A 115,343-nucleotide genomic window follows, 5' to 3' on the forward strand; every position below is an offset into this window, starting at 1 on the left:
GTGGAGGGTGCCGTCACCTTGGGCGGCCCTGAACTGGAAGCCCTGGCCGAGGCGGTCACCCAGACCGGTGTCTACACCGTGATGGGCGTAATCGAAAAAATGGGTCGCACCCTGTACTGCACCGCCTTGACGCTGGCTCCCGGCAAAGGCGTGGTGGGCATTCACCGCAAGCTGATGCCTACCGGACAGGAACGTCTGGTATGGGGGTTTGGCGATGGCTCCACCATGGGGACAGTCGACACGCCACTGGGCCGTCTTGGCAGTGTGATCTGCTGGGAAAACTATATGCCGGCCCTGCGTCAGACCATGTACGCGCAGGGTACTGAAATCTACTGCGCGCCTACTGCTGACGATCGCCCCACCTGGGCCTCGTCCATGATCCACATTGCCGTCGAAGGCCGCGTGTTTGTGCTGTCCGCCTGCCAGGCCATCCGCCTGAACGCCTATCCCGACGCCTTTCAGAAGGAATTTGCTCTGCCCGGCGAATTTGCACCGGACAGCTACGTCATGCATGGCGGCAGCATGATCGTCAGCCCTACCGGCCAAGTGCTGGCCGGCCCGGTATTCGACGAAGAAACCGAGCTGTACGCCGAGCTGGACATGGATTTGCTCAAGCAGGCCAATCTGGACTTTGATGTCTACGGCCACTACTCGCGCCCCGATATCTTCTCCCTGCATGTGGACACCCGTGCCAAACAGGTAGTAAGGCTGCAAACCGAAAACTCAGACGAGTAAAGCCGCGACGCCCTGCGTCGTAAGAGAAAGCGGCCCCATCGCGCCTGTCAGGTGATGGGGTCGGGCCTGCGGGACACAACACAAATCGTCTGCGCTGTACGCTGGGCCAGGGGTTCTTTAACGGCGCTTTGCCGACCGCAAGCTCCGGTGAGGTCACTGAGCCCCCGCTTCTGCTCCTCGGGCGCGTTGACTATCTAACGGTGTTCAGACCGAGTCCTTCAAACACAAGGCCGAATTTAAAAAATCCCATGCAAATAGTAGGTGAATACCCGCATCACCGACTACACTTGCGGCTTCGGCGTGAAAACCTCAATAGAATCAAGATTGTCCTTGATCAATTTGGTACGCGCTTTGGACAGTAAGGCATACGCTCAACGCTTATACTGTTCAACTATAAAACAGGGGCAACGCTCACAAGGCCACCCCCTGCAGATTTCAAACACGAAAACACATCCTATTGGAGAGCCGCATGGTTAACATGAATCGGCGTCAGTTCTTCAAAGTGACGGGGGCCTCGCTGGCCAGCTCCAGCATGGTCTTGCTGGGCGCTGCGCCCACCCCCGCCATGGCGGAAGTCAGGCAGTACAAACTGACCCGCATGACAGAGACGCGAAATACCTGTCCTTATTGTTCTGTTGCCTGTGGGGTACTGCTGTACTCTCGCGGTGACGGCGCCATGAATGCCGAGCCCAGCGTGGTTCACATCGAAGGCGATGCCGATCACCCCGTCAATCGCGGCACACTCTGTCCCAAAGGCGCTGGCCTGGTGGATTTCATCAAGAGCCCCAACCGACTCAAATATCCGGAATACCGTGCCCCCGGCTCGGACAAGTGGGAACGCATCTCCTGGGAAGACGCTTTCTCGCGTATTGCCAAGCTGATGAAGGAAGACCGCGACGCCAACTTCCAGACCACTGCCGACGATGGCACCGTGGTGAACCGCTGGCTGACCACGGGCATGCTGGCTGCCTCGGCAAGCAGTAACGAAGTGGGTTACGTCACCCATAAAGTCATCCGCAGCATGGGTGTTCTGGCGTTCGATAACCAAGCACGTGTCTGACACGGCCCGACGGTGGCAGGTCTTGCCCCGACGTTTGGCCGTGGAGCGATGACGAACCATTGGGTCGACATCAAGAACGCGGATATTGTGCTGATTATGGGCGGCAACGCAGCCGAGGCGCACCCCTGTGGTTTCAAATGGGTAACCGAGGCCAAAGCACACAACAATGCAAAACTGATCGTCGTGGATCCACGCTTTACGCGTTCGGCATCCGTGGCGGATTTTTACGCGCCTATACGTACTGGCAGCGACATCACCTTCCTGGGTGGCGTCATCAAGTACCTGTTGGATAACGACAAGATCCAGCATGAGTACGTGCGCAACTACACCGATATGCCCTTTATCGTGCGCGAGGACTTTGACTTCGAGCAGGGGCTGTATTCGGGCTACAACGAAGAAAAACGCAGCTACGACAAGTCCTCCTGGGACTACGAGCTGGGCGAGGACGGCTACGTCAAGACCGATCCCACCTTGCAGCACCCCCGCTCGGTCTACCAGTTGCTGCGCAAACACTACGAGCGCTACACGCCCGAGATGGTGGAACGCGTCTGCGGCACGCCCAAGGACAAATTCCTGAAAGTCTGTGAGATGCTGGCCTCGACCGCAGAGCCCGGTCGTGCAGGCACCATTCTGTATGCACTGGGCTGGACGCAACACAGTATTGGTTCGCAGATCATCCGTACCGGCGCCATGGTGCAGTTGCTGCTGGGCAATATTGGTATTGCCGGCGGTGGCATGAACGCGCTGCGCGGGCACTCCAACATTCAGGGCCTGACGGACCTGGGTTTGATGTCCAACCTGCTGCCTGGCTATCTGACCTTGCCCAACCAGGCCGAGAAGGATTTTGACGGCTATATTGGCGCGCGCGCCCAACAGCCACTACGTCCCAATCAGCTCAGCTACTGGCGCAACTACAAGAAGTTCCATGTCAGCCTGATGAAAGCCTGGTTCGGTGATGCCGCCCAGGCCGACAACAACTGGGCCTACGATTACCTGCCCAAGCTAGACAAGCTCTACGACATGCTGCAGGTGTTCGAGCTGATGGACGAAGGCAAGATGACAGGCTATATCTGTCAGGGCTTCAACCCCCTGGCGGCAGCGCCCTACAAGGCCAAGCTGCTGCGTGCGTTCTCCAAGCTCAAGTACATGGTCATCATGGACCCGCTGGTCACGGAAACGTCGGAGTTCTGGCGTAACTACGGCGAGCACAATGATGTCGATACCGCCTCCATCCAGACCGAAGTCTTCCGACTGCCCACCACCTGTTTTGCCGAGGAAGAAGGCGCACTGGTGAACTCGGGTCGTTGGCTGCAATGGCACTGGAAGGCCGCCAACCCACCGGGCGAGGCCAAGAGCGATATTGAAATCATGAGTACGCTGTTCACGCGTATCCGCTCGCTGTACGAGAAAGAAGGCGGCGCCTTCCCTGATCCGATCCTGAACCTGTCCTGGCCCTACTCCAATCCGGACGATCCGACCGCCGCTGAACTGGCCAAGGAGTATTCCGGACGTGCCCTGGTCGATCTGGTCGATCCCAAGGACCCGACCAAGATCACGCGCAAGGCCGGCGAGCAGCTCGATGGTTTTGGCGAACTGCGCGACGACGGCAGCACGCTGAGCGGTTGCTGGATCTATGCCGGCGCCTGGACGCAGCAAGGCAACCTGATGGCTCGCCGCGACAATAGCGACCCGACCGGCATCGGCCAGACGCTGAACTGGGCCTGGGCCTGGCCAGCGAACCGCCGGGTGCTCTACAACCGGGCTTCCTGTGACCTGAACGGCAAACCGTTTGACCCGCGCCGCAAGCTGATTCACTGGGACGGCAAGCGCTGGGTGGGGGCGGATATCCCTGACTACAAGGCCGATGAGAACCCGGCTGACGGCATGGGGCCGTTCATCATGAACCCCGAAGGGGTAGCCCGCTTCTTTGCCCGTAAAGGCATGGCGGAAGGCCCATTCCCCGAGCATTACGAGCCCTTTGAAAGCCCCTTGAGCTACAACCCGCTCAGCCCTGATGAGCCTCGTGCCATCACCAACCCGGCAGCCCGTATCTTCAAGGACGACCTGGCCGCCATGGGTACGGTAGACAAGTTCCCCTATGTGGGTACCACCTACCGCCTGACCGAGCACTTCCACTACTGGACCAAGCACGTCAAGCTCAACGCCATCGTGCAGCCCGAACAGTTTGTGGAAATTGGCGAGGAACTGGCCAAGGAAGTGGGCATTGTGCAGGGCGACCGCGTCAAGGTGTCCTCCAACCGTGGCTACATCAAGGCCGTGGCGGTGGTGACCAAACGCATCAAGGCCCTGAACGTGGATGGCAAGATCGTCCATCAGGTGGGAATCCCGCTGCACTGGGGCTTTGTGGGTCTGGCCCGACCCGGTTTCCTGATTAATGCGCTGACCCCGCCAGTAGGCGATGGCAACTCGCAAACGCCGGAGACCAAGGCCTTCCTGGTTCAACTTGAAAAGGTTAAGGAGTAAGCCATGGCCTTGCAATCACTTGATATCAAACGGCTCTCCGCAACCACCACCCCATCGCCCAGCGTGCGCGAGCCCGTGGGCGGAGAGGTGGCCAAGCTGATCGACACCAGTAAGTGCATTGGCTGTAAGGCCTGTCAGGTCGCCTGCATGGAATGGAACGATACGCGTGACGAAATCGGCCACAACGTCGGGGTGTATGACAACCCGGCCGACCTGACCGACAAGTCCTGGACCATCATGCGTTTTGCGGAGTATGAGAACCCCGCTGGCGATCTGGAATGGCTGATTCGCAAAGATGGCTGCATGCACTGCGAGGACCCGGGCTGTCTGAAGGCCTGCCCCTCGCCGGGCGCCATCGTGCAGTACACCAACGGCATCGTCGATTTCCACGAGGAAAACTGCATTGGCTGCGGCTATTGCGTAACCGGCTGTCCCTTCGATGTGCCTCGCATTTCGGAAAAGGACAAGAAGGCCTACAAGTGCACCTTGTGTTCGGACCGTGTCGCTGTTGGTCAGGAGCCGGCCTGTGCCAAGACCTGTCCGACTGGCGCAATTGTCTTCGGAACCAAAGAAGACATGCAGCAGCACGCGGCCGAGCGTATCGAAGACCTGAAATCGCGTGGCTTTGACAATGCCGGCCTGTACGATCCGGCCGGCGTGGGCGGCACCCACGTCATGTACGTGCTGCACCACGCCGACAAGCCCGAGCTGTACAGCGATCTGCCCAAAGATCCGCAAATCAGCCCGATGGTCTCGTTGTGGAAGGGCGTGGCCAAGCCCCTGGGGGTCGCGGCCATGGCACTGACCGCCCTGATTGGTTTCTTCCACTACATCCGAACCGGTCCTAACGAGACTGACGAGGAAGACGAGCGCCGCGCCGACGAGGAAGCACGCAAGATCCAGGAGGCCCACCATGACTGATCACAACCGCAAGGACCTGATTCAGCGCTACACCACCAGTCAGCGCATCAATCACTGGATCATTGCCATCAGCTTTGTGCTGCTGGCCTTGTCCGGTCTGGCGCTGTTTCATCCGTCCATGTTCTGGCTGAGCCATCTGCTAGGCGGCGGGCCCTGGACACGCATTCTTCACCCATTCATTGGCGTGGTGATGTTTGTGTGCTTTTTCCTGTTTGCGGCTCGCATGGTGCGGCACAATATGTTCTCCAAGGGTGACGCAGCCTGGCTGCGTCACTTCAAGGACGTACTGGACGCCAAGGACGAGCGTATCCCCGAGGTTGGGCGCTACAACGCCGGGCAAAAAATCCTGTTTTTTGCATTGGTAATCTTCATGATTGGCCTGCTGGCAACCGGTGTGGTGATGTGGCGCGAATACTTTTCCGCCTTCTTCCCCATCTGGGCCATCCGTCTGGCCTCCGTGCTGCACGCGGCCTGCGCCTTGCTGATGATTTGCGCGATTATCGTGCACATCTACGCCGGGATCTGGGTCAAGGGTTCGGTCAAGGCCATGACCCGCGGCACGGTGACCCGCGCCTGGGCCTGGAAACACCACCGCGCCTGGTTCCGTGAGGAAATGGAAAAAGGTCAACGCCGTTCCGCCAAATAAGCGGTAATCTGCTTTATCAGTAACCCGGCTGCCATGCGCCATTTCGGGCATGGCAGCCTTGTTTTCAGGAGTCTGTCTTGCAACGCATCCTTCCGCGCGGCGAAATTGAAAGTCTGGACCACACCTCCATCCCCCGACTGCGTCTGCCTGTGCGAGCCAGCGTTTTTGCGGACCGGGCGGCGCGTCTGCGTCAACTGGCTGCCGACAACCCCGTCGGCGCCTATCTGCAGTTGCTGGCGCACCTGGTGGACGGCCAACACACGCAACTAAGCGCCCTTTCCCCCACTGAGCTGCCCGCTGATGTGCTGGAAACGGCCCAACGGCACGGCATGCCGCCTTTGTTGGCCTCGGGCTGGAAGCGCGATCCGCAGTGGCTCAGCATCTTGAGCAACCTGCTCAATCACATGATCCAGAACCCGGACGTGCCCGCTCCCGCGCAAGAGGTCTGCCAGGGCCTGCTGAAAGCAGCCCAGTCCGATCCGCAAAAGCTGGAAGACCTGGCTGACGCGATTCTGGCCGAACAACTGCCGGAACAAGAGGGCGCCGCGGCCCCTTTTGTCATGGCCGCCTTGCAGGTGTACTGGACGCACCTGGCCTGCTCGCTGACCGAAGGCCAACTGTCGGTCACCAGCCCCTTTGGCGTGTGCCCGTCCTGCGGCAGCCTGCCCGTATCCAGTGTGGTGCGTGTCGGTGGTCGTGAAGACGGTTGCCGTTATATGTGTTGCCCTCGCTGCAGCGTGGAATGGCATCTGGTGCGAGTCACCTGCTCGCACTGCGAAAGCACCAAAGGCGTGGCTTACCACGCGATCGAGGATGGCCCGGAAGGAATCAAGGCCGAGTCCTGTGACAACTGCCACACCTACCGCAAAATCTTCTATCAGGAAAAACAGCTGGGCATTGACCCGGTTGCCGATGATCTGGCCACTCTGGCTCTGGATGTCTTGATGGGCGAAGCAGGTTATTCCCGTGCCAGCGGCAATCCCCTTCTTTGGCAGCAGTCTTAAGCTAAGATTCCCCTACGCCTTGCTGTCGTGCACGCAAGGCGTAGCCGAGAGACCTTGCCCACAGACTTTGCCTGCCTTTGAATGATGAGCCCCACTCCCGAACTCTCCCCCGCCCACATCCCCTCCCTGGACCGCCTGCTGCGCTCGTCAGAGTTCCAGCCTTTGCTGCGCCAGTTTGGCCACTCCCGCCTCAGTCAACACACTCGCGGTCATTTGCAGGCACTGCGGGAAGCGGTGTTAAAGGGTGCGCTAAGCCCCCAGGATCTGGAGCCCGCGCAGCTCGCCAAAGCCCTGCAAGCACAGTTGCAAGCAAAGTCCCGCTTAAAGCTGCGCCCGGTCTTTAATCTGACCGGCACCGTGCTACACACCAATCTGGGGCGTGCCATGTTGCCGGAGGACGCCATTCAGGCCGTTGTCCAGGCCATGCGCTCACCCGCCAATCTGGAATTTGATCTGGCAACCGGGGGGCGAGGCGACCGTGATGACCTGATCAGCCCCTTGCTGTGCGAACTGACTGGCGCCGAGGCCGCTACTGTCGTAAACAATAATGCAGCTGCCGTGCTGCTGATGCTCAGCACCCTGAGTCCCCAATGCGAAACCGTGGTGTCACGCGGCGAGCTGGTTGAAATTGGCGGAGCCTTTCGCATTCCCGACATCATGAAACGCGCCGGGGCGCTTTTACATGAAGTCGGCACCACCAACCGTACCCATGCGGCCGATTACGACAACGCCGTCAACGAGCGCACCGCCATGTTAATGAAGGTGCATTGCAGCAACTACGCCGTCAAAGGTTTCACCAAAAGCGTTTCGGTAAGGGAAGTGGCACAGATCGCCAAGAAGCACGGCCTGCCCACCAGCGTCGATCTGGGCAGTGGCACCTTGGTTGATTTAAGCCAATGGGGCCTGCCACCCGAGCCTACCGTGCGCGAAACCATCGAAGCGGGCGCCGATATCGTGACTTTCAGCGGTGACAAGCTGTTGGGTGGCCCACAGGCAGGCCTGATCGTAGGCCGCGCCGATCTGATCGCCAAGATCAAGAAGAACCCGTTCAAACGCGCCTTGCGTGTAGGCAAAATCACGCTGGCAGCACTGGAGCCCGTGCTGGCCTTATACCGTTCGCCAGAGCGCTTGCCCGAGCACCTGACTACCCTGCGTCTGCTGACCCGACCTGCGGCTGAAATGCGCGCCCAGGCACTGCGTTTGGCACCAGTCCTGCAGCAATGGGTGGGCACACAATTTGCTGTCGAACCCACTGCCATGTTGAGCCAGATTGGCAGCGGGGCGTTGCCCGAAGATGTGCTGCCCAGCTTCGGGCTGCGCTTTGCCTACAAAGGGCCGGGCCGTCCGGGCCGCCATCTGACCCAACTGGAAGAACGCCTGCGCAGTTTGCCCCAGCCCGTCATCGGACGCATTGCGCAAGATGCCTTCTGGCTCGACCTGCGCTGTCTGGAAGAACACGCTGAACCGTTGCTCAGCGCACAACTGAATCCCGAGCAAGCATGATTGTTGGTACTGCAGGCCATATCGATCACGGCAAAACCACTTTGATCCGCGCCTTGACGGGCGTGGATACCGATCGTCTGGAGGAGGAAAAAAAGCGCGGCATCTCCATCCAGTTGGGCTATGCCTACACGCCTCTGCCCGACGGCCAGATCCTGGGCTTTATTGATGTGCCCGGCCACGAGCGCCTGGTACACACCATGGTTGCAGGTGCCACGGGCATTGATTTTGGCTTGCTGATCGTGGCGGCAGATGATGGTGTCATGCCACAGACCCGCGAACATCTGGCCGTGCTGCAATTGCTGGGCTTGAATGCCGGAGCCCTCGTACTGAGCAAGGCCGATCGGGCCGATACCGCTCGCCTTGAATCGGTCAAGGCGGAACTACGAGCGCTTGCTCACGGCACCTTTCTGGAACAGGCACCTGTCTTTGTGGTGGATGCCTTGAGTGAGGAGCATTCCGGCCTGCAAGCGCTGCGCCAGCATCTGCATACGCAGGCCATGCAATCGACCCGGCAGGAAGGGCAAGGTTATTTCCGTCTGGCCATTGATCGTGTGTTCACCTTGCAGGGCCACGGGACAGTAGTGACCGGCACCGTGCATGACGGTACGCTGGATCTGGATGGCCCCCCGGTGGACCTGCACCTGATGCCACGCGGCACGCCGGTACGGGTACGCAGTATTCATGCTCAGAACCGGGCCTCACGCCAGGCCCGCGCCGGACAGCGTTGCGCCCTGAACCTGGGTGGGATCGATGTGCAGGATATCGAGCGTGGCGACTGGCTGGCCGACGCCCGCTGTTTTATCCCCTCTACACGTATCGACGTGGAACTGAGCCTGCTGGACAAGGACATGCCCGCCTTGCGTACCTGGTCGCCCTGGCATGTGCACCTGGGCGCCGCGCACCTGACAGCCCATGCCGTGCCTTTGGAGGGCGACGCTTTGCAAGCCGGTCAGACCGCTAAGGTTCAACTGGTCTTTGACCGACCTATCTGCTCCATGACCGGTGAACGCTTTATCTTGCGCAACGCACAGGCCAGCGAAACAGTCGGTGGTGGGATTGTGCTGGACCCGAATGCACCAGACCGCAAACGACGCTCTACGACACGACTGTCCTGGCTGGACGCCCTGGCACAATGGGCGCGCGGCGGACCACTGGAAGGCCTGCTGGCCCACGCACCTTACGGCTTGGACGAAGCAACGCTCCTACGTCTGTCGGGTGGAACGCAGCACCGCTTGATCGCTCCTGCAAACGCCCGCTGGCACACCGGGCCCCGCCCACAAAGTCAGCCTATTTTGCTCGGTGATGCACGCCTAGAAGCACTCTGCCAACACGTAGAAAGCGTGATGCTGCAGTTTCATGAGCGCTATCCGGACGAACCGGGCCTGTCCGTCAGCCGCTTGCGCCGCATGGCGGCACCCACCATGCCCGACGCGGTCTGGCAACTCTTAAGCGAGCATCTGCTGGCAGAACAGCGCCTGGCTCGACAGGGTGCCTGGCTGCATACCCCAGGGCACCGCGTCACGCTCAGTCCCGATGATCAAATCCTGGCCGCAGCCCTGCTGCCGTTAATCGACGCTGGCCGCTTCGATCCACCCTGGACACGCGATCTGGCCAAAGAAACCGAGGCGCCCGAGGAGCGGACGCGCAACGTGCTGCGCCGACTGGTCCGCCAAGGCGAACTGTTTCAGGTCGTGCATGATCTGTTCTACCACCGTCGTCAGATTGCGGCTCTGGCCCACATCGTCGAGGAACTGCACACGGGTCAAGGAGTCAGCGCCGCCCAGTTTCGGGACGCAACCGGATTGGGCCGCAAACGGGCCATTCAGATTCTGGAGTTTTTTGATCGTATCGGCTATACACGACGGGTGCGTGATCGCCATGTTTTACGAGGCGAGGCCTGGGCAGCAGCGGATTGAACCAAAAGCGCGAAGTGGGTGCCGAAGCAGACGGCTCCCCGATCGTTGAAGCCTGACCGGCCCTAACGTATGATAGGGCCTCTTGAAGGAAAGCATCCGTGCCCGGTGGCACGGCCGGGCTTCAAACCCGGTTGGGGGCGTCAGACGTTCCCAGGTAGGTTCGACTCCTGCTGCTTTCCGCCACCTGCCTTTGAGCGAGAGATCGCCTGCGATCTCAAACGCCCCCAAGACTATTCACCCCTGGGTTTTACTCAAGTGCATCGGCATGATGCTTTAAAGCCTTGCGCACGTAATACTCGAAGCCAATCTCGGACCGGCGAGGGCGCAAGATCCAGTCATGTGCCTCTCGCCCCAGCTCCGGAAGAATCGGCTTGATCTGCCCGGCAGACATAGCCAGCAACTGCATCCGCGCGGCACGCTCGAACTGCAAGGCCAGCACACAGGCTTCTTCGATGGAGCCGGCCGCAATCAACATGCCGTGATGCGCCAGCAAAATCGCACGCTTGTTACCCAAGGCCTGGGAGATGATCTGCCCTTCTTCATTGCCGACAGGCACGCCAGGCCAGTCTTTCAGGAAAGCACAGTCCTCGTACAACGTGCAGTTATCCATATGAGAGACTTCTAAAGGCACGCCCAACATGGATAAGGACGCCACATGCAAAGGATGGGTATGGATAATGCAATTGACGTCGGGTCGTGCGCGATACACCCAGGAGTGAAAGCGGTTCGCCGGATTAGGCATGCCCTGCCCTTCCAGAACCCTCAGGTCCTCATCCACCAGCAAAATATTGGACACACTGATCTCATCGAAGCCCAAGCCTAGCTGCTGGGTGAAATAGGTACCTTCCTGCTTGCCCCGCCCTGTAATTTGTCCAGCCAAGCCGGAGTCATGCCCGCCGTCAAACAGAATTCGACAGGTCAGGGCCAACTTTTCTTTAACACTGCGTTCCGGAACCTGAAACTGAGCCTGCATCTGTTCCTGCGCGCGAGCGATCAACGTTGATTTGGACAAATCCATCGTCGTAGTCATGAGTATTCCTTGTGAACAGCCTGGAGCATCCAAAGACACAGAGCCTCGTGCTTGAACCAGGCCCCTGCGCAATTGAAAAGAAGTCGCTTCAGTGATGGCGATCCTGGCCCAGGCCAAGAACTGCTGTGAAGGCTGATACAGCATGGGCCGTATCCACGAGATGAAGAGCGTGTTGTTTGGAATTGTTCTGACTACTTCTTCAAGCAAGCATGTTTCCTTTAAAGCCAAATCCTGTCAATCAGGAAACCCTATTTCCATACGAACCATAGGCTTTCAAGACTGATTTCGGGCTGCCAACGCTGACCGCTTGACCGTGGTGCTCTCCGCCTTCCGCCGTTGACGTTACAGTTATGTTGCAACCCAGCAACGCGTTTAGCAATTATTCTCATTTTCAATACCAATGCTGCATTTTGCTTTTGATTTGGAAATGAGAATGGGTATCATTAATGTCGCTGTACGGGGAATACGGCCAGTAAGAGCAAGGCAACCGCAGCACACGCTAAAAACAGACACAAATTGGAAGTCGTCAATGAAATCTCTCTTTACCGTAAAGCGCTTGCCGCTCGTTCTGGCAAGCGTTTTTGCTGCCAGTGTTGCAGTTGCTCAAGACAGCACACCCGTTCAACTTAGCCCTGTTGTCGTAACCGCTTCGGGCTTTGAGCAGGATATTAAAGAAGCTCCGGCTTCGATTACCGTCATTACCCGCGAGGACCTGGAAAACAAGTTTTACCGCGATGCCTACGACGCCCTGTCAGATGTACCCGGCGTGATTGTGACGGGCGGTGGCGACCGTCGTGACATTACGATTCGCGGCATGAGCTCCAAGTACACGCTGATCCTCATCGACGGCAAACGCCAAAGCTCTACCGAAACACGGACCAACTCGGACTCTTCCGGTGTGGAAGGCGGCTGGACCCCTCCCCTGACCGAAATTGAACGTATCGAAGTGGTGCGTGGCCCTATGTCCTCACTGTATGGCTCCGACGCCATGGGCGGTGTAGTCAACATCATTACCCGCAAGGTGCCCAAGCAATGGGGGGGAGCCGTCCGCCTGGACAGCACCTTGCAATCGCATAGCCGCTCCGGCGATATCTTCCAAGGCAACTTCATGCTGGGCGGGCCGATCAAAGACGGCCTGCTGGGTTTGCAAGTCTATGGTCAGCAGACCAATCGTCAAGAAGACGATATCTACAACGGCTATCGCAAGCGTGAGTCCTTTGAAGTCGGGGCCAAGCTGAGCCTGACTCCTTCGGACAACCACAGCTTTGTGCTGGAAGGCAGCAGCAAGCGTCAAAAATACAACTCCACGCTGGGTAAAACCGTCGAACCCGTGGCTCCGGGTACCGCTTGCGGTCGCTTTGGCTGCCCCGCCAGCTCCGAAACGGATTACCGCGGTGAAAAAGTATCCTTGACCCACAACGGCAACTGGGGCTTTGCCACGTCCGACACCTACGTGCAGCAGGAAGACTTCAACAACAAGTCACGGGATATGCGCATCAAAAACACCGATGCACGTACCGCCTGGGTCGCTCCATTGGGGGATCATTTGCTGACTATCGGTGCTTCTTACCAGCATCAGAAGCTGAACGATGAAACCGGTAACCAGCTCACCACGGGCATCAGCCGCATCAAACGCACCCAGTGGGCGCTGTTCATGGAAGATGAGTGGAGCCTAACCAACCGCTTTGCCCTGACTGGCGGCCTGCGCTACGACCACGACGAAAACTTTGGCAAGCACGTCAGCCCTCGTATTTATGGTGTGTGGTCGGCCACCGACAACTGGACGATCAAAGGCGGGGTGTCCACAGGCTTTCGTGCCCCCGACTTGCGGCAAACCATCCCCGGTTGGGGCCAGGTCAGCCGCGGTGGCAATATGTACGGCAATCCTGATCTGAAGCCAGAAAAATCGCTGTCCCAGGAATTTGGGGTGATGTATGACACGCTGGAAGGCTTTTCTGCCGGCGTGACCCTGTTCAACAACGACTTCAAGGACAAGATCACCCGCGTGTCGTGCCCGAGCACCAAATGCACTGACGGTCCCAACCAGTTTGGTTCCAACCCAACCACCTACGAAAACGTGGACAAGGCAGTCACTCGCGGCATTGAAACCAATTTCACGTGGGATCTGGCCAAGGACTGGACCTTGAAGGCCAACTATACCTACACCGACTCCAAGCAAAAGAGCGGTCCTAACGAAGGTCAGCCTCTGAATCAGATGCCCAAGCACATGGCCAATGTCAGCCTGGACTGGCGCCCGACCGAGAAGATCAGCACATGGGCACGCGTGAACTACCGTGGCAAAGAAAGCGAGCCAGTCAGCTCGGCTTCCTCTTCCAGCACACGCGCTCCGTCCTATACCTTCGTGGACTTGGGCGGCACCTACAAGCTGAACAAGAACGTAGACCTGTACGCAGGCATCTACAACGTACTGGATAAACAAGTCCGTTATGAAGACTACAGCTACGTGGAAGATGGCCGCCGTTACTGGCTGGGCGTAGGCCTGCGTTTCTAAAAACCTTGCCCCCCGCCAATGGCCGGCACCTCGGGTGCCGGCCATTTTTATTTCTCCACGGCATTCGCACCTCTCACCCGACAGATAAGCGTTTCCTTGCGCCCCAACAGCGCTAGACTAAAGCCTTGTTCGCCAGTTTTCTGGCGCCTGAGTCACCACAGTCGGGAGCTGACCTTGTCGTCCGTCGAGCCTGATCTTGCGATCTATGCTGGCCCTCACGCCTATCGTCACATTCAAAACCATGGCTTGCATGCCAAAGACATCAGCACGCTGATTGGCAGCGCCGGAGGGCCCAAGGCCCTGGCACTGACCGGGCTGGATCAGTATCTGTTTGGAGACTGGCTCAACACTCATGACGAGCCGCTCTGGCTGTTTGGCAGCTCGATTGCCTCCTGGCGCTTTGCCTGCTCCGCCCAGAACGATCCCTACAAAGCCTTTGCGGACTTTGCCCAGCTTTACATACACAGCCCGTTTATGCCCCAATCCACCGTGGCGGACATTACGCGCTCGACGCAGGGCATGCTCCGAACCTTGCTGGGGAACGCGGACGCCCAGGCGGCCATCCTGAACCACCCACGTTATCGCTTTGCCATCACCGTTGCACGCAGCAAAGGCTGGGCCAGCTCTCGGAACCCCAGGCAGCTCGGCGCAGCCTTGCTGGGCTGCATGGTCGGAAACTATGTCCATCCTGCCATCCCTCACTGGTTTTTTGAGCGGGTCATTGTGCATGACACCCGCAGCCCCTTGCCGATTGAGGACAAGCATCGAAAACAGGCTCGCTATGCCGCGCTGGACGAACACAATCTGTTCGAGACCCTGGCAGCCAGCACCGCGATACCACTTGTGATTGACGGGGTGGATGCCGCTCACAACTGGCCTGCCGGGCTCTACCGGGATGGCGGTCTGGTCGATTACAACTTTTGCGCACTGGATCTGGAGGGCCCCGGCCTGAGCCTGTTTCCCCATTTCACCCAGAACATCAGTGCCAGCTGGTTCGACAAATACCTGCCACGCTGGCAAAAGGCACGTCGGCCACATAGCCTGGACAAGCTGGTTTTGCTCTGTCCCACACCCCGCTTTTATCAGCGGCTGAACGAGTGCAAAATTCCCAGCCGGTCCGACTACAAGCGTTTATCGGATGCAGACCGGCGTCAGGCTTGGCAAAACTCGGTGGAACAAAGCCAGCGCCTGGGCGAGCAGTTTGCTCAATGGGTGGCCACCGACCAGCTCGCGCAGCGTGTCCGTCCGCTCCTCTTCCCCTAGCTAAAAGCCTGCAGGACCCACAGGCAATTTAGTATCATTTCACCTTCAACCTATTTCCTGGTGCGTGCTCATGGATACCCCCGTTCGTCTGACCCAATACAGCCATGGAGCCGGTTGCGGCTGCAAAATCTCTCCCAAGGTACTGGACATTATCCTGGCCGGCAGTGGCGCCCAGAATCTGGACCCGAATCTGTGGGTGGGCAATACCTCCCGCGATGATGCCGCCGTGTACGGCCTGAACGAGGAAACAGGCGTCGTCTCGACCACTGATTTTTTCATGCCCATCGTGGATGACCCGTACGACTTCGGGCGCATCGCCGCTACCAACGCCATCAGCGATATCTATGCCATGGGTGGCAAGCCGATCATGGCGATTGCGATTCTGGGCTGGCCCATCAACGTGCTGTCTCCGGAAATCGCGCGCGAAGTGGTGCGTGGCGGACGCGCCGCCTGCGATGCTGCCGGCATTGCCCTGGCGGGGGGCCACTCCATTGACGCGCCCGAACCTATTTTTGGTCTGGCCGTTACAGGCGTCGTGGATAAAGCACAGTTAAAGCGCAACGACACCGCTACCGAGGGCTGTCAGCTTTATCTGACCAAGCCTTTGGGCATCGGTGTTCTGACCACAGCCGAAAAAAAGGCCAAGCTGCGCCCCGAAGACCAGAATCTGGCTCGCGACTGGATGTGTACGCTGAACAAGCCCGGTAGCCGCTTTGCCCAACTGGCCGGCGTGAAAGCCATGACGGACGTAACGGGCTTTGGTCTGCTGGGTCACCTGATTGAAATGGCCGATGGCAGCGGCCTGACTGCCCGTTTGAATCTGGACCGCGTCCCTTTGTTGCCCGGCATTGAATACTATCTGGAACAAGGCTGCGTCCCCGGCGGAACCCAACGTAACTTTGACAGCTACGGCCACCGCATTGCCCCCATCAGCCAGGACCAGATCAACATTCTGTGCGATCCGCAAACCAGCGGTGGGTTGCTGATCGCTGTGGAGCCTTCTGCCACGGCCGAATTCATGACCATGGCGGCCGAACTGGGTTTGAAACTGGACGCCATCGGGGAATTCATCCCCGCCAACACCTACGCTGTTGAAATTGCTTGATGCGCCCTGACAGCCACGACTACCGCGAGCTGTTCCTGAATGATGTACCTTTGATGGACGCTCGCGCTCCGGTCGAATTTAGCAAAGGGGCCTTTCCCGGCGCACTGAACCTGCCCCTGATGAACGATGAGGAACGTCATCAAGTCGGGATTTGCTACAAGCAGCATGGTCAGCAAGCGGCCATCGCCCTGGGTAACAAACTGGTCAGCGGTTCCATTAAAGCAGCCCGTCTGCAAGCCTGGGTGCAGTTTGCACAGACGCACCCTGAAGGCTACCTCTATTGCTTTCGGGGCGGCCTGCGTAGCCAGATCACACAAACCTGGCTACGCGAAGAGGCAGGCATCCTCTACCCCCGTGTGGTAGGGGGCTATAAAGCCATGCGCGGCTTTTTACTGAACAATCTGGAACAAACCGTCAGCAAGGCCCAGTTCCAGGTGCTGGGCGGCATGACAGGCACCGGCAAGACCGATGTGCTGCTACAGCTTGAACACAGCCTGGACCTCGAAGGCTATGCGCATCATCGGGGCTCCAGCTTTGGCAAACATGCCACCGGCCAGCCCAGTCAGATCGACTTTGAACATCGTCTGTCCATCGCCATGCTGAAAAAGACAAACCAAGGACATCAGCGCTTTGTACTGGAAGATGAAAGTCAAACCATAGGACGTTGCAGCCTGCCGCTCAGCCTGTATCGCGGGATGCAGCACTGGCCGATCATCTGGCTGGAAGACAGTCTGGAAAACCGGATCACGCGCATTGTGCGCGACTATGTTCAGAACCTGCATGCCGAGTTCACCCAAGAACACGACCCGCAAACGGGCTTTGCCCTGTTTGCGGCGCAGTTGCGCCAAAGCCTGTCGCGCATCACCAAACGACTGGGGCATCAACGCTACCAGCAGCTCTCCGCCATCATGGACGCTGCCTTGCAAGAGCAGGAACGCAGTGGCGCACTGGATGGGCACCGCGATTGGATTGGCGGCTTGCTGACGCAATATTACGACCCTATGTACAGTTATCAACGCCAACAGAAAGCCGAGCGCGTCATTTTTCAGGGCGACGCCGAGGCAGTGCTGAATTATTTGCGTCACCCGGCCTGATCCAGGTGCCCGCCCCGTCCACAGCAAGGCCGTCCATCCTTTCACGCAAGCGCAGGCAGCCTGAGCGGGGCCTGCGCCCACGCTTGTCAGAATCTGTCCTTGCGCTGACACAACGAGTAAACAAAGGGTAACCCCTACCATCTTGCAAGAATCTTGTTGCAGGTGGTACGAAATGAAGTCCCTCAAATGCTTGGTCCGGCATGTCCAGTTGCGCACGCTGTGGCTCCTTCTCTTTGTTCTGGCCGCCTGTTTAAGCAGTCCCGCAGCCCACTCCACTTCGCGCATTGCCCATTTTCTGCCGGACATTGCCCTCAATGAGATTTTCCCCGCCGCCACACATGCCAGCGAGCCGGAAGGCAAGCTGCCTGTATCCAAAGTCTTTAAGGATCAGGAACAACTAGGGTATGTGTATGTGACGACCGATATCGTCAACACCCGCGGCTACTCCAGCTTTCCCATCGATACCCTGGTTGCTCTGGACATGGAAGGCAGCATCGTCGCTGCCAGACTGCTGGAACACCACGAACCCATTGTCTTGATCGGCATCCCCGAGTCCCGGGTAGAGGCGTTCATTCAAGGCTATATCGGCCAGAACTACATCAAGAACCGGCCTAAACCGGGCGCACCGCCTCCTGTTGACATCATCAGTGGCGCTACCGTGACCCTGATGGTGGTGGGCGACAGCATCATGCGCTCCTCCCAACTGCTCGGCCGGCAAGAAGGCATAGGCCAGCCTGCCGCTCCCGCCGTGGCGCAGGCCACCGTCAAACGCAGCATAGACACCCGCAACCGCACCCTGTCCAGCTGGGACGAGCTGCTCCAAAGCGGCGCTGTCCAAGGCCTGCATGTCAGTGTGGCCGATATCAACCAGGCCTTTAAGGACAGCGGCCGCAGCGAGGCCGCTGCCCACCCCCAGGAGGGCGACCCGCAAGACACCTTTATCGATTTATACGTTGCCCTGGTAAGCGTGCCCAGCATCGGTCAAAGCCTGCTGGGAGGGGCCGATTACAACTATCTGCAGCAAGAATTGAAACCCGGCCAGCAGGCCATGCTGGTGTTAGGCAATGGCCTGTATTCCTTCAAAGGATCGGGTTATGTACGTGGCGGTATCTTTGACCGCATCGAAATCGTGCAGGATCTGGACAGCTTTCACTTCACCGACCTGGATCACCAACGTCTGCCCGGCGTGAAAGCCGCAGGCGCTCCGGATTTCAAAGAAGCCGCCCTGTTCAAGATCCCTGCCACCGCCACCTTTGATCCGGTTCTGCCCTGGCGCTTGCAATTGCTGGTGCAGCGCGTCCTGAGTGTCAAAGACAAAGCCTTTGTCACGCTGAACCTGAATTACCAGCTTCCTGACTCCTATTTGACGGCGCCCCCTCCAGCAGCCGCTGCAGCGGCCCCCGAAGCCGCAGAGCACGATGACCTGGAAACCGCCAGCGAGCCTTTGTACAAGCAAATCTGGGCTGGCAAGAAGGTACAAATTGCCGTGCTGCTGGTGTCTTTGCTGACCTTGGGCGGAGTCTTCTTCTTCCAGGACACGCTGACAAAACACGAGGTGTTCTACCGACGCTTTCGTATTGGCTTTCTGCTGTTCTCCCTGGTCTGGATTGGCTGGTACGCCTCGGCCCAATTGTCCGTGGTGAATGTACTGACGTTCTCCCACGCCCTGCGCACCGATTTCCGCTGGGAATACTTCCTGATGGATCCACTGGTCTTCATTCTGTGGATTGCTACCGCCATTTCCCTGATTTTCTGGAACCGGGGCGCCTTCTGTGGCTGGCTCTGTCCTTTCGGAGCACTGCAAGAGCTGGCCAACAAGCTGGCCCGCTTCCTGCGCATTCCCCAGATCAAGGTGGCCTACAGCGCCCATAAACGGCTGGTAGCCATCAAGTACGTGACCTTCATTCTGCTGTTTGGCTTTGCCCTGTACGACATGGCCGTGGCCGAAAAGATGGCCGAAGTCGAACCCTTCAAGACCGCCATCATCCTGAAATTCATCCGCGACTGGCCCTTCACGATCTTTGCCGTACTGCTGCTGATTGCCAGCCTGTTCATCGAGCGTTTTTACTGCCGCTATCTCTGTGCCCTGGGCGCTGCCCTGGCCATCCCCGCCCGCCTGCGCATTTTTGACTGGCTGCGTCGCTACCCCATGTGTGGCAACCCCTGTCAGCGCTGTGCGACCGACTGTCCCGTACAAGCCATCGAGCCCGAAGGCCCCATCAACCCCAACGAATGTATCCAGTGTCTGAATTGCCAGATGCTGTATCACCACGAGAAAAAATGCCCGCACCTGATTCAAAAGATCGCCAAGCGCAAGCGAGATAAACCGGCCCCCGTTGCCGTTGCCAGCTCGCTGCAAGACGATGCTGCTGCCCGCCCTACCGTGCGTCCACGCAGCGTAGACAGTACCGATTCCACCCCCGCCACGCCGTGAGACGCCTGGGCGCGCCCCAGCGCCAAGTCGGTCACGTCATCACACACAAGGAAAATCACACCATGTCCGAGAACAAGCAGGATAAACAGGGTCTGAGCCGCCGCGCCTTTTTGGGCACCGCCGCCTTATCCGGCGCTGCTGTGGTCAGCGCCACCCACATTGGCAATGCCTTGGCCGATACCAAAAAGGCGCCGAACGGGCAAAGCGCCCATATTGAGCCGGGCGAGCTGGACCAGTACTACGCCTTTAATTCCGGTGGTCAGTCCGGCGAGATCCGCATCATGGGTCTGCCCTCCATGCGCGAACTGATGCGCATCCCGATCTTCAATATTTGTAGTGCCACCGGCTGGGGGATTACCAACGAAAGCCGCCAGATCATGCGCGCCAATCTGACGCCTGAAACCCTGGCGTTTGCAGACTCCCTGGGCGGCATTTTGCCCAATGGCGATGCTCACCACCCCCATATGTCCTTTACCGACGGGACCTATGACGGGCGCTTCATCTACATCAACGACAAGGCCAATAACCGCGTGGCTCGCGTGCGCTGCGATGTCATGAAGTGCGACAAGATCATTGAGATTCCCAATGCCGACGGTATCCACGGCCTGCGCCCGCAACGCTACCCACGCACCGGCTATGTGTTCTGCAACGGCGAGCACATCGTCCCCCTGCCCAATAACGGCACAATCTTTGGCAACCCCAAGGAAAACTATTTCTCGGTGTTTACCGCCATTGATGGCGACACCATGGAAATCGCCTGGCAGGTGATCGTGGACGGCAACCTGGACAATTGCGACGCCGACTACCAGGGCAAGTACGCGTTCTCCACCTGCTACAACTCCGAAAAGGGAATAGATGTAGGCGAGATGAGCGCCAACGAGCAGGACTGGGCCGTGGTGTTCAACCTGAAAGCCATTGAAGACGGCGTCAAGAAAGGCGACTTCAAAGAAATGCAGGGCGTCAAAGTGCTGGATGGCCGCAAAGGCTCGCGCTACACCCGCTACATCCCCGTACCCAACTCCCCCCACGGTTGCAATGCCTCCCCCGATGGCATCCACGTGGTCTTTAACGGCAAGCTCTCGCCCACCGTCACCATGATCGACGTGCGCCGCCTGGATGACTTGTTTGCCGACAAGATCAAACCACGCGACTGCGTAGTGGCAGAACCTCAACTGGGCCTAGGCCCACTGCACACGGCCTATGACGGCCGCGGTAATGCCTACACCACGCTGTTTATCGACAGCCAGATCGTGAAGTGGAACATTGCCAAGGCCATCGAGGCGTATCAGGGCAAGGACGTAGACCCCATCATCCAGAAACTGGACGTGCACTACCAGCCCGGCCACAACCACACCACCATGGGCGAGACCAAAGAGGCCGATGGCAAATGGCTAGTGTCGCTGAACAAGTTCTCCAAAGACCGCTTCCTGAACGTAGGCCCGCTCAAACCCGAGAACGATCAGTTGATCGACATTTCAGGCGATGTGATGAAGCTGGTCCACGATGGCCCAAGTTTTGCCGAACCGCACGACATGCTGCTGGTTGCCGCCGAAAAAGTACGACCCAAGCGCGTCTGGACTCGCGACGATCCATGGTGGGACAGCGCACGGAAGATGGCCGAGAAAGATGGCGTCACCCTGGAAGGTGCCTCCAAGGTCATCCGGGATGGCAACAAGGTTCGGGTCTACATGACTGCCGTGGCACCCGTGTTCTCCGTGCCCAGCTTTGAGGTCAATCAGGGCGATGAAGTCACCGTCGTAGTCACCAATATGGAAATGATCGAAGACTTGACCCACGGCTTCACCCTGTCTGGCTATGGCGTGGCCATGGAAATTGGACCGCAGCAAACCAGCTCGGTCACCTTCACGGCCTCTCGCCCCGGTGTGCATTGGTACTACTGCCAGTGGTTCTGCCACGCCTTGCACATGGAAATGTCCGGTCAGATGAATGTGAAACCCAAAGCCTGACGGTGACATGAAGCCTTTCCGCCTGCTCCCCGCCCGTGCACGATGCCTCAGCCCAACCCTGGTGCTGAGGCTGGCCTTCAAGCCGCTTACGATCCTGGCCCTTGCGGCCAGTGGTCTGGCTGCTCAAGCGGCCACCATTGAGGTGCCTGCCGATACCGCGCTGCAAGCCGTTATCGATGCCGCCCAAGCCGGCGACATCCTGATGCTGGCTCCCGGCACGTATCAGGGCAATATCATCGTGAACAAACCTTTGACGCTTCAAGGCCCCAGCAACCGGCAAGCCGTGTTGATGGGCGAACGTGAAGGTCGCACGGTGTGGGTCCAGGCGGAAGATGTGCAGATACGTCAGATCACCGTGCGCAATTCCGGCTTGAGCCTGCCGGATATGGATGCGGGCATCTTCCTGGACAAGCCCGCCCATAACGCCCTGATCGAAAACAACGACATCCTCGACAATCTGGTGGGGGTATATGTCTGGGGGCCCCACAACGCGCTGGTGCAGCACAACACTATCGTGGGCAATAAAGAGCTGCGTCTGAATGAGCGTGGCAATGGCGTGACCGTCTGGAACTCCCCCGGCTCACGCATCTTGTACAACGATATTTCCTGGGGTCGCGACGGGATTTTTTCCAATACCAGCCGCGACAATGTGTTCAGCCACAACCGCTTTACCCAGCTACGCTATGCGGTGCACTACATGTACACCAATAACAGCGAGGTCAGCAGCAATGTCTCCATAGGCAATGACATTGCTTATGCCCTGATGTTTTCGCAGTTCCTGACGGTACGTGAAAACATCAGCATCAACAGCACACATCAAGGCTTGATGCTCAACGCCGCCCAGCAATCGACCATTACCGACAATATCGTGGACGGGGCCGAGAAAGGCGTTTTTCTCTACAACGCCAACTTCAACAAGATCTCCGGCAACCTGATTCAGAACACCCAGATCGGGGTGCACTACACCGCCGGTTCCGAAGGCAATGAGATCACGGAAAACGCCTTCATCCAGAACCAGAATCAGGTGAAGTATGTGGGCACCCGCTACCTGGAGTGGTCCAGCAAGGACCGGGGCAATTACTGGAGCGATCACAGCGCCTTTGACCTGAACGGTGACGGCATCGGTGACACCGCTTATCGCCCCAATGGCCTGATTGAACAACTGGTGTGGCGAGCCCCTTCGGCCCGCGTGCTCTTGAACAGCCCCGCCGTTTCCATTGTGCGCTGGGCGCAAACCCAATTTCCTGCCATTTTGCCCGGCGGCATCATCGATAGCGCACCGCTGATGCGTGCGCCCGACAATCCCGTCTGGGAGCGCTACAAGGCCCATCATGACTCCATCCAATAACCGCCCGGCCCCTGTCTCGCTGTCCAATGTCAGCAAACTGTATGGCCAGCAGCGCGCTACCAACGCGGTGAACTTCGAGCTTTACCCCGGCCAATGCACGGTGCTGGCTGGCCACAATGGCGCAGGCAAAAGTACTGTCATCAAACTGATTCTGGGCCTGATCCGTGCCGATGAAGGCAAGGTCACCTTGCTGGACCACGATGCGGGTTCATCCCAGGCTGCCCGGCTGCGAGCCCATATCGGCTACCTGCCTGAAACCGTCGCCTTGCACCCTGCCTTGACCGGCACCGAAACACTGGCGTTTTACGCCCGCCTCAAAGGGCTGCCGACCAGTGACAACCAGGCTTTACTGGCACGTGTCGGCATTGCCCAAGCGGCTCACAAACGCGTAGGCACGTACTCCAAAGGCATGCGCCAACGGCTGGCACTGGCCCAAACCCTGCTGGGCAAACCCCGTGTGCTTTTGCTGGATGAACCCACAACCGGACTGGACCCGGCCTCCCGTCTGCTGTTCTACGAGATCGTGCAAGAACTGCGCGATGCCGGGGCCACCATCCTGCTCAGCACCCACGCTCTGGCAGAGATGGAACGTCTGGCAGACCGCATCATCGTGATGCAACAAGGACGCAAGATTGCCGATGGCACCTTGTCCGACCTGCGCCAGCATGCCGGCTTGCCGGTACGCATTCGCCTGACCGTGGAACGCATACCGGACCCTGTGCCACCGCACTGGAAACCCATAGGCACAAACCGCCTGGAGCGTCATTGCACTGAAGCGGAAAAAATCCAGATCCTGCGTGAGGCGCACACCCTGCCTGGCTTGAAGGATCTGGAGCTGGAGTCCCCCGGTTTGGACGAGCTTTATGCGCACTTTTTAAAGCGCGAGGATTACTGAGCCATGAACCCTGTCCTGATCATCATCCAAAAGGAAGTGCGCGACGGGCTGCGCAACCGCTGGGTACTGGCAGTCACCCTCTTGCTGGCCACCCTGGCCTTGTCGCTCGGCTTTCTGGGCAGCGCCCCCACCGGCAGCGTCAAGGTCGACCCGTTGACTGTGACGGTGGTCAGCCTGTCCAGTCTGTCTATTTTCCTGATCCCGCTCATCGCCATGCTGCTGTCCTACGATGCCATTGTGGGCGAGATCGAGCGCGGCACCATGTCCTTGCTGCTGAGCTACCCCGTCCATCGCTGGCAGGTTCTGGTCGGTAAATTCCTGGGCCATGCCCTGATCCTGAGCCTGTCCACGGTGGTGGGCTACGGCCTGGCAGGCATCACCTTGCAAGTGGCGCATGGAGGCCTGGACTTCAGCGTCTGGACGCCCTTTCTGGCCATGATGGGGGCCAGCGTTCTGCTCGGCGCCAGTTTCCTGTCCATGGGCTATTTCATCAGCACCCTGGTCAGAGAACGTGCAACGGCAGCAGGTCTGGCCATCGGTATCTGGCTGTTCTTCGTGGTGATTTATGACATGGCTCTGCTAGGCATTCTGGTTGCCGATCAAGGCGCCATGATCACCGCGTCCTGGCTGAACATCATTCTGCTGTTCAACCCCACCGACGTGTACCGCCTGCTAAATCTGACCGGCTATGAGAATGTCGCCATGTTTGCCGGCATGGCCGGTTTAAGTGAACAGGCTCGTCTGCCCGCCAGCGTGCTGATGGGCGTTCTGCTGCTATGGATCGCTGTGCCTTTTGGTCTGGCAAGCCTGGTATTCAAAAGAAAAGCATTATGAAAAAACTGCGCACTTTTCTGTTGCTGTGCCTGGGACTGATACTGGCCGCTTGTGGCCAGCCTGAGCCTATACAGGCCCCACCGCCGCCCGTCGTCCAGATCCCCCACACCGCCGTAGGCCACTATTGCGGCATGTACCTGTTCGAGCACCAAGGCCCCAAAGGGCAAATTCTTCTGCGCGAACGCGAAGCGCCGCTCTGGTTCACCACCATACGCGAGGTCTTTGCCTACACCATGCTGCCTGAAGAATCCAAAGCCATCGCCGCTACTTATGTCCAAGACATGGCCCAGCGCGATCAGGACGGTCAGTTCCCCGAACAAGCCTGGATACCGGCACAAGATGCCTGGTATCTTATCTACAGCCGCTATACCGGCGGCATGGGCACCATCGATGCCCTGCCCTTTAGCCAGGAGCAGGCCGCCAAGGACTTCCAGCAACAACATGGCGGCCAATTGGTTCGCTTTGCCGACATGCCGGAGAACTACATCTTCGGTGCGGTCGCGCTGCCTTGAAACGCTTATCTTCCTGATCCCAGGTATTTGCCATGACTTCTACTCCAGTTTCCCGTCGTCGTTTTATCGGTATCGTGGCCGCGACCAGCGCACTGACTTGCGTGCCCTGGGCCGTCAAAGCGATGCAAGCGGTCCCTACCCCGCTCAGCTCCTGGCAAGGTGTGGCTTTGGGTGCGGACGCACAACTGCATATCCACCACCCCGACCCGGTTTTTGCACAGACCTTGATCGATCAAGCCTTGTCCGAAGTGCGACGACTGGAGCGAATATTCAGCCTGTATCAGGAAGACAGCGCCTTGCGACGCCTGAACCGCGACGGCTATCTGAAGCAAGCCCCCGGTGATCTGACGCGTCTGCTACAGGAATCACAACGACTTAGCGCGCTGACCGACGGGGCTTTTGACCCGACGGTGCAAGTACTCTGGGAACTGTATAGCCAAGCGGCCCAAGGCAAGGGCAATCAGGCGGCTGTCCCAGACGCAGCCCAGATCAGTCAGACACTGCAACAAGTCGGCCACCAGGCCATACTTATTCAGGAGGACTCCATCTGGCTGCAGCGGCCAGGCATGGCCTTAACCCTGAACGGTATTGCCCAAGGCTATATTACCGACCGCATCACCGAGCAGCTCAAACAGGCAGGGCTGGAACACGCCCTGATCGACATGGGAGAGATACGCAGCGTCGGCCTGGCTCCGGGCAATCGTCCCTGGCGGGTTGGTCTGACAGGGGACCCGGCAGAGCCAACCCGCCTCTTGAATCTGGACGTACGCAATCAGGCCGTCAGCACTTCGTCGGGCGCGGGAACCGCACTGAGCCGTGATGGCTCTGTCACTCATCTGTTCAACCCGGCCAATGGACAGGCTCGACCCTTGTATCGCAGTGTCTCGGTCGTGGCGGGCAACGCCACCATTGCCGATGCCTTGTCCACGGCGTTCTCATGGATGTCGCCCCCAGCGATTGCGCGGGTTCTGGCCAGCGACCCCGGTTTGCAGGCATGGGTCCTACCCTATGATGGCAAACATCTGATGCCGATCCATTCGTAAACACCCCGTCAAACCCGCTTACCAGGGGGCGCTCAAGCCCGACAAAGCCTCGTACAATGGCGGTTTCGTCTACCGCAGGCCTAATCCCCATGTCCGTGAACTGTCCAAGCCTTCCCTCTGCTGCCCCTTTGCCCGGTCTGCCAGAATGGACCGGGTTTTGTGAGGCGGCGCGTCAATCCGATCGCTACGCACTGGACCTGCACTGCCTGAAGGCAGCGGGCCTGCAAGTGGACTTGAGTGGGCAACGGCACTCGCCAGAACTACAGGCGGCCGGAGCCGCACTACTGGCCGCCCGCCATTTCGATCAGGCTCGCACACAATTGCTGAGCGGTGGCATCGTCAACAATACCGAGCAGCGCGCCGCCTGGCATAGCGCCCTACGCGCCCCTGCCCCCATCGCAGACGTGGCCAAGGAACGTGAACGCATGAACGAATTCGTGCGTGTCGCTGACTCCGAGCGCCGCTGGCGCAACATCATCCATATCGGCATTGGCGGCAGCGACTGGGGCGTGCGGCTGTCCTTGGCTGCCTTTGGCTATCGTCACAGCTGGCGCAATGTGCGCTTTCTGGCCAATATCGATGGCCATGCGCTAGAACATGCCCTATCGGGCATGGACCCGCATGACACCCTGATTGTCATTGCTTCCAAATCCTTCACCACCACAGAGACCTTGAAAAACGGGCAACGCGCCCTGGAATGGCTGCAGGCTGCCGGCGTCGCCAACCCCTATGAACAGATTGTGGCCGTTACCGCCCGTCCGGACACCGCCGCACGCTGGGGCGTGCCGCAAAAACAAATCTTTCAGTTCTGGGATTGGGTCGGTGGGCGCTTTTCACTCTGGTCTGCCGTCAGTCTGACCACTGCCCTGGCCGTCAGCAGTGATGTGGTGGCCGGGATGCTGTCAGGCGCGGCTGCCATGGATCAACATTTCCAGGAAGCCCCCATTGCCTCCAACGTGCCCGTGCAAATGGCTCTGGCGGGGGTGGTCAATCGCAGTGTACTGGGCTATGGCTCACTGAATATTTCGCCCTACGATTTTCGCCTTGGCAATCTGGTCCCCTACATCCAGCAATTGGATATGGAGTCCCTGGGCAAATCCGTCACCACCGGCGGAGAGCCCGTAGGCGTCGCCACGGGCGCAGCCGTCTGGGGTCTGGCAGGAACCGACGCGCAGCACACCTTTTACCAGTGGCTGCACCAGGGCAGCGACGGCGCTCCCGTTGACTTTATTGTGTGCCAGCAGGCGGATCACCATCAGGCCGAGCACCATCATCTGTTGTTGGCCAATTGTCTGGCCCAGCGCGAGGCGCTGATGCGCGGCAAAACCTACGAACAGGCCCTGGCCGAATGCGAGCAGCAGGGCCTGGGCGAACAGGCCGCCGAGCTTGCCCACCACCGTGTCCACTCGGGCGGACGCCCCAACACGCTGATCGTGCTGCCACGTCTGAACCCGTTCTCACTGGGCGCCTTGCTGGCCTTGTACGAACACAAGATTTTCGTGCAGGCCCTGATCTGGGGTATCAATCCCTTCGATCAGTGGGGCGTGGAATACGGCAAAGTATTGGCCAATGGGATTTTGCAGGAGCTGTCTGGAGAAAAAGAGATCTCTGCCATCCATGATGCGTCTACCCGGCATTGGATAGAGACTTTCAAGAGTTAACCTTGCTCACTGTCCTATCTGCGCCCTAGGTCCTGTTGAGACTATGTATAAAAAGCTGGATGCTAGGGTCATCGAGCTAACACAAGCCTGAAGTGAGCAACTCGCGAATTTGCATATGGCGGGTCGGCCATATTTACTAAGCCCCGAATCCTCATTGCAAACTCATCCAATTAATGATTACGGCATTCCAGACGGCACTGGTGCCATACACACTGCGGCGTTAATTTTTCACTATACGGGATATCGTAAGTTATGGAACCGGCTCTGGATCGCCTTTGATGACCATGCAACTATTGCAGGTATTAACTCAACCGGGGGGATGTGTTATCCCGTCAATTGTAACGATCATTAGACAGCAACTAACTGGCTTCAAGGTAGGCAATCTGCATCCCCAACAAGCTAGCTTCAACAACTTATCAGCATTTTCCCCATGTCTGAACACGCACTTTTTTAGCACTCTATCTGCACTCAATGGAAATCACAGAATCGAGTGCAGTCAAGCGACATATTTATCTAGCGATGAGCCAATGCTGACGCCTCTTTGTCAGTCCAACACACAATCGAAGCATATGCTAAATAAACCGGCTACGTTCGGCTTTGTAGACTGAAGCAGATCAAAAAAACCGTTCATTATTCTTACTCATGACAGTTTGGATTTTCGCGTCAGCTGAGAAAACGTACAACCCTATGCAAAGGGACATAGTTGCGGTCCCAGAAGCAAAAAATATGATCTTGAAGAAGATAGACCACGTATCCGGAATGATAGTCGTAAACGGTTTAACGGGCTGCTCCCGGTTTACTAGTTGTTAACACAACCGCTTTGAAGGATTTTTAAAATCTACTGATTTTACAGCAATGACGGGAACGCCATATACTCCAGAACACTGTACGAGTGAAAACGAGGACTTGAATTCCGCTAAAAAAACTTAGCAACAGGAACAAGGCTTGTCAATTTCAGAGTGTATAATTTTCTCAAATTACTCGGCGCCGAAGCCTGTCAGGCGGCTTATAGACTCGGCCTCGGTGTGACTGTAGAACAACGGCTCAGACCAGATAAAACCAACCAGTCGTATCCAATGTACTCATTTTTGATACAAACTCGACCGCCTCGTGACGGGTGCAATACCTTTACCATGGCCGCGCAACAAGGATTGCGGGCTTACGCCTGAAAATATGTGACCAAAGCAGTGTTTTCCCTTAGCCTGTACAAAAACGCCCGAATCAGGGCGTTTTTTTTCGGGGTTATCCCTCATCTATAGGCTGGTTCGCCTAGGCGCTATACGAATTGTCTTATGGCGCGCCTGTCGCACGCCGTTACATTGAGATGGCTACATCTAATAATTAATCCACTCTGGAGACATCTCATGGGTACGAACGCGACCACCGCACCCGTCGACGAACGATTACCGAATGGCAGGCTGGCTGCATTGGGCCTGCAGCACGTTTTGGTAATGTACGCCGGTGCCGTCGCGGTTCCACTAATTGTGGGCCGGGCTTTAAATCTGTCGTCTGAAGAAGTATCTATCCTGATCGCCGCAGACCTGTTTGTCTGCGGCATCGTATCCATCATTCAATCGATGGGTTTTACGCAGTACTTTGGCATCAAGCTGCCTGTCATGATGGGCGTTACCTTCGCTGCCGTGGGTCCCATGGTGTCCATGGCCCAGTCCAACCCCGGTCATGAGGGCGCTCAAATGCTGTTTGGCACCGTCATCGGGGCCGGGATCATCACCATGATCATTGCCCCTGCCGTGAGCCGGATGCTGCGTTTTTTCCCGCCGGTGGTCACTGGCACGATTATTGCCATGATCGGCATTACGCTGATGCGTGTGGGCATCAACTGGATTTTCGGCAATCCTGTCGGCCCGACTGCGCCCAGCGTCATCAACCCCGACCATCTGGCCTGGATACAGCACGCCCAATCCGCTGCCGCCATGCCCGGCTCCGCCCTGCCACCGCCCCCGGAAGGACTGGCCTTGAAAGCCACCGTTCCCAACCCCCGTTACGCCAACCTGACAGGTCTGGGCATTGCGGCCATCGTACTGACATCGATTCTGTTGATTGCCAAATTCGCAAAAGGCTTTCTGGCTAACGTGGCTGTCTTGCTGGGTATTGTCATTGGCGCGGTTGTGGCCTCGGCCATGGGCATCATGACTTACGAAAAAGTGGCCAACGCGGCCTGGGTTGATCTGGTTCTGCCGTTTCACTTTGGCATGCCCAAGTTCAACATTTTGCACATTGCGACCATGACCCTGGTCATGATTGTGGTGCTGATTGAATCGACCGGCATGTTCCTGGCGCTGAGCGACATGACGGGCAAGAAGGTGGATCAGAAGGATCTGGCGCGTGGTCTGCGTACCGATGGTCTGGGCACCTTGCTGGGCGGTATCTTCAATACCTTCCCCTACTCCAGCTTCTCGCAGAACGTGGGTCTGGTCGCCGTAACGGGTGTGCGCAGTCGCTTTGTGTGCGTGGCAGGCGGCGTGATTCTGATTATTCTGGGCCTGCTGCCCAAGATGGCCGCCCTGGTGGAATCCTTGCCTACCGTGGTTCTGGGCGGTGCCGGCATTGTGATGTTCGGTATGGTCACCGCCACCGGCATCCGTATTCTGTCCGGCGTGGACTACAAGACCAACCGCAACAACTCCATGATTGTCGCCATCTCGATTGGCGTGGGCATGATCCCGCTGGTGGCGCCCAATTACATGCAGTGGATGCCCCACGCCATCCATCCGCTGATCGAATCGGGTATTTTGCTGACCTCGATGGCCGCCGTTTTACTAAACCTGTTCTTTAATGGCGCCAAAGAAGACACCCACGCAGCGGTAGAAGCCGCCAAACACGCCGAAGCGTAGTTAACGCCCGGCATGATTGAAAACCGGCCTGTTTGTTGTCATGATGAAAAACAGGCCGGTTTGATCGACACAGGTGCCCTGGGGTCTGGGGGCCACCGCTCAAGGCCAAACGGGCCATACGGCGAACAGCGCTTGTCTCAGGAAGCAAAACGCCGCGCACCCGCCACACACAAGGCGGCCCCCATCGTGACCCAGATCATGCTGGCATTGACGGCCTCGCCCAGCAGGACCGCAGCCAATGCCAAGCCCATAAAAGGTTGCAGCAACTGCAACTGTCCGACTGCCGCGATGCCCCCCTGCGCCAGTCCTCGATACCAGAACACAAAGCCCAAAAACATACTGAAGACCGACACGTAGCCAAACCCCAGCCAGGCCGAGAGGGTGACCGTGTCAAAGCTGGCGGGCCAGAACCAGATCATCATGAGGAACATCAAGGGCAAGGACAGCACCAACGCCCAGCAAATTACTTGCCAGCCTCCCTGGCGGCGCGACAGACGCCCACCTTCGGCGTAGCCCATGCCACAGACCACCACCGCTGCCAGCATATACAGATCGCCTTGCCAGACCGCTTCCAGCCCTTGCTGCGCGGCATAGCTCATCACCAGCAGGCAGCCCAAAACAGAGCATAACCAGAACACGGGTTTATGCCGTTCACCGGCCAAGACCACCCCAAAGAGCGCAGTGCACAAAGGCAACAAGGCGACATACACAATAGAATGCGCCGAAGTGATGTACTGCAGGGCCAGCGCGGTCAACAAGGGGAATCCCAGCACGACACCAAAACCGACCACGGCCAGGGACAACAGATCCGATCGCTGTGGCCGTGTCACGCGCCCCAGCAGCAACCAGACGCTGGCCAGCAACGCAGCCACGACGGCTCGCGCACCCGTCAGGAAAAATGGGTCCATACCCAGCACAGCGACCCGTGTAGCCGGTAAAGAACCAGCAAAAATCGCCACCCCCATAAAACCATTCAGCCAGCTGACCGCCTTGCTATCCATCGCTTTTTCTCCCCCAAAGAAGCTTGTCAGTACAACACAGCTATGCCAGGATACCCAGGCACAGTCCAGTACAGTTTTAAAAAACTGTATTGGCCTTTATCCCCATACACCGTGCCTAACCCTGCCTCATGCCTGCCTTGACCCGTATCGACCACCTCATGCAATCCGTGCGTGAACGCATCGCCGCACGGACCTATCCGCCGGGCACACGCCTACCTTCTGTGCGGGCACACGCCCGTTCATCCGGCGTCTCGGTCTCTACGATTGTGGAGGCGTACGGCCGGCTGGCGGCAGAAGGGCTGATCGAAGCCCGGCCCGGCTCCGGCTTTTATGTGACGGCCCCTTTGGCCCCCCTGAGCCTGACGGCCCTGGAACCTGCACTGGACAGGGATATAGACCCTTTGTGGATCTCTCGTCAGTCTCTGGAGGCCGACGACGATGCACTCATGCCCGGCTGTGGCTGGCTGCCCTCGGACTGGATGTATGAACAAGGCGTGCGGCGGGGGCTGCGCAAAGCAGCACGCAGTGCCAGCCAGGACCTGACGGACTATGGCTCACCCCTCGGTCTGGAGTCTCTGCGACAACGACTGGCCCGCCGTCTTGTGCAATCTGATATTGAAGTTGGGCCGCATCAAATCATGCTGACCGATTCGGGCACTCAGGCTATTGACCTGATTTGCCGATTTCTTCTGGAAGCAGGCGATACCGTGCTGGTGGACGACCCTTGCTACTTCAATTTTCACGCTTTGCTACGGGCGCACAGGGCCAACGTCGTCAGTGTGCCCTACACCCACCAGGGGCCGGATCTGACCGCTTTTGAAGCGGCACTTCAACAGCACAAGCCCCGCCTCTACATCAGTAATTCGGGGATCCACAACCCGACCGGAGCACGGCTTTCGGCCGCTACAGCGCACAGTGTTCTGGCCATGGCGCAGCGTGCCGACCTCTACATTATCGAGGACGACATTTTCGGCGATCTGGAAACGCGCCCGGCAACCCGTCTGGCGGCACTGGATGGCTTGTCCCGCGTCGTGCAAATAGGCAGTTTTTCCAAAACCCTGTCGGCGTCGCTGCGTTGCGGCTACATCGCCGCACAGGCGCCCTGGATAGAAAGTCTGGTGGATTTGCGCACGGCAACCAGTTTCAGCAGCAACCGCCTGGCTTCGCATATTCTGAACAGTGCGCTGGGCGACAGCGGCTATCGTAAACATCTTGAGCACATTCGATACCGGCTGTCCAAGGCCATGGACGTGACCCTGACACGCCTGGAGCAGCTCGGCCTCAGTCCATGGCTACGCCCGCGCGAAGGCATGTTTCTCTGGGCCCGTCTGCCCGAAGGCCACGACGCCCTGAGTCTGGCTCGCGCCTGCCTGCCTCATGGCGTGATCCTGGCTCCTGGCCCCGTGTTCAGTCAAGCAGCGGATGCCGCTCAGTTCTTGCGATTTAATGTTGCCCAATGCAGCGACACGCGTATTTTTACGGTGCTCAAGAACGCGCTTGATCAAGCGCGACCCGATTAAGCCCTTGAACAGTGTTCGCTCTCTTGCCACGGAAACGGGCAATGATGCTCTGCCGGGGGTGGGGGATTACAATCTGTTCTGTTGGGCGGCCCATGCGGACCGCCGCCACCGATCCCATTCCCATGTCCCCCAAAGACTTACGCGATTTATTCCTGCTGGCCGCCATCTGGGGCGGCTCATTTTTATTTACCCTGCAGGCGGTTCCCGACTTTGGCCCTTTCCCGCTGACCGCCGTGCGCGTCGGTGTCAGCGCCCTGGCCCTGATGAGCTATATCACCGTCACGGGCCGCCTGCCAGTGTTCCTGGCGAACTGGAAGCCCATTTTTGCGCTCGGGGTCCTCAATGCCGCCGCGCCTTTTTCCCTGTATGCCTTTGCGGCATTGCGGCTGGAATCGGGCCTGCTGGCGGTCCTCAATGCCATGGCACCCCTGTTTGGCGCACTGGTTGCCCGGGTCTGGCTCAAAGAACGCCTGACGCCCAGCCGCATTCTGGGCCTGTGCGTCGGCTTTTTAGGCATTCTGATTCTGGTGTACGACAAGCTCAGCTTTAACAAAGGGGCCGAAGGCTGGGCTGTCCTGGCGTCTTTGCTGGCCACTGTGTTTTACGGCATTGCCGCCAACTTCACCGCGCGCTATCTGCGCGGAGTCCAACCCCAGGCGGTCGCGGCTGGCAGCATGGTCAGCGCCACCCTGGTTTTGCTGCCCGCCGCCATGTACTGGTGGCCGGCTCAAACGCCAGGCTTGCCCGCCTGGGGCGCGGCGCTGTCCCTATCCCTGTTATGTACCGCCGTTGCCTACCTGATTTTCTATCGTCTGCTCGCCAACGTCGGTCCCTCCAAAACCATCACAGTCACATTTCTGGTGCCGCCTTTCGGAGTGCTCTGGGGCGCCTTGCTGTTGGACGAAGCGCTGACCGCGCAAATGTTGATCGGCATGAGCACGGTCTTGTTGGGTACATTGCTGGCCACCGGTCTGATTGGCAGACGCAAGGCGGTCTAAGTCAGCCCCCACCGCCTTACCCCACTCGTCAGCTAGTTGAACGCGTGTTTGACGCTGGCTGTCTGTCCTGATCGCACCCGTACCGTGCTGCTAAACGGCGGCAGGCCGGCATTTTTAATCAGGATGCGGTGTGTGCCGGCCGGCAAGGACAAGGACTTCAACGGCGGACTGACTCCCTGCTTGCGTCCATTGACGTAGATCTCGCCCCACGGCCGCACATCCAGCACGACGGTACCTTTGGCCGTGGGCGCCGCTTGCGTCGGTGCAACGGCTTCAGGCTTGGCAGTATCCGCAGGGGTCGGCTCAACCCGCGGTAGACGGCTCGGCTCATCGGACGCTTGCTCTGGCTGGGCTGGCTGCGATGGCAGGGCATCCAACCCAGCCGACATGTCTGATACCTGTACCGCCTCGGCAGCCGGCTCCACAGCCTGAACCCGTGCCTGCCCGGCTAACACGCTGGCTTGAGCCGACATGGGCGCCAACGATGGAATGGCATCGGTCGTAACGGGTTGCACCGCCTGAAGCGCGACTGGTCCGCCTTCCGGCCCCTGCCCGGACACGGCAGCGGATAACCCTGACGGGGAAGACGGCTCACCCTCGCTCGAGGTGTTCGGGAGCGCCGCGACTGGCTCTGAAACGGCCTGTACGGACCCCTCTGCCGTCGGCAAACCCCGTAGATCCGCCTGGCCCTCCTGCCCTTTGGGAGCCGCCCCTCTGGAAGGGGTTTCGGCCATCAAGGCCTGGCCGCTCTCTGTGGTGGCAACAAGCGATCCTGACTCCTCACTGCCTGTGCTCCAGTACCCTACTGCCAGCCCTACCACCAGCAGCAAGGCCAAGCCGCCCAGCCAACGCCAGCCAAAGGCGCGGCGTTCGGTTCGTATGGGCAACACGGGCCGCGCCAGCGCTGTCTGCTCAGAGACAGAGTCAGACACCTGTCCTAACCTTTCCAGTCGTCGATACGACAGCATGGATTGCGGGCGCTGAACCCAGTCCAATGCCAAGCCCTGCAACATGGCCTGGGTGGGGCCATCCGCCTCCTCATCCATCCCCACCGGGTCCCTTAGCTGTCGCCAGGGTGCGGCCGTCAAGGGCGTGCCCGTCGTCAAGTGCCAGCGCAACGCGGCATAGCCGTAGACATCTGTCCACGGCCCGGCAGGCCGGGTCGGGTCGTCCACATACTGTTCAGGGGCCGCACAAGGCTCATCAAACGCCATGCCGTGAGCACGGGCCTGAGTCAGGTTACGCTTGTGCAGGACCTGCGCCAGCGCTTGTAACTGAACCAGGCCCTCGTCGGTCAATATCACCGTATCCAAACCTAACGCGCCATACCATTCCTGCCGCTCATGCAATTGGGCCAGTTGCAAGGCCAAATGCTCCAGAATAAGCAGCCGCTGGTCCAGCGACAAAGAATCCAGAACCTGCCCCAAAGGACGGCCCTGTCCATCATGGGCAGAAGTCGTTCGTTTCATGAAAGTTCTCACCAGGATTGAGAGAGACGGCCATCAAGATCGGCCGCTGTAACTGAGGTAAACAAGCGTCGAAACAGGGCAAGGCTCAACTCACCACGATGGGTCACGCTACGCCAGTTGGGGTTGTTCATCCCCAAACACCACCAGTAGCTGCGTTGAGAGCCGGGTTCCAGACAAGGCTGTAACACCGCCCATGGGTCTTGCGGCACAGCTCCCCCACGCGTGCCATACAACACATCCAGAATGTCCTGACCTGCCTCGCGTTGTTCCAGCCGGGCGGCAGCACTGTCAGCCAACAAGCCAGCAACCGGCAGCGCACGGCACAAGGTCTGGTCTACCTGCGTCGCGGCCCAGCAAAACCGCACCCCTTGCTGCAAGACCAGCCCCAGTTGCTCAACCAGACTGGCAAGAACCGGCAGACGAACGCGCTGACATTGCTCCAGATCCAAGGCCACCAGGGCACAGACCAGATACTCCCGTCCAACCCGATCCTGACTGGGCATGACCGCGCCCGCCTGCACCCCGCCCTGAGGCAAGGACCTGACAAACCCCCAGACCGGAACGGCTGAGCCCGCTAGATTGACACCAGCCGGCTTAGTGAACGGACGAATCTGACTGACCCCACTACTGAACCAGCGCTCCCACGGCAGCAGAATCGAGTCGGGCATGCGTCTGCGCACGAAATCGCCCATTGCTGGAATCTTGCCGTACCACATCACGGCAAGGTTCGCGTCCAACTCATCGTTGAGCATCTCACTGGCTCCCCGGACAAGTAAACCCTCGCATTTCCGCCAGACGCCATGGATTTTTGGAACTGTTGGCCACCACATCCACGACAAACTGACGTCCGCCCAGGGCAAAGGACAGGCGCTGGGCACCTGCTGGTGCTCCTGGCACGACTTGCGCCTTGTCCAGCAAGCGCAACAGCGCCCACGCGCCAGTGGCCCTTATACCCGACCCCTCGGACTGCGGTTGGGCCTCCAGGCTGACCTGACGGCCTCCTCGCGGCCCAGGCCACTGCACTCCCATCGCTACCTGGGGGCCATGCGCGTACCGCAACACCTGCCCATCCACATCCAGAAGCACTTGCGACAGTGCCGCATCCAGTTGCACCGGGGTGAATGCCAGATCAATACGTGGCTGAGTGCTTCCGGCTGGAAAAAACACGTCACGAATCACGGCGGCACGCTGAAACGCATCCAGATAACGGAAGCTGGCCGCCGCCTGCCCGTCTATTCCCGGCTTGAAACGCCAGCGTCCGCCCGACATATCCACCTGATGCATCAAATGCTCTTGAAAGAAAGCATCCATCAAGCCACCCGGTGCGAACAGACGAGCAAAGTCGTTAGGAGCAACATCCTGGCTGGATTGCCCCGCAAAGGGATAACGCCCTGCGATCGCGCTACGGCAAAACTGGCCCAAGGTGGCATCGAGCAACTGCCCCAGACTCGCTTGCGTGCGTGAGGCAATCTCGGCAGAGGCGCCTACCGAGAACTGGTCCAGCGCATCACGCAAAGGTCCGGGCAAACGCCCTGCCTCGGCCTGCAACTTGGTCAGCACATTGGACGGCGGCGGAGTTCCTGCACTGCGCAAAGCAGCATCCGAGGAGGTCAGAAAGGCATAGAAATCATCGAGCAGCTCCAACGTGCCATCAATGGGTGCAGGCGCGCCCCCCGTGCTGGAGGCCAGGCGGTGATAAGGCTCAAAGTGCTGATCCACAATCGCCTCCACCTGTTTGGCATGAGGCTCATTACGACGGCTCCCCTCCAGACCGACCGGACCGAACATCTGTTCCAAGGCCTGGCGCGTATCGTCCAATCTCACCTTGGCCTGCGCACCCAGCGATGCTCCTTGCTGAGCATCCTCGCGCAACAAACGGGTTTGCAATGCCACTTGCTGCACCAGCTGTTTCAAGGGCGAGTCGGCCATGGACAAGGTACGGGCCAACTGAATGTTTTCCAGCAAACTGCCGCCTTGCAGCAGACGCAAATCCGCCAGATAGTCATCCCACACACGCACATAATCGAGCAGATACAGGCGGCGCAATTCCTGGCTGGCGGCCCGGCGCGCCGCCTCGGATTGGGCGGCGCCCGTGTCCAAGCCCAGAATCCAGCGATCATCCTCGCGCATCTGTCGCAACTCGCTGTCAATGCGCGGTTCGACCACCGTCCAGTACCCTTCGTAGGTGTACAAGCCGTCCACCCCTTCGGTTAAGGGCTTGCCGCTGGCACGCTGGAACACGGAAGCGGCATAAGGCCCCGCCATCCCCGCGACCGACATCGGCAACAAGCCGGGCGTGGCCGCCAACATGCGACGCATGCGGCTGTACGTGCGCTGCTCCAGGCTGATGCGCGCCAGCCGCTCCCGACTTTGCGCGATCAAAGCCTCATTACGAGGAAAGGGATTCAGTAGCAGACCGGCCTGGGTTACCGCGCGAACGTGGCCCTCCAGCCTGTCGTACTGCGACTGGGTAAAACCGGCTGGCAAGTCCTGCTTCAAACTGCCCAGCAACCAGGTCTGCAAATGGACAGCGTCATAGCGTCGCGTGTCGTAGAGCATCAGGTAAGCGCGCAAGGCCTCGTAACCATACTCCAGGTCCTGGGCCTGTTCGCTGCGCAGCACAGTTTCAATACGACGTGCCAGCAAGGGAGCCAGCAGCTTTTCCAAGGCCCGCTGATACACCGTATCCGCAGCGGCTTTCATCTTCTGGCCCTGATATAAACCCATGCGCCGCTCCAGCCCCGGTGCATCCAGAGAAAACTGATCGCTTTGCGGCAACAGCGACAACATATCGAGCAAAGGCAGCAACCCTACTGCCGGCGTGGTGTCCAGCACCTGTGTCTGATCCGCTTGTTGCTGGGCCTGGGGGATACGAGTCTCTACCTGTTCCACGTAAGCGCGATTCAGGAGAACGCTGCGGCCCCAGGCCAGCCCCAACAGCAGCACACCGGCCGCCACCAGACCGTAAACCAGAAAATGTCGCAGGCGCACGCGGCGCTCCCAGCGCTCGTCCCGGCCCGCCACGCCAGCCTCCTGAAAAATCAGTTCTTTGAGCAACTGGGTCAGAAAGTAGCTGCGGCCCTGGTTCGCCACAGGCTGAGCGTGATCCGCCTGTACATCCACCTCCAGATATTCACGCAGGGGATCACGCACCTGGTCCAGGCGCACCCCGCCTTGACGCCCACTGGTGAAGTACACGCCGCGCAGCAAAAGCGGTGCCTCGAATCGGGACTGGCTAAATACCTGTTCCAGAAACTCTTCCAGCACCGGCCCCAGGCGGGCAAACTGTTGCGGAAGCAGATACGCCTCGGCGCGTACACGTTCATCAGGTTGCTCGGCCATTACTGCGACAAGGCCACGCTCCAGGCGCTGATGCAAGGCCTCATACTCGCGCCCATAGGTGTGAGACAAGGAAAACCCCGCCTCCCGCGCACGCTCATACGGCAGGGTAAAGCCCCAGACCTGTTCCAGCTCCTGGCGGCTGCAATGATCGAAATACTCCTGAAAACCCTGGAGCAAATCCATCTTGGTGACCAGCACATAAATAGGGAACTGAATCCCGAGCCGCTCGCGCAGCTCAGCCAGACGCTGGCGCAATACCTGTGCGTGGTCGTGACGTTGCTCCGGGGTACTGGACAACAGGTCCGGCACACTGATTGTCAGCAAGGTGCCATTGATCGGTTGGCGGCGACGGTAGCGCTTGAGCAGACCCAGAAACCCCCGCCACTCCTGCTCATCACCCACCGGATCACTCTCATGGGTGGTGTAGCGGCCTGCCGTATCCAGCAACACCGCTTCGTCGGTAAACCACCAGTCACAGTTACGCGTCCCGCCCACCCCGCGCAAGGAGGTTTTCCCATAGCGTTCCGACAAGGGAAACTGCAGTCCCGAATTGACCAGTGCCGTTGTTTTACCGGCACCTGGCGCCCCGATAAAGACGTACCAGGGCAACTGGTACACGTACTGACGTGACAAAAGGGAGCGCAGGCGCCCGCCCACATGCGAGCCGAAACGAATCCGCTTGAGCAATTCGATCGCTTCGTCAAACTGGCTTTGTAATGGATGGGAAGTGACGCTCGCAGCCGCGGCCGCCGCCTTTGGCGCGGGACGGCTCAGTTGTCCCAGCAACTGCGCGTTCAAGCGGCCTTCGCGCCAACTGCGCCAAAGCAGACGCACCAGCCAGAACAGCAACACTGCCGCCATTGCTATCCAGCGTGACAGCTCGGTTTCCAGCGGCCGGGTCTGACCCACCGCCAGCAAGGGCCCCAGTACCCAGATCAGCACCAGCAGGATCACGACGCCCACAAAGGTCCAGACGCCGCGGCTAAAGACCAGATTCAACAGACGTGTCATTGCCCGGGCTCCTTGCTCAAGGGCACGATGGTGATTTCCACCCGGCGATTCTGGGCACGACCCTGAGCGCTGCGATTGTCGGCCACGGGCGCGGCATCGGCCCGGCCTTGAGCACGCACGCGTTCAGGCTGGCTCAACCGCTCCTGCAGCACGGCTTTTACCGAGTCGGCGCGCGCCTGCGAAAGATGAAAATTAGATGGAAAGCGCACACTGCGTATGGGCACGTTATCGGTATAACCTTCTACCAACACCAGCCCCGGCGCGGCCTCCACGCCATCGGCAATGCGTGCAATGACAGGCAGCAGCGGTGCGCGGACCTGGTCCGCTCCGGAGTCAAACAAACCGTCTCCGCGCAAGACAATGACACTGCGGTCGGCCTGGTCCCTGACGGTCAGCAGCCCCTCGGCAATCTCAGGAGCCAGCAGCTCTGCCAAGGCCAAAGGCGCAGGTGGCGTCACACCGGCTGGTTCGGTCAGCCCTTGTGTCTGCAAGGCTGGCAAGCGCAGGGCCACGATGTCCTCAAAGACCTGATCCGATTGCCGGTTGAGCAACAGGTTTGCGCCCAGATACATCAGCATGCACAGCAGCAGCGCCACGCAAACCGCAACCCAGATCGGCACCGGTAAGGGTTTGCCCACTTTTTGCGCCGGTTTGTCCCGCCAATGTGGAGACAGGGCTGCCGCCACTGTGGGACCGTACTGACGCAAGCTCAGGTAAAGACGCTGACGCACCGTCTCCAGTTGGCTCGCTCCCTGCTCATGGACGCGGTAGCGGCCTTGAAACCCCAAGGCCAGGCAAAAATACATCAGCTCCAGCAAGTGCAAATGCGCAGCCGGGCTTTGCATCAGCTTGTCCAGAAGCTGGAAGAACTTCTCTCCCCCCCAGGTCTCGTTGTGAAAAGTGACTAGCAAAGTATGCGAGGACCAGACGCCCGCCTGCCCCCAAGGCGTCAAGGCGGCTGCCTCGTCCAAGGTCGTACACAAGCAATAACGGGCCGCCAAAATGGTCTCATTGGCTACGGGTACCGCCTGTGCGCGCAACTCGAACTGACGGATTTCAGCCACCAGCTTGGCACGCAAGCCCGCCGGGTCTGCATGGTGGGTGCTACGACGAATATCCGACACCATGACCAACAAGGGGTTGGCGGCCTCCAACAGGGGATTGGCGCCTTGAGCGATAAAGCGCGGTGCGTCCGCGCACGATGGGCGCGGTTCGGGCACCGAGCCCGCGCCCCAGGAAACTGTCTCGTTCATAGCCATGCTCCGGTTCAGCGGCGTATCGCCCAAAACTCAAGTTGCAGACCAGGAAAATCTCCGGCCAGATGCAGGGCCAAGGCGCCGTTGTGCTCAAGCTGACGCCATAACTCGCCACCTTTTTCCAGCTCGAAGTAGGTGAACCCGGCGTGATAGGGCAAAGCACGCGGCGCAACAGACAAGGGCTGCAAACCGATACCGGGCAATTGCAGATGGACCAGATCGCGAATGCGCTCCACCGGCCCCAGTTTCACTTGCGCTGCAAAATGCTGGCGTACTGTCTGAGCAGGCAAGTCAGCCTGTACGGCCAGAATGAAACCTGCCTGCTGCAAGAGCGAACGATCGGCAATGTGAGCCAGGCGCACGCCCTGGCCTTTATCCTCCAGCGCAATCGACACGGCCTGCTGCTCCAGCACTACGGCCAAGGCCCGGCGTAACTCCAGTACCAGGGGCAAGAAGGACTGGGCCAGATCGTCATGCAGATAGGGAGGCCAGACCAGCGGCTGTCGCCCATCCTGGGTGTAGGTGGCCAAAGCGCCATACAGCTCCATCCAGATCTGAAACAGCTCGCTGGGGTGTACATGAGCGCGCTGTTCCATGGCCCATAGGGCCGCCCGATAACGGTTGACCAGCTCCAGCATCATGAAGTCAGCCACATCGCCCTGCCCCCGCCCTCCCGGCCCCAGACGCTGGGCCAACGCCTGGGCGCGGGCCTGCAACAAGGCCTGTACATCAGCGCTCAACACGCTCAGCCGCGCGTGCGCCTGAATGGACAGGACAGGAGCAATAAAATCAGGGTCCAGCACCAAGGACCGATCAGACCGGCGTTCCAGAATGCGCGCCACCGGCATGGCAACGCTGTCTTCATAGACCTCGGACTCCGGCAAGAGCACAGGCTGCAAACGCCCCAATTGAGACAGACAAGGCTCGGGGGACAGGCCGCTGCTGTCATACAAGTCCTGCTCGCTGACCACATAGCGCGAACGACGTGCGCTGCTCACGTCAAACTGAACTTCTGCTCGACCTGCCTGAGGCCGAGGCAACACCAACATCAGTCGCTCGGGACGCACAAGCTCAGGGGCGGTCCAGGCCGCGATCTGCATGGCGCCCGGCCTGCTGTCAAATGGCGTCCCGTCGGGCAGCAGGCCACGCGCTTCACGCAGCGCTACACTGCCCATGCTCAGGGCCTGCTCGTCCAGAATCAAGGCTTCAAAGCCCCAAAAAAAGGGCTGTGTGGCACGCCGTCCAGCCTGGGCGTAATGCTCCAGATACCGCTCCATCTGCTGAAAATGCTGGGGCCGTAAAAAAAGCCCTTCGGTCCAAATCACTTTATCCATTGAATTAATCCGTTCCACACCTATCAATCAAGCACTTGAATGGCGTTTTTGCGTAATTGCAGACTGACCTGGACGGCATCGGGAGCCGATTGCCAGAACTTGTAAATATTGGTGGTGCGCGACTCGGGCAGCGGCAGCAACACTCGCCACACACTGGCATCCAACTCGCGATAGCCCACGACCACGCCGACGGCGGTGGCCTGCAGATCGCCCGGCCTTTTGAAGGTATGGGTCTGGCCGGGACGCAGCACGATCTGCGCGACATTGAGCAGGTCGGCTTGCAAGGCTTGTTGCGGGTCGGACTGCAAGGCAAAGAAATCCCGCGACTCAAAAGCACTTCCCGAGCGCAGCTCGAACACCAGCACCTGGACCGGAGAAGGCCGACCCGTGGTATCGGGGTTGAGCTGATCGTCCGCAGTCAGAACGATTTCATAAGGCACGGCCATGCGACTGGAGGTGGACGCGCACGCGGTCAACACGCCCAACATCAGCAGCGAACACAAACGAAGCAATCGGCAACCGGTCACGACGTCTCCTTGAATGACAATGCGCCCCATCTAAAAGCATGAATGCGACAACTTTGTTAAGGACACGGGGTGTTTCGGTGCTTACCCTTGCGCAACAACTCTTACAAAAGCATCCGCGTCATGTCATCTGGCTGTCTTTTTCCTTTCCTAGTCTTGGTGGCAAGTTCAACTTTTCTTTTTTCTGCCATGTATTTACCTGCCCGCCTGATTTCACCGGCTCTGGCCTTGTTGCTGGCGGCCTGCGCCCAGACCCCGAACAAACCGGTGGCTGTATTCAGCCCGGCTGCCGAAGCTGAGCTGGAGCAGATCCGCTCTGCCTTTCACGAAGGCGACTACACCGCCGTGATCCGGCAAGTAGGACGCTCCAGCACCTTGCCTGCTGCCGCGTCCCATCAATACAGCGAAGCCTTGAAACTGCAGGCCTTCAGCTTTTGTGTGCGCGACTACACCTTTTTGTGTGAAGAGCGTTTCAAGCAGGCACGGGTGGTGGACCCTGGTTTTAGCTTGGCCCAGGCCGAGCGCGGTCACCCCATCTGGGGGCCGGTTTATGAAAAAGTGGCGGGAGCCCAGCCATGAGCACGTCGTTAGACTGGCGTTTACAAGCCGAATCCGGTGGCCCTCCCCGCCCAGTGCCTGAACCCGGTCTGGTGTGTGGCTCCTGGACGCAGGCTGATCTGGTCTTACCCGACAACAATCAGACACCGCCCGTCCTGTCTTACCTGCGACGTCAGCAAAATGTGCTGACGATTCAACGAGCCAGCGCAGACGGTCAGGTCGCCGTCAATGGCATCGAGCTGGCACTGGAGCAGGTCCAGACCTTGCACAATGGGGATCGCCTGACCTTAGGAGACATGCACTACCGGGTGGAGTCGGGTGCCCATCCTGGCACGCAGCCTGAAACGCCTTTGGCTGCGGCGCCCATGGCCGATCCTTTCGCAGACCTGCATGTTCCCGGCATGGTCCCGGTGGGCGGCCCCATGCCGGCCCCTTCGGACAAGCATCCCTTTGAGGCCGCCGCCCAACCGGGCCGCTCGACCAGCACCGACAGCCCGATTCCGGCAGTCAGCTGGCAGCCCGAATTGGGCCACGCGCCGGAATGGGTCAGCACCTTGTCGGACAAGGAAAATGCGTTCGATCTTTTGCAGGGAATGCGTCAGGCCTAAGCCTTAGCGCCGCGGATCGTGCCAATCGGGGCGGCTGTCCAGAAACAGGCACAGATCCGCTCGGTCCTGCGTGCCGGGTTTTCCCAGCCAGGTTTCCTGGCCCAGCCCCACTCCCGCCCCCAGGCCCAGATCAGGCTGTTCACTGGCATGCAGCACCAGTTGCAGTTGAACCGACCACTCCAGCCCCAGATACAGAGCCAGGCAATAGCGCAATTGCCGCCACGCCGGACGGCCCGGCAAAAAGCGCCCATAATCCTGCCGACTCAAGGGGCCAATCCGTATGCGTATGGTTTGCTGCACGTCCAGAATACGCGCCCCCAGCACGGCATTTTTCCCCAGCCCCGAACAGCTGCGGCCCAGACAGACCTGGGTTTGATCATCCAGCGCGACCCAAACCGGCACGTTCTGCTGAATGCTGACGGGCACTTGAAAATAGCTGGCCAGAAGCGCTTGCAGGGCAGGCGCACTGCGAGTTTGGGACGCCAGCGCAGGCGCCTGAAAATACACGGCATGATCGCTCATGGGAGCCGATTCGCCCTGACTCCCTACTCCAGCCAGACTGGCCAGCCAACGCGTGAAACCATCCTGATCATGTTCCAGGTCACAGACCGCCTGCGCTTGTGCCCATGCTCTGAAAAACAGCAAAAACAGACGGTGATGAAACTGGTCCAGAAAGGCCACACCGGCATGGTCACCAAAGTTGCGGCTCCGCTGGAAAAAGTACTCTGTCATGTGCAGTGGCAAAGGGCCATTGGGCCCCCACAAGCCAAAGCCTTGCACATCCAGATGCAGTTGTTCATCTTCCCAGCGCGCGGTTTGCACGCTGGAAGCCGCAAACGCCAGACTCGGCGGCTGGCCTACCCGCACCTCTTCCTGACGCGGCGTAGGCGCGGTTCCCAAGCGAGGCTGGCCCTGGGCTGCCTGCAAGGCATCAACGGCCCGCAAGACCCGAAACAGATCATGCCCAAAAGGCCATTGCTGAATGATCCGACCCAGCTCCTCCAAGGAAGCCTGTGGCTTGAGCTGCTCTTGCTCGGCCCGGTTCACAGCACCGCCCGCGTACCTGCTTGCGGCCCCCAGGCGCCCAGTTCCACTCCTGCTTCGGAACGAAATTGGGTAGAAACAAAACTGTTCAGACTGACATGGCGGGCCAGGTAACGACTGAGCACAGCGGCCAGAACAAACGGACGGCCACCGGGAAAACCACTCTGATCCAGCGTGACCTCAAAATGCACGCCACGCGCCATCACCAACGGCCCTGGCCCAGGCATGGCCCGCTGCACGGGCCGCGCCTGAACCGCCATAAGGGACGCCAGCTGGCGCAGAGCACCCGCATCAGCGCTGTCCACATGCGGAGCCAGCAAGACACGCCAGCGATCCGCCGCCTGTATCGGGTCTGACTGCGCCACACCCAACTGGGCCAAGCTCATCTGCGCGATCAGCTCCCAGGCCTGGCGGCCTCCCGTCGAGGCCGCTCGCGGTCGGGTCAGTCCACCCAACAGGCGGATACCGGCCACAGGGGCCGACACCTGCAAACTGAAATCCGACTCAGGCGAACGAGGCAGCAGCAAAGGTAAATCACGGTTACTGCACCAGGCGGTCACACTGATCTGATTCATGCCAAAAAACTCGGACTGCTCATGCTGATTGACCAGCGAGACATAGACTTCACTGCCTACGTAACTGCTGCGTCCCCCCCAACGCTTCTGGGCATCGGACACGAGGCGCGGTTCACGGCGCAACGTGTAATAGCGGCCATATGCCCCTCCATCCTGAGCCGTACTGGCATACAAGGGGCGAAACACAACATCGTCTGTTCCTCGTCGGCCATGGCCTTGCACCCGCTCCATCAGGCAAACTTCAAAGTCCATGGGACGGGTTCTGTCCATGACCACGTGATGATCGCTTGCCTGGGGACGCAAGGCCATACGTTCACTGCGTCGACGAAACAAATTCACGACGGGCGTGCAATACAAACGCACATGGCCAGGCCCGACTCGAGCGGTCAGATCAGGCCAGGCCTGTTTCAACACAATGTGCACACTCCAGCGACGGCTTTTCAGCGCCTGCGCCCGCGCTCTGGCAATTGCGGCTTGCAAACCCCGTAGCCGCACGAAAGCAAATCGCCCCGGCAAGGCAAAGTACTCCCGCAACAAGCGATGGCCGGAGAACTCCTGGGACACCATGGGCAAGATGGCTTGATCATCTTCCAGGCCATCGTGTGTCAGGCAATCGGACATCGCTAGAAACTGCGGCGCCTCGTCCTCCATCTGCACGAATACCCCCAAGGCCTGACGCAACAAGGCATCGAGCAACACGCTGCTGTCAGACTCCGGGCCAGCCAGATGCAGGCTCAGCTCTTCTACCGCCAATTCTTCCAGTGTCAGGCCGCCTTGTACCGAAAAGTCCAACCGCAAGGCCGAACGAGCCTGTGCCGCCTGTCGACTACCCAGCGCCGCCAGCGGCAGATCAGCAGCGACATCTCCCAGTTGCACATGCGTCAAGGCCATGGGCCACAAAGAGACGGTATGACAGGTGGAAAACTCACAGGCGGTTTGCTCTCCAGCCGGAATACGGGAGCGCAAGGTGGTGTGACGCGGCACCGTAAAACCTTTGGCCAGCGCCCCTTCGCTCATGCTGGGACAAAACTGCACCAAGCCCATGCTGGGAGTGGGCATCAGCCAGGAAGGCTGGATCACATCCAGCAATTGCTGGCTCAGGCGGGGAAACTCCGCGTCCATCTTCAGCTGGATGCGGGCCGTCAGAAAGCTGAACCCCTCCAGAAGGCGCTCGACATAGGGATCAGCGACCGCCGTATCGTGGACACCCAGACGGGCAGCCACCTTCGGGTAGGCTTGCGCAAACTCGGCGCCCAGCTCGCGCAGATACGCCAGTTCACGATTGTAGTAATGCAAAAGCTCCGGATTCATCCCGATGCGTCACTCTCTTCAAGATCCAGTTGCCCGCTTTCCAGATCAATGCTGGTGCGCAGTAGAAATTCCTGCGGATACGGTTCACACCAGACATGGCCCTGAATACGCAGACTTAGCACGTTATGCAGATCCTGCTGGGAGCGGTGATCCAGACAATGCACCTGCAAGGTATCGGGCAAAATGCGGGGCTCGAAATGCAAAATCGCGGTGCGCAGCGCCTGTTCCACATCCAGCCACTCCACCTCGCTCATGGTCTTGCCGGCCAGCGGGCTCAAACCATAATTCAGGCAGGAGCGACGCACATGGACCAAGGCCTGCATCAAGGGAGTCGCCCCCTGATTGGGGGTATTGAGCAAATGACCCAGATCGCGCAACACCGCCTGGCGCATCTGGTACTGGCTCATGGGCTGGGGTGGCTCCCAAATCTGATCGGGCCGCTCGTCGGTCAACCGGTCCAGCAGACACGGTTGCAAGCGATCTGCCTGACCGCGCATCAGCGCGGCCCCGCGGCGTCCCGGTAGGCGAAAGCGGTCCATGGCGGCCCTACCTCTAGAAGCCGGCCCGATCAGGCCTCTTTATTCTGCTTGATATCCCAGGCCACCAGGGTTTCAGCCCCTTTGCTGCCGCGCTCGGACTGCTCCCAATATTGCTGCTTGACGCGCGCGGCCTGAAAGGAATAGTTGACCATCACAGTTTCCACATCACGCTCGGCATTGAGCTGAACCGAAGTCACCAGGACTTCTTCCAGCGTAATTTTGCTGTATTCCACCTGCTCGCCACCGGCCTTGCACACCGACAGCTCCACCTTGCCCAGATGTTTGCCACTGGCGCAATGCTTCATCACCGCTGGGGCGGCCTTGTCAATGCGGGCGAGCACATGCAGATCATTGAAGTTGGCTTTGCCCTGACCGCCGCCCCCGCCCGAGCTCATGCTGCCGGGCTGGGAGGCGCCCCATGAGAACGACAGAATATCGGTCCAGTCTTTGTGGTTGGCATCTTTGGACTCGCCATTGGCGCCTTCAATCTTCATGAACATATCAACAGACACGCTTTTCTCCTTGGAGGTCGAATAAGGCCATCAAAGGCCAGGATGGAAATCAGTTCTGCTCGCCTTTCAATGACGGCAAGCGCGATACCAGTCGCAACGAAACCGTCAGGCCTTCCAGTTGGTAATGCGGGCGCAAGAAGAACTTGGCGGCGTAGTAACCGGGGTTATCGGGGACCTCCTGCACCGACACTTCAGCTGCCGCCAATGGCTTGCGCGCCTTGGTTTCCTGCGAGGAGTTGGTGGGATCGCCATCTACATAATTCATGATCCATCCGTTCAGCCAACGCTCCATATCATCACGTTCGCGAAAGGAGCCGATCTTGTCACGCACGATGCATTTGAGGTAATGCGCGAACCGGCAGCAGGCAAACAGATAAGGCAGACGCGCTGCCAGACGGGCGTTGGCCGTGGCATCGGCATCGTAGTATTCCTGAGGTTTTTGCAAAGACTGCGCACCGATGAAGGCGGCAAAATCCGAGTTCTTGCGATGGACCAGCGGCATAAAGCCGTTCTTGGCCAGCTCGGCCTCGCGACGGTCGCTGATCGCAATTTCGGTGGGACACTTGATGTCCACGCCCCCATCGTCCGTCGGGAATGTGTGGCAGGGCAGATTCTCGACAGCGCCTCCCGACTCTACACCCCGGATCGCCGTACACCAGCCAAAATGCTTGAAGGAGCGATTGATGTTTACCGCCATGGCATAGGCCGAGTTGGCCCAGGTATACCGATCATGATTCGCGCCGTCCGTGTCTTCCTCGAAATCGAACTCATCGACGGGGTTGGTGCGTGCGCCATAGGGGAGCCGCGCCAGAAAACGCGGCATGGCCAGGCCGAGATAACGGGCATCCTCCGACTCACGCAAGCTTTGCCAGGCCGCGTATTCGGTATTGGAAAAAATCTTGGTCAGATCCCGCGGATTGGCCAGCTCCTGCCAGGACTCCATCTGCATGACCGACGGCGCAGCCCCGGCGATAAAGGGGCTATGCGCCGCAGCCCCAATGCGCGCCAGCTCGCCAAGCATTTCCACATCGGGCGGGCTGTGATCAAAGTGATAATCCCCCACCAGACAACCAAAAGGCTCACCACCAAACTGTCCGTATTCCTGCTCATAGACTTTTTTGAACAAGGGGCTTTGATCCCAGGCCACACCTTTGTAGCGCTTCAGATTGCGAGCCAGCTCTTTTTTGGTCGCAGGAAGCACGCGGATACGCAGCAGCTCATCCGTTTCCGTATTGCTGACCAGATAATGAAGGCCACGCCATGCCCCTTCCAGGCGCTGAAACTCGGGGTGATGCAGGATGTGATTGATCTGCTCGGTCATCTTCTGGTCGATCTGGGCAATCACGGCTTGAATGGTTTGATAGGCGTCCTCACTCAAGGTCACGGACTGGTCCAGGGCCTGCTCGGCCAAGGTGGACACAGCAAACTCAACCGCTTGCTGGGCCTGCTCGGTCTTGGGACGAAATTCCTGCTGCAACAGACGGGACAGCTCATCGAGCTGGGCCGTGTCACGGGTAGCGGTCAAGGTCTGGGGGGAAGTCATGAGGTAGGGCTCCTTATGCGTGGGGATCGCTGTCCTGATCGCCTTGAGACTCGTTCATTGTCAGGGCCTGGGGTGGGCGGCCAGCCAGGGCGCGCAAGAGCTCCGGCTGCTCAAGCAAACGCGACAGCAGCGCTTCCGCCCCGCTTTTGCCATCCATATAAGTCAGCAAATTGGCCAGTTGGGTACGGGCTTCGAGCAGGCGTGCCAAAGGCTCGATCTGACGGGCCAGTTCGGCAGGAGAAAAACTGTCCATGGAATCAAAAGAGACTTCCACGCCCAGCACTCCGTCCCCCGTCAAACTATTGGGGACCTGCATGTTCAGCTTGGGCGCGATGGACTTCATGCGGTCATCGAAGTTATCCACGTCAATTTCCATAAACTTGCGCTCGCCCAGATCCGGCAGGCTCTCCGTGTTGTGTCCAGCCAGATCGGCCAGAACGCCCATCACAAAAGGCAGTTGCACACGGTGCTCGGCACCGTACAGTTCGACGTCATATTCAATTTGCACACGCGGAGCCCGATTGCGCCCAAGGAATTTCTGTCCACTACCCGAATTGGATTTCACAGACATCAGGTCTTCTCCAGTTGATTGATGGAATTAAGAGGCCGCCGAGGCCGCATCGGATCGAGGCATGAAAACCTGGATCTGTTCCCAGGCACCGGGAGCCAGATCACGAATCAGCTCGTGAAAGCCCATAGGCACCAGTTGCTGGGCGCGCCGCAACAGCAAAGGGGCGGGATGACTAGGTTCGTACTGCTCGAAATACGCCACCAGCTTGTCCAGCAGCAGCACCACTTCTTCGCGCGATGAAACATGCAGGCTCTGCCAGTTGAGCAAATCCATGGGGGGGACTGACGGACGGCCAGACGACAATGTCACCGTACTCGTCGCACTTTCCTGTATGGGTTCAGGAGCCAGCGGCGCAGACGGGGAGGTCGCTGCATCCAGGACCGCGCTGGCCGCTTCCACGGTATCCCAGGCCCCATCGAGCCGCAGCGCCCATTCCGTCTCCAGATGCTGCCGCACCAAGGCCTCCAGCTCCTGGCGGAACTGGCGTAGACGACGCAAGGCCTGGGTCTGACTCTGGCCGGCGGCAAAAGCACGACGCAATTCTTCTACCAGTCGGTCTCGCCCAGGCAGGCCAGAGTCTTTCTGCCCCCCATCCAGTACGTATCCGACTTCGCGCAAATTCAATTGACGGTGCCCCAGGCTGACCACAGGGGCTTCACGCATCAACCGCCCCAGCCCATCAATCGCCGACAAACCCGCCAGGGCATTGACACGGGGCAACGGGTCCAGCTCGCCATCCTCATACAGGCGTGGGTGGACGTACTCCCAGCCCTTTCGCAACGCACCTAACAGCCATTGGCATACGTCCACCAAGGCAGGCAGTCCACCGGTCTGCAAACGCGCCTGGGCCAGAACCACCAGCAAGCGGATATCGGCCGAGCGATCCAGCAAATCCTGCACCAGACGGACGATGCGCGTCCAATCGGGAACCTGGGCCGGAATGATGGTTTGGCCAAACTGCTGTTCACCCTGTACGTGCAGCGCCTGCATCAAGGCCAGAAAATCTGCCTCGTACTCCAGGTTCTCCCCGTAAAGAGCCTTGTCAGGCGCCACGCTCCAGGCTGGCTGCCACGGTTCCTGCATGCCTTCGACCATAGCTGTCGTCTCGAAAAACTGATTACGCAGCCAGTCTAGGAAGCGAAGGTGACACCTTTTTGACTAAAATTTTTCCTTACTTATTTTGCAAAATAGATGTATTTACGCTCTTTTTGAAGCATATAAACGCAAAAGCGCCGCCCGCAGGCAGCGCTTTTCAAACCAACACAGAGAGCGGACAAAATCAGCTATCCAGCCCCTGCTCCTGTCGCCAATGCTGATAACGTTGCTCCAGAACCGGTCGCAGGGTCTCGTAACTGTCCCAGTCGTCGGGCACATGGTAGATAGAGGGCAGCACCTCGTCGTCCAGCGTATCCACGTAATCGTCCAGATACAGCTCGTCGTAATAAAAATCGCTGAAAGCCTTGCCCAACTCGGACATATCTTCGCTGACCAGCACGTCGTCGCAGCAGTCTTGCAACAATTGCGAGCCTTTGAGCATGTGATCGCGGCACTGGCGCACCTCGTTGGGATAGCGATCGACAAAGGTATCGGCCAGCAAACCTTTTTCCACCAGCCAGGCCAGGTACATGCCAATATGGGTGCGCCCGCCCTGCGGGCCCAGACCAGCAGGATAGTCCCCACCGACATGCCAGTCCACAGCGTCATATTTAACGGGATCAGTGTGCGTTTTCAATGTCGTACCTCCGTAGGTATGCGTAGGTTCTTGGGAAGGGGCTGGCGGGGCGCATTCTTGCCAATCAATTCTGCTCCCCTGCTCTCCATCGCCTTGTCCTTGGCCTTCTGGGTTGCGGACCGGCGTGCTCCCCCACTTTTGACTTCGACCGCCCGGATTTTGCCCGTGTTCTTGTCCTTGATCAGTATATCGATCACACGGCGGGTCAGCGGTGTTTTTGCAGATACCTGCGTACCCATCACCTCATGGCCTTCCTGCTTCAGCTCGGCCTCAACCTCGCGTTCCCGCTGCGCGCCACGACGCCGGTTGCGTTTAAGCTGCGCCCGCTTGGCCTCCCGTGCCGCCGCCTTGCGCGCCGCCTCCGGCCCGCTGCCCGAGACGCCTTTGCCGCCTTTACCGACTCCGCCACCGGCACCACCGCCACCTAGCAACAGCACTTTGAACTGGCTGGGCACCACCCGCATGCCCACTGTGTTGACGGTATTTTGCATGCTCAGGCTGGTCAGGCGGGTGGCTGGAATTCCCTTCCACAGCACATTGGGCACACAGGTAATGGAGCGCGAACGCGACATCACGGTTTGCGAGATCAAGCCCAAGGCTACACCCGGATTGTCGCCATTACTCAAGGGTATCGTCGTGAGCAGATTATGGGCAGGGCCGCCCTGCAACAAGATGTTCCAGGCATTGGGGATGCCCATCAGCCCCGTCGCAAAATTGGGGTAAGGAATGGGCAACAGAGCCGGTGGCGTCTTGCAGATGTCGGGAAAGGCGATGTCCATACCGCCCCGTTGGCAATTGGCAAACATCCGGGCTCCTTACTCAAGATTCATATAACGCGCCGTCCAGCTTTCGGATTCGTGCAAAGCCGGATCATTGGGCAGGCAGCCTGCAACCTGCTCCTGTCCGGCCTTGTCCAGCAGGCAACGATGAAACTGGGTGCGTTCAAAATGCGCGCCATCCCAACGGGCCCGGCGGCAATCTGCATACGAGAAATCCGCATAACGCAGCTGGCTATGCTCGAAACGGGCCTGCTCCAGTACCGCCTGCGCGAAGTAGGCTTGCTGTAAAACCGAACCGCGAAAATCCGCCTCGGGGGCATGGGCTTGAGCCCACAGGCTTTGCGTCAAATTGGCTTGCCGCATTTGCAAGCCTTGGGCTTGCGCCTGAACAAACAACGCCTGCTCGGCCTGCACCTGGTTCAGCACGGCCTGATTCAGGATGGCAGACTTGAAATTGGTGCTGCAAAGGCGGGCGTGGCTTAGGTCCGCCTGAGTAAAGTCGGACCCCATCAAAACACTGCCACCCAGATCCAGCCCGGACAAGTTCATGCCTTGGAAATTGCAGTCAATCGCGGTGACCCGGCTCCAGCGACTGCCTGCCAGCAGGCTGCCGCGCCAATCCAGTTCCATCACCGCCACCTCTTCCAGCCGGGTTGACCGCAAGGACAGCTCGCCAGCCCGGCAACCTGTCCAGGTACAGGCTTGCAACAAAGCCTGATCGAAATTTCCTGACCGCAGCACACAATGCCCCCAATGCGTCTCGATCCAGGCACCGCCTTGCCAAAGAGCACCCTGCAAATCGCAGTCCTGCCAGGTCACCTCACTTGCCTGTACATGTTTGCAAGACAGCTCCTTGAGTACACTGTCCATAAAAACGCAGCCGTCCAGGGTACTGGCATCCAAGACGGCCCCGCTCAGATCGCACTGGTGAAAATGGCTACCCGCCAGATTGACACCTAATGCCTTCACGCGTGGCAAGCGGCAGGACAGGAACACGGCCCCGGAGTAATCACCTGGCGGCAGATACAAGTCACTTAAATCCAGACCTTGCAATGGCTCACCCTGGCGGATGCGCAAACGCAAAACATGAGCGTCCATCAGACCGGGCCTCCCGCCGGTCCACGACGTGCGGTGCGCAGGTAGACATTCCGGCTACGAGTACGCATGTCGGTTTGCCATCCTTGCAGATCAGCCCGAAACAGATTCACCGTATCCAGCAAGGCTCCGCGCACATTCGCTCCGCCGGCCAGACTGTTGCTCATATCAACCTTGCTCAGCACGGCTTGACTGAAGTCCGCATCAATCAAAATGCACTCTCGCAAAACGGCCTGACTCCATTGCGAACCGTGCAGATTGGCACGGGATAAATCGCAACACTGGAGCTGAGCTTGTTCAAAGCAGGACTGGGATAAATCCACGCCTCGCAGATTGCTCTCTTCCAGACGCGCCCCCTGCCAGTTTGACCCTGGCATATCCAGGCCGGACACCACACTTTGGTGCCATGTACTCGCACTGCAATCTGCCACACCATCGAGCAAACCCAACAGCCAGGACGACTCTTTCAGCGTGGAGCCGCGCAAGGACAGCCCACGCAGATCACAATCCAGCCAGAGGCATTGCTGCAGCTGGCAATCCTGATACCTCACCCCAGACAAGCGCGAGCGCATCAAATACTGCACTTCCTGCAACTGGGAGGACTCGAACGTACAGCGCAGCATATCCACATCCAGCCATTCCTGTTCCTGCAAATGGGACTGCTGAAACAGCACATCCTGCCAACTGGATTCGCGGGGTTGCCAACGTATCGCCTGCACGTGACGAAACTGCACCGACTGCAAGACCGCTGCGCTGAAATCCACATCATCCAACTGGGACTGGGTGAACTGCACCTGCTCCAGGCGAGCCCGCACAAAACTCGCCCCTGAGCAATCCGCCCCCGCAAATGTGCCTTCTGTCAGAACGGCATCGTTAAAGCAGGTGCCCACACAGCGCACACCGGAAAAGTCGAAACCCTGCAAATGCAGGCCGCTCAAATCCAGACCGGAAAGATTCCGCGTTCCTGCCAAAATCAGTTCCACGCGCCTGCGCAAACGCTGTTGCCTCAGCTCGGAGACCAGCATGGCATCGCCATAGGCTTGCATGGCCTGCCTGGCCTGTTCGACAGGCTTGGCCAGCACCCCGGATACCGCAGCGTTATCACTACCCATCCTATCGAGTTCATCTAAAAGGTGTTGGGTTTCCCGGGCAGCAACCCGATAAGCCGCCTTGTCCTGAAAAGGGGATTGGCGCTGCATATCCTGCACCTGCTCCATGCCCGCAGCCAGTTTCTGACGCGCATCCCACAGCTGACGATTGGACTGACGCACTTCCTGCACCCAGTCTGTCCGGTCTATATCCATAGGCTTGGGAGGCCCTGCCTGTGTCAGCGAAAAAAAGTCATCTTGCCAGGCGGGGTGAGCTTGCGCCGCCTCCTGCGCCCACCGCTCCAGACGCGTGCGCATCGTCAGTGACAAGGGATCGTCCGGGCTGCTCAGCACCTCACCCAGGGGGGCACAGCAAGCCTGGGGCAGCAAGTCTTGATCGCGCAAGGCAAACAGGCCAGCCTGATCTCCTTCGCTGCGCAAGTGCAGCACGCGCTCATAATGATCCTGGCCGCGAGCTTGTCCTGCCAGCTCCACTGCGGGCATTAACAAACTTACATCTTGAGCCTGCGCATCCTGCACGGACACACTTCCCTGATACAGCAGCAACATGTGGCCCAGGTCCGGAAAAAACCAGACTGTGGTGTGCAGCAGATCCAGCTTTTGCAATCCGGGGACCCGACGATCCTGATACCAGCACATGGCTTGCCACTGCGGCAAGGTGCCGCACCACTGGGGTCGTTGTGCATGCAGATGGTGTAGCTCCCACGTACTGTCTGCAGGCCAGTGGCTCTGCCTGGGCCACCACTGATCTGGCTCCGCCGTGTTGAAAAAATGCGGGTCCAGGCTGTCGAGCATCATGCCCGGATCATGTTGCAACCAGGCGGGATCATAATGACCGGCCAAACGAAAACGTCGTGGTCGCAACGGAGAGACGGGCCCCAAACCGGCCGGGCTGCCTTGCTGACCAGAACGATGCAAACGCCCCTCCCAGGGTTCGACCTGAGGCAACGTCAGCGGCTCTCCAGGAGCGGCAAGCTCCATCCCCATGCCTGCCGGATTATCGGGATACTGCGGCCCTCCCCAGCTACGGCTACCATCCAAGGGCACACGCGTAAAAGGCGCTGCCTCGCCGGGCCTGCCTTGACGCCATTGGCGTCGCCCGAACACGGCCAGCCTCTTTTCAATGGGGCCGACACGGGCTTGAACCACCAGTTGCGAGACCTCTTGCCCCTGCGGAGCACAGGCATGTCCCGATACCAGAAACTCCGCGCAAGGCTTGGGTAAAGCCAGATCCACCACCTCATCGTCCAAGATCAGGCTCGACACCCCCTGCCACATGCGTGCATCAGTGCTTAATAAATGCGGCGCATCCATCGAGCACCAGGCCTGGACTGAAACACCCAACGCATGCTGACCACGCCAGCTCCAGGGACGCGCCAAAACACCCAAGCGCAATGGCTTGACTAGGCGCATATGAACTCCTTAGCCATGTTTGCTGGTCCGATCATTGTTTCTGTTCATCCTGCCGCATAAGGTCAATCACCATAGGAAGTGAAGACAGGCCGCAATTGCAATACGACCTGTTCACGATCAAGCGCGCAACGTGTCGGTTCATGGAGGTCGCCCAGCACGGCCACCACCTGACCTGGCTCAAACCGGCTGTGCAATTCGGGTTGAATCAACACCTCTATAAACGTCCTGCGCCCCTCGACGTCCAGACTAAGACGCAACAAGGGATAAACCAGCTTGAATACACCCGGCAGCAACTCCTCTTGAGCCACGATGCGCGCCTGGCATCGCAGCGCCTTCCTGGAGCGCAGCCGCTGATACACGCGTTGCTCGGGCCAGGCACGCCAATAACGCACAAGCGCTCGAGCACCAGCCACCAAGAAGCCCACCGGCACCACCAGCACGATGGCGACCAGATATGGTAAAAAACCACTCCATTCCAAAGCCATGCCGATACGTACCATCATCGCCGCCAGACTCAGCGCCAGAAACATCCAAAGAAGCAGCCCTAGCATCTCAGCCCTTTTTCCCAAAGCCGGAACCTGACACTAATCCACATACGGGCTGTGCACAGGTTTGAGCTGCAAAGCCACCTGCTCACGATCAATGGCGCATTGGCGTGGATCAGTCGCGTCACAGAGCACCGCCACCGTATTACCCGGCCTGAATCTGTACCCCAGTTCAGGCTGCATCAGCACATCCAGATCAACGCGTGTTCCCTGCACATCCAAAACCAGGCGTACCAATGGATAAGCATGTGTGCGCCCTTCCCGCAATGGGGTGCACTCCACAATCTCCGCCTGGACCCGCACTGCATTTCCCCGGACCAGCTTTCTGTATCTGGCCTGCTCCGGCCAGGCGCGGTAATGCTGCATGAAATCGCGGCGCGTCGTCTCCAGCGCTATCAGGAAAAACAGGTACAAGAAAATAGAGATATAAAAGCCCGGCCCTTCCCACTGGGTCATCACGCCCACGTAGGTAATCATCGCCGTCAGGAACAGGAGCATTAAGCCTGTGCGTACCGCCGTTGCCATCGTGAATCTGCCCCTCCTTGATTACATGAACAAATGCAGGATGGCCTTACGCAAACTCATCATCGATTTGTGCGTTTCCATGCCTATCTTCTTCAAGGCCAAGCCTTTCTTCTTGATATCGAGCATGACCTCATCGTTTTTGAAGGTCGCCTTATCGATCTTGTAATAGGCCCACTGATAGTTCAGCCCATACGCCTGTGCCCGCATGCCCCAGGCATCCAGGGAAGCGCCTGTCCCGTTCAGGCGAAACCCCGTCACCCTTTCGGTGTGAGGCACCCAGAAGCGCTCCAGACTCGTGACATTGACCTTCCAGCTGGGCGTGGTGATGTTCACCCCTGTTGAGGCGGTAATGTCCACGGGCCCGGAAATGCTTTTGGTCAGATTGCCGGTCAGGGTGTCAGTGACATTGCCAGTGGTAGTCAGGTCCACATTACCCGTAACGGTTTCTTTAACATCGCCGGTCACGGTGTAGTCCACCGCGCCAGTAATCGTGCGGGTGTAGTCGCCGGTTTGAGTGGAGTTGCGGGTGCCGGTGATGGCGTCCGTGACCTCGCCCGTGACGGTATGGGTGACATCGCCGGTAATCGTTCTGCTCAGATCCCCGGTCAGCGTATCGGTCACATTGCCTGTCACCGTGCGCGTCACATCACCGGTGTGAGTGCGCGTCTGCTCGCCCTCTATGGTTTCGACCAGATCTCCGATGACTGTGCGTACAACCCCGCTATTGAAGGTCTCGGTTTCCAAATCCTGCACCGTGGTGGTGCGGGTCGCCATAACGCTCAAGGTATCGTGGCCAGTAATCACGGTAGTCCGGTTGCCATCGACGGTATGGGTTTCGTCCCCTTCAACTTCCGTGTCCAGATTGCGCTCGGCATGTAGCCAGATACGCTCCTGACCGGCCCTGTCCTCGAACATGAAGGCGTTGGCGTTGCTGGGGTCACCGTCTTTGGAGCGGCTCAAAAAGCCGCTTTGCGTCGCATTGTCCGGCAGGTTCCAGGGTGGCATATTGCTGGCGTTATACACGCGTCCGACCGCAATGGGCCGATCCGGGTCGCCCCCCAGAAAGTCCACAATCACTTCGTCGCCCACGCGGGGCAATTGAATGCCCCCAAAGCCGCCGCCTGCCCACGGGCTGGAGACGCGCAGCCAGCAGGAGCTGTTTTCATTGGCCTGCCCATAGCGGTCCCACAAAAACTGAACCTTGATGCGACCATACTGATCGGTCCACAGTTGCTCGCCGCTCTTGCCCACCACCTTGGCGGTTTGAGGGCCGTAGGTGCGTGGAACCGGCGTAAGCCGCAAAGGACGGTAAGGCTGGCTGGATGGCATCACCCGAAAATCAATAAAGTAGTGGCTGGCCATGCCACTCTCACCGGTATGGCTGACATCGAGAAAATCGTAATCAACCTGGGTCACCAGGTAATCGCGATTGTCCTCCAGACGCGGATGATTGCGCACGGACAACACATACCCTGGCGCGACCCCGCGCGCATTGGTCTGGGCTTGCGCCTGACTGCGTACCGCCTGCAAGGCTTCGAGCCGCAAGCGAGAGTAATGCTCACCGTGGTGAGGCTCGGTGTAGCCACCCGCCCATTCGTACACTTCCAGATCACCCAAGGCGTGTTCAGCGGGGTTGCTGCGCGTGGCGTCCAGGCTGGCCCCCGGCTTGCAATAGTCGTAATCGGCCGTCGCGTAACGGCCCGGAGTGACTTGCTCATACGGGTGCCAGGCATGGATATGCTCGACATCGGGATGCGCTACCCGGTCGGGGGACACAAAGGGTAGTTCAGTCAACCAGGGCGCAGCCGCATGCTGGCCGGCATCATCCGCCATCACCAGCGTATGAGCCCCGTTACGATGTTCGAACCAGTAGTAAATCCCTTCGCGCTCCATCAAGCGGCTGACAAACTGAAAATCGCTCTCCTGATACTGAACGCAATAAGTCTGACGTGGATAATCCTGCGTCAGCCGAGATTCCCAGGCAAAGGGGTAACGGCCCAGTACGTCCTGCAAGACCTCAGGCACTGTTTTTTCCTGAAAAATCCGGCTGTCCATGTTCTGGCTCAAGAACCAGAGCCAGGGACGCAAGGTGGCCCTGTAGGTGTAAAAGCGGTCGCTACGACCTGTTTTGCCCAGCAGACGAAACGCGCTGATGCGCCCGTCCAGGAAACGCGGAACGGCAAGCGGCGTCCTGATCTCCAGACTCAGGGACTCACCCAGCAAGCTGCGTAAATCCAGCAAGGGTGTGTTGCACACCACATCCACCTGCAACTCAAAGGGCTGAGACAACCCTTCTCGGCCTTGCAAGGCCTGAAACAGCAGGACCTCCGGGCCCAAGGGGCTATGCACTTGCACAAGACGTTCTGTCAGCATGCCTACCCCATGTGTATTTGGTCAGCGTCAACTTTGACCAGCTCACGTGCGCTCATCAAGGTATGGCGGGCATGCAAACGCATTTGATGCTGGGCTTGTACGTCCAGTCGGCCACCACGCCAACGCTCTTCTTTTTCAGTCAGACGAAATACGTGATGACAGACTTGAGACAAGCGATCGGACACCGTTTCCTGGACCCGCGACAAGATCCGCAGCGTGCCTGCCGTCAGGCTCACTTCTCGGCCCGACTGGCGCAAATGCGCACCGGCCTGCAACGTCAAATCGGCCTCGGACTGAATATGTACCCCTCCCTGCGCAGCCTGCACATGCAACCCTTGCTCAGCCACCAAATGCAAGGCCCCGCCCTGAGGGCGCTCCAGCACGGCAAACACATAGGCCTGCTCGCCATCGGCCCCGCCTACCCATACCTTGTCACCCACTTGCGGCTGCACCAGGCAACTGACGGCCTGCGGCACAATCCAGCAGCGCTCGCCGCAGTCGACCTCAAACTGCCCCGACTCCAGACGGGCCTTGACCCACCCCTGCCAGAACAGGGGGGGCACATGCAGGCTGGACACCATGCGCGAGGGCAATCCCATACATCCTCCGTGTGAGCTGTTCAACACAATAAAAAGGACTATGGCGCGGGCCTATGTCTACTCTATGACAACAACAAACCTTTACTTTTTTGACATTTAGCGGGTTTTAAGCAAATTTGCTTACACGTATCGCGCTCTTGCCCCTCCCTGCCGGGGATAGACCAATAAAAAGCCGCCCGAAGGCGGCTTTGTCCAGCAACGATAGAAGCAGCAGATCGGAAATTATGTCCGCTCGAAAATCCCGGCTGCACCCATGCCGGTACCAATACACATGGTGAGCATGCCGTATTTCAACTGACGACGCTGCAAGGCATGAACCACCGTAGCAGCACGCATGGCACCGGTCGCACCCAGCGGGTGGCCCATGGCAATGGCGCCACCCAGCGGATTGACCCGCTCAGGGTCCAGACCCAGATCCCGAATCACTGCCAGCGACTGAGCCGCAAAGGCTTCGTTCAGCTCGATCCAGTCCATCTGGTCTCGCTTCAAGCCTGCCAGGGCCAGCGCATGCGGGACGGCTTCTTTAGGCCCAATCCCCATAATGGCAGGCGGTACGCCACGCACCGAGAAGGTCACAAAGCGTGCCAGGGGCGTCAGATTGTGCTCCCGCAAGGCACGCTCGGAGACAAGCAGCAAGGCACCGGCCCCGTCCGAGGTCTGCGAGCTGTTGCCGGCCGTGACCGAACCACGCGCCGCAAACACGGGGCGCAATTTACCCAAGGCTTCCAGACTGGTATCCGGGCGTGGGCCTTCGTCCCGTTCGACCACTTGGGTTTTAACGGAGATTTCCTGAGTGTTCAGGTCAGGCTGACGACGGGTCACCGTAACCGGCAAGACTTCACCCGTAAATTCGCCCGACTCCCAGGCCTTGACGGCTTTCTGGTGCGAGGCCAGAGCAAACGCGTCCTGGTCTTCGCGAGACACCTTCCACTGACGAGCGACCTCTTCAGCCGTCAGGCCCATACCGTAGGCAATCCCGTAGTTTTCGTCCGAGGTAAAGATCTCGGGACTGAAACTGGTGTTCACGCCCATCACCGGCACCTGACTCATGGATTCCACGCCGGAGGCCACGATAATGTCTGCCTGACCAGTACGGATACGATCGGCCGCAATGGCGATGGCACTCAGACCCGAGGCGCAGAAACGGTTGACGGTCATGCCGGCCACGGTGTGCGGCAACCCTGCCAGCAAGGCGGAGATGCGCGCGACGTTAAAACCCTGTGGGCCTTCAGGCAGGGCGCAGCCGGCCACCACTTCTTCAATGGCGGCCGGGTCCAGCTTGGGTACATCAGCCAGCATGCCGCGAATGGCATACGCCAGCAGCTCGTCAGGGCGATAGGACGAAAACACGCCACGAGGCGCTTTTCCGATGGGTGTACGCTTGGCAGCGACGATATAAGCTTGTTGTACAGTCATGTCCACTCCTTGATCCGCTCTAGTTACGCACGGGCTTGCCAGTGCTCAACATCCCAGCAATACGCTCCTGGGTCTTGGGGGAATTGAGCAGCGCCATGAAAGCCTGCCGCTCTTGCGTCATCATCCATGCCTCATCCACCAGCGAGCCTGGATCTACATCGCCCCCGCAGATCACGGTTACGACCTTCTCGGCGATATGGAAGTCATACTCCGAGATAAAACCACCTTCTTTCATATTCACCAGTTGAGCTTTCAGTGTGGCAATGCCATCGCGACCGGCCACCGGGAAGCGACGTGGCAGCGGCGCACGCCAGCCGGCGCTGGCCAAAGCCTGAGCCTGACGAACGGCCACATACACCAGTTCCTGACGGTTCATCACGATGGTGTCGGACTCCTTCAGAAAACCAAGCTGGCGGGCATCCAGCGCAGAACGCGACACCTGGGCGCTGGCAATTGCCAGCGCAAAGCGCTTCAGATACGCCAGCAGTGGGGCGTCGGGCGCCCCCATGGCCTGCAGTTCGGCCGCGCGGCGTGCCGAGTACGCCAGACCACCGGCACCCGGCACCAGTCCCACACCGACCTCCACTAAACCGATATAAGACTCGAAATGGGCAACCCGGTGCGCACAATGGACAGCCAGTTCGCAACCGCCACCCAGAGCCAGACCGGCCACCGCAGCCACCACTGGCACTTGGGCGTAACGGATACGCAGCACCATGTCCTGCATGGCGCGTTCCACCGGCTCGACCGCCGCCACCCCCTCTTTCTCGAACAGCGGCAAAATGGCCTTCAGGTCGGCACCCGCGGAGAACGGGTCGCCATCCTGCGCAATGACCAACGCCTGATACGACGCTTCGGCCAGCTCAACCGCCTTGAACACGCCATTGACTACGCCGGGGCTGAGCGTGTGCATCTTGGTCTTGAAGGACACAATCAGCACATCCTGGGGATGCGGCGCGGGTAACGTCCAGCAGCGTACCGATTCATCCTCAAACACCGTCGTGGTTTCCAGGGACTCGACTTCGCCGACCAGCAAAGGGGTGCCGATGTGACGCTGATAAACCGGCAGTTCGCTGCGACCTTCAAAGCGACTTTGCGATGGATTCCAGGAACCGGCGGCAGTGTGGACACCCTGGGCTTCCCATACCGGGCCGCGTGTCGCCCAATCGGGCAGCGGCTGATTACTCAGTGTCTTGCCGTCCTGAATATCCTGAGTGATCCACTCAGCAACCTGACGCCATCCCGCCGATTGCCAGATCTCGAACGGCCCCTGCTTATGACCAAACCCCCACTTCAGGGCCAGATCCAGCTGACGGGCGTTGTCTGCAATGTCTTGCAGGTGAATGGCGCTGTAATGGAAGGTGTCGCGCAACACCGCCCACACGAATTGAGCCTGAGGCTTGTCGGACTCGCGCAGTTGACGCAGCCTTTCGGCCGGGTCACGTACGGCCAAAATGGCGGCGACATCGGGATCGATTTTCTGGTCAGCCGCCACGTAATCGCGCTGATGTGCATCGAACCGCTGGATTTCACGCCCCTTCTTGCGGAAGAAACCGGCGCCGGTCTTTTGACCCAAAGCGCCTGCGTCAATCAGACCCTGCACTTCGGGCGGCAGGCCAAAGTGTGCTTTGAAGCTGTCATCAGGCAGTTGATCCTGCATGGTACGAATCACGTGTGCCAGGGTGTCCAGACCCACCACGTCAGCCGTCCGGTAGGTACCCGATTTGGCGCGTCCCAGGCGAGTGCCCGTCAATTCATCAACCTGCTCATACGTCAGGGAGAAACGGCGTGCCTGCTCGAACACGGACAGAATGCCGAAAACACCGATGCGATTGCCAATGAAGTTGGGAGTATCTTTGGCGCGAACCACGCCCTTGCCTAGTTGCGAGACCAGGAAGGTTTCCAGAATATCCAGCAGGGCTGGCTGGGTGTATTTCGTGGGGATCAGCTCCACCAGGCTCATGTAGCGTGGAGGGTTGAAAAAGTGCACGCCGCAAAAACGTGGGCGCAGCGCTTCCGGCAACACCTCTGCCAACGAGGTGATGGACAGGCCCGAAGTATTGCTGGCGATGATGGCGTTAGGGTTCAGTGCTGGCCCGATCTTGCGGTACAGATCCTGTTTCCAGTCCAGGCGCTCGGCAATCGCCTCAATCACCAAGTCGCAATCGGCCAGACGATCCAGATTGTCTTCATAGTTGGCCGGCTCAATCAGGTCAGCCAGATCGGGCGTACCTAGGGGAGCGGGATTCATTTTTCGAAGATGGGCGATGGCACGAGTGACAATGCCATTTTTTGGCCCTTCACGCGCGGGCAGATCAAACAAAACGACGGGTATGCCTGCATTCACGCAATGGGCGGCAATTTGCGCGCCCATAACGCCGGCACCGCACACGGCGACCCGACGTAAGGTTCGGGCACTGCCCGTCACTGCACTGGCTGAACTAGATGTCATAGGTTTGTCTCCAGGAAACTGAACCCCCACGCCGCGCAAGATCCCAAACGGGGCTCTACGATGTGAGGCGATCGGATAATCGTACACGTACCAGCGGCTTTAAGACCATAAAGTCTTTTTTATTTTCATTCAAAGCGGGGCGTAGATCAAATCCATCTTCATCAACCGGTCTACCGTGGCGTGTCAGCGTATGTTTCCGTGGCCTTACCTGCATCCGCAAAAATTCAAACGATCGTTTCAATCTCTTTTATTTCAATAGATTGAACCAGCATCATGCTCTTTTCTTGCGCCATTCATTCCGAATAGGATTACTCTCCCCAGGTGCGCAGCACGCCTGTCCCGGCCTGGTTTTTATTATTTCTTTTTTATTTTTTTCAATCCGGTTTCTATTTAAATTTTCATTTAATTTAATTAATTATTCATTTTAAATATTTCAAACGAATAATGACCCGGAGACTACAAAATGGCGCATCCTTCTCCCGCCTGAACGGATACTTTGCGCAGCATCCGGGCTTGAGAAGCAGCAACGCCGACGAAGGACTGGCAGCGTAGCGCCCACAAGAAGACAAAAACGGCGTACTTTGTAGGCCAGAAACGACCACACTTTCATCTTGGCGAACCCTATCGCGCTTTATGACCCTATGATCCGGCCTCAAGACGCGCCCCCCTTATCCTTGGGCACCCTCTTTCTGATCTTTGCTCGCATTGGCCTGACCAGCTTCGGCGGGGGCTTAAGTGCTTGGCTCATGCGTGAATTTGTCATGCAGCGACGATTAATGAGTCAGGCGGATTTTTTGAGCGGTCTGGCTCTGTCCCAAGCGCTGCCCGGCATAAACGTCGTCAATTTATCTATCTGGATTGGCTACCGCCTTCAGGCCGGCCCAGGCGCTTTGGTCGCCTCGCTGGGCATGGTTCTCCCCCCACTGCTTGTGGCCATTCTGATGCTGATCGGGCTGGAGCAGTTGACGGACTCTGTGCTGGTTCCCCAGATCATGGCGGGCATTGCGGCTGCCGCCCTGGGCCTGTCCCTTGAAATGGGGGTGCGCTCGGCACGCAGCGCGGCCACCGGCGCCATACCCATTGCCCTGATGATGGCGGTCTTTATCGGCATATTTGTCATGGAATGGAACCTGATCGCCGTCATTGTGATCTGTGCTCCCCTGTCGGTCGGGTACGCCTGGCTGCAATTGGAAGACGCTGCGACGAAGCAACCATGATCCCCATCCTCTTGCAACTTATCCGTGTCTTTGCCCCCCTGTCCTTCCTGACCATTGGCGGTGGGCAAAGCATCATTCCCGAAATACATCGGCAATCGGTCGATATTCATGGCTGGCTCAGCGATCAGGAATTTCTGGATTTGTTTGCCCTGTCACGCCTGACACCCGGCCCAAAATCCCTGCTGGTCACGCTGGTGGGCTGGAAAGCAGCGGGCTGGGCCGGCGCCCTGGTGGCATCGATCGCCATTTTTCTGCCTTCAGCGGTGCTGATTTATTATCTGGCCACCATCTGGAAGCGCTATGAAGGCAGCCGCCTGATCCGCGCCATCGAAATCGGCCTGCTGCCTATTGCCGCCGGCATGATCCTGGCGGCCAGCGGCACGATTCTGAAAGCAGCCCAAGGCGGAGTGTGGGCTTGGGGGACGGCGTTGGCCTGCGCCACCGTCCTGCTGCTCACCCGCATCAATCCCTTATGGCTATTGGCGGGTGGTGGTCTGCTTTTTGCGTTGACACACGCTGTGACCTGAACCTACCTGGCCCCGTCAATACGTCTTTTTTTGGTCGCCGCTTCGTTCTAAAGTCGATAACGGTATCCCAGAGCGCCTGTCTCTTTCAATAAACGCTGTATTTCCACCTTGATTAAGCGCAATACATTGAGCCGCCAGACCGGCAAGCGGTACAATAGCAGGTCTTTTTACCCCCTTTTACCCACGACATGGCTGTAAATACTGACCAAGCCGTACTAAATCTGGATTCCGCTTCGCTGGGCTATGGCGCTTTCACCGTCCTGGCGGATGTGTCCATGACCGTCCAGAAAGGCCAGGTCGTCGCCATGATGGGGGGGTCAGGTTCCGGAAAAACAACACTTCTACGGGCTGCCACCGGGCAAATCCGTGCTCAGAAGGGGACTGTTACGGTGTTTGGTCAGGATCTGGCCAAGCTGGACGGCGAGGCCCTGCGCCAGACGCGTCAGCGCATGGGTGTCCTGTTTCAGCAAGGCGCCCTGTTCACCGACCTGAACGTGTTTGAAAACGTCGCGTTCCCCCTTCGCGAACTGAGCAACGACTCCGAAGCTGCCATACAGGAACGGGTGCTGGCCAAGCTGGACGCCGTGGGTCTGCGCGCCGCCGCTCATTTAGGTGTGAATGAAATCTCCGGAGGCATGGCTCGCCGGGTTGCTCTGGCTCGCGCCATTGTGCTGGAACCCGAGCTGATTCTGTACGACGAACCTTTCGCCGGGCTGGACCCCATTTCCATGGGCATTACCGCACAACTGATTCGCAACCTGACCGACCGCCTGAACTGTGCCTCGGTACTGATCACACACGATGTGGCCGAATCCTTTGCGATTGCCGACCAGGTCTACATGGTTGGCCAGGGGCGTTTGCTGACACAGGGCACGCCCGCTGAACTGCGCGCTTCCCAAGACCCCTACGTACAACAGTTTTTGCGTGGTCAGCCCGATGGCCCCATCGCCTTCAATTACCCTGTCACCCCGGCTTTTGAGGCCTGGTTGCAGAATCGGACGACGCGCTCATGAACTTCATTACCGCCCCGATTAGCGCGCTTGGCGCTGCCATACGCAACAGCATTTACGGCTTGGGCGCATTCAGTCGCCTGTTTGCTGCTTTGCTGCTGCGTTCATCGCTGCTGTGGCGTCGCCCACGCCTGGTGTCCCAGCAAATCCACTTCATTGGCAACTATTCGCTGCTGATCATTGCCGTTTCCGGGCTGTTTGTGGGTTTTGTACTGGGTTTACAAGGCTATTACACGCTGAACCGTTATGGCTCCGAAGAGGCCTTGGGCCTGCTGGTGGCCTTGTCCCTGGTGCGTGAGCTGGGACCGGTCGTTACCGCCCTGCTGTTTGCTGGCCGGGCGGGCACCTCTTTGACCGCCGAAATTGGCCTGATGAAGGCTGGCGAACAGATTGCCGCCATGGAAGTGATGGCCGTGGACCCCTTGCGCCGCTTGCTGGTACCGCGCTTTTGGGGCGGCATCATTGCCATGCCCATCTTGGCGGCCGTCTTTTCCATGGTGGGTGTGCTGGGCGGCTATATTGTCGGCGTGCAAATGATCGGCATCGATGCGGGCGCTTTCTGGTCACAAATGCAAAACGGCGTCGATGTAATTGACGACGTTCTTAATGGGGTGATCAAAAGCCTGGTCTTTGGCCTGATCGTCACCTTGATTGCGCTCTATATGGGCTGGCATGCCAAGGCCACACCTGAAGGCGTATCTCGCGCGACCACACGCACAGTCGTCAGTGGTGCGTTGGCGGTATTGGGCACGGACTTCCTGCTCACCGCCCTTATGTTCAGTTAACTATTTAGGAATTACTCAGTTATGAATCGCGACAAAACCGATTTCTGGGTTGGCCTGTTTGTCTTGCTGGGGCTGGTCGCACTGGCATTCCTGGCCCTGCGTGCGGGTAACCTCAATTCTTTTTCCTTTGCCAAGACCTACCAGGTCTCGGCCAAGTTCGATAATCTTGGGGGCTTGAAACCCCGCGCGCCTATCAAGGCCAGCGGCGTGGTTGTTGGCCGGGTGGGTTCGATCGGTTTTGACAATCAGGACTTCAAGGCGGTCGTCACCCTGGATATGGATGAACATTACAAGTTCCCTGTCGATACCTCGGCCTCGATTCTGACATCGGGCCTGCTGGGCGAGCAGTACATTGGCCTGACCGCAGGCGGTGACGACAAGGATCTGCAAAGCGGCAGCACCATTACCTATACCCAAAGCGCGGTTGTGCTTGAAGAACTGATCAGCAAGTTCCTCTACAACACAGCCTCCAAGGACGGCGGCTCCAAATCGGAGTGATACAACGCTGCCTCATGCTCATTACAGACGACACAACCATGAATACAACCACCCACCGCTCCTACTCCCTGCCCCGTGCAGTCCGTTTGAGCCTGATCGGTGCCAGCGCAGCACTTGTGGCCGGTTGCGCCAGTGTGCCCAACCCCAATCCCCAGGACCCCTGGGAGAGCATGAACCGCGGCATCTACGCCTTTAACGAAAACGTGGACGGCGCGCTGATCAAACCAATTGCGGAAGGCTATACGGCACTGACGCCCCAACCTGTACGCACATGTATCAGTAACATTTTCAACAACATGGGTGATGCCTGGTCAGCAGTCAACAGCTTCCTGCAAGGCGAGCACGTCGACTTCTTCAATACCCTGGGTCGGGTACTGTTTAACTCCACCATGGGTCTGGGCGGCTGTATCGACGTTGCCACCATGAACGGCTCCAAGCGCATCCCTAACGACTTTGGCGTAACGCTGGGTGTATGGGGTGTCAAATCCGGCCCCTACGTCATGCTGCCCTTCTTCGGGCCCAGCACCGTCCGTGACGGTGTGGCACGCGGCACCAGCTTCCTGGAAGGTTTCTCGTCCACTGGCCCGATCATGGCCATCAAGGATGTCCCCGTACGCAACAGCATCATGGGCCTGTGGGCTGTGGATGCTCGCGCCGGGCTCCTGGACACAGAAAAACTTGTTAACGACATCGCCCTTGACCGCTACAGCTTCATACGCGACGCTTACCTGCAGCGACGTCATGCGATGGTGCAAGCCCGCCGCACCGGCGGTGACACCAGCCAGGATTTGCCTGACTACTCGGACGCAGACGAATAAAAACGCCCTGCCCGCCGACCATTCATCTGGAGTTTTTTATGATTTCCCGTCCCGCCCCGGGCGGGACTGCTTTGCAGTCCTCTCCCTCCCGCCTGTTTTCCTGGATTCTGACCGTCTGTGCGGCCCTGGCCCTGTGTTTGTCCTCGCCAGGCGCACAAGCACAAGCAGCTGATCCCAAAGGCGAGCCCAACAAATTTGTTGAAACGGTCGGCAATCAAGCATTGAAGGTCGTCAAACAAAGCGAGTCCATCCGCAAAGGGGACCGGACTGCCATTCTGGCGGCTGTGAATGAAAACATCATGCCTTACGTGAACCTGGAAAAAACGACCCGTCTTTCCGCCGGTCGCTACTGGCGTCAAGCCAGCCCCGAACAGCGTCAGAAACTGGTCGACGCGTTCAAGGGCACCCTGGTTCGCACGTACAGCGGCGCCTTGTCCCGCGTGGATGACAACACCCAGCTGACTATTTTGCCCTTCCGTGGGGATGCCAGTGCCGACGACGTCGTCGTGCGCTCGTCACTGACCCAGCCCAATGGCGGCCCTGTGGGTGTGGACTACCGCCTGGAAAAAACGGCCGACGGCTGGAAGATTTACGACCTGAACGTGGAAGGCATCTGGCTGATCCAGAACTACCGCAACCAGTTCGCCCAGCAAATTGAGCAAGGTGGTATTGACGGTCTGATTGATGCGCTGAACAAGCAGAACAGTTAAGCCCAGCCGTGGCAAACACGGCGCCTGGGCTGGGGCATTGTTAAGCAGACCAGCGTCGTACTCTATAATAAAGAGCCTGACCACCCCCCAACAGGTCTACGCCAGCGCGTAGGCCTGTTTAGTTAACAAAGACGCCACGGCGACGTCCCGCTTCGCACCACCCGCGTCAGGCCAACTCAATTTGCCATGTCCGCCTTCAAACTTGATAACGTCAGCAAACGCTTTGCCCCCCAACGACGGGGGCTCAAAAGCCTGTTTTCACAACCCCGTGCCGATGCCGGTTTTCTGGCCGTCGATCAGGTCAGCCTGACTATCGAACATGGCGAATTTTTCGGTTTGCTCGGACCCAATGGGGCCGGCAAGACTACCTTGATTTCCATGCTGGCCGGTCTGACCCGTCCCACCAGCGGTCAGGTCAGCGTCTGTGGTTACGATGTGCGTACCCAATACCAGAAGGCACGCCAGTCACTGGGCGTGGTGCCGCAGGAAATTGTGTACGATCCTTTCTTCACAGTCCGGGAAACCCTGCGGCTGCAATCAGGCTACTTCGGCCTGAAAAACAATGACGACTGGATTGACGAGATTCTGGCCAATCTGGCCCTGAGTGACAAAGCCGACACCAATATGCGCGCCTTGTCCGGTGGCATGAAGCGTCGCGTGCTGGTAGCCCAGGCGCTGGTGCATCGCCCTCCGGTCATCATTCTGGACGAGCCCACTGCCGGCGTGGACGTGGACCTGCGCCGCACCTTGTGGGAGTTCATCATCCGTCTGAACCAGCAAGGTCACACCATCTTGCTGACCACCCACTACCTGGAAGAAGCCCAGGCGCTCTGTGGCCGGCTGGCCATGCTCAAAAGTGGCAAAATCGTGGCACTAGACACCACGCAAGCCATCATGGAGCGCGCCGGCGGCCATGATCTGGAGGATGCATTTGTGCGCATCATGCACAACGAAGGAAAAATGGGAGTCGCCCTGTGAACCCAAACCACTCTCCCAAACACTGGGGCGTTCCCCAACACAGTGATACGCCCAGACCCAAAACCGGTACCCTGAGTCTGCCTCCACAACCCAAGATGGGCTCGGGCTTTCCCACCCTGTTGCGCAAGGAGCTGATGCGCTTTTGGAAAGTGGGCTTTCAGACGATTGCCGCCCCGGTACTGACGGCGCTGATGTATCTGCTGATTTTCGCCCATGTGCTGGAAGGCCGCGTCACCGTCTATGACTCCGTGCCCTACACTGCTTTCCTGATCCCGGGCCTGATGATGATGAGCATGCTGCAAAACGCCTTTGCCAACCCCTCATCGTCCTTGATTCAAAGTCGCATCACCGGCAATCTGGTCTTTATTCTGCTGCCGCCGCTCTCGCACCGCGAAATTTTTGCCGCCTACCTGCTTGCCTCCATCGCACGTGGCATCTGTGTGGGGCTATGTGTCTGGCTGGTTTCCCTGTTCTTTGTCTCCTTGCCCATTGCCAAGCCGATGTGGGTATTGGTCTTTGCCATCATGTCTTGCGGCATCATGGGCGCCTTGGGTCTGATCGCTGGTTTGTGGTCCGAAAAATTCGACCAGCTGGCCGCGTTTCAGAACTTTCTGATCATGCCGGCCACCTTTCTGTCGGGCGTGTTCTATTCGATCCATAGCCTGCCGCCCTTCTGGCAAACTGTTTCACACTGGAATCCGTTGCTCTATACCATTGACGGGTTCCGCTACGGTTTTTTCGCCGCCTCGGATATTTCTCCCTGGTTCAGCCTGACCGTTGTCGCCAGCGTCTTTGTTGCGCTGTGTCTGATTTCGCTACGCCTGCTTGCCTCAGGCTATAAATTACGGAATTGATTTCATGTTGCCGACTCCCGAACAAGTTCACCAATACATTGCCGACAACCTGCCCTGTGAACACCTGCAAGTACAAGGCGATGGTTCGCACTTTGAAGCCCTGATCGTCAGCCCCGCCTTTGAAGGCAAACGCCTGATTGCCCGTCACCAACTGGTCTACAAGGCGCTGGGCGACCGGATGAAGGCCGAGATCCACGCCTTGTCCATGCGCACGCTTACCCCCGACGAATACAAGGCCAATCCGAATGGATAAATTACGCATCACAGGTGGCCAGCGCCTGCATGGCGAGATCACCGTCTCTGGCGCCAAAAACGCCGCCCTGCCTATTCTGTGCGCCAGTTTACTGACTGCCGACACGGTCTATCTGGACAATGTCCCGCGTCTGCGCGACATTGACACTACCCTGAAGCTTTTGGGTCAGTTAGGGGTCAGGCAGGAACGCAATGGCACCTTGGAGCTGAACGCAGCCAACATCACCAAACTGGAAGCACCCTACGAACTGGTGAAAACCATGCGCGCCTCCATTCTGGTGCTGGGTCCCCTGCTGGCCCGCTTTGGCGAGGCCCGCGTCAGCCTGCCCGGTGGTTGCGCCATTGGCCAGCGCCCGGTGGATCAGCACATCAAAGGCCTGGCTGCCATGGGTGCGGAAATCCATGTCGAACACGGCTTTGTAAATGCCCGTGCCAAACGTTTGCGCGGTGCAGTGGTGCGTACCGATATGGTGACGGTCACCGGCACAGAAAACCTGATGATGGCGGCCGTTCTGGCTGAAGGCCAAACCATTCTTGAGAACGCAGCGCGCGAGCCCGAAATTATCGATCTGGCCGAACTGCTGATCAAAATGGGCGCCAAGATTCAGGGCCACGGTACCGACCGCATCGTGATTGACGGGATCGAACGCCTGCACGGTGCCAAGCACACCATCTGCCCAGATCGTATCGAAGCAGGAACTTTCCTGTGCGCCGTGGCCGCCACCGGTGGCGAACTGACCTTGCGCAATACCGATGCCGACGCCATGGGCGCCACGCTCGATAAGTTGCGTGAAGCCGGTCTGCATATTGAAACCGGCCCGGACTGGATCAAGGCCAGCATGGAGGGTCGTCCCAAAGCCGTTAGCTTTCGCACCAGCGAATACCCCGGCTTTCCCACTGACATGCAGGCTCAACTGATGGCCTTGAATACCATTGCCGAGGGCACCGCCTCGGTCGTGGAAACCATCTTTGAAAATCGCTACATGCATGTGCAGGAGCTCAACCGCCTGGGCGCGCAGATCGATATCGAAGGTCATATGGCCGTCGTTACCGGCGCTCCCTTCCTGACCGGCGCCAACGTCATGGCAACCGATCTGCGTGCGTCAGCCAGCCTGGTCATTGCGGGCCTGGCGGCCCGGGGTGACACCACCGTCGAACGCATCTACCATCTGGACCGTGGCTACGACCGTATGGAAGCCAAGCTTCAAGCCGTCGGCGCCAATATCGAGCGAATCAGCAGCAAGGAAACCTAATGAGTCCCGCCGGTTTAAATCAACCTCTGACGCTGGCCTTGTCCAAAGGCCGGATTTTTGACGAAACCCTGCCTTTGCTGGAAGAGGCGGGCATCAAGGTACTGGAAAGCCCGGAGACGTCGCGCAAACTCATCCTGCCCACCAACAATCCGGACCTGCGTCTGATTATTGTGCGTGCTACCGACGTGCCCACCTATGTGCAATACGGCGCCGCCCATATCGGGATTGCCGGCAAGGATGTGTTGTACGAGCACATGGAACAGCACCCTGGCGGCCTGTACCAACCGGTGGATCTGAACATCGCCCGATGCCGTCTGTGTGTGGCCGTGGCCGAAGGCTTTGACTACCACTCGGCCGTCAAACAGGGCTCGCGCCTGCGCATCGCCACAAAATACACGCGTGCGGCTCGTGAACACTTCGCCAGCAAGGGCGTGTATGTGGACCTGATCAAGCTGTATGGCTCCATGGAACTGGCCCCGCTGGTCGGCCTGGCCGATGCGATTGTGGATCTGGTCTCCAGCGGCGGCACCCTGCGCGCTAACAAGCTGGTAGAAGTGGAAGACATCACCCCCATTTCCTCGCGTTTGATCGTCAATCAGGCCGCCATGAAAAACCGTGGCGCGCAATTGCAACCCCTGATCGACGCCTTCTCGCGTGCTTCCCTGGACGAGTAAACCCACCTCTTCTTCCCATAAGGGGCAAAACGTCTGTCAATCTTGCTTGTGCAAAAGGCGCAGACCGCCTTTTGCCTGGGCGAAATGTTATACACTGGCCTTTGAACCTTAGCCTTTTCCTGTTGCGACATGTCACTGATCCATCGCCTAACCTCCCAATCCGCCCAGTTCGATGCTGAGCTGCGCACCCTACTGGCTTACGAAGCGTCCGAAGACGAATCGATCGAGCACGCCTGTGCCCAGATCCTGCATCGTATCCAGCATGAGGGAGACACGGCCTTGCTGGACTACACGCAACGCTTTGACCGGCTGACTGTTGAACAGGCCAGCGCGCTGGAAATCCCCAAGGCGGAACTATTGGCCGCTTTGGAGAGTTTGCCGGCCGACCAGCGCAAGGCGCTGGAGCAGGCTGCCGAACGTGTGCGTCGCTACCACGAGCACCAACGCAGCGAAACCTGGACCTATACAGAGCCTGACGGCACGGTGCTGGGTCAGCAAGTCACCCCCCTGGATCGCGTGGGACTGTATGTTCCCGGTGGCAAGGCCGCTTACCCCTCCTCAGTCCTGATGAACGCCATTCCCGCCAAAGTGGCCGGCGTTCCAGAGTTGATCATGGTCACGCCTACACCCGATGGCGTGCGCAACCCCATCGTGCTGGCTGCGGCCGCTCTGGGTGGTGTAGACCGCGTGTTCACCATTGGTGGCGCGCAAGCCGTGGGCGCTCTGGCCTACGGCACAGACACCATCCCGGCGGTCGACAAGATTGTCGGCCCCGGCAATGCCTACGTCGCCGCTGCCAAACGCCGGGTGTTTGGGGTCGTGGGCATCGACATGATTGCCGGCCCGTCCGAGATCCTGATCATCAGCGACGGCAGCGCGCCCGCAGACTGGGTAGCCATGGACCTGTTCTCCCAGGCTGAACACGACGAGCTGGCTCAGGCCATCTTGCTGTGTCCCGATGCCGACTTCCTGGACCAGGTTGAGGCAGCTATCGAACGCCTGTTGCCCACCATGCCACGTGCGGACATCATTCGCCGCAGCCTGTCCGGTCGCGGCGCCCTGATCCATGTCCGCGATCTGGACGAGGCCTGTAAGATCAGCAACCATATCGCGCCAGAACACCTGGAAGTCTCTACCCGGAATGCCCAGGACCTGTTGAGCAAAATCCGCCATGCTGGCGCCATTTTCCTGGGCCCCTACAGTTCCGAATCGCTGGGCGATTACTGTGCCGGGCCCAATCATGTCCTGCCGACGGCACGCACTGCGCGTTTCTCGTCACCGTTGGGCGTCTACGATTTCCAGAAACGCAGCAGCATTATTCAGGTTTCAGAATCAGGCGCCCAGACACTGGGACCCATAGCCGCTACGCTGGCACAAGGCGAGGGGCTGTACGCCCACGCTGCCAGCGCGCAATTCCGATTGAACCAATCCTGATACCGGCCTTGCCGCCGGCTCTGACATGCGTACCGCCGAGATTACCCGCAATACCAACGAAACCCGCATCCGCGTGGCTGTAAACCTGGACGGCACCGGCCGTCACTCGCTCAACAGTGGCGTGCCTTTTCTGGACCACATGCTGGACCAGATCGCCCGACACGGCCTGATCGATCTGGACGTGCATTGTGAAGGCGATACTCACATCGACGACCATCATACCGTCGAGGATATCGGCATTGCGCTTGGCCAGGCCTTTGCCAAAGCTGTGGGCAGCAAGGCCGGTCTGCGCCGCTACGGACATTCCTATGTTCCGCTGGACGAAGCGCTCTCGCGCGTGGTGGTGGACTTCTCCGGTCGTCCCGGCCTGTTTTATTTTGTGCCCTTCACCCGCGCACGAATCGGCCAGTTCGATGTAGACTTGGCACGCGAGTTTTTCCAGGGCTTTGTCAATCACGCCCTGGTATCCTTGCACATCGATAACCTGCGCGGTGAAAACGCACACCATCAGTGCGAAACCGTGTTCAAAGCCTTTGGCCGAGCATTGCGCATGGCTCTGGAGCTGGACCCACGTAGCGAAGGCGTGGTGCCTTCGACCAAAGGGGTTCTGTAAACGTCCTTCGGACACACATCGTGACCACTATCGCTATTGTCGATTACGGTTCGGGCAACATCTTCTCAGTTGCCCGGGCACTGCATGCCGCCTCGCCCGAGGCGCGCGTTGTTCTTGCTCAAACCCCTCAAGCCATTCTGGATGCGGACCGGGTCGTATTACCCGGTCAGGGCGCCATGCCCGACTGCATGGCCCATCTGGACCAGTCCGGCTTGCGTGATGCCTTGCTGACCGCCGCCCGCAGCAAACCCTTGCTGGGTATCTGCGTAGGCGAACAGATGCTGTTCGATTCCAGCCAGGAAGGCAATGTTCCCTGCCTGGGCCTGATTCCCGGACAGGTACGCCGCTTTGAAGGTCCGAATTACAAAAGCAGCGAGCACACCGGCGGCTCCGCATTGAAAGTGCCTCATATTGGCTGGAACCGAGTCCACCAGACTCGGGATCATCCCTTATGGGCGGGCATTGAGGATGGTGCGTTCTTTTACTTTGTACACAGCTACTTTGTCGATCCGCTGCATATAGATCAAACTTGTGGTTCGACGCACTACGGCCAATGCTTTACCTCGGCGATCGCAAACGCTAATATTTTTGCGTTGCAATGCCATCCTGAGAAAAGCGCAGACAACGGCCTGCAACTGTTCCGGAATTTCGCCCACTGGAAGCCATGATTTTTCAAGAAAGCTTCCTGGCGTTTTTCTGACTTTTTCCGACCCAGTATTTCTTACGTTTTTTACGGCTAAAGACCATGCTTTTGATTCCCGCCATCGACCTTAAAGACGGGCGTTGTGTGCGCCTTCGCCAGGGTGACCTGGACGACGCCACTATTTTCTCGGATGATCCGGCCAAAATAGCAACACAGTGGCTAGAGCAAGGGGCCCGACGCCTGCATCTGGTGGATCTGAACGGCGCCTTTGCCGGAAAACCCAAGAACAGCGAGGCCATCAAGTCCATTATTGCAGCCGTCGACGGTGAGATTCCCGTGCAGATCGGTGGCGGCATCCGCGACCTGGACACCATCGAGCGCTACCTGGACGCCGGCATGAGCTACGTCATTATCGGCACCGCCGCGGTCAAAAGCCCCGGTTTCCTGCAGGATGCCTGCAGCGCCTTTCCCGGCAGCATCATTGTTGGTCTGGACGCCCGTGATGGCAAAATCGCCACCGACGGCTGGAGCAAGCTGACCCGCCACGACGTACTGGACCTGGCCAAGAAATTTGAAGACTACGGCTGCGAATCCATTATTTATACCGATATTGGCCGTGATGGCATGCTGAGCGGCGTGAACATCGAAGCCACTGTCAAGCTGTCCCAGCATGTCAAGATTCCCGTCATCGCTTCGGGTGGTGTCACCAATCTGAAAGACATCGAAGAGCTGTGCGCGGTCGAGCACGAAGGGATTGAAGGCGTCATTTTGGGACGCAGCATCTACGAAGGCACCCTGGATTTTGCCGAGGCACAGACATTTGCTGACGAGTACCCGGCATGAGCCAGGTTGCTGCCAACGAATTAGCCTGCCGCATTATCCCCTGTCTGGATGTCACCGCCGGTCGGGTGGTCAAGGGGATCAACTTTGTGGATCTGGTCGATGCAGGTGATCCGGTCGAGATCGCCCGCAAATACAACGATCAGGGTGCCGACGAGCTGACTTTCCTGGACATTACCGCCACCTCGGATAACCGCGATCTGATTTTGCCCATCATCGAACAGGTGGCCAGCCAGATCTTCATCCCTTTGACGGTCGGTGGCGGTGTTCGCGAAGTGGCTGATATCCAGCGCTTGCTCAATGCCGGTGCGGACAAGGTTTCCATCAACAGCGCTGCCATCAGCAACCCTGATCTGGTACGTGCAGCCAGTGACCATCATGGCAAGCAGTGCATGGTTGTCGCCATCGATGCACGTCGTGTCAGTACCGGCAATGAGGCTCCCCGCTGGGAAGTCTTTACCCACGGCGGACGTCGCGGGACCGGACTGGATGTGGTGGAATGGGCCGCGAAAATGGCCGAATACGGTGCCGGCGAACTGCTGCTGACCAGCATGGATCGCGACGGCACCAAGTCCGGATTTGACCTTGAGCTGACTCGTGCCGTGGCCGATGCCGTCTCTGTGCCCGTCATTGCCTCGGGCGGAGTCGGTGGACTGCAGGATCTGGCCGATGGGGTGATCAAGGGCGGCGCCAGCGCCGTACTGGCCGCCAGCATTTTCCACTATGGTCAACACACTATTGCCGAAGCCAAAGCGTTCATGGCTGCGCAGGGTATTCAGGTGCGACGCTAATGGCTGACTTACCGGCTTGGCTGGCTGAAATTCGCTTTGATGAACACGGCTTGATCCCCGCCATTGCGCAAGACCAGGCAACGGGCAAAATCCTGATGGTCGCCTGGATGAACCAGGAGTCCTTGCAAGAGACCGTCAGCACGGGTCGTGCCGTGTATTGGTCGCGCTCCCGCCAGCGTCTGTGGCGCAAGGGCGAGGAGTCCGGTCATGTTCAACATGTCAGCGACTTGCGCCTGGATTGCGATGGCGACGTTATTTTGCTCAGCGTGGAACAACTTGGCCAGATTGCCTGCCATACCGGGCGGGAAAGCTGCTTTTATCGTCAGCTGCAAGGCCAGAGCGATCAGGCACAATGGGTAACGGTCGATCCCGTACTGAAAGACCCGGAGCATATTTACCGATGAGCGAACAACCTACCGTCGAGACCATTCTCGACCACCTTGGCCGGACCTTGAAATCCCGTTTACCTGCTCAAGGGGGTGACCCGTCCTCATCCTACGCCGCCAAATTGCTGGCCAAAGGTCCGGATGCATTCTTGAAAAAGATTGGCGAAGAGGCAACCGAGCTGGTCATGGCCGCCAAGGATCAGGAGCGCGAGCGTATTGTCTACGAAACGGCAGATCTGTGGTTTCATAGTCTGGTGGCGCTGACCTATTATGGTCTGGAGCCTCGCGATGTACTCACAGAGCTGTTGCGCCGCGAGGGCACATCGGGCCTGGAAGAAAAAGCTTCGCGACCTAAGGATCAGGTGTAATCCTGTCATCTAGTCGCGCTACACTGTCCGAACACCTAGATTTTCAGCATTCGCCTGGCGAATGTTTCGCTACCGAGGTTGCTATGAGCGAGAACTGTCTGTTTTGTAAAATTGCTGCCGGTCAGATTCCGTCCAAAAAAGTGTACGAGGACGAAGACTTTCTGGCATTTCACGACATCAACCCCGCCGCTCCAGTTCATATTCTGGTCATTCCCAAAAAACACGTCGTCTCCATGCAGGACGTCTCGAACCAGGATAGCGAATGGTTGGGTAAAATGATGGCTTTGGCACCTTCCCTGGCCGCACAGGCTGGTTGTCGCCCCGGCCCCGAAGGCGGTTTCCGTATTGTCATTAACAACGGTTTGGATGGCGGACAGGAAATCAACCATTTACACATGCACATCTTGGGCGGTGAGCGCCCATGGCAACAACGCGCAGCCATGGCTGCTTAAGGGAGATACATTATGGGTAGCTTTAGCATTTGGCACTGGCTGATCGTTCTGGTCATCGTCGCCCTGGTTTTCGGCACCAAAAAACTGCGCAACATCGGCTCGGACCTGGGCGGCGCAGTCAAGGGTTTTAAAGAAGGCATGAAAGACGTGGGTGAAGAAGAAAAAACACCCGAAAGCGTCAGCCAGCGTGCTGCAGATCCTCAAACGATCGACGTTCAGGCCAAGGAAAAGTCCGATCGCGCCTGACCCCCTTCTTGTGTGAGTCTGAATGTTTGATGTCAGCTTTAGCGAGCTGCTCCTGATTGGAGTGGTCGCCCTGATCGTCATCGGTCCCGAACGTCTGCCCAAAGTAGCGCGCACCGTAGGCCATTTGCTTGGCCGCGCGCAGCGCTACGTCAACGAGGTCAAGACCGATATCCAACGCGAAATCAATCTGGATGAGGTCAATAAACTCAAAGACCAGATGGAGGAAGCTGCCCGCTCGGTACGCAGTTCGGTCGAAGACACGGGCAAAAGCATCAGCCAGCCTCTGACCGAAGCACGCGATACCCTGCACAATGCGTCGGAATCGGCACGCAAGGCCTTTTCGGATACGTCCGAAAGCGCCCCTGCCACGCCCGACGCTCCTTTGGCAGAACCGGCCATCAAGCCGCCGGCCCCGGATGCAGCCGCCCAGCCAGCGCCTCATGCGCCGGCCAGTGACGACGCTCCCCGTCCTACGGATGCTCCCGCCCAACCCTCTAAAGGACCAACGGCATGAGCACCGAAACGCCTCAAGAAGATACGTTTATCTCCCACCTGGTCGAGCTGCGCACACGTTTGTTGCGCGCAGTCATCGCCGTGGTAGGGATATTTATTGTGTTGTTCACTTATCCGGGCGCCTCAGCCATTTATGATGTGCTGGCCCAGCCCATGATGAGCTCCCTGCCAGAAGGGACCCGCATGATCGCCACCGGGGTCATCACCCCCTTTATGGTGCCGGTCAAGGTCACCTTGATGGCCGCTTTTGTGCTGGCCTTGCCCATCGTGCTGTACCAGGCCTGGGCTTTTATCGCCCCTGGCCTCTATAACCACGAGAAGAAACTGGCTCTGCCCCTGATCATGACCAGCACGCTGCTGTTCATCGCCGGGATGGCCTTTTGCTATTTCGTCGTATTTCGCACGGTCTTTCACTTCATCGCGTCGTTTGCCCCGCAATCGATCACGCCCGCCCCTGACATCGAAGCCTACCTGGGCTTTGTCATGACGATGTTCCTGGCCTTTGGCATTACGTTTGAAGTGCCTATCGCCGTTATCCTGCTGGTAAAAACCGGGGTGGTCACGGTGGCCAAGCTGCGTGAAATCCGTGGCTACGTCATCGTGGGCGCCTTCGTGATTGCCGCCATCGTGACGCCTCCCGATGTGGTCAGTCAACTTCTGTTGGCAGCGCCACTGTGCCTGCTCTACGAATTAGGCATCCTGGCCGCCAGCCTGATCAAGAAACGGGAAACAGAAAGTAGTGAAAGTCGGGAGCTGGACCTGTAAGCCCCTAGGCGTACCACAGTACATCCCTGCATCACCCCGACCCAAAAATATGGCTCTCCGTGCGGCCCCGGACAGGGCAAGGCAAGAGAGCCATTTTTTTATAGCCACCTCATACCCACACCGGAGCGTCAGGCCGATGGGCAGCCCGTATGCATCATGGCAAAGCCGCGGCGACCCAGTCTCCACCAGGAAAGCAGCGCCCAGACGTTCTGAGCGACTCCCCTCTGGCCTAAGCGCCCCTCATGCAAGGGGAGCCGTAGCCTCCCTCCTTATTTGCGCACTTGCGGCCGCATACCAACCTTGACGGGGACATCCAGTTCCTTGCCCTCGCGCAGCACACTCAAGGTCACGATTTGCCCGGGCTGCACCGGACCGATCTGGTTGAGCAGATCAATCGAATCAGCCACAGGCTGACCATTCAAGCGCAGCACAATATCCCCCACCAACAAATGCGCCTCGGCAGCCGGTCCATGACGCTGCACGCTGGCGATAATTACCCCCGCATCATTTTTCAGCTTGAAGCTCTTGACCAGATCGGGGGTGATGTCCTGCGGCTCCAGCCCCAGCCAACCCCGCGTCACTTCGCCATTACGAATGATCTCGTCCATAATGGCCAGCGCTGTCGAAGCGGGAATGGCAAAGCCGATTCCCAGCGACCCACCCGTTTCGGAATAAATGGCGGTATTGATGCCCACCAAGCGACCTGCCGCATCCACCAGGGCCCCACCGGAATTGCCCGGATTGATCGCCGCGTCTGTCTGGATAAAGTTCTCGTAAATATTGATGCCCAGGCGATTGCGGCCCAGTCCCGACACAATGCCCATCGTAGTGGTTTGCCCCACTCCAAAGGGATTGCCAATCGCCAGTACAACATCTCCCACCTGCAACTGATCCTGAGACCGGGCGCGAATCACCGCCAGCTTGGGCAGATCGACCTTAAGCACGGCCAGATCACTTTCCGGGTCCGAACCAATCAGGCGGGCCTTGGCCTGACGGCCATCGGACAAAGCCACCTCTATCGCATCCGCCGCCTCGATCACGTGGTAATTGGTCAGGATATAGCCCTGTTCGTGTACGATCACGCCCGAACCCAGGTTGATGGTGGAACGTCGTCCCATCAGATCAGGCAGTTCACGGAACAGACGCTGCAAATCAGGGTCTTCCAACAAGGGAGAATTGCCTTCCAAATGCTTGCTGGTGTACACATTAACGACAGCAGGCGCGGCACGGGTTACCGCCAAGGCATACGACACGCGGCCTTCCTGAGCAACAGGCGCCTGAACGACGGGGGCCGGCGCAGGCAGCACCGCCCTGCTCGTATCACGGGCCGGTGTCTGTGGGGCTCCCAGCCATTGAGGTCGCAGCGTCACCACAATAAAAAAGCCCGCCAGACAGATCGTTACCGCTTGAGCAAACACTAGCCACAATCGACGCATAGCACTCTTTCAGATAAGGAATTCCATGACTCAGGTTTCAACGGCCGAGCTGACCGACTGGCTCAACAGCACCTTGGATATCGCCCGCTTCAAGGACTACTGTCCCAATGGACTCCAGGTCGAAGGCAAGCCCTATATTGGCAAACTCGTCACGGGGGTGACAGCCTCGCTGGCGCTGATTGACGCCGCTATTGCCCGCCAGGCGGACGCTATTCTGGTGCACCACGGCTGGTTCTGGAAAAACGAAAATCCGTGCATTGTGGGCACTCGAAAAACTCGTATCGAACGCGTCCTGTCGCATCAGCTTAACCTCTTGGGCTACCACTTGCCCCTGGACGCCCATCCCCAGTTCGGCAACAACGCTCAATTAGCCCGGCAATTGGGTATTGAGGTCCTGCGTGACGCAAACGGCCTGCCCCAAACCTGTGGTCCAGATGGACTGGTCTGGCTGGGCGAATTGCCAACCCCCGTTTCATTGGAAACATTCGGCCTGACAGTTTGCAATAATTTACAACGCAAACCTCTGATTGTTGGTGATTTACAACGGAAAATACGCCGCGTGGCCTGGTGTACTGGGGGTGCGCAAGGTTTTATTGAAAGCGCCGTGGCAGCACAAGCCGATCTTTACATCAGCGGCGAGGCGTCGGAACAAACCTTCCATAGTGCTCAGGAAAACGATATTGCCTTCATGGCCGCAGGGCATCATGCGACCGAACGGTATGGTGCTAAAGCCCTGGGAGAGGAAATTGCCCGTCAGTTTGGCATCGCCGTAGAGTTCATCGACCTGGACAACCCGATCTGACCGGAGCAAAAACCGGTACATATGACTTTGAACAAGCTTTAAAGACTCGCATGGCTAGACAAGCCCAGCCCATGAAAGGCTAAAATCAGGCAACCGGCGCGGGCGAACTTGACCCCGCCGGTCGGTTTACATAAACAAAAAGGTGCCGAAAGGCACCTTAAAGCTTTGATAAGTTTGGGCTTTTATTTTTTCAGCGAATCCCTGATCTCGCGCAGCAACAGCACGTCTTCAGGGGTTGGCTCGGGTACGGCCTCAGCAGCCTCAGCCTTGGCCACCGTGGCACGCATGCGGTTAACCATCTTGACCATGCAAAACACCACGAAGGCCAGCAAGATGAAGTTGATGAAAATGGTCAGGAAGTTACCCCAGGACAAAACAACGGCCCCCGCCGCATTCAAAGCTTCCAGGGTTTGAGGACCGGTATAGCCCTCTGGTGTACGCAAGACCGTGAACTGGTTGGTAAAATCCACCTCGCCGCCAAGGATGAAACTGATGACGGGCATGACGATGTCTTTTACCAGCGAGTCGATAATCTTGCCGAAGGCAGCGCCGATAATGACACCGACCGCCAGGTCCATCATGTTGCCCTTAACGGCGAACTCCCGGAATTCGTTAAGAAAACCTCGAGCCTTGTTCATATGTTCACCTTTGATCAAGTTATGCTGCGCTGGGTAAAGCGTATAATGTGCGGTTGAATAATATACCCAGGCCCAAATCCGTAAATTGTGGTATTGCCCGAGTCGGGCAGGAATAAGGATACTAGAATGAGTCAGAATACGACACAGCCCGATGCCAGAGGCGCGGTTGATCTCAACCTTCCGCCCGATCCTTCGCGCCGCACCTGGGTCGCCACCGCCTGTGCATTAGGTGGTGTCGCTGGTGTGGCGACAGCTGTTCCCTTTGTCAGCTCCTTTGCTCCTTCCGAGAAAGCAAAAGCGGCCGGCGCTCCCGTAGAGGTCGATATTTCCAGCATCGCCCCCGGTGAGATGCGCACCGTGGAATGGCGCGGGAAACCGGTCTGGATTCTGCACCGTACCCAAGAGCAGCTGGACGCCTTGCCCAAGCTGGACAGCCAGCTGGCCGACCCTGACTCGGATCGCCCCGGTTACACCCCCGCGTACGCCAAGAACGAATACCGTTCGCGTCGCCCCGAAATCTTTATCTGTATCGGTATTTGCACCCACCTGGGCTGCTCCCCTACTCCGCATCTGGCCGCCGGCGCTGGCCCGGGTCTGCCTGGTGGTTGGGAAGGTGGTTTTCTGTGCCCCTGCCACGGTTCCACGTTTGACCTGGCCGGCCGCGTCTACAGCAACAAGCCCGCTCCAGACAATCTGGAGATCCCGCCTTATGAGTTCTCGGCCGACGGCATGATGGTCACCATCGGCGTGGACGAAAACAACAAGGCCTAAGGCGGCTGCAACCCAATACGTACTATTTAAAAAGATAAAGGAGCCGTTTCATGGCTGGCGAGAAAACCGTCGAAACGACAGGACTCTTGGGATGGATTGACAGGCGCTTCCCCCTGACATCCATGTACAAAGAGCACATGTCAGAATACTACGCGCCGAAGAACTTCAACTTCTGGTACTTCTTTGGCTCTCTGGCACTGCTGGTGCTGGTTATTCAGATCGTGACCGGTATTTTCCTGGTCATGAACTACAAGCCCGATGCCAAGCTGGCGTTTGAATCGGTCGAATACATCATGCGTGAAGTGCCGGGCGGCTGGATCATCCGCTACATGCACTCCACCGGCGCTTCCATGTTCTTCGTGGTGGTGTACCTGCACATGCTGCGCGGCCTGTTCTACGGCTCGTACCGCAAACCACGTGAGCTGGTCTGGATTTTTGGCGTCGCCATTTTCCTCTGTCTGATGGCTGAAGCCTTCATGGGCTACCTGCTGCCCTGGGGCCAGATGTCCTACTGGGGTGCCCAGGTGATTGTTAACCTGTTCTCGGCCATTCCATTCATTGGTCCTGACCTGGCTATTTTCATCCGTGGCGACTACGTGGTCTCCGACGCCACCCTGAACCGCTTCTTTGCTCTGCACGTGATTGCTGTGCCTCTGGTCCTGCTGGGTCTGGTGGTCGCTCACCTGATCGCCCTGCACGAAGTCGGCTCCAACAACCCCGACGGCGTGGAAATCAAGAAAGGCCCCAAAGACGCTCAAGGTCGTCCTTTGGATGGCATTCCCTTCCACCCCTACTACACCGTCCATGACATTCTGGGCGTGGCAGGCTTTCTGATCGTGTTCGCTGCGATCGTGTTCTTTGCCCCTGAAATGGGCGGCTACTTCCTGGAGTTCAACAACTTCAGCCCCGCCGACGCACTGAAGACGCCTCCGCACATTGCACCGGTCTGGTATTTCACGCCTTTCTACTCCATGCTGCGCGCAACGACCGCCGACTTTACCTGGGTTCTGGCCGGTGCTTCCGTGCTGGGCGCTCTGGTGCTGTTCGTCAAGGGCAAGCTGCCCGGTATCTGGCGCCTGGCCGTACCGGCCATCCTGATTGCTGTTGCCGTTTTGCTGCGTGTCATTGACGCCAAGTTCTGGGGTGTGGTGGCCATGGGCGGTACGGTCGTGATCCTGTTCTTCCTGCCTTGGCTGGATAAATCGCCTGTGAAGTCGATTCGCTACCGTCCTACCTGGCATAAAGTGCTGTACGCGATTTTCATCATCAACTTCCTGATCTTGGGTTACCTGGGCACGCAGGCCCCGAACGACCTGTTCAACCTGCTGAGCCAGATCGGTACGGTGATCTACCTCGCTTTCTTCCTGCTGATGCCAGTATGGAGCCGCATGGGTACGTTCAAACCCGAACCTGATCGCGTGACTTTCCGCCCTCACTAGGCCCCCAACACGAAACGGAATGACCATGATTAAAAAACTGCTTGGCGCTCTGGCCTTGTCCCTTACCTGCACGGTGGCTGGTGCCGCCGGAGGTGGCTATGCCCTGGAGCGCGCGCCCGACCGCATGAATGACATGGCGGCCTTGCAAAATGGCGCAAAACTGTTTGTGAACTACTGTCTGAACTGTCATAGCGCCAACTCCATGCGCTACAACAAGCTGACAGAGATCGGCCTGACTGAAGAGGACATCAAAAAGAACCTGCTGTTCTCCTCGGACAAGGTGGGTGATCTGATGAAGATCGCCATGACCCCTGAAATGGGCAAGAAATGGTTTGGCGCAGCCCCACCAGACCTGTCCGTGATTGCCCGTGCCAAGTCCACCAACCTGGGCCCCAGCGGCGCAGACTACATCTACACCTACTTGCGCACATTCTACCGTGACGTCTCGCGCCCAACAGGCTGGGACAACCTGGTTTTCCCAAGCGTGGGGATGCCTCACGCACTGTGGGAGCGCCAGGGTGGGGTAACCATGAACCGCACTACCGTGGCTCAGGAAGCCAAGGATGACGGCAGCAAGGAATGGGTCAAGACCACCGCCACCTACGATCCTGCCGGCTTCTCCAACGTCAAGAAAGAAGTGTTGGCCGACTACACGGGCCACGCGACTGACACCGTCAAGCTTGAGCCCGTTAACGCCAAGGCCGCTGCCAAATACGACAGCGATGTGGCTGACCTGGCCAACTTTATGGACTGGATGGCCGAACCTGTGCAACTGGAGCGCAAAAAGATCGGTGTGGGCGTGATGCTGTTCCTGCTCTTGTTCTTTGCCGTTGCATGGCGACTGAACAGCGTTTTCTGGAAAGACATCAAGTAAAACGCTATGCTAGACGGGCAGGCTTGACTAGTCTGCCCGGCTCTTTATTGTTAAAACCCCTTGCAGGGTTTTGAATCCTGAGCCGTGAGGCTCTTGTTTTTATTTCTACGACTGGAATCTCCTACCATGATGGTGCTCTACTCTGGAACAACTTGCCCATTCTCACAGCGCTGCCGTTTCGTGTTGTTTGAAAAAGGCATGGATTTCGAGATCCGCGACATCGACTTGTACAACAAGCCTGAAGATATCGCCGTCATGAACCCCTACGGACAGGTGCCAATCCTGGTAGAACGTGACCTGATCTTGTACGAATCGAACATCATCAATGAATACATTGATGAGCGCTTCCCCCATCCACAGCTAATGCCCGCAGATCCCACCATGCGTGCCCGCACACGCTTGTTCCTGTACAACTTTGAAAAGGAACTGTTTGTGCATGTGGCGGCTCTGGAGGATCGTCGCAATGCCGATGCCAAGGCCCAGGAACAGGCCCGTCAGCAAATCCGCAATCACCTGTCCCAACTGGCGCCCATCTTGCTCAAGAACAAGTACATGCTGGGTGAAGAGTTCTCCATGCTGGACGTGGCGATCGCTCCTTTGCTCTGGCGTCTGGACCACTACGGCATTGAACTGCCCAAGAGCGCTGCTCCGGTGCAAAAGTATGCCGAACGCGTGTTCTCGCGTCCGGCCTACATTGAAGCACTGACTCCCTCCGAAAAAGTCATGCGTCGCTAATCGATTATGCAAGAAACCTCGACCAAGCCTTACCTGTTGCGCGCGCTGCACGAATGGTGTTCAGACCACGGGTACACTCCTCATATCGTGGTGACGGTGGATGCTAATACCGTCGTCCCGCGAGGCCATATTCAGGATGGTCAAATCACCCTGAATATTGGCCATCTGGCCACCAACGGCCTGATTCTGGGCAACGAGTACATTGAATTTCAGGCACGCTTTGGCGGCGTGACGGAAGACATATTCGTGCCTGTAGCCGCCGTCTCGGCCATTTACGCACGTGAAACCGGTGCCGGCATGGGTTTTGAAGTCATGGAGTCCGAGCCCTACCCACAAGGCGACGCACCAACTGCTGTCGCTCCTGAAACGACAACAGAAGCACCCACTGCCAAAAAAGACGCTGACAAGGTTTCGCACCTCAAGATCGTCAAGTAAGGCGAGGTCGACGCAGAAAAACATAGAGCCCCGCATGGGGCTCTATGTTTTTGGCACTACGTCCGGTTAGACGCTACGACCGCCACGCTCGCCCCTTAGCCTTGCTGCACCGCCTCAGCCTGATTACGACGGCGTCCAGCGGCCACACGCCACTCCAGAAGGCTCTTGAGCATCACTGACACAATAGCGAATACCGCCAGCAGTGCAGCCGCGGTAAAGGCCGCAGCCGCCTTGTTATCATTGTTGAGCTGATCGACCAGCAAGGAAAGGGTCAAGGTCTGGTTCATGATGGTGCCCGACACAACAGATACCGCACCAAATTCGCCAATAGCTCGCGCATTGGTCAGCACGACGCCGTACAGCAGCGCCCATTTGATATCCGGCAAGGTAACGTGCCAGAAGATTTGCCAACCATTGGCCCCCAGACTTAAGGCGGCCGCCTGTGCATCCGAACCTTGAGCCTGCATGACAGGGATCAGAATACGGGCGACATACGGGGTCGTCACGAAGATGGTCACCATCAAGATCCCGGGCCAGGCAAACATCAACTGAATATCCCGTGCGCTTAACCACTGCCCCAGCGACGACTCTACCCCATAGACCACGAGGTAACACAAACCTGCTACCACCGGGGAAACCGCATAAGGCAGGTCCACCAGGGTACTTAACAAGCGACGGCCACGAAACTGGTAGTGCGTCAGACACCAGGCCAGCAAGATGCCAAACACCATGTTCAGCGGTACCGTCAGCACCGCCACGAACAAGGTCAGCCCGATGGCGTGGAGCATATAGTCCTCTTGCAGATTGCTCCACAAAGCGGGCAAGCCATCACCCAGCGCTTTGGAGAAAATCAGCACCAAGGGAACAACAAGCAGGCCGAGCACCAGCCCGATGCCCACCGTCAGGATCAAGCGGTCTGCCAGGCTCTTAGGTGGTTTTCTCATGACGCCCTCCGCTGCCAGCCTAACAGGCGATTCTGCACCAGCTGCAGGCTAAACAGCAGCAGCAGGGAAGCGATCAAGATCACCGAGGCAATCGCCGCTGCCGCCGGGTAATTGAACTCTTGCAAGCGCACAAAAATCATCAAAGATGAAACTTCGGTTTTGAAAGGAATATTACCCGCAATCATAATGACGGCGCCAAACTCTCCCAGGCTACGGATAAAAGCTTGCGAGGCTCCCGTCACCAAGGCAGGAATCAAAGGCGGAAACACGACTTTGCTAAAGGTCTGCCACCCGCTCGCACCCAGTGTATGGGCGACTTCCTCGTACTCCGCACCCAGTTCCTCAATGACAGGCTGCACAATGCGCACCACAAAGGGCAAACTGGTAAAAGTCATGGCCAGAACAATACCGGGGTATTGATAAGCGACCTTCCAGCCCTCCGGCAGGAACTGGCCAAACCAGCCGCCCGGCACAAACAGGGTTGCCAGGGTCAAGCCAGCCACAGACGTCGGCAGCGCAAAGGGCAAATCCACCAAGGCGTCGATCAGCCGACGCCCTGGAAACTCAAAGCGCGTAATGATCCAGGCGATGATAAAGCCCACCACACTGGCGATCACGGTGGAATAAAAGGCGGCACTGACCGTGACCTGGTAACTGCTGACAACGCGCTTGTCAGTGATTGCGCGCCAATAATCGGCCAGGCTCATGTCGCTGACGTACATGAACAGGGCCGACAAAGGCAAAAGCACGATAATGGACAGGTACAGGACGCTAAAGCCAAAGCTCAGCCCAAAACCCGGCATAATGGGGCGATGCAAAAAAAAGAGGGGCTTTAGCGCAGTCTTCACCCCGGAAGCCTGCGCTTCGCCCACAAGAGTACGGCTCATGAATTATTTCGCCAGCAACTGATCCAATACCCCGTTAGCGGCAAAGTGACGGCTTTGAATCTCAGTCCAGGGGCCCAGAACGTCGGTGGGATTGATCAGCTTGACGGGCGCATATTTAGATTCGAATTCCTTGGCAACCGCCGGGTCCGTCACCCGATAGTTAAAGCCGGCCAGCAAGCGCTGAATTTCGGGGGTGTACTGAAACTTCAGGTACTCGGTCGCTTCCTTGCGCGTGCCTTTCTGATCCACTACCCGATCAACCACCGCCACGGGAAACTCGGCCAGAACACTGACAGGAGGCACCACCACTTCCAGCTCGCTGCCCTTGAACTCTTCGCTGCCAGCAATGTTGAGCACTTCGGACTCAAAAGTCAGCAGCACATCGCCCTGGCCGTTCTGGGCGAAAGCCACAGTCGCACCCCGACCGCCAGTGGGAAAACTCTCTACATTGCCCAACACCTTGGCCACGAACTGCTTGATCTTGGCCTCATCGCCACCGAACGCCTCGTTGGCATACAGCCAGGAAGCCAGATAGGTATAGCGTGCATTGCCCGAGGTCTTGGGGTTAGGGAATACCAGTTTCACATCATCGCGCACCAGATCATCCCAAGACTGAATGTTCTTGGGATTGCCCTTGCGCACCAAAAAGGCGATGGTGCTGTAGTAAGGGGAGCTGTTGTTGGGGAACTGCTGGGCCCAATCCTTGGCTACTGCGCCGCGCTCGGCCAGGAACTCAATATCGGTTACCTGGTTAAAGGTGACGGTATCAACTTTCTTGCCTTGAATAATGTCTTGGGCCTGACGGGAGGTGCCGGCAAACGACTGGTCAATCTTGATGTCTTGGCCTGTAGTCGCTTTCCAGTGCTCGACAAACTTGGGGTTGATCGCCACAAAGGTTTCGCGCGCCACGTCAAACGAGGCGTTCAACAACGTCACCTGGGCACTGGCTGTACCTCCCAGCAACGAGGCCAACAACAAGGCAGAGCCAACGACAGACTTCAATTTCATGGTGTTCCCCACAGTTTCCTGACGCAACCTTCCAGGCGCGGCATTCATGTTCAATCGCGTGCTATCTATATAAGCACAGCTTGGATAGATCAAATTATGAGTAGGGAAAAAGGCATTTAAAACGACATTTTCATCATGCCCTTATAACCAGAACCTATCTATGCACCCCGTTTTCACACTTCGGCTCCTAGCAATCTGTGCCTGGTGATTGCTTCTTTGGAAAAAATACGGCTATAATCATCAATTCGCCGGCTTAGCTCAGTTGGTAGAGCAGCGCACTTGTAATGCGAAGGTCGAGGGTTCAACTCCTTTAGCCGGCACCACGAATATCAGCGGTTTACCGCATAAAAAGGGTCACCAGAAATGGTGGCCCTTTTTTTATGCTGTTTTTCTGCCTACTTCTTGCCTGCTGTTGGTTCTGACGGGCAGACAAAGCGCCTGACCAGAGTACCTGGCCCCGATGGTTAGGTCGGCACTTCCAGGCAGGGCGTGGCTCGCCGCCTGGCAAGCAGCCCAGCAACAGCAACAGCAATCATAGTTTACGGGCACCATCAGCCTGTCTCTCGAAGCGACACCACTCAGCTCGCCCCCACCCTGCAGTCACCAGAAGAAAAGAGGCCGACGCCCTCATAGGGCGTCTGTTGGGCCTGGCCACGAGCCCAGTCCGCCATACCATTTCATTACTGCAGCGCCTTCAATTTGGATATATGTCTATAGCTGACATTTATCACTCATTTTTATTATTAAGTTTTTACTTATGATTAATGATTTATCATTTATTAATAATTTCTTATATCAATAATTAAACCAATAAAAACCATGCGCAGTTTTTACTTTTAAATCATTTTTATTTATTAGCCACCGCATAATAAGGCAATTGACAAACTCAATGTTTTATGCAACTTTTTTGCACGGTGAGTTATTATTCAATCACGCAAAAATAGCGTCCTTATTGATTAATTCACAGATCTCAAAATAACCTCTGGGAATCTTAGTGAAAGTTTCTTACGTCCTCATCCCAGCAATGCTTTTCTCGATTCAGTACACAGAGCTCATCTTGCTGCTCTTAAGCCCTACTTGTTCTGCTGTCTCGACATTCAAACCGCTACGTTTTAAACCTTTACTATCAGCTACTTAAGAATCCCCATCAAAACTCACAAGCAAAAAAATGCCAGGCTTGACCCACACCCAGCCCCGCTATTTTTGCTTAGGAAAAGGGGACCGGCTATTTCAGGCAGCATGCAGCACGCTCTATAGGAATAACATTCTTTTCATCTGTTTGTACCCCTAATAAAACCTGCTGCTATTGATAGCAAGTTCATCCATAGGTCCTCATTAGGTTCGCCTTTATATAAATTTAAAGCAGTGAATGCTTCTAATGTTAAACAGTCCAGGATTGCTTTCTAATGTCAGAACTCCACGCACGCAGCACTCAACATAACGGCCAGCTAGATCTGGTACAGCTTCTTCGAAGGTTTTGGGAAAAGCGCGCCCTATTTCTGCGTTTCTTCTTCGCCGGTGTCGTACTAGCCACCATTTATGCCCTTGTTGCCAAAGAACAATGGACATCCGTGGCGTACGTCAGCGCACCACGCGTAGAACAAATCAGCGCTTACCTGGACCAACGTCGCGCCATGGCGCGAGTGACAGGCAACCAGACCATTGACACGCATGCACTGAGCTCCTTGCTATTTAGTGCATTTGTCACACAAGCTGCCATTTCCAGAAACCAATGGGCCTACCTGAGTGAGACCGATTACTACAAACAACAGCTGACAGGCGACCAGAGAGCCGACCGCCTCTTACTGCTGGAACTGGTAGATCAGCTCAAGATCAAGGCCCCTGAGCATGATGTCATTGCGCCCTATTACAGGTTCTCCTTTAGTGCGACCAGCGCAGAGCAGGCCCAGGAAGTGCTGAACGGCTATCTGGACTGGGTAAACGCACTGGCATTTGAACAAGTCGATAAAGAATTCAACGACCAGCTCAATGCCCAGATACTGTCTCGACAAACGGATCTTCACAACATTGAATTCAAGCTGATGACGGACCGCCAGCACAGCATTGAAAATCTGGAGGCCGCCCTGCATACAGCCAAACTTGCCGGCATCAAGGACTATATCGTTGCCAGACAGACGGAAGGGGCCACCGTCATTGAGCTTAGCGATAGCAAACGCCTATTCATGCTCGGTGAAAAGTACCTGAGCGCTGAACTTGAGACCTGGGCCAGATCACCTATTATTTACCCGCCTAATTACTTTGAGATCAAGCGGGAGCTTGAGCAACTTGAACCGCTGCGACACTATAAAGTCAACAGCCTTTTATATTTCACTCAACGTCCCCCTACCCTTCCCTTAAAGCGTGACAAGCCTATGCGTGCGCTAATTGTCATTCTGGGGGGCTTATCAGGGGGCATGCTCGGTATTCTCTGGCTGCTTGGGCAGGAGATCTTCCGCAAACAAGACCTGACTGTGGTGACCAACTTTCGCCAGGAAAACAAACTTCTCGAGGTGAATCGGCAGTGATTCCTGTATGCCGCCCTATCCTGCCTTACTCTGCCGTCGGGACCAGACACTCGGCCAGATCCGCGGGACACCCCGCTCCCAGCAATGTCATGGTTCGCTCCAGCTCCTGAGTCAGCAGGCTGAGCACGGTCGCAACCCCTTGCTCACCATTTTGGGCCAAGCCGTAGGCAATCGCTCGGCCAAAAAAAGCGCCCGTCGCACCGCAGGCAAGCGCTTTGGCAACATCCGAACCCCGCCGGAAACCACTGTCGATGAACACCGGGATCTGCGAGTTGACGATCGCCATGATCTGCGGGAGCACACTGATTGTGGATGGCGCACAGTCCAATTGGCGGCCACCGTGATTGGAGACAATCAAGCCATCCACACCATGACGCAGCGCCTGACGCGCGTCTTCTGGATGTAGCACGCCTTTGACCAGTACAGGGCCATCCCATTTGGAGCGCAGCCACGCTACGTCGCTCCACACCAGGCTGCGGTCCATGCTTCTAGCCAACAGGGCTGCCTGCGCCTGGGCGGAGCTGGCCCCTTCCGTCGGCATCAGATTGACGAACTGGGGCTGTCCGGCTAATGCCTGCCGCCACAACCAACGTGGCTGCAAAGCCATATCCAGCAGTAAACGGGGACCGGGGCGAAAAGGTAGCTTAAAGCCATGACGTATATCTTTCTCCCGGTACCCACCGACCGGCACGTCTACCGTCAACACCAGCGCCTCAAAACCAGCTTGACGAGCACGATCCAAAATGGAATTGGCCATCCCCCTGTCTTGCATGACATATAACTGCATCCAGCACGGCCCGTCACAAGCCTCTCGCACGTGTTCCAGGGCGCTGTTGGAGGCCGTAGACAAAATGTAGGGCAAGCCTGCCTTGCCAGCGGCGCGCGCTGCCAGCACGTCCCCGCCAGGACGCACCACATCAATCAGGCCCACCGGCGCCACCCCAAAAGGAGCCGACCACCGCCGTCCAAAAACCTCTATGCTGGTCGAGATGGCCGATGTGTCCCGCAAACTGCGCGGCGATAAGGTCATCGTCTGCAAATCCGCTTGATTACGAGCCAGACACAGCTCATCCTCTGCCCCGCCGGCAACATAGTCATACACAAAACCGGGCAGACGGCGCCGGGCCGCTAGCTGAAAATCCTGAACATTGAGCCGCATGATGCAGGCTGCCTCCCACGTAAGGTCGAGCTTTCACGCCCTATTCAAGTTAATTGTTTAAGCATCAAGTATATGCCTGGAAATGCGGCATCCGGCCAGAGGCGCATCGCCCAAGCAGGCAGAACAAGCAAAATGGGCAGACAGGCTTGCCTCGATAAGGGGGGTACTTGCCTCAGACCGAGGGGCGCGTCAATAACGGAATCGGCAGCTCGTTAAGTCCTTTGAATTCCTGCAGGGAAAAGCTGGTCTGCGCCTGCCGAACCCCAGGCAGGCGATGCAGCTTGCGCTGCAGCAGCTCCGAGTAGCTATCCAGGTCTTTGGCCACCACCATGAGCAAAAAGTCAGCCGGTCCGGCAATGCCATGGCACATCACCACCTCCGGTATGTCGCGTACCGCCTCCACAAACTGCACCGAACGCGCTTCGTTCTGAAAGTCGACACTGATACTGACAAACGCCACCACCCCGTAACCCAGGCCACGACGGTCCAGCCGCGCCTGATAGCCGGCAATAAGTCCCGCCTCTTCCATGCGCCGAATCCGACGCCAGCAAGGCGATTGGGATATCCCCACCTTTTGCGCCAGCTCGCTCGTGGTAAGCCTGGCGTTTGCCTGCAGCTCGGCCAACAAAAGGTAGTCCACCTCATCCAGTTCTATATGCATAAAAAAACCTGTTTTTTAATTTTTACTGAAAAAATTATGCTTGTATAAAAAACCGCTTGGCGCAACCCTCTTAAATAAATAAGATCAACGCATAAATCTAAGTGGGATGAAATAATGAAACCACAGACACTTTGCGTCTCTGCCCCTAAGCCCGCTTGTTCGGGTAAGCGCATCCTGCCGCTCATGGAGACTTTCGGGCATGATGCGGGGCCCACTCCCCCTGGCGCGCAACGCGACTTTGGTTTTCTGCCGACTCAGGCGACTTGATCACACTGTCGCTCGGGTCATTATTAACATACCGGGAACAGAACACATGAATGCCTCCAACGCATCGGCTGACAAGGGAGTCGGCGAGACAGAACGCATTGTTGCGGAAGAAAAAGCGCAGTTGGATTTCAGCCAGTCCATGAGCTACGGCGACTACCTGCATCTGGATGAGGTGCTCGGCGCCCAGCACCCGCTCTCGCCCGCCCACGATGAAATGCTGTTCATCATTCAGCATCAGACCAGCGAGCTCTGGATGAAACTGATGCTGCACGAACTGAACGCCGCTACCGCAGCGGTCGCTGCCGACCGCTATGCCGACAGCTTCAAGATGCTGGCACGTGTCTCGCGCATCATGGAGCAGTTGGTTAGCGCCTGGACCGTGCTCTCGACCATGACCCCGCCGGAGTACACCGCCATGCGGCCCTATCTGGCCAGCTCCAGCGGCTTTCAAAGCGCGCAGTATCGCTGCATTGAGTTTGCCCTGGGCAACAAGAACGCCGCCATGCTCAAACCGCATGCACACCGGCCGGATCTGCTCCGCCAGGTGGATGCTGCCTATCGCGCCCCCTCGCTTTATGACGAGTCATTGCGACTATTGGCCCGTCAGGGCTTTGCTATCCCCGCCAACTACCTGGACCGCGACTGGACCCAGCCCTACCTGGCCAATGCGGAAGTGGAAGCCGCCTGGTTACAGGTTTACCGTGACCCTCATGCGCATTGGGATCTGTACCAGCTCGGTGAGAAACTGACCGACATTGAAGACGCCTTCCGGCTTTGGCGTTTCCGTCATGTCACCACGGTTGAACGCGTTATCGGCTTCAAGCGCGGCACAGGTGGGACGGGAGGGGTCAGCTACCTGCGCAAAATGCTGGATGTCGTGTTGTTCCCCGAAATCTGGACTGTGCGGACTGCGCTGTGACACAGATACCCAACCCCGTTTTTTCGCCGCAAGATCGCGAGCGTGAATACTCGCCCAGCTCTTGTATCGGTGGCAACTATGCGCCGTACATTGAGCAGTACGCCACACTGAGCAAAGCCGCTCTGGTCGGCAGTGCCCACCATGTCGAGCTCGCTTATGGCGACGCTGCTGCGCATAAGCTCGACCTCTTTCTGCCTGCGGGCACGCACTCGGAATCGCTCCCGCCCCTGCTGCTATTTATACATGGCGGCTACTGGCAGGAGCTTTCCAAAGCATCCTCCTTGTTCTCGGCCCCAGACTGCACGGCAGCTGGCATCGCCTTTGCCGCCCTTGATTACACCTTGGCACCACAAGCCTGCGTCCATGACATGGTGCTGGAATGCCGCAAGGCACTGCGCTGGCTGCATCAACATGGCAACAAACTGGGCTTTGACCCGCAACGCATGGTCGTTTCCGGCAGTTCTGCCGGCGCGCATCTGGCAGCCATGTGCTGTCTGCGTGGGTGGGAGGATGATGCTGATTTGCCTTTGGGAACGCCGGCAGCGGCCGTGTTGGTGTCTGGCATTTACGACCTTCAACCCTTGATAGGCACCAGCATCAATGATGCACTGTCCCTGGACGCGGCAAGCGCACGGGCGGTCAGCCCCCAGTTGCTTGATCTGACAGGTTTTCCACCCACCCTCATCGGCTGGGGAGAAATCGAAACCTCGGAGTTCAAGCGCCAGAGCCAAGCGTTTGCTGACTTGCTGAAAGCACAGGGCGCCCAATATCTGCCGCCCATCGAAATGCCAGGACGCAATCACTTCGATGTCATTTTTGACCAGGCTCGTCCCGACACCCGCTTGGGCGCAGCAACACACGCGCTTTTTGCATCGCTGCCAGTCACCTCTACCGGAAGCACATAAGGGAACACGGGGCAGACACGGCCGCCGCCGACGCGCTACATCGCCAGTTTCGCCGCACGCCCTTCACTACAACGCCAGCGTTGGGTGAAGGCTAAGGTCGGTCTGGGCATGAAGCTGAAAGCGTTGTCGTACGCGATGGCTTGCTAATGCCATGGCAGCCGGACGCGCAGCAGGCGGATCTGCCTGCCCGCGCTACGCAGCTGATTACAGTGAATCAAAGGGGTCCTGCGTGCTTGGCAGGCCCGTATCGTCCCCCAGCACAAAACGCGGGATGAACTGCAGCACATATTGCCGCATGGCTTCAACCAGGCGCTGTGCATCGGGGCGCAACTCCCGCGACCGCAAAGACACCACACCAACCATGTAGGGCACGTGAATATCAATCGGGCGCAGCACGACGTTGGGCAGAGGCAGGCCATGCGCAGTGAACGGATCAATCAGGGACACTCCCACCCCTTGGCTGGCCAACACCAGTCCTTCCAGCGAGGACGCCACCTCAATATGACGAATATCTTCGGGAGCCTCCGGACTGGCACGCAACAAAGCGGTCGCCAGGGTATGGCGTAAGCGATGACGATTCTGAACGGAAATCAGGGGAGTGCCCTGAATATCGCTGAGCCGGACCAGGTCTTGACTGGCCAATGCATGGTTCACCGCCATGCCCAGCAAACAGGGGCTTTGCCCTGACCAATGCAGGGTACAGCCATCAATATCCAAAGGCAGGCTGGTCACGGCCAGATCGGCCCGCCCTTCGTCGATGGCTTGAACAACTTCCTCCGGCTTGACGGTATCAATCATCAGCTTTTGCTTGAAGGCCGGATCGTGCTGCTCCATGATGCCCAAGACCTGAGGCAACAAACCCATCGCCATGGCATGAGTGGCCACGATACGCAGGGGCCGCAGTCCCCCGCGGGCGATTTCCAGCGCACGGCTTTGCAGCACTTCCAGGTTCATCAGCACAGGCCGGGCTTCCAGATAAAACTCCCGTCCCTGTTCCGTCAGGGTGACCTGCGGGCGGGTACGGGTAAAGAGCCGGAAGCCCAACTCCTGCTCCAGCTCCTGGATCTGACGGCTGACTACAGGCTGTGAGCGATCCAACAGTCGACCGGCAGCAGTCACACTGCCTGCGGACATCACAGCTGCAAAAGCTTCTAATTGGCGAATTTCCATGTCGTTCTATGTGAATGCCGCATTTATCAACATGGAATATTCTAGTGCGGAATAGTTGGCCGGACTAGCGTTTAACACCGAAACATTGATCGAGCGTAGGGAAAGTCCCATCCCGCACTTCGGCCGCGTATTGGGCGGCCGCTTGCGAGATCAAGGCCCCCACATCCGCATACGGTTTGGCGAACTTGGGAATCTTGCCATTGGTCAGGCCCAGAATGTCCTCAGTCACCAGCACTTGTCCATCGCAGGCGGGCGAGGCGCCAATGCCGATGGTGGGAATCGCAATGCTTTCCGTAATGCGGCGACCCAAACTTTCCGCCACACCTTCCAGCACGACTCCCCAGGCTCCGGCCTGGGCGTGGGCGACCGCATCTTCCAGAACACGCTGTGCAGCGGCATCGGTCATCCCCTGCGCCTTATAGCCGCCCATGGTATTGACGTACTGAGGCATCAGGCCGACGTGCGCCAGCACCGGAACACCCCGCTCCACCAGGAAACGGGTGGTTTCCGCCATGACATGCCCACCTTCGAGCTTGACCGCCTGCGCACCGCTGGCCGCCAGCATGCGCGAGGCATTGGCAAAAGCCTGCTGGGGTGATTCCTGATAGCTGCCAAACGGCATATCCACGACAATGCAAGCATGCTGCGTCGCGCGCACCACTGCCGCTGCATGGGCAGCCATCATATCGACCGTAATGCTTAAGGTGTCAGGCATCGCATAGCCCACCATGGCGGTCGAGTCACCCACCAGAATCATGTCCAGGTGCTCGTCCAGCATCCGTGCAACGGGCGCGATGTACGCAGTCAAGGCAGCAATTTTTTGTTTGCCCTTGCAGGCGATCAAAGTGGGAACGCTAACGCGAACCTGCGTGGTATGTACGCTCATACTTACTCCAGCTGGAATCCCATAGCGCAAACGCTTATATAGGATTGCTTATATAGGATTGTGAATGATGCAGATTGCAACATCTTAAGAAAAAAACCAGTCGACGCCTCTATAATCGCCGCAGGACAAAAAACAATAAGCTAATTTCCTGCCTGCGTACAAGCCTCGCGTGTCCACCCCATGCGGATTCCGGTCCTTTTAAGGACTTTTACAGAGTCAGCGCTTGTACTCTAGAACCCGATTGTTCCCAATGCGCGGTGGTTTCATCAGTCGTATCCAGGCTGTTTTGCCGTGCACTCAACCGAGGAGAGACCCATGTCGACTACCCCCCCAACAATCACCTTCCATGATGGTAACCGCGCCCCGCAACTGGGCCTGGGCGTCTGGCAGGTACCTGCCGAGCAAACGGCCGATGTGGTGTGCAGTGGCATCGAAGCGGGCTACCGCCTGATCGATACTGCCGCCATTTACGGCAACGAAGCCGAAGTCGGCCAAGGGATTCGCCAGTCCAAGGTGCCCCGCGAAGAGCTGTTTGTGACCACCAAGCTGTGGAATGACATGCATGGCCACGACAATACCCGTGCAGGCTTTGAGGAAAGCATGGACAAGCTGCAGCTCGATTATGTAGATCTGTACCTGATTCACTGGCCCGTGCCCAAAAACCGCCAGTACATCCAGACCTGGGAGACGCTGATCAATCTGCGCAACGAGGGCCGTGTGAAATCGATTGGGGTATGCAATTTTCTGCCGCAGCACCTGCAAACCCTGCTGGACAAGACCGGCGTTCTGCCCGTATTGAACCAGATCGAACTGCACCCCGGTTTCCAGCAGGCTGAATCGCGCCACTATCATGAAGATCATGCCATTCAGACTCAAGCCTGGAGCCCCCTGGGGCTGGGCACGCTGTGGGACAACCCGGTGCTGAACAAGATTGCCAAGCAGCATGGCCGTTCCGTGGCTCAAGTCATGCTGCGCTGGCAGACTCAACTGGGCAATATGGTGATTACCAAGTCCAACTCCCCCGAGCGTCAGCGCGCCAATATGGACATCTTCAGCTTCGAGCTAAGCGAACAGGATATGGCCGATATCGCCAGTCTGGACCGGCCCGATGGCCGTCTTGGCCCAGACCCGGAACTGTTTCGCCTGCCCAAAAGCACCGTCCAGGACTAAGCGCCAGGACGCACACGGCGCGCCGGTCCGGACAGAAAGGCAGCTAAAAGGGGCGCCAGGGCAAACAACCACAGCAAAGCCTGTGCCGACTGACGCGCGCCCTGCATGCCGCCAGGGTCCACAAACCCGGTTGCCGTGGTAATTATCCCTGCCAAGGCCGCCCCCAATGCCATCGTGTACAACTGCAAGGTGGTAATGGCGGCCGAGGCGATATTCTCCTGCCCCTTGGGGGCCGAATGAAAAACCCGCGTCAACAAGTGCGGCCAGGCCAGCCCAATCCCTACCCCCACGCCCAGCAAAGCCAGATACAGGGCCCAGGAATAGTCTGTCCCCTCACTCAAGCCCACCCATGGGATGAGGACTCCCAAAGCAGCCAGGGACAGGCCCGAGAGCACCGGCCCGACAATAATCAGTCTGTCGCCGGTTTCCAGCCCACGGCTGGAGCTGGCAATCGACCCCAAGGTCCACCCCCCTGACATCAAGGCGGTCAGATAGCCCGCCTTCAGGGGACTCATGTGGTGAATGATCTGCAAGAAATACGGAATGAAGATTTCGGTCGCTACGGCCACGCTGACCAGACCAATACCGGCATAGAGACTGCCCAAAGCAGTACGAATCGAATAGGTGCCTTGGGGAAACAGACGACTGGTAGATTGACGGTCTGAGCGTGCCATCCCGTAAACCAAGGCAGTACCGCCCGCCACACCGGCCAGATTGATCACCCAGGAGGTGGACAAGCTGCCCGCCGACATTACCAGCACCGAAGCCGTCAACAACAATACCTTGCCCAGGGTCGAGCCTGATTGTCGTGATTCTGGAGCCCGCGCATCGCGCAGCTGTGTCCAGACCAGCACCGCCAGCAAGGCCGCACAGGGCAAGACACTCCAGAAGGCCAGACGCCACTGTCCCATCTGGGCAAAAACGCCGCCAATGGCCGGGCCCGACAGGGTAGCCACCCCCCACATGCTGGAGACCAGGGCCATGACACGCGGCCAGAGCCGCTCCTCAAACACCAGCCGGATGGAGGAATAGCTCAGACCCAGCAGCAAGCCGCCCCCTAAACCCTGAATCGTGCGGGCAAACAGCAAAAACAGCATGGAGGGCGCTGCCGCGCACAAGGTCGTGCCAATGGCAAAAAACAACAGCGACATCAGAAAGCTGTGTCGCAGGCCCCACTTCTCCAGAACCTGCGGTGACAGGGCCGAGCCCAGAATCGAGGCCACCACAAACAACGTGGTATTCCAGGCGTAGTACTCCAGCCCGCCAATATCCTCCACGACCGAAGGAAGAATGGTGGTGGCCACGTATACGTTAATGGCATGAACAGCCACCCCTCCGGCCAGGGCCAAGGAGCGCAAGCCATTGCGGCCCGACAGTAACTCAGACCAAGAAGCTTCCTGGGTATGTGTCATTTTTTCTTTATCCAAGCAAAAAAACCGGCAGACATGCCGGCCCTCTCATCCACCAGTGCGCCAGTCCCCTCAAGTCACTGGCGCACCTGCTGGCGCACAACACGCTCTGGCCTGCCGCAGCGCTTATGCCTTTAGCAAGCCTCGCAAAACGTATTGCATGATACCCCCATGACGGTAGTAATGCGCTTCGCTGGGCGTATCGATTCGAACCAGCGCCTCGAACTCGATATCACCGGCCCGCACAGTGACTTTTTCCGGAATGCGGTCCTGGTTCAGCGCCGTGATGCCTTCAATATCAAACACCTCATCCCCGGTCAGACCCAGCGTGGCAGCATTTTGACCAGCCAGGAACTGCAAGGGCATCACCCCCATCCCCAACAGGTTACTGCGGTGAATGCGCTCGTAGGATTCGGCAATCACCGCACGCACGCCCAAAAGCACGGTGCCCTTGGCCGCCCAGTCACGAGAAGAACCCGAGCCGTATTCCTTGCCTGCCAGAATCACCAGCGGAACACCGGCATTGAGGTAATGACGCGAGGCATCGTAAATCGTGGCTACCGGCGCGCCGTCCTGCGTAAAGTCGCGCGTATAACCGCCTTCTGTGCCAGGTGCCAGTTGATTACGCAAACGCACATTGGCAAACGTGCCGCGAATCATGACCTCATGGTTGCCGCGACGAGAGCCATAGGAGTTGAAATCCTGGGGTTTGACACCGTGGTCCATCAAGTAAGTGGCAGCCGGCGACGTGCGGGCAATGGAACCGGCAGGGCTGATATGGTCTGTCGTCACCGAATCGCCCAGCTTGGCCAGTACGCGGGCCCCCCGTATGTCCGCCACAGGGCTGGGCTCACGCTTCAGGTCAATGAAATAAGGCGGTTTTCGCACGTAGGTGGAATCGTCCTGCCACTCGAAACGATCCCCTTTGGGCGTAGGCAGGGAGCGCCAGCGCTCATCACCGGCAAATACATCCGCGTAGCCGTCACGGTACATCTCGGAGGCAATGGCTTTGCCAATCACCTCCTGTACTTCCGCCGCGGAAGGCCAGATGTCTTTCAGATAGACGTCCTGACCATCGCTGCCCTGCCCCAACGGTTCGTGGTACAGGTCGATATCCATGGTGCCGGCCAGGGCATAAGCCACCACCAGCGGGGGCGACATCAGGTAGTTCATTTTCACTTCGGGGTGAATGCGCCCTTCGAAGTTACGATTGCCGGACAGCGTGGACACCACCGCCAGATCGTTCTGATTAATGGCCTGGCTGACTTCCGGAATCAAGGGACCGGAGTTACCGATACATGTGGTGCAACCGTAGCCAACCAGATCAAAGCCCAGCTTGTCCAGATAAGGGGTCAGACCTGCACGCTGGTAGTAATCCGTGACCACGCGCGATCCCGGAGCCAGACTGGTTTTCACCCAAGGCTTGCGGCTCAGGCCCTTTTCCACGGCCTTCTTGGCCAGCAGCCCCGCCGCCATCATGACGCTGGGGTTAGAGGTGTTGGTACATGAAGTAATCGCAGCAATAACGACCGAGCCATGATCCAGCGTGCATGGGCTGCCATCGGCCAGCGTGAACTCCACCGCCGCTTTCCGGGGTGCTGGCGGTTTATGCGAGGGCACGTCCGAGGCAGGAAAGCTCTCTTCGACGGCCTCGTCGTAGGTGGCGACATCATCGCCCAGCAAATCACGCACCGCAGTACGGAAGGCCGGTTTGGAGGACGACAGTGCGATACGGTCCTGGGGACGCTTAGGTCCGGCGATCGAGGGCACCACCGTGGACAGGTCCAGCTCCAGACGTTCGGAATAACGTGGCTCGTGCTCGGGGTCGTGCCACAGCCCCTGAGCCTGCGCATAGGCACGCACCAGCTCGATCTGCTCTTTGCTACGTCCGGTCAGCTCCATATAACGCAGTGTTTCCTCGTCAATCGGGAACATGGAGATGGTGGAGCCGTATTCGGGGCTCATATTGCCGATGGTGGCACGATTGGCCAAAGGCACGGCACTGACGCCTGGGCCATAGAACTCGACAAACTTGCCGACTACGCCGTGCTGGCGCAGCATGTCGGTGATGGTCAGCACCAGATCCGTGGCCGTTGTGCCTTCGGGCATTTGACCGGTCAGCTTAAAGCCAACGACACGCGGGATCAGCATGGAAATAGGCTGACCCAACATGGCCGCTTCAGCCTCAATCCCGCCTACCCCCCAGGCCACCACGCCCAAACCGTTCACCATGGGCGTGTGCGAGTCCGTACCGACACAGGTATCGGGATAGGCCAGCTGACGGCCTTGCTCGTCGCGTGTAAAGACCACACGGGCCAGATGCTCCAGGTTGACCTGATGCACAATCCCCGTACCGGGGGGAACGACCTTGAAATTGTTAAACGCGCTTTGGCCCCAGCGCAGAAACTGATAACGCTCCATATTGCGTTCGTACTCAATCTGCACGTTGCGTTCAAACGAGCTGGGCTTGCCAAAATCGTCCACGATCACCGAATGGTCAATCACCAGCTCTACTGGCGCCAGAGGATTGATTTTTTGCGGGTCGCCGCCCAATGCCTGCATCGCTTCGCGCATGGCAGCCAAATCCACCACGGCAGGCACGCCCGTAAAATCCTGCAACACGACGCGAGCGGGGGTAAAAGCAATTTCGCGGTCAGGCTCGGCCGCCGGGTCCCAGGCCGCCAGGGCGCGAATGTCATCGGCCGTCACATCCCCACCATCTTCGGTGCGCAGCAAGTTTTCCAGCAGGATCTTCAGGCCATAAGGCAGACTGGCAACATCCAGACCATCTCCACGAACCGCATCCAACCGATAGTAGTCGTAGGACTGCCCGCCGACATCCAACTGGTGCAAAGCTTTAAAACTATCTACGCTTTTCATATCGGGATCTCCATGGAAAAGTGCCGGCCGATACCACCCAATTCACCCAGCCAGCAAAACACATCGGGTAATTGTCTATGGGTCTAGACCATTTCACATCTTACACGCTGGCGCCACCCCCTGCCCCGCGTGACGTCCCCCCTGTGGCCTTCCGACACACCTACACAAACCCGGAAACATTCTTTACGTATAATCATTTAGGTGCCTCCCGCCTGTCTTGTGCCCCCTTTCCTCCCTTTATTTCGAGCACTCGCCCTTCCTCATGTTTTTTGTTGATCTGCGCCGGCTGATTCTCTTGCTGGCTACTGCCAGCAGTCTGCTGACCATGGGCTACACCTTGTATGGGGCCTACTCAGCGGAACGTTCCTTGCTGATCGAGCAAGCTCTGGAAAAAAACCGCGCCTACGCGCTGAAACTGGCCAGCAGTACAGATGCATTTATCGCCAACCTGTTGCAGCAACTGAGCTATAGCGCTGGCGTGCTCGAGCGATCCAGGTATATCGACGAACAATTACTGATCGACGAAGTACAACGGCTGAAAGAACAAAACAACAGTTTTAACTCGGTGCTGATTCTCGATGCCGAGGGACGGGTCCTGGCCAATGCTCCTGAAAAGCTCAGCTTGTTGGGCACAACCTTGCGCGGCGAAGGCACTCAACTGGCCTTGAAAACGCGTAAACCCGTCGTCAGCCCGCCCTATCTGTCCGCAACGGGGCGCTTGCTGATTTTTCTGTCCCACCCTCTTTTTGACGCCCAGGGAAACTACAAAGGTCTGGTGGGCGGCTCTATTTATCTGCACGAGCCCAATAGCCTCAATACCCTGCTAGGTGAACATTTTTACCGTGATGGCTCCTACATCTATGTGGTTGATCAACACAAACGCCTGATTTTCCACCGGGATGTCGCGCGTATTGGCGAAGTCATACACGGCAACCCGGCCATTGATGCCGTCAGCCAGGGCGAAAGTGACGCCTTGTCCTTGCGCAACATCAAGGGCGTGGACATGCTGGCCGGTTTCGCCCCCAGCAGCGATGTGAAATGGGGGGTGGTGGTACAAAGCCCCACAAAAGTCGTTCTGGACGAGTTGACCGTCTTGCTGGGAAAAGTATTGCGCAACTCCATTCCCTTTTTTCTGGCCGTACAGATTCTGATCTGGATGCTGGCCATGCTGATCGCCAAACCCCTGCGTCAGCTGGCCCGGCAGGCTCCACACCTGGATTCGGCCAATGCCAGCTCCCGTATTGCCCAGGTTCACGCCTGGTACTTTGAGTCCCGCCAGATCAAGCTGGCCATGCTGCTGGGTTTGAAACGTGTCAACCGCAAGATGGGCGTCATGAATGTGGAACGCAATACCGACCCCCTGACCGGTCTGAACAACCGGCGCGGCATGACGACGGTGCTGCAGCAATGGAAGGAAATGGACACCCCCTTTTCCGTACTGACCGTGGATATTGACCACTTCAAACGGGTCAACGATACCTACGGCCACGATGTCGGCGATCTGGTATTGAGCTTTCTGGCCGACACCATGCGGGCCTGCACCCGCGACACGGATCTGATCTGCCGGGTCGGCGGTGAGGAGTTCTGTATTTTCCTGCCCGATCAGGATATCGATCAGGCGTTGCAACTGGCCGAGCGCTTGCGCATTCTGATCAGCGAGACTAGCAGTCCTGCGGGCTCGCCCATCACCATTTCAATCGGGCTGGCCCACTGGCCGATTCACGCCCGCGACCACAGTACCGTCCTGAAACTGGCGGACGAAGCCCTGTATAAAGCCAAGCGCAATGGTCGCAACCGCGTCGAGCTGTGCGATCCTGGCGTAGACGAAACAGACAAGCAGAGCGCTTAAAGACGGCGCAGCACCTTGATACGCACATCCAGCTGAACGGGCAGGCTCGTCAATTGACGCGCTTGTTCCCGCCCCTGGGCACTGGCTCGAAACAGGTGAGGTGTCATCAACAGCAGGTCTGCAATCTGTTCCTGTGAGTCGAGCCGGATCTGGGCACGGACGCGTTCGGTGGTTTCCAGGCTAAAGCCGGTCGGGGGCACCAGATTCTCTTCCTTATCGGCTTTCAGCGTCGGATAAATAATGCGACGCAGCTCCAGCAGATGCTCCGGCCCGGCCTCAACCTGAACCCAGATGCCACCTGGCTTTAAAGCCCGCCAAAATTCCTCGGGCACTGCAAACCCAAACAGGCATAAGACCGCATCCAAGGCACCATCGGGCACTGGCAGTTGCGCATTGCTGCCCACCAGCCAACGGATGTCCGAGGAGCTGCGTGCCGCCGCCATAACGGCCCATTTGGAAATATCCAGACCAATCAGGGCCAACTGCCCATCTTGATCCTGCTGACGCAAGTAACGCGGGTAATAGCCTTCACCACAGCCCGCATCCAGACAGGCATAAGGAGCCTCCCCTTCCAGACCATCCATCAAGGCACGCCACACACCGGCGGCAATAGGTTCATACACCCCCGACTCCAGATAGCGACGGCGTGCCGCTACCATTTCCTTGCTATCGCCCGGATCGCGAGAACGCTTGTTCTGTACCGGCAGGAGATTGATATAGCCCTGACTGGCGGTGTCAAAGCAATGACCCGAGGCGCAACGCCAGCTGGGTGATTCAAATGTGAGCGGCAAGCCATCCAAGGGACAGCACAGCTTCTCGAACAGGGGGGGGGAAAAGTCGGACATGGATGAATCGCTCTACGGCCACCGTGGCCAAGGCGATAGTGTAGCGCCCCGGACAGTCTGTGCCGGGGCCGACAAGGCGTTTACGCTTGCGTGGCAAAGGCCAGCGCGTCGCGCAGCAAAGCCTCGATCAGGGGCTGGATCCGACCGGCCGCCTCTTCGTTGTAGGCAAAAGGCCATTGCTCTTGCATATAACAGCACTGCGCCATTTCCAGTTGGACCGCATGGATGTTCTGTTCAGGACGTCCGTAATGGCGAGTAATGTAGCCACCTTTGAAACGGCCATTCAACACGCTGCTGTAGTCCTGGTTGGCCAAGGCCGTTTTCATCAGACGTTCGCTCAAGGCAGGATCACAGCTCTGACCATTGGCGGTGCCAAAATTCAGATCGGGCAGGCGGCCTTCAAAAAAACGCGGCACTACCGAACGAATCGAGTGCGCATCCCATAGGACCACACGACCATGCAGCGCCAGCAGGCGGGTGAGCTCTTCTTCCAGTTTCTGGTGATAAGGCAACCAGATGGTTTCGCGCCGCTGGGCAACCTCTCGCTCGTCCGGCTCCTGGCCGGGCTGATAAATGGGCGCATCGTCAAACATGTCCACTGGACATAGGCCGGTGACACTTTGACCCGGATACAGGCTGCTATTGTCCGGCGGGCGGTTCTGGTCCACGACAAAGCGTGAATAGGTCGCTGCCAGAACCGAAGCCCCCAATGTGCGCGCGCATTCATAAAGGCGGGGAATATGCCAGTCCGTATCAGGCACCTGACGAGCCGATTCCGTGAAACGCGTCAGCAAATCCGAGGGCACGTAGGTGCCCGAATGCGGCATGGAGATCAGCAAGGGGACAGTGCCCGGGTAAAACTCAAAAGCAGCAGGAACAGTCATGACGGGCTCCGGTCGGTTTCAGCACACAATCAAGAGGGAATAGGATACAGATCACCCCGGCGGTGCTGCCAGGCCGGCAGTGATTCGCGCATGCGCTGCACACGAGCGGGGTCCAGATCGGCACAGATATAGCCAGGATGATCCGGCATGCAGGCCAGTACCGTCCCCCAAGGGTCAATAATCATACTGCGACCCAGACAGGGCAGGGCAGGACCAGGCCCCCCAATTTGGGCGGCGGCCAGCACATAGCATTGGTTCTCAATGGCACGGGCACGCAACAGCACTTCCCAATGGTCGCGGCCGGTATGCACATTAAAGGCAGCCGGCACCACCAGGACATTCGCGCCCCGGGCCCGCAAGGTACGAAAGAGCTCGGCAAAGCGCATGTCATAGCAAATGCTCAGACCCAGGTTCAGTTCCCCGACCTGCACATTCTGAACCTCCTCACCAGGACAAAAATCGTCGGACTCGCGGTATTCCAGGCCGTTGACCACCGCATCGTATAAATGCACTTTGCGATACTGAGCCACGATCTGTCCATCGGGCGAGAAAGTCACACTGGTATTGCCCAGGCGAGGATCGTCCGGACGGCGCTCATGCATGGAACCCAGATGAATCCAGGCACCGGTGCTCCGCGCCAGGCTGGCCATATGCTCGGTTACCAAGCCTGGGATAGGCGTGGCGTTTTGCTGCAGCCATGGCGTATCGCCGCGTACATCGCTGTACTCGGGGGTCACAATGAGTTTTGCCCCGTCCCTGGCGGCGGCCAGCACCCAATGCTCCAGCTGATCCAGATTGGTCTGGCGGTCGCGGCCACTATCTAGCTGAACCAGGGCCACACGTGTCGTAGACATACTTTTATCCTTTCAGCCCGGCTCAGTACTGCAAGGCGCGAGCAGTTTCCAAGGCCAGACGGGACAACACCCCCGCCCCCTGCCCCCCGTAAAGAGACGTGCTGGTGCGCCCGTCCGTAAAGCCATCGGCCATCACCGCCAGCACCACACTGCGCTCACCCATGGTCAAGATTCCGGCATCGTGGCGCAAGCCGGGCAAAGAGCCGGTCTTGTGAGCCAGTTGAGCGATGGAAGGCAAAATTGCCGCAAAATGTCCTCGTTCACGCTGGTCAGCCAGCATGTCCAGACCCTGCTGACGCAGGCTTTCCGGCAAAGCAGGCGAGCCAAGCAGGTAGAGCAAGGTCGAGCAGGCATCCTGGGCGGTAGTCCAGTTGTCTTTACCAGCCTCCCGCGCCTTCATGTCCATCATGTGACGCTGCAACTGGGTCTGCTGCAGGCCAGCCTGCGCGCACCAGGCGTTGATGTTAGCCATGCCCAGCAAGTCGATCAGCGCATTGGTGGCGACGTTGTCGCTCAAAATGATCATCAGCAGGGCCAGCTCACGCAAGCTCAGGCTGGTCACGCCAGGCAACTGGCTCAAAATACCGGTGCCTGGCGTACGGTCTCCCTCGGGCAAGGGATAGACCGTATCCAGCGACAATCTGCCCTGGGCAACCTGTTCCAGCAGACACAGCAGCATGGGCGTCTTGATCAAGCTGGCCGAGGGCATGACGCGCTGCGCATGCCACTCAAACAAGGAGGTACCGTCGGTCGCGTAGACCGCCATCGAAATGCGGGCGGCTTCCTGGGCCAGCACAGGCTCCAGTCTTTCTTGCAGACGCTCACGAACCCGTGGCGCATCCAACAACGCGCTTCCCAAGGCAAACATACACACTCTCCTTCCGCACTCAGACCAAAATCAGGAATAGACCGGCGAACATCAACAAGTTGACGATCATCACCGCCCAGCCGTTATACAACATGTATTTAAGCTGAGTGGAACGCGCCAGCCCCATCTGGCCGAACATATCCGAAGAAGGAAAGGGACCGAACCAGTCAATTTGCGAGCTACCCAGAATGACGGCGGCCGTTGCGGCAGGACCCACGCCTGCTGCTGCCAGGAGGGGGCCAAAAATCTTGGCGGTAAAGGTCATCTGTGCGACGGCGGCTCCCGGAATATGGCCCACCACGTTAAAGGCCACAATCAACATGCACAGTACCGCGCCACTGATGCCGACCAGATACGGTTGTACCGAATCGAGCAAGGCGTGATAGGCATTGAGCTGATCCACCAGCACCAGCACGGGATTGAACAGCCAGAACAAGAAGAAAATCCAGATCAGCTTGCCCGCCCCGGCATACATGGCCTGCAAAATCTCGCGTGGGTTCATGCCGCCGGCCAGACCGGTTGCCGCTCCCAGGGACACCATCACAATAATGGCGTACGCAAAGCCGGCCTTGGAGGCAATACCCACCGCCGCCAGACCCACAATCGTGATGCAGAAAGCCCAGGCTGCACGTACCGCTTTAGGCGACGCCTTGGCATTCACATCAAAAGCCGCCTGGCCTTGCGAGGCTTCTTCGTACTGGAACTGGTCTTTGGTGATTTTCTGGATGCGGCCGGACATGAACCAGCCCGTCAGCAAGGTTGCCGCCGCCATCGGCAGGCCGGCCACCAGCAAATAGTCGGTGTAGCTCAAACCGGTCAGACCCGTTACCGTCACCACATTAGGAGTGAATGGGCCCAGCACCAGACCTGCGGAGCCGGCGCTTTGGAACAAGGCAGCCACGGCGGGGGGAGACAGACGCACGGCCGCGGCAATCGGGATCACCACCGCAGCGATAATGGCGTTACCGCCCGCCAACGTGCCCAGAGCGCCACAGATCAGGGTGGACGCCACCATGATGCCCAAACGCACACGCACCGGATTGGACAAGCCGATACGCTTCACAATGGCTCGCACCAATTGCTCAGCGGCACCCGTACGGGCGGCGACCTCGCCAACCCCGGCGCCCAGCACAATAATCAAACCCACCACCGCAATGAACGAGCCCAGGGACTCGGCCAGCAGTTTACCCATCGCAATCGGCGTCGTGCTGGTCATGATGGCGCCCAAAACAATGGCTCCAATCGTGGCCAACACAATGTCCACACCCAGCAGGGCGATAAGCGCGAACACCACTACCGGCGTCAAGCCCCACAGGGAGCTTTCACCCGGCATGTAAAAATGGGTGTACAAGGCAATCGCCATGCCAATTAAAAACACCACCATGGCTGCATTGCGCTTGCCCGTTGGCATTGCTTGCTGAATGACACTCATGTCGTCTCCTTAACGATCCTTCCTGGCCGGCTTTTCATAAGTCCGGCCTTTGCATGTGATGCAATCACCCTGCCCTGGTTGACGGCCCCAGATCCGGGCAACTGGTTTCTTGTCCGATGCGCCGCTTAAACCGAAATAATCGGCGCATCCAGGCTTTGTGCCTGAGCGGCAAAGGCGCGTTTAAGCACCTGTCCGGGCCGCTGCTCCGGAGCGACAGGATGAACCTGTACACCATTGACAAACACAGTCTGCACACCTTGAGACGGTAAGGTGGGCTGCTCCCAGGTGGCGCAATCTTGCACCGTTTCGGGATTAAACACCACCAGATCCGCCCAGGCGCCGACTTGCAACACGCCGCGGTTTTCCAGCCCGAAAACCGAAGCAGGCAGGGCCGTCATTTTGGCGACCGCCTGCTCCAGGGACATCAGGCCATCTTCGCGTACGTACCGCCCTAAAATGCGCGTAAAACTGCCCCACAACCGAGGGTGGGGATGCGCATCCGCAGGCAATCCGTCCGAGCCCACCATGCAACATGGGTGGCTGAAAATACGCTGGACTTCTTTCTCGTCCATCGCAAAATAAATCGCGCCGGCCGGCAGCAAACGCCGTGCGGCAGTTTCACGGTCGCAGCCCCACTGTTCGGCAATCTCGGCCAGATACAGGCCATTGCATTCCGGGTGAGGCTCGGACCAGGTAATACGAATCTGGTCTATGGTGTGGGCGCGCTCAGGAATCAGGATCGTGGAGCTGCCCGAATAGGGGTAGATATCGAGGGTGGCCTGTACGCCATCGGCGCGCGCTCGATCAATATTGGCCAAGGTCTCACTACTGCGGCCCCAGTTGGCCGGCATCATGCACTTGTGATGCGACACCAGGGTGGCGCACTGCGTCTGGCGGCCTATCGCCAGCACTTCTTCTACCGACTCCTGCACCGTATCGCCTTCATTGCGAATATGACTGGTATGCAAGGAGCCCTGGGAAGCGGCAACACGGGCCAGGCCTTCCAGTTCGGCCGGTTCGGCCATGCAGCCAGGCTCATAGGCCAAGCCAGTACTAAAGCCCACCGCCCCATCCTGCAGAGCCTGGGCCAACAGGGCTTGCATGGCCTGCTGCTCATCGGCGTCAGGCTGAGCGAGCGGGTCCTGCATGACAGCCATGCGCAAATTCGCATGGCCGACCAAGGCTGCCACATTGATCATGGGCGTTAACTGGCGCACCGCCTGTGCATACTGCGCCATGTCCTTAAACAAGGGCGAGTCGCCCAGCAAGGCCAAGGCAGCCGCCGAATTGTCGGGCAAGGGAGCCGGAAAGGCGCTGACGCCACAATTGCCAACCACCACCGTCGTAATGCCCTGACTGGTTTTCCAGTCCAGAGCGGGCCGCTCGATGAACATCAAGTCATCATGACCGTGGGTGTCGATAAATCCGGGGGCCACCACATGGCCGCTGGCATCCACCACTTGATCGGCATGCCAGGCGCTCAAATCGCCCAGGGCCACAATACGCCCCGACCGAATACCCACATCACCGCGCCAGCGCGGGGTGGCCAAGCCATCAATAATCCAGCCATTGCTGATCTTGACGTCCAAGCTGCGGTCGTCTGTCTGCATTTACGTCTCCACTTACCCTCCCACAAAAAGGGGAGTTGACCGCATTATCCAAAGGTATTATTAATATGAAAAATTGTTTAAGTTAATTGATTAATCAGAAAATGAAATGGACAGACTTCCCAAGCACATCACGCTCAAGCACCTGAATGCCTTTGTCGCCGTCGCCCAGGAGGCCAGCTTCACCCACGCCGCCCGGCGACTTTTTCAAACCCAGTCCTCGGTCACGGGCCTGATTCAGCAGTTGGAAGTTGCCTTGAATACCACTCTGTTCAATCGCACCAGTCGGCGCGTATCCCTGACGCCTATTGGCCTGGAGTTCCTGCCGCGCATCACGCGATTGCTGGCGGACTTTGATGGGGCCATCAGTGATGTCATGCGTTACGGAGAATTGAAAAGCGGGCGGGTCAGTGTGGCGGCCGCCCCTTCGGCCATCACGGATCTGATTGCACCGGCTGCCGCTCATTTCTCGCAGCAGCACCCTGCGGTACGGCTGTATCTGCGTGATGACAACTCAGGCCGCATTCAGCGCCAGATCGTGGCAGGAGAAATCGACTTTGGTCTGACCAGTCCCTGGGCAGATGTCCAAGGGCTGGACAGTCAACCCCTGCTGGAAGATCAATTCGGCGTGCTCTATCGCAGCGACGACACGCAGATCAAACCCGATGCCAACAACACGGTCAGTTGGTCGGCGCTGGAGGAGCGCAAACTGGTCGGTGTGGTGGACGAAACAGGCATCATGGCAGTGCTGCAATCGCGACCGGATTTACCCATTGAGGCCTCAGCCCCTTTTTATGAAGCGTCCAGCACCACCTCACAAGCGGCGTTGGTACAAAGTGGTCTGGCCATTGCCCTGCTGCCGGCCCTGGCCGCTCAACGGGTTCTCATGCCCGGCCTGAGTTTTTCGCTGCTGCAAGCCCCCACACTGGTTCGCACCTTATGCCTGATGTTCCATCAGGAACATGATTTGACACCTGCAGCGGCCGCCTTGGTGGATGAGCTGCGGGCCTATGTGAAAAAAGCAGCATTACCGCCTGGATGCCGCGCTCTGTAAGCATATGCAAAAATCATGGGAGGGGCGCGCGGCCTCGGTAACAATAAGGACCGCTAGTCGCGTGCGCAGGATGACGCGACCTGGCCCAGTCTGCTCGACCCTTTCCATGAATAGACGAACAGCAAAGCCGGACGTAGCACCGTTCAGGCTCGCCTGATCACCCTGCCATCATGCCCGTGCTGCTTTCCGGGTGTTGATGGCCCACAAGGCGACCCAGCGCGTCATCGTCCTGCTCACCAGGAGAAGCACCATGACGCAGTCTTCCGCGACCTCCAGCAACGCCAAGCCGCTTCATCTTGACGACATCACCGTCGTAGACAACACCAAGCTCAAAAAGGCCGTGACTGCCGCTGCGCTGGGCAACGCCATGGAATGGTTTGATTTTGGTGTCTACGGCTTTGTGGCCGCCACCTTGGGTAAAGTCTTTTTCCCCGACGCCTCGCCCGCCGTGCAAACCATTGCGGCGCTGGGCACCTTTTCCGTGCCTTTTTTGGTGCGACCATTGGGCGGCGTATTCTTCGGGCTGATGGGGGACAAGTTCGGTCGTCAGAAGGTGCTGTCCCTGACCATCATCATCATGGCGATCAGCACCTTCCTGATAGGCCTGATTCCCTCCTACCTCGCGATTGGTATCTGGGCCCCCATCTTGCTGTTGCTGTGCAAACTGGCCCAGGGTTTTTCCGTGGGCGGCGAATACACCGGCGCCGCGGTCTTTGTGGCCGAATATGCACCTGACCGGCAACGCGGGTTTCTGGGAAGCTGGCTGGACTTTGGCTCCATTGCAGGCTTTGTGCTGGGCGCTGGTCTGGTGGTGTTGCTGCAAACAT

The 115,343-nt window shown here is 58.2% G+C and carries 102 protein-coding genes and 2 tRNA genes (2 of these 104 cut by a window edge); 62 read left to right on the forward strand and 42 right to left on the reverse strand.

Translation table 11 applies throughout. The features are described from left to right. From RSQ48_RS15585 to RSQ48_RS15620, 8 genes are all read left to right on the forward strand, one after another. A protein-coding gene (locus RSQ48_RS15585; protein ID WP_415301972.1) for a carbon-nitrogen hydrolase family protein crosses the window boundary here: on the forward strand, window positions 1-735 show its 3' portion. 216 nt of this gene lie to the left of the window's left edge; the window shows 735 of its 951 coding nt (coding positions 217-951); the start codon falls outside the window, past its left edge; its stop codon occupies window positions 733-735. 469 nt (window positions 736-1,204) lie between these two features. Next, window positions 1,205-4,279: a formate dehydrogenase-N subunit alpha gene (fdnG, locus tag RSQ48_RS15590; protein WP_153008905.1), complete on the forward strand. Its 3,075-nt coding sequence runs from the start codon at window positions 1,205-1,207 to the stop codon at window positions 4,277-4,279. Between the two features lie 3 nt (window positions 4,280-4,282). Beyond that, window positions 4,283-5,200: a formate dehydrogenase subunit beta gene (gene fdxH, locus RSQ48_RS15595; RefSeq protein ID WP_003805067.1), complete on the forward strand. Its 918-nt coding sequence runs from the start codon at window positions 4,283-4,285 to the stop codon at window positions 5,198-5,200. Further along, window positions 5,193-5,846, forward strand: coding sequence for a formate dehydrogenase subunit gamma (locus tag RSQ48_RS15600; RefSeq protein WP_003805069.1), 654 nt, complete (start codon window positions 5,193-5,195; stop codon window positions 5,844-5,846). Before fdxH ends, RSQ48_RS15600 begins: the two co-directional genes overlap by 8 nt. 77 nt (window positions 5,847-5,923) lie before the next feature. Further along, on the forward strand, window positions 5,924-6,850 hold the full coding sequence (fdhE, locus tag RSQ48_RS15605) for a formate dehydrogenase accessory protein FdhE (protein ID WP_415301973.1): 927 nt from the start codon (window positions 5,924-5,926) through the stop codon (window positions 6,848-6,850). An 84-nt stretch (window positions 6,851-6,934) separates the two neighbouring features. Next, the gene (selA, locus tag RSQ48_RS15610) at window positions 6,935-8,353 is read left to right on the forward strand and encodes an L-seryl-tRNA(Sec) selenium transferase (RefSeq protein ID WP_415302361.1); all 1,419 of its coding nucleotides are present in this window, start codon (window positions 6,935-6,937) and stop codon (window positions 8,351-8,353) included. Beyond that, a complete protein-coding gene (selB, locus tag RSQ48_RS15615) occupies window positions 8,350-10,269 on the forward strand; it encodes a selenocysteine-specific translation elongation factor (protein ID WP_415301974.1) in 1,920 nt (639 codons plus the stop codon). Before selA ends, selB begins: the two co-directional genes overlap by 4 nt. Window positions 10,270-10,356: 87 nt before the next feature. After that, window positions 10,357-10,452 (forward strand) — tRNA-Sec (locus RSQ48_RS15620). A 64-nt stretch (window positions 10,453-10,516) separates the two neighbouring features. Here the strand turns inward: RSQ48_RS15620 and RSQ48_RS15625 are convergent. Then, complete coding sequence (locus RSQ48_RS15625) at window positions 10,517-11,299, reverse strand: aldolase (RefSeq protein WP_301606040.1); 783 nt, start codon at window positions 11,297-11,299, stop codon at window positions 10,517-10,519. A 529-nt stretch (window positions 11,300-11,828) separates the two neighbouring features. Here RSQ48_RS15625 and RSQ48_RS15630 point away from each other — a divergent pair. The 13 genes from RSQ48_RS15630 to RSQ48_RS15690 all read left to right on the forward strand — a co-directional run bounded on the left by RSQ48_RS15630 (window position 11,829) and on the right by RSQ48_RS15690 (window position 30,822). Next, window positions 11,829-13,811, forward strand: a complete 1,983-nt coding sequence (locus RSQ48_RS15630; protein ID WP_415301975.1) for a ligand-gated channel protein — start codon at window positions 11,829-11,831, stop codon at window positions 13,809-13,811. Between the two features lie 174 nt (window positions 13,812-13,985). Then, window positions 13,986-15,074: a hypothetical protein gene (locus tag RSQ48_RS15635; RefSeq protein ID WP_415301976.1), complete on the forward strand. Its 1,089-nt coding sequence runs from the start codon at window positions 13,986-13,988 to the stop codon at window positions 15,072-15,074. 70 nt (window positions 15,075-15,144) lie between these two features. Next, the gene (gene selD / locus RSQ48_RS15640; protein ID WP_240209476.1) at window positions 15,145-16,179 is read left to right on the forward strand and encodes a selenide, water dikinase SelD; all 1,035 of its coding nucleotides are present in this window, start codon (window positions 15,145-15,147) and stop codon (window positions 16,177-16,179) included. Continuing rightward, window positions 16,179-17,273: a tRNA 2-selenouridine(34) synthase MnmH gene (mnmH, locus tag RSQ48_RS15645; protein ID WP_240209477.1), complete on the forward strand. Its 1,095-nt coding sequence runs from the start codon at window positions 16,179-16,181 to the stop codon at window positions 17,271-17,273. The genes selD and mnmH overlap by 1 nt, the downstream gene beginning before the upstream one ends. A gap of 172 nt (window positions 17,274-17,445) precedes the next feature. Continuing rightward, window positions 17,446-19,707, forward strand: coding sequence for a NosR/NirI family protein (locus RSQ48_RS15650; protein WP_240209478.1), 2,262 nt, complete (start codon window positions 17,446-17,448; stop codon window positions 19,705-19,707). A gap of 62 nt (window positions 19,708-19,769) precedes the next feature. Then, a complete protein-coding gene (gene nosZ / locus RSQ48_RS15655; RefSeq protein WP_045929507.1) occupies window positions 19,770-21,674 on the forward strand; it encodes a TAT-dependent nitrous-oxide reductase in 1,905 nt (634 codons plus the stop codon). Window positions 21,675-21,681: 7 nt separating this feature from the next. Beyond that, a complete protein-coding gene (locus RSQ48_RS15660; protein WP_240209479.1) occupies window positions 21,682-23,022 on the forward strand; it encodes a nitrous oxide reductase family maturation protein NosD in 1,341 nt (446 codons plus the stop codon). After that, complete coding sequence (locus tag RSQ48_RS15665) at window positions 23,006-23,917, forward strand: ABC transporter ATP-binding protein (protein WP_240209480.1); 912 nt, start codon at window positions 23,006-23,008, stop codon at window positions 23,915-23,917. The genes RSQ48_RS15660 and RSQ48_RS15665 overlap by 17 nt, the downstream gene beginning before the upstream one ends. A gap of 3 nt (window positions 23,918-23,920) precedes the next feature. Further along, a complete protein-coding gene (locus RSQ48_RS15670; RefSeq protein WP_240209481.1) occupies window positions 23,921-24,751 on the forward strand; it encodes an ABC transporter permease in 831 nt (276 codons plus the stop codon). Further along, window positions 24,748-25,263: a nitrous oxide reductase accessory protein NosL gene (locus tag RSQ48_RS15675; RefSeq protein WP_131071019.1), complete on the forward strand. Its 516-nt coding sequence runs from the start codon at window positions 24,748-24,750 to the stop codon at window positions 25,261-25,263. Before RSQ48_RS15670 ends, RSQ48_RS15675 begins: the two co-directional genes overlap by 4 nt. A gap of 32 nt (window positions 25,264-25,295) precedes the next feature. Further along, complete coding sequence (locus RSQ48_RS15680; RefSeq protein ID WP_240209482.1) at window positions 25,296-26,306, forward strand: FAD:protein FMN transferase; 1,011 nt, start codon at window positions 25,296-25,298, stop codon at window positions 26,304-26,306. An 89-nt stretch (window positions 26,307-26,395) separates the two neighbouring features. Next, window positions 26,396-27,967, forward strand: coding sequence for a glucose-6-phosphate isomerase (pgi, locus tag RSQ48_RS15685; protein ID WP_240209483.1), 1,572 nt, complete (start codon window positions 26,396-26,398; stop codon window positions 27,965-27,967). A gap of 1,364 nt (window positions 27,968-29,331) precedes the next feature. After that, window positions 29,332-30,822 (forward strand): nucleobase:cation symporter-2 family protein, encoded by a 1,491-nt coding sequence (locus RSQ48_RS15690; protein ID WP_003805495.1) that lies wholly within the window; start codon window positions 29,332-29,334, stop codon window positions 30,820-30,822. 137 nt (window positions 30,823-30,959) lie between these two features. On the opposite strand, the gene RSQ48_RS15695 is transcribed toward RSQ48_RS15690, so the two are convergent. Beyond that, window positions 30,960-31,823, reverse strand: a complete 864-nt coding sequence (locus tag RSQ48_RS15695; protein ID WP_415301977.1) for a DMT family transporter — start codon at window positions 31,821-31,823, stop codon at window positions 30,960-30,962. 128 nt (window positions 31,824-31,951) lie between these two features. Here RSQ48_RS15695 and RSQ48_RS15700 point away from each other — a divergent pair, with 128 nt between their 5' ends. Both RSQ48_RS15700 and RSQ48_RS15705 read left to right on the forward strand, forming a co-directional pair. Beyond that, on the forward strand, window positions 31,952-33,343 hold the full coding sequence (locus RSQ48_RS15700) for a PLP-dependent aminotransferase family protein (RefSeq protein WP_003805491.1): 1,392 nt from the start codon (window positions 31,952-31,954) through the stop codon (window positions 33,341-33,343). Between the two features lie 92 nt (window positions 33,344-33,435). Continuing rightward, entirely contained in the window at window positions 33,436-34,341 is a 906-nt protein-coding gene (locus tag RSQ48_RS15705; RefSeq protein ID WP_081050055.1) for a DMT family transporter, read from the forward strand. 32 nt (window positions 34,342-34,373) lie between these two features. Here the strand turns inward: RSQ48_RS15705 and RSQ48_RS15710 are convergent, their stop codons facing one another. Genes RSQ48_RS15710 through tssJ form a run of 6 tightly spaced genes read right to left on the reverse strand, consistent with a single transcriptional unit; the run spans window position 34,374 to window position 43,280 of the window. Then, window positions 34,374-35,810, reverse strand: a complete 1,437-nt coding sequence (locus RSQ48_RS15710; protein WP_240209485.1) for a PEGA domain-containing protein — start codon at window positions 35,808-35,810, stop codon at window positions 34,374-34,376. Between the two features lie 8 nt (window positions 35,811-35,818). Then, window positions 35,819-36,562: a type VI secretion system-associated protein TagF gene (gene tagF, locus RSQ48_RS15715; protein WP_219235285.1), complete on the reverse strand. Its 744-nt coding sequence runs from the start codon at window positions 36,560-36,562 to the stop codon at window positions 35,819-35,821. A 1-nt stretch (window position 36,563) separates the two neighbouring features. Continuing rightward, a complete protein-coding gene (gene tssM, locus RSQ48_RS15720; RefSeq protein ID WP_415301978.1) occupies window positions 36,564-40,163 on the reverse strand; it encodes a type VI secretion system membrane subunit TssM in 3,600 nt (1,199 codons plus the stop codon). Continuing rightward, window positions 40,160-41,416, reverse strand: a complete 1,257-nt coding sequence (locus tag RSQ48_RS15725) for a DotU family type VI secretion system protein (protein ID WP_415301979.1) — start codon at window positions 41,414-41,416, stop codon at window positions 40,160-40,162. Before RSQ48_RS15725 ends, tssM begins: the two co-directional genes overlap by 4 nt. Window positions 41,417-41,430: 14 nt before the next feature. Further along, window positions 41,431-42,753, reverse strand: coding sequence for a type VI secretion system baseplate subunit TssK (gene tssK, locus RSQ48_RS15730; RefSeq protein ID WP_219235291.1), 1,323 nt, complete (start codon window positions 42,751-42,753; stop codon window positions 41,431-41,433). A gap of 23 nt (window positions 42,754-42,776) precedes the next feature. After that, window positions 42,777-43,280 (reverse strand): type VI secretion system lipoprotein TssJ, encoded by a 504-nt coding sequence (gene tssJ / locus RSQ48_RS15735; protein WP_336579966.1) that lies wholly within the window; start codon window positions 43,278-43,280, stop codon window positions 42,777-42,779. A 186-nt stretch (window positions 43,281-43,466) separates the two neighbouring features. Here tssJ and RSQ48_RS15740 point away from each other — a divergent pair, with 186 nt between their 5' ends. Together RSQ48_RS15740 and RSQ48_RS15745 are read left to right on the forward strand one after the other, a co-directional pair. Beyond that, the gene (locus RSQ48_RS15740; RefSeq protein WP_003805477.1) at window positions 43,467-43,856 is read left to right on the forward strand and encodes a TssQ family T6SS-associated lipoprotein; all 390 of its coding nucleotides are present in this window, start codon (window positions 43,467-43,469) and stop codon (window positions 43,854-43,856) included. Further along, window positions 43,853-44,443, forward strand: coding sequence for a hypothetical protein (locus RSQ48_RS15745; RefSeq protein ID WP_003805475.1), 591 nt, complete (start codon window positions 43,853-43,855; stop codon window positions 44,441-44,443). The genes RSQ48_RS15740 and RSQ48_RS15745 overlap by 4 nt, the downstream gene beginning before the upstream one ends. A 3-nt stretch (window positions 44,444-44,446) precedes the next feature. Here RSQ48_RS15745 and tssG read toward each other — a convergent pair whose 3' ends face one another. The 17 genes from tssG to RSQ48_RS15830 all read right to left on the reverse strand — a co-directional run bounded on the left by tssG (window position 44,447) and on the right by RSQ48_RS15830 (window position 64,498). Next, complete coding sequence (tssG, locus tag RSQ48_RS15750) at window positions 44,447-45,490, reverse strand: type VI secretion system baseplate subunit TssG (RefSeq protein ID WP_003805472.1); 1,044 nt, start codon at window positions 45,488-45,490, stop codon at window positions 44,447-44,449. After that, window positions 45,487-47,373 carry a type VI secretion system baseplate subunit TssF gene (gene tssF / locus RSQ48_RS15755; protein WP_336579967.1) on the reverse strand — a complete coding sequence of 629 codons (1,887 nt, stop codon included), beginning with the start codon at window positions 47,371-47,373 and terminating at the stop codon, window positions 45,487-45,489. Before tssF ends, tssG begins: the two co-directional genes overlap by 4 nt. Next, window positions 47,370-47,912 carry a type VI secretion system baseplate subunit TssE gene (tssE, locus tag RSQ48_RS15760; protein WP_131071030.1) on the reverse strand — a complete coding sequence of 181 codons (543 nt, stop codon included), beginning with the start codon at window positions 47,910-47,912 and terminating at the stop codon, window positions 47,370-47,372. Before tssE ends, tssF begins: the two co-directional genes overlap by 4 nt. Window positions 47,913-47,941: 29 nt before the next feature. Continuing rightward, window positions 47,942-48,424, reverse strand: a complete 483-nt coding sequence (locus tag RSQ48_RS15765; RefSeq protein WP_336579968.1) for a type VI secretion system tube protein Hcp — start codon at window positions 48,422-48,424, stop codon at window positions 47,942-47,944. A gap of 49 nt (window positions 48,425-48,473) precedes the next feature. Further along, window positions 48,474-49,967 carry a type VI secretion system contractile sheath large subunit gene (gene tssC / locus RSQ48_RS15770; protein WP_003805465.1) on the reverse strand — a complete coding sequence of 498 codons (1,494 nt, stop codon included), beginning with the start codon at window positions 49,965-49,967 and terminating at the stop codon, window positions 48,474-48,476. 13 nt (window positions 49,968-49,980) lie between these two features. Further along, on the reverse strand, window positions 49,981-50,538 hold the full coding sequence (gene tssB, locus RSQ48_RS15775) for a type VI secretion system contractile sheath small subunit (protein ID WP_201024855.1): 558 nt from the start codon (window positions 50,536-50,538) through the stop codon (window positions 49,981-49,983). Window positions 50,539-50,565: 27 nt separating this feature from the next. Further along, window positions 50,566-51,633, reverse strand: coding sequence for an ImpA family type VI secretion system protein (locus RSQ48_RS15780; RefSeq protein WP_415301980.1), 1,068 nt, complete (start codon window positions 51,631-51,633; stop codon window positions 50,566-50,568). Window positions 51,634-51,817: 184 nt separating this feature from the next. Next, a complete protein-coding gene (locus RSQ48_RS15785; protein ID WP_131071031.1) occupies window positions 51,818-52,270 on the reverse strand; it encodes a hypothetical protein in 453 nt (150 codons plus the stop codon). Beyond that, window positions 52,267-53,076, reverse strand: coding sequence for a DUF4150 domain-containing protein (locus RSQ48_RS15790; protein ID WP_165477531.1), 810 nt, complete (start codon window positions 53,074-53,076; stop codon window positions 52,267-52,269). The genes RSQ48_RS15785 and RSQ48_RS15790 overlap by 4 nt, the downstream gene beginning before the upstream one ends. Window positions 53,077-53,085: 9 nt before the next feature. Beyond that, entirely contained in the window at window positions 53,086-54,147 is a 1,062-nt protein-coding gene (locus RSQ48_RS15795) for a pentapeptide repeat-containing protein (RefSeq protein WP_415301981.1), read from the reverse strand. Beyond that, window positions 54,147-56,666, reverse strand: coding sequence for a pentapeptide repeat-containing protein (locus tag RSQ48_RS15800; RefSeq protein ID WP_301606050.1), 2,520 nt, complete (start codon window positions 56,664-56,666; stop codon window positions 54,147-54,149). The genes RSQ48_RS15795 and RSQ48_RS15800 overlap by 1 nt, the downstream gene beginning before the upstream one ends. Before the next feature lie 62 nt (window positions 56,667-56,728). After that, on the reverse strand, window positions 56,729-57,217 hold the full coding sequence (locus RSQ48_RS15805) for a hypothetical protein (RefSeq protein WP_235587667.1): 489 nt from the start codon (window positions 57,215-57,217) through the stop codon (window positions 56,729-56,731). A 33-nt stretch (window positions 57,218-57,250) separates the two neighbouring features. Then, the gene (locus RSQ48_RS15810) at window positions 57,251-57,736 is read right to left on the reverse strand and encodes a hypothetical protein (protein ID WP_003805449.1); all 486 of its coding nucleotides are present in this window, start codon (window positions 57,734-57,736) and stop codon (window positions 57,251-57,253) included. A gap of 21 nt (window positions 57,737-57,757) precedes the next feature. Then, window positions 57,758-60,109 (reverse strand): type VI secretion system Vgr family protein, encoded by a 2,352-nt coding sequence (locus tag RSQ48_RS15815; RefSeq protein WP_003805448.1) that lies wholly within the window; start codon window positions 60,107-60,109, stop codon window positions 57,758-57,760. Between the two features lie 2 nt (window positions 60,110-60,111). Then, entirely contained in the window at window positions 60,112-60,708 is a 597-nt protein-coding gene (locus RSQ48_RS15820) for a DUF3540 domain-containing protein (protein ID WP_131071033.1), read from the reverse strand. Window positions 60,709-60,930: 222 nt separating this feature from the next. Continuing rightward, window positions 60,931-62,130, reverse strand: coding sequence for an acetyl-CoA C-acyltransferase (locus tag RSQ48_RS15825; protein ID WP_240209490.1), 1,200 nt, complete (start codon window positions 62,128-62,130; stop codon window positions 60,931-60,933). 13 nt (window positions 62,131-62,143) lie between these two features. Further along, entirely contained in the window at window positions 62,144-64,498 is a 2,355-nt protein-coding gene (locus RSQ48_RS15830; RefSeq protein ID WP_003805442.1) for a 3-hydroxyacyl-CoA dehydrogenase/enoyl-CoA hydratase family protein, read from the reverse strand. A gap of 719 nt (window positions 64,499-65,217) precedes the next feature. Between RSQ48_RS15830 and RSQ48_RS15835 the strand changes: the two genes are divergently transcribed. From RSQ48_RS15835 to tatC, 23 genes are all read left to right on the forward strand, one after another. Continuing rightward, on the forward strand, window positions 65,218-65,793 hold the full coding sequence (locus RSQ48_RS15835; protein ID WP_240209586.1) for a chromate transporter: 576 nt from the start codon (window positions 65,218-65,220) through the stop codon (window positions 65,791-65,793). Further along, complete coding sequence (locus RSQ48_RS15840; RefSeq protein ID WP_240209585.1) at window positions 65,790-66,320, forward strand: chromate transporter; 531 nt, start codon at window positions 65,790-65,792, stop codon at window positions 66,318-66,320. The genes RSQ48_RS15835 and RSQ48_RS15840 overlap by 4 nt, the downstream gene beginning before the upstream one ends. A 188-nt stretch (window positions 66,321-66,508) precedes the next feature. After that, window positions 66,509-67,333, forward strand: coding sequence for an ABC transporter ATP-binding protein (locus RSQ48_RS15845; protein WP_003805436.1), 825 nt, complete (start codon window positions 66,509-66,511; stop codon window positions 67,331-67,333). Next, window positions 67,330-68,115 (forward strand): lipid asymmetry maintenance ABC transporter permease subunit MlaE, encoded by a 786-nt coding sequence (gene mlaE / locus RSQ48_RS15850; protein ID WP_003805434.1) that lies wholly within the window; start codon window positions 67,330-67,332, stop codon window positions 68,113-68,115. Before RSQ48_RS15845 ends, mlaE begins: the two co-directional genes overlap by 4 nt. Before the next feature lie 21 nt (window positions 68,116-68,136). After that, window positions 68,137-68,613 (forward strand): outer membrane lipid asymmetry maintenance protein MlaD, encoded by a 477-nt coding sequence (gene mlaD / locus RSQ48_RS15855; RefSeq protein ID WP_240209584.1) that lies wholly within the window; start codon window positions 68,137-68,139, stop codon window positions 68,611-68,613. A 38-nt stretch (window positions 68,614-68,651) separates the two neighbouring features. Then, window positions 68,652-69,431 (forward strand): VacJ family lipoprotein, encoded by a 780-nt coding sequence (locus RSQ48_RS15860; RefSeq protein WP_003805431.1) that lies wholly within the window; start codon window positions 68,652-68,654, stop codon window positions 69,429-69,431. A 38-nt stretch (window positions 69,432-69,469) separates the two neighbouring features. Beyond that, window positions 69,470-70,141 carry a phospholipid-binding protein MlaC gene (locus RSQ48_RS15865; protein ID WP_131071037.1) on the forward strand — a complete coding sequence of 224 codons (672 nt, stop codon included), beginning with the start codon at window positions 69,470-69,472 and terminating at the stop codon, window positions 70,139-70,141. A 186-nt stretch (window positions 70,142-70,327) separates the two neighbouring features. Beyond that, on the forward strand, window positions 70,328-71,119 hold the full coding sequence (locus RSQ48_RS15870; protein WP_003805427.1) for an ABC transporter ATP-binding protein: 792 nt from the start codon (window positions 70,328-70,330) through the stop codon (window positions 71,117-71,119). Between the two features lie 95 nt (window positions 71,120-71,214). Next, complete coding sequence (locus RSQ48_RS15875) at window positions 71,215-71,973, forward strand: ABC transporter permease (RefSeq protein WP_051010478.1); 759 nt, start codon at window positions 71,215-71,217, stop codon at window positions 71,971-71,973. A gap of 4 nt (window positions 71,974-71,977) precedes the next feature. Next, entirely contained in the window at window positions 71,978-72,226 is a 249-nt protein-coding gene (locus tag RSQ48_RS15880; RefSeq protein ID WP_003805423.1) for a BolA family protein, read from the forward strand. Next, window positions 72,219-73,478, forward strand: a complete 1,260-nt coding sequence (murA, locus tag RSQ48_RS15885; RefSeq protein ID WP_059318136.1) for a UDP-N-acetylglucosamine 1-carboxyvinyltransferase — start codon at window positions 72,219-72,221, stop codon at window positions 73,476-73,478. Before RSQ48_RS15880 ends, murA begins: the two co-directional genes overlap by 8 nt. Further along, on the forward strand, window positions 73,478-74,152 hold the full coding sequence (gene hisG / locus RSQ48_RS15890; RefSeq protein WP_003805418.1) for an ATP phosphoribosyltransferase: 675 nt from the start codon (window positions 73,478-73,480) through the stop codon (window positions 74,150-74,152). Before murA ends, hisG begins: the two co-directional genes overlap by 1 nt. A 129-nt stretch (window positions 74,153-74,281) precedes the next feature. After that, complete coding sequence (gene hisD / locus RSQ48_RS15895; protein ID WP_003805416.1) at window positions 74,282-75,586, forward strand: histidinol dehydrogenase; 1,305 nt, start codon at window positions 74,282-74,284, stop codon at window positions 75,584-75,586. 25 nt (window positions 75,587-75,611) lie between these two features. Then, window positions 75,612-76,199: an imidazoleglycerol-phosphate dehydratase HisB gene (gene hisB / locus RSQ48_RS15900; protein WP_003805414.1), complete on the forward strand. Its 588-nt coding sequence runs from the start codon at window positions 75,612-75,614 to the stop codon at window positions 76,197-76,199. Between the two features lie 20 nt (window positions 76,200-76,219). Next, window positions 76,220-76,867 (forward strand): imidazole glycerol phosphate synthase subunit HisH, encoded by a 648-nt coding sequence (hisH, locus tag RSQ48_RS15905; protein WP_219235308.1) that lies wholly within the window; start codon window positions 76,220-76,222, stop codon window positions 76,865-76,867. Window positions 76,868-76,944: 77 nt separating this feature from the next. Beyond that, window positions 76,945-77,685: a 1-(5-phosphoribosyl)-5-[(5-phosphoribosylamino)methylideneamino]imidazole-4-carboxamide isomerase gene (gene hisA, locus RSQ48_RS15910; RefSeq protein WP_003805410.1), complete on the forward strand. Its 741-nt coding sequence runs from the start codon at window positions 76,945-76,947 to the stop codon at window positions 77,683-77,685. Further along, window positions 77,682-78,473, forward strand: coding sequence for an imidazole glycerol phosphate synthase subunit HisF (hisF, locus tag RSQ48_RS15915; RefSeq protein WP_003805408.1), 792 nt, complete (start codon window positions 77,682-77,684; stop codon window positions 78,471-78,473). Before hisA ends, hisF begins: the two co-directional genes overlap by 4 nt. Next, window positions 78,473-78,877, forward strand: coding sequence for a phosphoribosyl-AMP cyclohydrolase (gene hisI / locus RSQ48_RS15920; RefSeq protein ID WP_003805407.1), 405 nt, complete (start codon window positions 78,473-78,475; stop codon window positions 78,875-78,877). Before hisF ends, hisI begins: the two co-directional genes overlap by 1 nt. Next, complete coding sequence (locus RSQ48_RS15925; protein ID WP_003805405.1) at window positions 78,874-79,227, forward strand: phosphoribosyl-ATP diphosphatase; 354 nt, start codon at window positions 78,874-78,876, stop codon at window positions 79,225-79,227. Before hisI ends, RSQ48_RS15925 begins: the two co-directional genes overlap by 4 nt. An 83-nt stretch (window positions 79,228-79,310) precedes the next feature. Next, the gene (locus RSQ48_RS15930) at window positions 79,311-79,679 is read left to right on the forward strand and encodes a histidine triad nucleotide-binding protein (protein ID WP_003805403.1); all 369 of its coding nucleotides are present in this window, start codon (window positions 79,311-79,313) and stop codon (window positions 79,677-79,679) included. A gap of 12 nt (window positions 79,680-79,691) precedes the next feature. Next, entirely contained in the window at window positions 79,692-79,925 is a 234-nt protein-coding gene (gene tatA, locus RSQ48_RS15935; RefSeq protein ID WP_003805401.1) for a Sec-independent protein translocase subunit TatA, read from the forward strand. Between the two features lie 22 nt (window positions 79,926-79,947). After that, a complete protein-coding gene (tatB, locus tag RSQ48_RS15940) occupies window positions 79,948-80,439 on the forward strand; it encodes a Sec-independent protein translocase protein TatB (protein ID WP_059318133.1) in 492 nt (163 codons plus the stop codon). Continuing rightward, window positions 80,436-81,203: a twin-arginine translocase subunit TatC gene (tatC, locus tag RSQ48_RS15945; protein WP_003805399.1), complete on the forward strand. Its 768-nt coding sequence runs from the start codon at window positions 80,436-80,438 to the stop codon at window positions 81,201-81,203. The genes tatB and tatC overlap by 4 nt, the downstream gene beginning before the upstream one ends. 269 nt (window positions 81,204-81,472) lie before the next feature. Here the strand turns inward: tatC and RSQ48_RS15950 are convergent, their stop codons facing one another. Next, complete coding sequence (locus RSQ48_RS15950; protein ID WP_131071041.1) at window positions 81,473-82,639, reverse strand: S1C family serine protease; 1,167 nt, start codon at window positions 82,637-82,639, stop codon at window positions 81,473-81,475. 25 nt (window positions 82,640-82,664) lie between these two features. On the opposite strand from RSQ48_RS15950, the gene RSQ48_RS15955 reads away from it, so the two are divergent. Next, complete coding sequence (locus RSQ48_RS15955; RefSeq protein ID WP_059318131.1) at window positions 82,665-83,441, forward strand: Nif3-like dinuclear metal center hexameric protein; 777 nt, start codon at window positions 82,665-82,667, stop codon at window positions 83,439-83,441. 182 nt (window positions 83,442-83,623) lie between these two features. Here RSQ48_RS15955 and mscL read toward each other — a convergent pair whose 3' ends face one another. Continuing rightward, the gene (gene mscL / locus RSQ48_RS15960; RefSeq protein WP_003805396.1) at window positions 83,624-84,079 is read right to left on the reverse strand and encodes a large conductance mechanosensitive channel protein MscL; all 456 of its coding nucleotides are present in this window, start codon (window positions 84,077-84,079) and stop codon (window positions 83,624-83,626) included. 126 nt (window positions 84,080-84,205) lie between these two features. Here mscL and petA point away from each other — a divergent pair, with 126 nt between their 5' ends. The 5 genes from petA to RSQ48_RS15985 all read left to right on the forward strand — a co-directional run bounded on the left by petA (window position 84,206) and on the right by RSQ48_RS15985 (window position 88,333). After that, window positions 84,206-84,850, forward strand: a complete 645-nt coding sequence (gene petA / locus RSQ48_RS15965) for a ubiquinol-cytochrome c reductase iron-sulfur subunit (protein WP_003805394.1) — start codon at window positions 84,206-84,208, stop codon at window positions 84,848-84,850. A gap of 50 nt (window positions 84,851-84,900) precedes the next feature. Beyond that, on the forward strand, window positions 84,901-86,289 hold the full coding sequence (locus tag RSQ48_RS15970) for a cytochrome b (RefSeq protein WP_003805393.1): 1,389 nt from the start codon (window positions 84,901-84,903) through the stop codon (window positions 86,287-86,289). Window positions 86,290-86,308: 19 nt separating this feature from the next. After that, window positions 86,309-87,163: a cytochrome c1 gene (locus RSQ48_RS15975; protein WP_131071043.1), complete on the forward strand. Its 855-nt coding sequence runs from the start codon at window positions 86,309-86,311 to the stop codon at window positions 87,161-87,163. A gap of 126 nt (window positions 87,164-87,289) precedes the next feature. Continuing rightward, on the forward strand, window positions 87,290-87,898 hold the full coding sequence (locus RSQ48_RS15980; RefSeq protein ID WP_003805391.1) for a glutathione S-transferase N-terminal domain-containing protein: 609 nt from the start codon (window positions 87,290-87,292) through the stop codon (window positions 87,896-87,898). 6 nt (window positions 87,899-87,904) lie between these two features. Next, complete coding sequence (locus tag RSQ48_RS15985) at window positions 87,905-88,333, forward strand: ClpXP protease specificity-enhancing factor (protein ID WP_003805390.1); 429 nt, start codon at window positions 87,905-87,907, stop codon at window positions 88,331-88,333. A gap of 95 nt (window positions 88,334-88,428) precedes the next feature. On the opposite strand, the gene cysW is transcribed toward RSQ48_RS15985, so the two are convergent. Genes cysW through cysP form a run of 3 tightly spaced genes read right to left on the reverse strand, consistent with a single transcriptional unit; the run spans window position 88,429 to window position 91,172 of the window. Then, window positions 88,429-89,277: a sulfate ABC transporter permease subunit CysW gene (gene cysW, locus RSQ48_RS15990; RefSeq protein WP_003805389.1), complete on the reverse strand. Its 849-nt coding sequence runs from the start codon at window positions 89,275-89,277 to the stop codon at window positions 88,429-88,431. Next, entirely contained in the window at window positions 89,274-90,164 is an 891-nt protein-coding gene (gene cysT, locus RSQ48_RS15995) for a sulfate ABC transporter permease subunit CysT (protein WP_415301982.1), read from the reverse strand. Before cysT ends, cysW begins: the two co-directional genes overlap by 4 nt. Window positions 90,165-90,167: 3 nt before the next feature. Continuing rightward, window positions 90,168-91,172, reverse strand: coding sequence for a thiosulfate ABC transporter substrate-binding protein CysP (cysP, locus tag RSQ48_RS16000; RefSeq protein ID WP_003805385.1), 1,005 nt, complete (start codon window positions 91,170-91,172; stop codon window positions 90,168-90,170). A 247-nt stretch (window positions 91,173-91,419) separates the two neighbouring features. On the opposite strand from cysP, the gene RSQ48_RS16005 reads away from it, so the two are divergent. Then, window positions 91,420-91,495, forward strand: a tRNA-Thr gene (locus RSQ48_RS16005). A gap of 1,083 nt (window positions 91,496-92,578) precedes the next feature. Further along, the gene (locus RSQ48_RS16010) at window positions 92,579-93,697 is read left to right on the forward strand and encodes an LPS O-antigen chain length determinant protein WzzB (protein WP_059318127.1); all 1,119 of its coding nucleotides are present in this window, start codon (window positions 92,579-92,581) and stop codon (window positions 93,695-93,697) included. Between the two features lie 25 nt (window positions 93,698-93,722). Here the strand turns inward: RSQ48_RS16010 and RSQ48_RS16015 are convergent, their stop codons facing one another. Then, a complete protein-coding gene (locus RSQ48_RS16015; protein WP_003805383.1) occupies window positions 93,723-94,856 on the reverse strand; it encodes an alpha-hydroxy acid oxidase in 1,134 nt (377 codons plus the stop codon). 172 nt (window positions 94,857-95,028) lie between these two features. Further along, window positions 95,029-95,517, reverse strand: a complete 489-nt coding sequence (locus RSQ48_RS16020) for an Lrp/AsnC family transcriptional regulator (RefSeq protein WP_003805681.1) — start codon at window positions 95,515-95,517, stop codon at window positions 95,029-95,031. Window positions 95,518-95,830: 313 nt separating this feature from the next. Between RSQ48_RS16020 and kynA the strand changes: the two genes are divergently transcribed. Next, window positions 95,831-96,703, forward strand: coding sequence for a tryptophan 2,3-dioxygenase (gene kynA / locus RSQ48_RS16025; RefSeq protein ID WP_003805677.1), 873 nt, complete (start codon window positions 95,831-95,833; stop codon window positions 96,701-96,703). After that, window positions 96,700-97,608, forward strand: coding sequence for an alpha/beta hydrolase (locus RSQ48_RS16030; protein WP_415301983.1), 909 nt, complete (start codon window positions 96,700-96,702; stop codon window positions 97,606-97,608). The genes kynA and RSQ48_RS16030 overlap by 4 nt, the downstream gene beginning before the upstream one ends. Window positions 97,609-97,812: 204 nt before the next feature. On the opposite strand, the gene RSQ48_RS16035 is transcribed toward RSQ48_RS16030, so the two are convergent. Together RSQ48_RS16035 and panB are read right to left on the reverse strand one after the other, a co-directional pair. Then, a complete protein-coding gene (locus RSQ48_RS16035) occupies window positions 97,813-98,778 on the reverse strand; it encodes a LysR family transcriptional regulator (RefSeq protein WP_003805673.1) in 966 nt (321 codons plus the stop codon). 64 nt (window positions 98,779-98,842) lie between these two features. After that, window positions 98,843-99,664: a 3-methyl-2-oxobutanoate hydroxymethyltransferase gene (gene panB / locus RSQ48_RS16040; protein WP_003805671.1), complete on the reverse strand. Its 822-nt coding sequence runs from the start codon at window positions 99,662-99,664 to the stop codon at window positions 98,843-98,845. A gap of 315 nt (window positions 99,665-99,979) precedes the next feature. Here panB and RSQ48_RS16045 point away from each other — a divergent pair, with 315 nt between their 5' ends. Continuing rightward, the gene (locus tag RSQ48_RS16045) at window positions 99,980-100,834 is read left to right on the forward strand and encodes an aldo/keto reductase (RefSeq protein ID WP_415301984.1); all 855 of its coding nucleotides are present in this window, start codon (window positions 99,980-99,982) and stop codon (window positions 100,832-100,834) included. On the opposite strand, the gene RSQ48_RS16050 is transcribed toward RSQ48_RS16045, so the two are convergent. Both RSQ48_RS16050 and acnA read right to left on the reverse strand, forming a co-directional pair. After that, on the reverse strand, window positions 100,831-102,246 hold the full coding sequence (locus tag RSQ48_RS16050) for an MFS transporter (protein ID WP_415301985.1): 1,416 nt from the start codon (window positions 102,244-102,246) through the stop codon (window positions 100,831-100,833). The genes RSQ48_RS16045 and RSQ48_RS16050 overlap by 4 nt on opposite strands. Before the next feature lie 123 nt (window positions 102,247-102,369). Continuing rightward, on the reverse strand, window positions 102,370-105,123 hold the full coding sequence (gene acnA, locus RSQ48_RS16055; protein WP_131071047.1) for an aconitate hydratase AcnA: 2,754 nt from the start codon (window positions 105,121-105,123) through the stop codon (window positions 102,370-102,372). 262 nt (window positions 105,124-105,385) lie between these two features. Between acnA and RSQ48_RS16060 the strand changes: the two genes are divergently transcribed. Next, a complete protein-coding gene (locus tag RSQ48_RS16060; RefSeq protein WP_165477533.1) occupies window positions 105,386-106,972 on the forward strand; it encodes a sensor domain-containing diguanylate cyclase in 1,587 nt (528 codons plus the stop codon). Here RSQ48_RS16060 and RSQ48_RS16065 read toward each other — a convergent pair. The 6 genes from RSQ48_RS16065 to RSQ48_RS16090 all read right to left on the reverse strand — a co-directional run bounded on the left by RSQ48_RS16065 (window position 106,969) and on the right by RSQ48_RS16090 (window position 113,465). After that, window positions 106,969-107,817, reverse strand: a complete 849-nt coding sequence (locus RSQ48_RS16065; RefSeq protein WP_301606078.1) for a putative RNA methyltransferase — start codon at window positions 107,815-107,817, stop codon at window positions 106,969-106,971. The two genes, RSQ48_RS16060 and RSQ48_RS16065, sit on opposite strands and share 4 nt — an antisense overlap. Before the next feature lie 80 nt (window positions 107,818-107,897). Further along, window positions 107,898-108,701, reverse strand: coding sequence for an N-formylglutamate deformylase (gene hutG / locus RSQ48_RS16070; RefSeq protein ID WP_059318122.1), 804 nt, complete (start codon window positions 108,699-108,701; stop codon window positions 107,898-107,900). 29 nt (window positions 108,702-108,730) lie between these two features. Then, the gene (locus tag RSQ48_RS16075; RefSeq protein WP_415301986.1) at window positions 108,731-109,555 is read right to left on the reverse strand and encodes a carbon-nitrogen hydrolase family protein; all 825 of its coding nucleotides are present in this window, start codon (window positions 109,553-109,555) and stop codon (window positions 108,731-108,733) included. A 22-nt stretch (window positions 109,556-109,577) separates the two neighbouring features. Next, window positions 109,578-110,423: a serine hydrolase gene (locus tag RSQ48_RS16080; RefSeq protein WP_415301987.1), complete on the reverse strand. Its 846-nt coding sequence runs from the start codon at window positions 110,421-110,423 to the stop codon at window positions 109,578-109,580. 19 nt (window positions 110,424-110,442) lie between these two features. Then, window positions 110,443-111,855, reverse strand: coding sequence for a hypothetical protein (locus RSQ48_RS16085; protein ID WP_003805653.1), 1,413 nt, complete (start codon window positions 111,853-111,855; stop codon window positions 110,443-110,445). A gap of 125 nt (window positions 111,856-111,980) precedes the next feature. Further along, on the reverse strand, window positions 111,981-113,465 hold the full coding sequence (locus tag RSQ48_RS16090; protein WP_131071049.1) for an N-acyl-D-amino-acid deacylase family protein: 1,485 nt from the start codon (window positions 113,463-113,465) through the stop codon (window positions 111,981-111,983). Between the two features lie 106 nt (window positions 113,466-113,571). Here RSQ48_RS16090 and RSQ48_RS16095 point away from each other — a divergent pair, with 106 nt between their 5' ends. Together RSQ48_RS16095 and proP are read left to right on the forward strand one after the other, a co-directional pair. After that, window positions 113,572-114,516 (forward strand): LysR family transcriptional regulator, encoded by a 945-nt coding sequence (locus RSQ48_RS16095; protein ID WP_059318119.1) that lies wholly within the window; start codon window positions 113,572-113,574, stop codon window positions 114,514-114,516. A 250-nt stretch (window positions 114,517-114,766) separates the two neighbouring features. Then, on the forward strand, window positions 114,767-115,343 hold the beginning of the coding sequence (proP, locus tag RSQ48_RS16100) for a glycine betaine/L-proline transporter ProP (protein ID WP_003805648.1). Its footprint extends 956 nt past the window's final position; 577 of the gene's 1,533 nt are visible here — the first part of the coding sequence; its start codon is at window positions 114,767-114,769; the stop codon falls past the right edge of the window.

Source organism: Alcaligenes sp. SJTW-7 (assembly GCF_047716895.1).
Taxonomy (GTDB): Bacteria; Pseudomonadota; Gammaproteobacteria; order Burkholderiales; family Burkholderiaceae_B; genus Alcaligenes; species Alcaligenes ammonioxydans.

What these genes read in the sequence shown, in the direction of transcription:
- fdxH (WP_003805067.1), top strand. Translation starts at nt 4,283, where the DNA reads ATGGCCTTGCAATCACTTGATATCAAACGGCTCTCCGCAACCACCACC.
- RSQ48_RS15600 (WP_003805069.1), top strand. Translation starts at nt 5,193, where the DNA reads ATGACTGATCACAACCGCAAGGACCTGATTCAGCGCTACACCACCAGT.
- selA (WP_415302361.1), top strand. Translation starts at nt 6,935, where the DNA reads ATGAGCCCCACTCCCGAACTCTCCCCCGCCCACATCCCCTCCCTGGAC.
- selB (WP_415301974.1), top strand. Translation starts at nt 8,350, where the DNA reads ATGATTGTTGGTACTGCAGGCCATATCGATCACGGCAAAACCACTTTG.
- RSQ48_RS15625 (WP_301606040.1), bottom strand. Translation starts at nt 11,299, where the DNA reads ATGACTACGACGATGGATTTGTCCAAATCAACGTTGATCGCTCGCGCG.
- RSQ48_RS15630 (WP_415301975.1), top strand. Translation starts at nt 11,829, where the DNA reads ATGAAATCTCTCTTTACCGTAAAGCGCTTGCCGCTCGTTCTGGCAAGC.
- selD (WP_240209476.1), top strand. Translation starts at nt 15,145, where the DNA reads ATGGATACCCCCGTTCGTCTGACCCAATACAGCCATGGAGCCGGTTGC.
- mnmH (WP_240209477.1), top strand. Translation starts at nt 16,179, where the DNA reads ATGCGCCCTGACAGCCACGACTACCGCGAGCTGTTCCTGAATGATGTA.
- RSQ48_RS15650 (WP_240209478.1), top strand. Translation starts at nt 17,446, where the DNA reads ATGAAGTCCCTCAAATGCTTGGTCCGGCATGTCCAGTTGCGCACGCTG.
- nosZ (WP_045929507.1), top strand. Translation starts at nt 19,770, where the DNA reads ATGTCCGAGAACAAGCAGGATAAACAGGGTCTGAGCCGCCGCGCCTTT.
- RSQ48_RS15660 (WP_240209479.1), top strand. Translation starts at nt 21,682, where the DNA reads ATGAAGCCTTTCCGCCTGCTCCCCGCCCGTGCACGATGCCTCAGCCCA.
- RSQ48_RS15665 (WP_240209480.1), top strand. Translation starts at nt 23,006, where the DNA reads ATGACTCCATCCAATAACCGCCCGGCCCCTGTCTCGCTGTCCAATGTC.
- RSQ48_RS15670 (WP_240209481.1), top strand. Translation starts at nt 23,921, where the DNA reads ATGAACCCTGTCCTGATCATCATCCAAAAGGAAGTGCGCGACGGGCTG.
- RSQ48_RS15675 (WP_131071019.1), top strand. Translation starts at nt 24,748, where the DNA reads ATGAAAAAACTGCGCACTTTTCTGTTGCTGTGCCTGGGACTGATACTG.
- RSQ48_RS15680 (WP_240209482.1), top strand. Translation starts at nt 25,296, where the DNA reads ATGACTTCTACTCCAGTTTCCCGTCGTCGTTTTATCGGTATCGTGGCC.
- pgi (WP_240209483.1), top strand. Translation starts at nt 26,396, where the DNA reads ATGTCCGTGAACTGTCCAAGCCTTCCCTCTGCTGCCCCTTTGCCCGGT.
- RSQ48_RS15690 (WP_003805495.1), top strand. Translation starts at nt 29,332, where the DNA reads ATGGGTACGAACGCGACCACCGCACCCGTCGACGAACGATTACCGAAT.
- RSQ48_RS15695 (WP_415301977.1), bottom strand. Translation starts at nt 31,823, where the DNA reads ATGGATAGCAAGGCGGTCAGCTGGCTGAATGGTTTTATGGGGGTGGCG.
- RSQ48_RS15700 (WP_003805491.1), top strand. Translation starts at nt 31,952, where the DNA reads ATGCCTGCCTTGACCCGTATCGACCACCTCATGCAATCCGTGCGTGAA.
- RSQ48_RS15705 (WP_081050055.1), top strand. Translation starts at nt 33,436, where the DNA reads ATGCGGACCGCCGCCACCGATCCCATTCCCATGTCCCCCAAAGACTTA.
- RSQ48_RS15710 (WP_240209485.1), bottom strand. Translation starts at nt 35,810, where the DNA reads ATGAAACGAACGACTTCTGCCCATGATGGACAGGGCCGTCCTTTGGGG.
- tagF (WP_219235285.1), bottom strand. Translation starts at nt 36,562, where the DNA reads ATGCTCAACGATGAGTTGGACGCGAACCTTGCCGTGATGTGGTACGGC.
- tssM (WP_415301978.1), bottom strand. Translation starts at nt 40,163, where the DNA reads ATGACACGTCTGTTGAATCTGGTCTTTAGCCGCGGCGTCTGGACCTTT.
- RSQ48_RS15725 (WP_415301979.1), bottom strand. Translation starts at nt 41,416, where the DNA reads ATGAACGAGACAGTTTCCTGGGGCGCGGGCTCGGTGCCCGAACCGCGC.
- tssK (WP_219235291.1), bottom strand. Translation starts at nt 42,753, where the DNA reads ATGGATAAAGTGATTTGGACCGAAGGGCTTTTTTTACGGCCCCAGCAT.
- RSQ48_RS15740 (WP_003805477.1), top strand. Translation starts at nt 43,467, where the DNA reads ATGTATTTACCTGCCCGCCTGATTTCACCGGCTCTGGCCTTGTTGCTG.
- RSQ48_RS15745 (WP_003805475.1), top strand. Translation starts at nt 43,853, where the DNA reads ATGAGCACGTCGTTAGACTGGCGTTTACAAGCCGAATCCGGTGGCCCT.
- tssF (WP_336579967.1), bottom strand. Translation starts at nt 47,373, where the DNA reads ATGAATCCGGAGCTTTTGCATTACTACAATCGTGAACTGGCGTATCTG.
- tssE (WP_131071030.1), bottom strand. Translation starts at nt 47,912, where the DNA reads ATGGACCGCTTTCGCCTACCGGGACGCCGCGGGGCCGCGCTGATGCGC.
- tssC (WP_003805465.1), bottom strand. Translation starts at nt 49,967, where the DNA reads ATGACTTCCCCCCAGACCTTGACCGCTACCCGTGACACGGCCCAGCTC.
- tssB (WP_201024855.1), bottom strand. Translation starts at nt 50,538, where the DNA reads ATGTCTGTGAAATCCAATTCGGGTAGTGGACAGAAATTCCTTGGGCGC.
- RSQ48_RS15780 (WP_415301980.1), bottom strand. Translation starts at nt 51,633, where the DNA reads ATGGTCGAAGGCATGCAGGAACCGTGGCAGCCAGCCTGGAGCGTGGCG.
- RSQ48_RS15790 (WP_165477531.1), bottom strand. Translation starts at nt 53,076, where the DNA reads ATGTTTGCCAATTGCCAACGGGGCGGTATGGACATCGCCTTTCCCGAC.
- RSQ48_RS15795 (WP_415301981.1), bottom strand. Translation starts at nt 54,147, where the DNA reads ATGGACGCTCATGTTTTGCGTTTGCGCATCCGCCAGGGTGAGCCATTG.
- RSQ48_RS15800 (WP_301606050.1), bottom strand. Translation starts at nt 56,666, where the DNA reads ATGCGCCTAGTCAAGCCATTGCGCTTGGGTGTTTTGGCGCGTCCCTGG.
- RSQ48_RS15805 (WP_235587667.1), bottom strand. Translation starts at nt 57,217, where the DNA reads ATGCTAGGGCTGCTTCTTTGGATGTTTCTGGCGCTGAGTCTGGCGGCG.
- RSQ48_RS15810 (WP_003805449.1), bottom strand. Translation starts at nt 57,736, where the DNA reads ATGGCAACGGCGGTACGCACAGGCTTAATGCTCCTGTTCCTGACGGCG.
- RSQ48_RS15815 (WP_003805448.1), bottom strand. Translation starts at nt 60,109, where the DNA reads ATGCTGACAGAACGTCTTGTGCAAGTGCATAGCCCCTTGGGCCCGGAG.
- RSQ48_RS15820 (WP_131071033.1), bottom strand. Translation starts at nt 60,708, where the DNA reads ATGGGATTGCCCTCGCGCATGGTGTCCAGCCTGCATGTGCCCCCCCTG.
- RSQ48_RS15830 (WP_003805442.1), bottom strand. Translation starts at nt 64,498, where the DNA reads ATGGGCGCGCAAATTGCCGCCCATTGCGTGAATGCAGGCATACCCGTC.
- RSQ48_RS15835 (WP_240209586.1), top strand. Translation starts at nt 65,218, where the DNA reads ATGATCCGGCCTCAAGACGCGCCCCCCTTATCCTTGGGCACCCTCTTT.
- RSQ48_RS15840 (WP_240209585.1), top strand. Translation starts at nt 65,790, where the DNA reads ATGATCCCCATCCTCTTGCAACTTATCCGTGTCTTTGCCCCCCTGTCC.
- RSQ48_RS15845 (WP_003805436.1), top strand. Translation starts at nt 66,509, where the DNA reads ATGGCTGTAAATACTGACCAAGCCGTACTAAATCTGGATTCCGCTTCG.
- mlaE (WP_003805434.1), top strand. Translation starts at nt 67,330, where the DNA reads ATGAACTTCATTACCGCCCCGATTAGCGCGCTTGGCGCTGCCATACGC.
- mlaD (WP_240209584.1), top strand. Translation starts at nt 68,137, where the DNA reads ATGAATCGCGACAAAACCGATTTCTGGGTTGGCCTGTTTGTCTTGCTG.
- RSQ48_RS15860 (WP_003805431.1), top strand. Translation starts at nt 68,652, where the DNA reads ATGAATACAACCACCCACCGCTCCTACTCCCTGCCCCGTGCAGTCCGT.
- RSQ48_RS15865 (WP_131071037.1), top strand. Translation starts at nt 69,470, where the DNA reads ATGATTTCCCGTCCCGCCCCGGGCGGGACTGCTTTGCAGTCCTCTCCC.
- RSQ48_RS15870 (WP_003805427.1), top strand. Translation starts at nt 70,328, where the DNA reads ATGTCCGCCTTCAAACTTGATAACGTCAGCAAACGCTTTGCCCCCCAA.
- RSQ48_RS15875 (WP_051010478.1), top strand. Translation starts at nt 71,215, where the DNA reads ATGGGCTCGGGCTTTCCCACCCTGTTGCGCAAGGAGCTGATGCGCTTT.
- RSQ48_RS15880 (WP_003805423.1), top strand. Translation starts at nt 71,978, where the DNA reads ATGTTGCCGACTCCCGAACAAGTTCACCAATACATTGCCGACAACCTG.
- murA (WP_059318136.1), top strand. Translation starts at nt 72,219, where the DNA reads ATGGATAAATTACGCATCACAGGTGGCCAGCGCCTGCATGGCGAGATC.
- hisG (WP_003805418.1), top strand. Translation starts at nt 73,478, where the DNA reads ATGAGTCCCGCCGGTTTAAATCAACCTCTGACGCTGGCCTTGTCCAAA.
- hisD (WP_003805416.1), top strand. Translation starts at nt 74,282, where the DNA reads ATGTCACTGATCCATCGCCTAACCTCCCAATCCGCCCAGTTCGATGCT.
- hisB (WP_003805414.1), top strand. Translation starts at nt 75,612, where the DNA reads ATGCGTACCGCCGAGATTACCCGCAATACCAACGAAACCCGCATCCGC.
- hisA (WP_003805410.1), top strand. Translation starts at nt 76,945, where the DNA reads ATGCTTTTGATTCCCGCCATCGACCTTAAAGACGGGCGTTGTGTGCGC.
- hisF (WP_003805408.1), top strand. Translation starts at nt 77,682, where the DNA reads ATGAGCCAGGTTGCTGCCAACGAATTAGCCTGCCGCATTATCCCCTGT.
- hisI (WP_003805407.1), top strand. Translation starts at nt 78,473, where the DNA reads ATGGCTGACTTACCGGCTTGGCTGGCTGAAATTCGCTTTGATGAACAC.
- RSQ48_RS15925 (WP_003805405.1), top strand. Translation starts at nt 78,874, where the DNA reads ATGAGCGAACAACCTACCGTCGAGACCATTCTCGACCACCTTGGCCGG.
- RSQ48_RS15930 (WP_003805403.1), top strand. Translation starts at nt 79,311, where the DNA reads ATGAGCGAGAACTGTCTGTTTTGTAAAATTGCTGCCGGTCAGATTCCG.
- tatA (WP_003805401.1), top strand. Translation starts at nt 79,692, where the DNA reads ATGGGTAGCTTTAGCATTTGGCACTGGCTGATCGTTCTGGTCATCGTC.
- tatB (WP_059318133.1), top strand. Translation starts at nt 79,948, where the DNA reads ATGTTTGATGTCAGCTTTAGCGAGCTGCTCCTGATTGGAGTGGTCGCC.
- tatC (WP_003805399.1), top strand. Translation starts at nt 80,436, where the DNA reads ATGAGCACCGAAACGCCTCAAGAAGATACGTTTATCTCCCACCTGGTC.
- RSQ48_RS15950 (WP_131071041.1), bottom strand. Translation starts at nt 82,639, where the DNA reads ATGCGTCGATTGTGGCTAGTGTTTGCTCAAGCGGTAACGATCTGTCTG.
- RSQ48_RS15955 (WP_059318131.1), top strand. Translation starts at nt 82,665, where the DNA reads ATGACTCAGGTTTCAACGGCCGAGCTGACCGACTGGCTCAACAGCACC.
- mscL (WP_003805396.1), bottom strand. Translation starts at nt 84,079, where the DNA reads ATGAACAAGGCTCGAGGTTTTCTTAACGAATTCCGGGAGTTCGCCGTT.
- petA (WP_003805394.1), top strand. Translation starts at nt 84,206, where the DNA reads ATGAGTCAGAATACGACACAGCCCGATGCCAGAGGCGCGGTTGATCTC.
- RSQ48_RS15970 (WP_003805393.1), top strand. Translation starts at nt 84,901, where the DNA reads ATGGCTGGCGAGAAAACCGTCGAAACGACAGGACTCTTGGGATGGATT.
- RSQ48_RS15975 (WP_131071043.1), top strand. Translation starts at nt 86,309, where the DNA reads ATGACCATGATTAAAAAACTGCTTGGCGCTCTGGCCTTGTCCCTTACC.
- RSQ48_RS15980 (WP_003805391.1), top strand. Translation starts at nt 87,290, where the DNA reads ATGATGGTGCTCTACTCTGGAACAACTTGCCCATTCTCACAGCGCTGC.
- RSQ48_RS15985 (WP_003805390.1), top strand. Translation starts at nt 87,905, where the DNA reads ATGCAAGAAACCTCGACCAAGCCTTACCTGTTGCGCGCGCTGCACGAA.
- cysW (WP_003805389.1), bottom strand. Translation starts at nt 89,277, where the DNA reads ATGAGAAAACCACCTAAGAGCCTGGCAGACCGCTTGATCCTGACGGTG.
- cysT (WP_415301982.1), bottom strand. Translation starts at nt 90,164, where the DNA reads ATGAGCCGTACTCTTGTGGGCGAAGCGCAGGCTTCCGGGGTGAAGACT.
- cysP (WP_003805385.1), bottom strand. Translation starts at nt 91,172, where the DNA reads ATGAAATTGAAGTCTGTCGTTGGCTCTGCCTTGTTGTTGGCCTCGTTG.
- RSQ48_RS16010 (WP_059318127.1), top strand. Translation starts at nt 92,579, where the DNA reads ATGTCAGAACTCCACGCACGCAGCACTCAACATAACGGCCAGCTAGAT.
- RSQ48_RS16015 (WP_003805383.1), bottom strand. Translation starts at nt 94,856, where the DNA reads ATGCGGCTCAATGTTCAGGATTTTCAGCTAGCGGCCCGGCGCCGTCTG.
- RSQ48_RS16020 (WP_003805681.1), bottom strand. Translation starts at nt 95,517, where the DNA reads ATGCATATAGAACTGGATGAGGTGGACTACCTTTTGTTGGCCGAGCTG.
- kynA (WP_003805677.1), top strand. Translation starts at nt 95,831, where the DNA reads ATGAATGCCTCCAACGCATCGGCTGACAAGGGAGTCGGCGAGACAGAA.
- RSQ48_RS16035 (WP_003805673.1), bottom strand. Translation starts at nt 98,778, where the DNA reads ATGGAAATTCGCCAATTAGAAGCTTTTGCAGCTGTGATGTCCGCAGGC.
- panB (WP_003805671.1), bottom strand. Translation starts at nt 99,664, where the DNA reads ATGAGCGTACATACCACGCAGGTTCGCGTTAGCGTTCCCACTTTGATC.
- RSQ48_RS16045 (WP_415301984.1), top strand. Translation starts at nt 99,980, where the DNA reads ATGTCGACTACCCCCCCAACAATCACCTTCCATGATGGTAACCGCGCC.
- RSQ48_RS16050 (WP_415301985.1), bottom strand. Translation starts at nt 102,246, where the DNA reads ATGACACATACCCAGGAAGCTTCTTGGTCTGAGTTACTGTCGGGCCGC.
- acnA (WP_131071047.1), bottom strand. Translation starts at nt 105,123, where the DNA reads ATGAAAAGCGTAGATAGTTTTAAAGCTTTGCACCAGTTGGATGTCGGC.
- RSQ48_RS16060 (WP_165477533.1), top strand. Translation starts at nt 105,386, where the DNA reads ATGTTTTTTGTTGATCTGCGCCGGCTGATTCTCTTGCTGGCTACTGCC.
- RSQ48_RS16065 (WP_301606078.1), bottom strand. Translation starts at nt 107,817, where the DNA reads ATGTCCGACTTTTCCCCCCCCCTGTTCGAGAAGCTGTGCTGTCCCTTG.
- hutG (WP_059318122.1), bottom strand. Translation starts at nt 108,701, where the DNA reads ATGACTGTTCCTGCTGCTTTTGAGTTTTACCCGGGCACTGTCCCCTTG.
- RSQ48_RS16075 (WP_415301986.1), bottom strand. Translation starts at nt 109,555, where the DNA reads ATGTCTACGACACGTGTGGCCCTGGTTCAGCTAGATAGTGGCCGCGAC.
- RSQ48_RS16080 (WP_415301987.1), bottom strand. Translation starts at nt 110,423, where the DNA reads ATGTTTGCCTTGGGAAGCGCGTTGTTGGATGCGCCACGGGTTCGTGAG.
- RSQ48_RS16085 (WP_003805653.1), bottom strand. Translation starts at nt 111,855, where the DNA reads ATGAGTGTCATTCAGCAAGCAATGCCAACGGGCAAGCGCAATGCAGCC.
- RSQ48_RS16090 (WP_131071049.1), bottom strand. Translation starts at nt 113,465, where the DNA reads ATGCAGACAGACGACCGCAGCTTGGACGTCAAGATCAGCAATGGCTGG.
- RSQ48_RS16095 (WP_059318119.1), top strand. Translation starts at nt 113,572, where the DNA reads ATGGACAGACTTCCCAAGCACATCACGCTCAAGCACCTGAATGCCTTT.